This window comes from Vibrio gallicus (genome assembly GCF_024346875.1).
GTDB lineage: Bacteria > Pseudomonadota > Gammaproteobacteria > Enterobacterales > Vibrionaceae > Vibrio > Vibrio gallicus.
In genome coordinates this window covers 2,076,170-2,191,512 of record NZ_AP024871.1, presented here as the reverse complement: position 1 = coordinate 2,191,512, position 115,343 = coordinate 2,076,170, and the positions used below count along the sequence as shown (strand labels likewise).

Here is a 115,343-nt window from a genome sequence, read left to right as displayed (position 1 = left end):
TACCAAGTTGGGTTAATCAATTTAAGAAAGAGTTGGTTTTAGTTGGACGTAGCTTTCAATCCCTTAATTTAGATCGCAGCCAACGAGGTGTGGTCCGTTTTGAATTAAAAGCAAAATCGGGAGATAAGCAATGAAGAAGCAGTGGCTTGAACTCTGTGAGCGGTTTTCCGATCTTAGCCTAAGAGAAAAGTGGCTCATAGCCGCTGGTGGGTGGGTAGTCATTGTATTAGTTTGCATGAGCTTTATATTAGAACCTGCCACGGATGCACGAATTAAAGCAGAGCGCTCATTAGCCCAACAAAAGCAGAGCATCCAAATTGCTCAAGCAGATATAAAGATCCTAATTGCAAAATTAAAGCGAAATCCTGATAAGGAAATCGATCAAAAATTAAAGCAATTGATACTCGATAATCAAGCCCTATCCGAGCAACTATCACAGGTGGTTAATAGCTTAATCTCATCCAGTCAAATGGCAGGTCTACTTGAGCAAGTATTAAGTAGTGGAGGAAAGTTAAAACTGGTTTCCTTACAATCACTTCCAGCAGAGTCGATTACTAAATTAAGTGATGAAACAGGCTATTTCTTACATCCGGTAAGGATTACACTAGATGGTCGTTATTTTGATATTCAACACTATTTAAAAGCATTAGAAGATATGCCAGTAAAATATTATTGGCGCAGTTTTGATTATCGAGTACAGAAATACCCAACCGCACAATTGGTATTAGAGGTATACACCATAGGAACGCGACAGGAGTTTATCAGTGGTTAGAGTGATCTTGTATGCCTTCATTATCTTAATATCGGGCTCTGTATTTGCAGAGCAAGACCCAACCGCCCCTTTGGGGTGGTATAAACCGGCCAAAAGTACCGCTAAAAAGGTAAATAGGCACCCATTACCAACATTACAAAGCATCATTTGTGACTCAGACACCCAATGTGTTGCGATGTTAAATGATAAAATACTTAGTAAAAAACAGAGTGTTGCTGGATACAAAATAGACACGATTACCAAGGAAGATGTAATCGTATCTAGAGCAGGAAAGACCTGGCAACTGCAACTCTTTAATTCTAACGTTAGACGATAAGGCTGAAGTTAATTCATGCGTATTTTTATTTTGGGTATAGTCGCTGTTGTTCTAGCAGGATGCTCTATGGGACACAGAGACCCAGTCGAAGTAAAGCAGGCTCTAAATGAAGCTGCCAACCAAGCGAATAGTCGTAATCTAGATGAGCTTCCGGCATCGGTGCAAGCCGATTTGATGCCAGACCTTAATAGCCTTGATACGACTTCTGATAACAAACTAAAGCGTTTTCGAGTGCAGGCAAATAATGTTGCCGCGAAGGCGTTTTTTGCCAGTTTAGTACAGGGTAGTGAGTACAGCGTTGCACTGCACCCATCCGTGGCAGGGCGCATTACGGTAAACCTTACCGATGTCACTATTGATGAGGTGTTAAATGTTGTTCGCGATATATATGGCTATAACATCACTCGTACTGGCAAGGTTATTCAGGTATTCCCAGCTGGGCTTCGTACCGAGACTATCCCTGTCGATTATTTGCAAATGAAGCGTATTGGGCGTTCATTGACCTCGATTACAAATGGTTCAGTAGTCTCTAATGGCGACAACTCAAATAACTCATCGTCTAATTCGTCTAATTCAAACAACAATAACTCGTCATCGTCGTCTTCAGAAAAAACGGGTGGTACTGATATTGAAACTACCAGTGAAAGTGATTTCTGGTCACAGTTAGAGAAGTCGGTAGCGACCTTAATTGGCTCAGAAGGTGGACGCAGTGTGGTGGTTTCCCCGCAAGCGAGCGTTATTACAGTTAGAGCATACCCAGACGAAATTCGTGAGATTCGTAATTACCTTGATGTGTCTCAAAAGCGCCTGCAACGTCAGGTGATCTTAGAGACTAAGATCCTAGAGGTGACCCTGCGTGATGGTTATCAACAAGGGATTGAATGGAGCAACATGAGTGCCTCACTTGGTGGTGCGAGTATGGTTGTTAACCGCACAGCGTCAACCTTAGCTGGGCTTGATCCAATTGGGGACGCCTTAGGTGGGTCTACTAACCTCACTATCTCAGATGGTAATTTCCAAGCGGTATTGAATTTTATGGCAACTCAAGGGGATTTAAACGTCCTATCGAGTCCAAGGGTAACGGCTGCAAATAATCAGAAAGCCCTAATTAAGGTTGGTGAAGATGAGTATTTTGTTACCGATGTGACTAGCGTTGTTGGCAGTGGCGATAATGCCAATGTCGCACCTGATATAGAGTTGACCCCATTCTTCTCCGGTATTTCGTTGGATGTTACCCCTCAAATCGATGATAAAGGTAATGTACTACTGCATGTACACCCCGCTGTTATTGATGTAACTACTGAGCTTAAAAGCATAGACCTTGGTGATAGCACCGGCGTACTGCAACTGCCACTTGCCAAAAGCTCTATCCGAGAGTCAGATTCTGTTATTCGTGCTGCGGATGGTGATGTAGTTGTGATTGGTGGTCTGATGAAATCGAGTGAGAACGATATTGTGTCTAAGGTTCCATTCTTAGGCGATATCCCCGGTCTTGGGCATCTATTCCGTAATACATCAAAGCAATCGGTTAAGACTGAGCTGGTTATTTTACTTAAACCAACCGTGGTTGGGGTGAACACCTGGCAGCAAGAGATCGAGCGTTCACGCAGTCTGCTCAATGAGTGGTTCCCAGAAGAAAAATAATGTATTTAACTCAGTTTGGTTTTCATCAAATGCCCTTTAGTTTAACGCCAAATACCCAGTTATTTCATGGGTTGCCGCCACACTATGAGGCAATCCAGACGGTAATGTCTGCCCTAAATATGGGGGAGGGAGTGGTTAAGCTTATCGGTGAGGTTGGCACGGGTAAAACCATGGTCTGTCGTATGCTCATTGAGCAGTTACAGTCCGACTACTCCTTAGTGTATTTACCTAATCCAGTGTTGGATGGTGATGGCTTAAGGTACACCATTGCTAAAGAGCTTGGACTCGAGGTATCCAATCCGCACGCCATTGTAGATGAAATACAAGCCAAGCTGGTGCAACTTCGAGAACAGGGAAGACCTGTGGTTGCGTTAATTGATGAAGCCCAAGCGTTAAGTGATGAGGCTTTGGAGACACTGCGTCTTTTTGGCAATCTAGAAACGGTGACCGAAAAGCTGCTACAGATAGTGTTGATAGGTCAGCCTGAGTTGGAACTACGACTAGCTCAACATCATTTACGTCAGTTTAGACAAAGGATCACCTTTAGTGCTCAACTGCGTCAATTGTCAGTGGAGGAAGGGGTTGCTTATATTGATCACCGCATAACCCAGAGCGGTGGTAATAAAAAGCTATTTACCCTAGCTCACAAGAAAGCCATCTGGCGAGCGGCGTCAGGAACCCCTCGAATTATGAATCAACTGTGCCATAAAACTTTATTGCTAGCGGTTAACTCGAAGGACGTACAAATCGTTAATCAGCATGTGTTCAATGCAATAAAAGATAGCTATGTAATGGAAAAACCAAGGTATAGAACACCATTTTTATGGGGATGGCAGCAGGTATGAGTGTAGTAAATAGCGCTTTAAATAAGCTGGCGCAACAAGATGAAAATGCAGCATCTAAACTGCATAGAGCAGAGGTGCCTAAATTAAAAAAATCGCACCCTATAGTATGGTTAGTGGCAGGATTTAGTCTCAGCCTAGCGATTGGTAGTTATGCGGTATCTCAGCAGCAGCCTTCATTGTTGGTCAAAGATGACCTCATTGTGCAACAGCCTGATGCTATTGAATCTGGAACCGTGCTGAACTCTATTTCCTCACCAACTCGAAATCAAGTACAACCGAACAGTGTAACCGTCTTCCATCCACAGCCAAAAGCGCAACCGATTACAGAAAAGTCGGTCACAGCTAAGCCAGTAACAGCTAAGTCTGTAGCAACTGGAGCCGTCGAATCTCAAGCGGCAAACCTACAGCCAAAACCAGTAGTTACTGCCAAGCAGGCTACTCAGCCAGCATTACAGGCTAAAACATCCCCAGCACCTAAGGTGCATGCTCCAAAGCAGGCGCTGGCTACACCGATTGAGAAACCGATTCTGATTGCAAAAGCGAAGGTAACCCCTGAATCTGAAATGGTAGTGCAGCAGGTTGATTTGACACCACAACAACTTGCCGATAAATCAATTGCTCGCGCAGAAGCCGCATTGAGTTCGAACGATATAAAAACAGCATTTACTGAATATCACAAGGCACTGAAATTAGTTCCGAGCGATGAAAAAACGCGTCAAAAACTAGCAGCAATTTATTATGGACGTAAAGACTCGCGAAGGGCGATCAACCTATTGCAGCAAGGGATTGCGATTAATGAAAAAGGGGGAGATCTGCGGTTTGCTCTAGCTAAGCTGTTAGTAAAAGAAGAACAGCCTGAAGCCGCCTTGTCTTCACTAACCTATATTCCCGATAGTGCCAGTGATGAGTATTTGGCGCTTCGAGCCGGTTTGGCGCAGCAACTAAAAAATGTCGAAGTTGCTGCCTTGAGCTATCAGATGCTCACTGAAAGAGATCCGAACAATGCACGCTGGTGGCTAGGTTTAGCTATTCAACAAGAGCGTCAACTGCAGTATGCAGATGCAAAATCGTCGTACACCAAAGCGTTAGGTTTGGTTGGTGTATCAAAGCAGACTCAAGCGTTTGTCCGTGATAGGTTGCAGCTGCTGAACTCTCTTGAGGGGATCGATAATGGCAATTAAGTTAGTAAAACGTCTCGGTGACTTATTGGTTGAGAATAGCATTGTCTCTGAAGATCAGGTGCTGCAAGCATTAGCCTCTCAACAGCAAACTGGCCGTAAGCTGGGTGACTCTCTTATTCAGCTTGGTTTTATTTCAGAAAAGCAGTTGCTGACATTTCTAGCTCAACAGTTGAACCTTGCGTTAGTGGATCTCAATCGCATTCAGGTTGATATTGATGCGGTTCAGCTTTTACCTGAGGTTCATGCACGGCGGTTGCGCGCTTTGGTTATCACACGTCACGACCATGTTGTCACGGTGGCAATGAGCGATCCGGCGGATCTTTCTGCTCAAGAATCGGTGCTACGCATACTTTCTCAGTATGAGGTTAAATTGGTGGTTGCTTCTGAAAAACAGCTAGTGGCAGGCTTTGATCGCTATTACCGCCGGACCAAAGAGATAGCCTCTTTTGCGGAGCAGTTGCAAGCTGAACACCAAACTACCGATAGCTTTGAAGTTAATATTTCTGGCTTTGCTGATAGTGAAGAGGTCACCGTTGTAAAACTGATCAACTCATTATTTGAAGATGCAGTTCAGGTGGGAGCTTCAGATATCCATATTGAGCCGGATGACAAGGTTTTACGCTTGAGACAGCGTATAGACGGTATCCTACATGAGACAATTTTAAACGAAGTAAACATTTCATCAGCCTTGGTGCTTCGTCTTAAGCTGATGGCGCAACTGGATATATCTGAGAAGCGTTTGCCACAAGATGGCCGCTTTCATATCAAAGTTAAAGGTCAATCAATTGATATTCGTATGTCGACCATGCCAGTGGAATACGGTGAATCGGTTGTTATGCGCTTACTCAATCAAAGTAATGGCATCCGCGCCCTAGAAGAATCGGGTTTACCACAAGATATATTGGTGCGATTGCGGCGTCAGTTGCAGCGCCCACATGGCATGATTTTAGTAACAGGCCCTACAGGGTCGGGTAAAACAACCACGCTTTATGGGGCTTTGACAGAGCTCAATTCGCCCTCTAAGAAGATTATTACAGTTGAAGACCCGGTTGAATACCGCTTACCTAGGGTCAATCAAGTGCAGGTAAACTCCAAGATCAACTTGGATTTTTCTACTGTACTGCGAACTTTTTTGCGTCAAGATCCAGACATCATTTTAGTCGGGGAGATGCGGGACCAAGAAACGGTTGAGATTGGCCTAAGAGCTGCATTGACCGGTCACCTAGTGCTCAGTACTTTGCACACCAACGATGCGGTAGACAGCGCGTTGCGTATGATGAATATGGGGGCTCCTGGCTATCTTGTGGCCAGTTCAGTAAGGGCAGTATTGGCACAAAGGTTGATTCGTCGCGTATGTCCTGATTGCTCGCAAACCGTTGAACCCACTGCTAATGAGAAGAATTGGCTAGAAGCTAGATTCCCCAACCAGGCTATGAGTCATTTTGCCAAAGGTCAGGGGTGTCAAAGCTGCAACCTTACTGGATACCAAGGTCGAATCGGGGTGTTTGAACTGCTTGAATTTGACTCGCAACTCATGGATGCCCTACGTGCCAATGATGCCGTTGGTTTTGCTCAGCAAGCACGCCATGCAGAAGGGTATCAACCGCTATTGATTTCGGCGATGGAGCTAGCTCTTCAAGGAACGGTTAGCCTTGCTGAAGTGATGATGCTCGGTGAAGGTGATGGCTCTGGTGTTATTGAGCAGCACTTTATATAGGTAAAATATGGCTACCTTTCGTTATCAAGGACGTGACCTTGAAGGTCAAAAAGTTAATGGGCTGGTTGAAGCGGCGACTGAAGAGTTAGCGGCGGAGTCGCTGATGGAAAAAGGGGTAATCCCTATTACCATTAAGACCAATAGCTCGAACACCAAGGCAAGTTTTGATTGGCAGTCTATGTTAACGCCAGCAGTGCCGCTTGATGTTTATGTGATATTTTGCCGCCAGATGTATAGCCTAACCAAGGCTGGTATTCCATTGCTACGAGCTATTCGCAGCTTAACCGCGGATGCCTCCAACAAACAGCTTAAACAAGCGTTGCAAGAGGTTGCTAGTGAATTGACTAATGGGCGCAGCCTCTCGGCCTCAATGCAGCTTCACGCGAGTGTGTTTAGTCCTTTATTTGTGTCTATGGTTGCGGTGGGTGAAAACACCGGGCGGCTAGACCAAGCACTGTTGCAGCTTAGTCATTACTATGAGCAAGAGCTAGAAACTCGAAAGCGGATCAAAACCGCTATGCGTTACCCAATACTGGTGATCTCGTTTATCACCATAGCTATGTTTGTATTGAATCTAAAGGTCATACCGCAGTTTGCAAGTATGTTTAACCGCTTTGGTGTGGATCTGCCTCTGCCTACTCGAATTCTGATAGGTACATCCAACTTCTTTGTTGAGTATTGGACCTTGATTATAGGGGTTATCGTGGGCTGCGTTTTTGCGTTTCAGGCTTGGGTAAGCAGAGCGGATGGACGTGAAAAGTGGGATAAAATGCGTCTGCGCTTTCCCGTGGTTGGTGACATAGTAAACCGAGCTCAATTGGCACGCTTTTCGCGAACCTTTTCATTGATGCTCCAATCTGGTGTGCCGTTGAATAACTCATTGGCTCTATCTGCTGAAGCTATGGACAACAAATATTTAGAAGCTAGGCTACTGGATATGAAGTCTGCTATCGAAGGCGGAACCTCGGTTACGGTAGCGGCAAGAAATACTGGAATCTTTACCCCTCTGGTGCTGCAGATGGTATCTGTTGGGGAAGAGACAGGGCGTGTGGACGAGTTATTATTAGAGGTAGCTGACTTTTACGATAGAGAAGTCGACTATGACCTTAAAACCCTAACCGCTCGCATTGAGCCTATTTTACTGGTGATTGTGGCGGGTATGGTGTTAATTCTTGCGCTGGGTATCTTCTTGCCGATGTGGGGTATGTTGGATGCCATCCAAGGCTAGTAAGAGAACGGTTATTACAACCCCGCCCTCGATGGTTCGCTTAAGTGCATGGATTGCTGTGGTGTTGGTCTTGATAGGCAGTTTATTGTTCGCATTAAATCGAATATCTGAACAAGCAAATTCGGCATCGATACAGTTAATTGCAAGGAGTGCATTGGATAGAGCGAATAACCTTAGGCAGCACTGGGTGCTGCTTGATAAACCACGCTATGCCAACATCCATGGTCATAGGGTGAGCTTTAACCAAAAAGGATGGGCACTGCCTATCTTAGAAGGTGATAAAGAGTGCCAAGCTTGGCAGGATATATTGCTTACTAATACGGCAACGCCTAATCAACCGCTGAGCTCACAACTAACTCAAGCGCCAGACCATTATCAGTGCGATTATACTTTCTCCAATGGAGACAGTATTCGAATTCAATTACGCCATGGTGATCTATCGATTCGCTAATAGGTGAGCGAATCTGAAAAAATAATTAAAAAGGCCGTGGTTTGATTTTGCAACCTATGAAGTGATTTTTTATAGGAAATAGATAATTAATTTAAATAAAGCAATGATTTAATGGGTATATACCTCTTGGAAAACTGTTTTTTTTTAGCTATGTTAATCATATGCAATCCATACGAAACAGTCGTGCAATATTAAGAATAAAGCTAGGGAATATAGCACTTTGAAAAAGAGTATCGGAATGAACAAAAGTGCTGGCTTTTCTTTAATAGAATTGGTCATAGTTATTGTTGTTTTAGGTTTATTGGCAGTAGCGGCATTACCAAAGTTTTTGCATGTAACCGATAGAGCTAAGCAAGCCAGTATTGAGGCTGTGGCGGGTGGTTTTGCCACCGCAGTGTTATCGGCTCGCGCGCAATGGGAGGCGAAAGCTCGCCCTCGTTCAATGGCTGATAACCCAAATAGCAATTATGTTGATTATGATGGCAGTTATTTTCAGTTGTCGTCGAGCAAGTTTAAAGATGGCACACAGACCAAGCTTCGAGATGGTTATCCTATGGCGTATTTTGGGGATGATCATGCTCCTCAAAAGCAAGAGTCACCGACAAGGATAACCAATACAGATGTTTGTATTGAATTATTTAGACACCTGTTGCAAAACCCACCTTCGATTAATGCTGATAGCTCAGCTAAGTCAGTAAAATACCTGGCTTCTGTTGAAGGGGATACCGTTTGCCGTTACGTACAGCTAGCTAATAGTCACAGCGATGCGGCGCACTATTTTGAATATGATGCATCGAAAGGCAACGTTTCGATCACCGTGAAGTGACGCTAAAGGGAACAATATGCGAAAACAGCGAGGCTTTACATTAATCGAGTTGGTAGTGGTGATCGTTATCCTTGGAATATTAGCGGTAACGGCGGCACCTCGTTTTTTGAATCTACAATCGGATGCTAGGATCTCTGCGTTGAAGGGGGTCAAAGGTTCAATGGCTAGCGCAGCTTCAATTTATTATGCCAAGGCAATTATTGAAGGCGAAGAAGATAACCCAAACTTTACGGTGGACAACGTTCCTTTAGCTTATGGTTACCCTTATGACACGGATGTGGGCATAGTCGATGCAGTGCAAGGGTTGCGTGATACCACGCAGTGGGAAATTTCTTTAGCAGGTCAGAATCTGAATCAAGGGGTAGCGGTGCGATTTGCTGGTACACCTGATACTAACGGTACGCAATGTTCAGTGATTTATGCATTGGATCGTGATGCCAATGGCCCGATAAATGAGGGCGCCCCACCAACCATTACCGTTATCGAAAACGGTTGTTAATCAATAATCTAGGGGAGTGGTTTATTGTTTAATAAAAACAACAAACCACTTGTTAAATTAAACTTACAAATTTATATTATTTAGTAACAGTAAAGTTAACTTAAAACACAAGGTGAATAAATGAAAAAGCAAGGTGGTTTTACACTGATTGAGCTAGTGGTAGTTATAGTAATCCTAGGTATTCTAGCGGTAACAGCGGCACCACGTTTCTTAAATCTACAATCTGATGCACGTGAGTCTTCTCTACAAGGCTTGAAAGGTGCAATGGCGGGTGCAGGCTCTATCGTTTACGGTAAGGCTGCGATTGAGGGAATTGAAACTCAATCATCTGCAACAACATCGAATGATATTGACGTTGTATTTGGCTACCCAGCGGCAACATCTGCTGGTATTGCAAATGCAGTTCAAGGCCTAGAAGACGATTGGAGCTTCGATACTGCATCGGCACCAACAGCTCCTGCAACAGTTGCGCTAGTTGCAACATTTGCTAAAACAGCATCTGGAGCGACAGAAATTGAAGCAACTAATTGCTACGTACAATATAACGAAGCGGCAACCTCTGTTGCGACTCCAGTTATTGAAGTTACAGATTCAGGTTGTTAATAGTTAACTGACTTATCAAAGGCCAGCATTGCTGGCCTTTTTTTGTAATTAGTACCACTTCAGTTTATTTTTATGGTTTATATTTCACTATAATATTAGCCACTTAGCTTGCCATGGATGCTATACAGCGCACGATGAGAAAACGCATAGATACCGGCTTTACCCTAATCGAATTAGTTGTGGTGATCGTTGTTTTGGCGATCATTAGCTTGTATGCGTCGAGCCAATACCTAGGGGTGTCACGCTTTTCAGCTAAAGCTGCCCAGCAGCAAGGTATATCGGTAATTCGTCAGATCCAACTTGGGCGCATGCAGTCCAACGTTTCGAGTAGTGATGCGCAAGCAAATCGCTACCAGTTATTAGTCACGGACAATTGTTTAGGCTCGGTTGAAGCATGTACAGCGAGTGCCCCTAATCAAGATGATGAGTTTAGCCATAAGGTCGTGATTGAGGGCCAAGATTTGCAGTTTCAGCCGGAGATGGAGGTGCAGTTTGACCTGTTAGGTAATCCTTGCGTGGTGTCTGGTAGCAGTTGCGTAGCCCTTGCCCCCTCTGCTGAACTCAAAATTGAGGTTGATAGCAGTAGCGATAATGCTGGGGTGTGTATCACCAGCCAAGGATATGTTTATGGCTGCTAGAATCAGTAAGGGCTTTACCCTAGTCGAAAGTATTTTTGTCATCATTATCTTAGGCTTGGCAATGATAACCTTGGTCAGTGTGCTGTACCCACAAATTGCCCAATCAGCCAAGCCATACTATGAGGTGCGAGCTTCAGCCTTAGCGAATAGCCTAATGACAGAGATACTGGCAAGAAACTTTGATGAACATAGTGACCATGACGGTGGTAAATATCGCTGTGGGGAGTTAGGCCCAGATAGCATGACCACCATTAGCTGTACTGATGACTCTGCTCTGGGACGCGAGGAGCCGGTTGCCCTTTTTAATGATGTGGATGACTACATTGGCTGTTGGTATACCAGTAGCGATTCACGTCAACGCTGTACTCACCCTGCCGATAAACAGTACCCACTGTCTGATATCTTTGGTAATACAATCTCTGATGATTATCAGGGTTTCAAGGCCGAGGTTTCCATCAATTATGATTACGATTGCGACCTATTGGTTAAAGCGGATGCCTGCACCACGAAGCTGTTTAAAAAAATCACGGTAGTGATTACCGCTAGCCAGTATGGGGATTTCACCTTTGTGGCACATAAGGGAAATTTCTAATGAAAAGAAATGGTTTTACCCTAATTGAGCTTGTGGTCACAATCGTAGTGGTTGCCATTATCGGGCTGGGAATTACTACTTTTGTTGAATTTGGCTTAAAGGGGTACAGCCAATCTGTTGAGCGGCAACGCTTACAGGGGCAAGCACGCTTTGTTCTTGAGAAAATGGGGCGAGAGGTGCAGTATGCCGTTCCTAATAGCATCCATATTTCGGCTCAAGGATGCCTTGAGTTTTACCCAATTCAGTATGCTGGATTTTATACCAAGCAAGAGCCCATTAATGCGATTGAGTTTGTGATAGCTAATCAAAATTTTGATTACTCGTATACCTTTGCTCAGCACACTCGAATGGTGATTAACCCTACTAGAATAGCTGATCTAGAAATAGATAATGCCGGAAACAGCGTCACTGGCCAAAGCCGTTCACTACAGGGTGTTTCGAGTAGCACCGCAGGGGATTACTACAGCGTTACTATGCGCCCACCGAGTGATTCAGCGGCTAATCGCGTGTATATCTATATGGATAACAACCGAGTGTCCTACTGCCTGCAAGATATGGGAGATGGTACGAGTGCGAGGTTGGTGCGAGAAAACAAGGGCGCAACCGTCACTGTGGCTACCGATTTAAGCCTAACCGAGAGCCGCTTTCAGTTTGAAGATAGCGCACTACAACGAGGTGGCCTAGTACATCTGGATCTTCTGTTCTTTAATGGCGATGAGCGAAGTTCCTATAAACACGATATACAGGTGAGCAATGTTCCGTAGCTTTAATTCACGTCAACAGCAGGGCAATATATTGCTGCTTGCCATCTTTGTTATCTTCGTTATGGGCATGCTGGCAATGAGCTTATTGCGTGTGAGTTGGTCTAACCAAGATACTTTAACCAGAGAGATGCTGGGAAACCAGGCTAATCTGCTGGCTCGCTCAGCCAATCAATGGGGGCTGACTCAGTTGTTTCCATTAAATGGTTCAGAGGATTTCGAGGCACTTTCTCAGCGCTGTAACACCTTATCAAGCAATGCCGCTACCGCCGCTGCTGCATTAGTAACAAACAGTAATATTCCCTGTTTAAGCCCCATAATTGCATGTGAATCTTCGTCGCTAAACGTACCTGATGAGTTGCGCTATCTGCGCTTAACCAGTGTCGCCAAATGTAATAGCGGCAATATATTTGAAGTACAACGAGAACAGAGTGTTTGGGTAAGAGGAATTAAAGATGAGTAGTCGTTGGTTATGCTTACTTATGCTATTTACCTCGTGCCAAGTGTTTGCTGATAGTCGCTGTGAGCATGTAAACGGTGCCCAGGACATGGTGATTGAGTTTACCGTTGTTGGTTCACCTGATTACCAAGAACTGTATTTTACACAAGGCAATAAAAGAGAGCAGACACTTTGGTATACCCAAGATTATAACTCCGATCCGGATTATATTTTTAATGAGCAAGGACTGCAGAATAACCAATCTTATCGAATGAGGATTGAGTATCAAGAAGATGCAGGGATGGCTTACTACTATCAACTTGATAATGGGAATAAAACGCTACGTCAATCTAAGCCCGCCAATATAAAAAATGGCAATTTAAATGGAACAGGAATCGGTATTAGCGATCTTCAGTGCAGTAATGATGAAGTGGTTACGCCGCCTGAACCGCCCGAGCCTGAGCTGCCTGATCAGTGTGCAGTATTTCCTCATGCGGTCCAATCTTGGTTTACCGGTTCATCGTTAAATGTCAGCGGAGGGAATGGCTCGATCCTTGGCACAAGCAATGGCGCGGTAGGGGTTGGTTCTGTTATTCGTCAAAACTGGCAATCAGCTTGTGACGGTCAGCAATGCGTCGCAGATTCTAGCCTACTTATCGCACAACCGGCAGTGCAAGATTTTAACCCAGTTGGACCAAGCATTAATCTGGGGTGGACGCCAGCACGAGAGCCAATTGCTGAAGGAAGTTATACCAGTATCACCTTAGGGTCAGGTCAATATGAGTTAACCGGTTTAAACTATGATGTTGGTAGCTTCTCCTTCTCTGGTGGCGGCACGCTATATATCAAACCGGGTACATTATTAAAAGTAAATCAGCTTTCGATTGGTGGTAGTGCCAAAATAATTGTCGAGGGTGATGGTGATCAAACGTGGAATATCTGGGGTGAAGACTGGAACAACCAATCGGCAGCTATTTCAATTTCGACCGATCAACTGTCAACCAATATATTCAGTCGTGGCTCAGCAGAGATACACGGAGTAACTCAAGTATTGGGTTCGGTTACGGCAAAAGATATTGCCATTAATGGCAGTGCACAAATCAGTCATACTGAAGACCATTGTAGCCAACCTCCCTTGCCAGGTAACGACCTGTCGCTTACTCCCAATCAAGGGATTCAACTTACCTGTGAGGCTCAACCGATACGCTTTGAGGTCAATAACAGCGGGGGCACCTATAACGGAAATATAGTGGTTACCTCTAGTGGGAGCCCTAATTCCTCTCTAGCTGTGATTGCTGGGCAGGGAACGAGTCTAGGAGGTAACCTCTACAAGCCAAATAGCGCAGGGGTACTTGGCTTGACCCTTGAGGAGCCTGTGGTTGGCAGCGTATCTGTTACGGGCTATTTGGAAAACGATCAAGCCAACACCTCGGTCAGTGGTAGCTATAAGTTTGTGGCGCATAAATTTGGATTTACACCGAATCCAACTAATGTAATTGCGGGTAAAGAATCTGATGAGGTAGCTGTTCAGCCGCTACAGTGCTTGAATAATGCTCCCGTAGTTGCCGCGGATTACAATGGGGTTAAGCAGGTTGATTTGTTAGCCACTGCGTATCTTCAACCCAACTCAACAGCGCGCCCTAATCAGGTAATTCAAGTTAATGGACAGGCGACGCCATCATCCAATATGCCGTTGGATTTTGGTTCTAATAGCACAGCTACGGTTAAGGTGGCTTATGCTGAAGCGGGGGCTGTATCTTATAAAATGCAAGATACCTTGTGCCTAAAAGATGCCGACGGTAATGACAGCAATGAGTGCGTTACCTTTGAAGGTGAGCATCGTGTGCAGTCTAGGCCTTGGACCTTTGCGTTATGCAGCCCAATTAAACCTAATGCCGAACTAAAGGGAACCGCTGAAACCGGTGATAAGTTTGCGGTTTCCGGGGCGCCATTTGTATTAGATGCGATCCCGATTAAATACGTTAGCGGTAATACCTCAGGTGATGTGGAGGTGTCGAGTTACTGTGATGACTTAACCGCGCTTGCTAATCTTGAAACCAAAAACTTCTATGCAAGTGATGCCCCAGATGCATCTGTAACCCTTGAAGCAAGCCTTGATACACCATCTGATGGGCGGATTGGGGATAAAGGACTGCAAGGTATCCCTGACAACGGGATTGGCCATGATACAGTTATCGACGGTCGAATTAGATTTGATGCCTTGCAGTGGGATGAGGCAGGTAGCTTGAGAATCAAGGCGAAACTAGACCAAGATAGTAATTATTTGTTTGAGCCAATTCAGGCGGGTCAGCGAAGTGTAGGGCGCTTTGTACCCAGTCAATTAACTATGCTGAGCCCTGACTCCAATTGGGTTCAGTGGCAGTATGCTACAGGGCACACTGGTTTTGCCTATATGAGCCAACCAATCACGCATAGCTTTAGACTGCAAGCAGTTGGCGTGGGCGGTATTGCAACCCAAAACTATGGCTTGTTTGATGATTCATTAATCTCAACGGTTGGGTATGTTGCTCAAACTAAGGGCAGTACCCCTGAAATTGATTTTGTATCTGAAGGGCGTATTGATGGCGTTCAAACCTGGAATGGAGCTAGCTGGCCTAAGGATCTAGCCAATGACCCTTCTACGTTGGCAATAGAAATGACTGATTTTTCATTATTGAGAAAAACGCAATCTGGCGCAGCGTTAACGACTGAGGTTGATGGTCCTTATGATACACAAAATGGTATTGATTTTGGGCTAAAGGTCGACACTGAGGTTGATGGGGTCAATATCGGAGCCTTAGACATACCCTCGTTAATCCCTGATAGCGCAGGTGACTCGCCTATGCTAGGTAAACGATTCAACATTCAGCCTAGATTTCGCTATGGAAGAATGAACCTTGCAGACGTCGGCGGAAATAGCGGCCAGACTGTGCGAGTACCATTGAGAATCGAGTATTGGAATGGTAATAGCTTTGTTCTGTCTACAGCTGATACAGGGAGTCGCTTCAATAGTATTCAGCGTTATTGCTCGCAAACTATCTGGACTAATAATGCAAATATTAAGGCTGTTCAGGCCAGTTTAGACTCGAGTAACGATCAAGGGGTGGTAAAGGGAGAGTCGCAACAGTTAAATGCTGTGCATACTCCATTATCGGGTCAAAATGAGCGAGCACAGGTGCGTTTGTGGCTTCGTCAGGGATCAAATTCGGTACAGCTAACGGATAGTGGTGTAGATTGTAGTAATGGCGCAGATTTTACCAATCAACCGTGGTTGCAATACAATTGGCGAAACCTAGGCGATGAGGACCCATCAACGGTGGTTACCTTTGGCACCTTTCGCGGCAATGACAGAATAATATTCAGTGGTGAGAAAGGGATGTTTGCTAACTAAAAACGACTTTTTTAGGGCCTAAGTCAGGAGAGAGTCAGAAAAACCGATATTATCTCAATCTTTATAATGCAATACCTTGCCCAATAAGAGAGGCATTGGTACATTTAAGACAATTTTTTCTTCTAAAGTTTGTGAGAAGAGCGCTTCTATATGTTTAAAAAAATTCGTGGCATGTTTTCAAATGATCTATCTATCGATTTGGGTACAGCGAACACTCTAATTTATGTAAAAGGACAAGGTATTGTTCTTGATGAACCTTCGGTAGTTGCTATTCGTCAAGACCGTACAGGTTCTGCGAAAAGTGTTGCGGCTGTTGGCCATGATGCAAAGCAGATGCTAGGTAGAACTCCAGGTAATATTTCTGCGATTCGCCCAATGAAAGACGGCGTAATTGCTGACTTCTTTGTGACCGAGAAGATGCTGCAGCATTTTATCAAGCAAGTGCACGATAACAGTATTCTAAAACCAAGCCCACGAGTACTGGTGTGTGTGCCTTGTGGTTCAACACAGGTTGAACGCAGAGCGATTCGTGAGTCGGCTCTAGGTGCTGGCGCACGTGAGGTATACCTAATTGATGAGCCTATGGCTGCGGCAATTGGTGCAGGACTACGTGTTTCTGAACCAACTGGGTCTATGGTTGTTGATATCGGTGGTGGTACAACTGAAGTCGCGGTTATCTCGCTTAACGGCGTGGTGTACTCATCTTCTGTGCGTATTGGTGGTGACCGCTTTGATGAAGCGATTATCAACTATGTTCGTCGTAACTACGGCAGTTTGATTGGCGAAGCAACAGCTGAAAAGATCAAACATGTGATTGGTTCGGCTTACCCTGGTGATGAAGTTGAAGAGCTAGAAGTGCGCGGTCGTAACCTTGCAGAAGGTGTGCCACGTAGCTTTAGTCTAAACTCTAATGAGATCTTAGAAGCGTTGCAGGAACCTCTATCGGGTATCGTGTCTGCGGTTATGGTTGCTCTAGAGCAGTGCCCACCAGAGCTTGCGTCTGATATCTCTGAGAACGGTATGGTTCTTACTGGTGGCGGTGCGCTACTAAAAGACCTAGATCGTTTATTAACAGAAGAAACCGGTATTCCTGTAGTTGTTGCAGAAGAGCCGCTAACTTGTGTTGCTCTTGGTGGCGGTAAAGCCCTAGAGATGATCGACATGCATGGCGGCGATTTATTCACTGACGAATAACCTGTCTGTGAATTTCGCATTTGCTTATCAATGGCTTGACTGGAACCCAAGCGAGCCGTTGATGAGTCCAATTGGTTAGTACAACATGAATCCAATTTTTGGCAGAGGGCCTTCTCTGCAACTGCGACTCTTTTTTGCCGTACTATTATCAGCCAGCTTAATGTTGGCTGATAGTCGTTTTGACGCCTTTTCAAATGTTCGTTATGCCCTAAGTACTGCGGTTTCACCAATTCAGTACGCAGCGGATCTTCCAAGAGCAATGTTTGCCGGTCTTTATGAGCGGATGAACAGCAAGCAAGAGTTACTTAAAAGCAATCGTTTATTACGTGAAGACCTTCTGCGCAAGAAAAGTGAATTGACCTTACTTGCTCAATATAAAGAAGAGAATCAGCGCTTTCGTAAGCTATTAGGGTCATCTTTTGTTAGGGATGAGAAGAAGGTTGTAACTGAGGTTATGGCGGTAGATTCCTCTTCATATCATCAACAAGTTGTTATTGATAAAGGTCGTGTTGACGGTGTTTATCAAGGGCAACCTGTTATCAATGAAAGTGGTATTGTGGGGCAGGTGGCTGAGACCTCAGCGCATAACAGCCGCGTACTTTTATTACCTGATGCCAATTCAGCAATCCCTGTTCAGGTAATCCGTAATGATATTCGAGTTATTGCTGGTGGTACGGGTAACTTTAGCGAAATGCAGCTCCAGCATATCCCTAGTAATTTTGATATTAAGAAAGGCGATGTATTGGTCTCGTCGGGTTTAGGTGGTATCTACCCTGAGGGGTATCCGGTGGCAACTGTTTCGGATGTGGTCATTAATAATCATCAACAGTTTTCAACCATCAATGCGACACCTGCTGTAGACTTTGGGCGTTTACGCTATCTGCTTTTGGTGTGGCCTTCTGACCAGCAGCAAGAGATAACCTTCCATCCTGAAGCCCAAGAACCTCAAGTACCTGTAGAGACACAAAACGATGAATAATATCCTGCACAGCAAGTTAGTGATCTGGACAACTTTTATCGTTGCCTTAATTCTGCAAACCATCCCTTGGCCTGGTACGTTGGATGTATTGCGTCCATCTTGGCTTATTCTAGTGACTTGTTACTGGGTGATGGCGGCTCCTCACCGAGTAAATGTCGGTACCGGGCTTATCCTTGGTTTACTATGGGACTTACTCTTGGGGTCAACCCTGGGCGTTCGTGGCCTAACGATGTCGATAATCACTTATTTAGTGGCGATTAACTTCTTAGTTATGCGTAATATGGCATTGTGGCAGCAAGCCTTGATTATCGCTTTACTAAGTATGCTTGGCGTAGTGATAGAATTCTTTGGTGAGTTTATTATTCAAGATGTTATCTTTAACCCTACTGCGCTATGGGGAGGATTGATAAATGGTATCTTGTGGCCTTGGTTGTTCCTTCTTTTACGTCGCGTGCGACGCACATGGCGAGTAAGGTAACTAATGAATAAATCACTTATATTGGCATCGGGTTCGCCAAGACGAAAAGAACTTTTGTCGCAATTAGGCTATGATTTCACTATACGAATCAGTGATATAGAAGAACAGATTCAGCAAGGTGAGCTTGCCAAAGACTATGTTATGCGCCTTGCTCAACAAAAAGCAGAGGCGGTGTACTCTAGTCTAAGCTCTCCAGATCAAGCTACTCATCAGGTTTTAGGTGCAGATACGGTTGTAACTATCAACAATCGCGTTCTTGAAAAGCCTCATAATCTAGAACACAGCATCGAAATGTTGACTGAATTATCAGGACGGCAACATCAAGTAATGACAGCTGTGTGTGTAAGAAACAGTGTGGGCACACACTGCATAATATGTATTACAGACGTATGGTTTAAACCGATTAGCCAACAAGAAATCGAACAATATTGGCAAACGGGTGAACCATGCGACAAAGCAGGAAGCTACGGAATTCAAGGTATTGGTGGTAAATTTGTTACTCGAATCGAGGGTAGTTATCACTCGGTTGTAGGCCTGCCTTTATATGAGACCGAACAGCTCTTGCACCAATTTTTATAAAAATTTGTAGGTGCGTTATGAGTGCAGAGTTATTGATAAATTCGACCCCGAGTGAGACTCGGGTGGCAATGATTGAAGGTGGTGTTCTACAAGAGGTTCATGTAGAGCGAGAATCTCGAAGAGGGATTGTTAGTAATATCTATAAAGGACGCGTTAGTCGCGTTTTGCCCGGTATGCAGGCCGCATTTGTCGATATTGGTTTAGACAAGGCGGCTTTTTTACATGCATCAGATATTGTTCCTCATACTGAGTGCGTCTCTGAAAATGAGAAACAGCAATTTCAAGTCAAAGATATTTCTGAGCTGGTCCGTCAAGGACAAGATATTGTGGTGCAGGTTGTTAAAGACCCTTTGGGTACTAAAGGTGCCCGTCTCACCACAGATATTACACTGCCATCTCGCTACCTGGTCTTTATGCCGGGAGCAAGCCATGTCGGCGTATCTCAGCGTATTGAGTCTGAGAGTGAGCGAACTCGGCTTAAAAAGATAGTATCTCCGTACTGCAACGATGCTGGTGGCTTTATTATTCGCACCGCAGCAGAAGGCGCTGATGAACATGAATTAAGCCAAGACGCAGCATTCCTTAAGCGCCTATGGGAAAAAATCATGGTGCGCCGCTCTAAATATATTACCCGCTCCACACTTTATGGTGAGCTTGGGCTAGAGCAGCGTCTATTAAGAGATTTCGTCGGAACCGAGCTGTCGAAGATCCAAGTTGATTCACATATGGTATATGAATCACTGCTTGAGTTTACTGAAGAATTTGTACCTGAATTAACGAGTAAACTGAGCCTGTATGATGGGGATAAGCCCATCTTCGATATGTACGATGCCGAGAGTGAGATTCAACGCTCATTGGATCGTAAGGTTCCCTTAAAATCAGGTGGTTATTTAATTATTGACCAGACTGAAGCCATGACGACAGTTGATATCAATACTGGAGCCTTTGTAGGGCGTCGTAACCTCGAAGAGACTATTTTTAATACTAACCTTGAGGCGACAGAAGCGATAGCTCGTCAACTGCGCTTGCGTAATCTCGGCGGTATTATCATCATTGATTTTATTGATATGAGCACCGATGAGCACCGTAAGCGAGTGCTCGCTTCTCTAGAAATGGCGCTGGATAACGACCGAGTAAAAACTAATATAAATGGTTTTACGCAGTTGGGTTTGGTTGAGATGACGCGCAAGCGTACTCGTGAGAGTATCGAACATATTTTATGCTCAGATTGCCCTGCGTGCGAAGGACGTGGCTCGGTTAAAACCGTTGAAACTGTATGCTTTGAGGTTCTGCGTGAAATAACGCGAGTTAATCGTGCCTATGATGCAGACCGCTTCCTTGTTTATGCTTCGCCATCCGTTGCAGAGGCATTAATGGGCGATGAATCTCACGCTTTGGCGGAATTAGAACTGTTTATAGGGAAAGAAGTTAAAGTGTCGGCAGAGCCACTATATGTACAAGAGCAGTTTGATGTTGTCATGATGTAAGGTAACGTAAGATTGACTTCATTTTCAGTTCGATTAGAGCGTTTTTTTCTCTCTTTATTAGTATTTGTGTTTGTCCTGATGGCTGTCATAGTCACAGGGCTGCGCATTGCTTTGCCGCGTCTTGATAATTACCAACAAGAGATTCAGGCTTGGATTAACCAAGGTTCTGGGTTGCACTTTGATATTGGTTCGGTAAAAGGATATTGGCGCAACACCCATCCTTCATTATCCCTTTCCGATTTGCAGGCAGACCTAAGCGGAGGTGTTAAGCATTTCTCTGTTTCTCAGGTCGATGTTGAGTTTGACCTGTTGCAATCCCTCATGACGCTACGACCACAGGTTAGCGAATTAGTGGTCGATGGTATCCATGTTGATATCAGTGGCATCGATCTATTCCACTCATCAACTACCTCCGAACAAGATTCTGAAGCCAACAATCAATCGGCACTCCAGTTGCAACGCTTATTGTTGCAGCAATTAAGTGAGTTCTCACTCACTAACTCTAGTATTACATTCAGAGATATCGCTGGCGAAAAGCGTGAAGTCGATATCGAGCGTCTTAACTGGCTAAATAACGGTAATCGCCACCAAGCTGAAGGGGTGATTAGTGTTAAGGATGTACAGCTAAATAGTGTTAGCGTCATTGCTGATTTTACCGATCACAATGGTCTGTCTAATGTCAGTGGCGATTTTTATCTGCAGGGTAAAAACTTCGACATTAAGCCGTGGGTTAAGCCTTACCTAGCCAAAGGCGTGGAGGTTGAAACCGGACGCGTTAGCCTGAATACATGGATTACATTAGATGAGAATAAGCCTGTAGATGCCTATTTGGAGATATCTCCTTCAGAGCTTAAGTGGCGCGAAGCTTCTGGTGAGGAAAATGTACTCACTCTAAATAGTGGCGTGATGAAGCTTGAGCCACAAGATAATGGCTTTCAGGTGAACGCTCAAGATTTCTCGGTGACGACTAATCGCCAACATTGGCCAGATATCAATTTTGCTTTGCAATGGTCGCCACAGCAGTGGTCTGTGAATGCCAATAAATTGAAACTAGAGAATCTGGCTCCAATCTTAGATTTATTACCTAAGATGCAAGATACTGAAGCTTGGGTTGAGAAGGTTAATCTTGGTGGAACTGTTGAAGACCTTAGAGTCACAATGGGAAAAGATGTTGATTCTTTACAGTACTCTGCAACTCTCAAGCAAGGAAGAATGAATCACTGGGAGTTAATCCCTGGCTTTAATTCCTTACAAGCTGAAATCGCCGGAGGAATCCACAAAGCCAATGCTAAGATATCATTGCTGGATGACGTCTTGCCTTATGGTGATGTATTTCAAGCCCCACTTCGTATTCGACAGGCTCAGCTAGATGTAGTGTGGGAGTCATCAGATGATGGATGGAGTCTTTGGGCCGACAAGGTATCAATCGCGACCCCAGATTTACAGGCTTTAGGCGCATTTAAGCTAGACTTTCCCAAAGATAAGCCTGCGTTTTTATCCTTTTATAGTGAAGCGGACTTACTCGATGCAGGGCAAACTTGGCGCTATCTACCCACTCTTGCTTTAGGGCAGGGGCTTACCGATTACTTATCTGAGGGTATTCGTAAGGGACAAGTCCATACTGCAAAACTGCTATGGTACGGTGAGCTTTCAGATTTCCCATATAAAAATCATGACGGCATTTTTCAGGCATGGGTGCCGCTAAGAAAAACCAGCTTTAGCTTTAGTAGCGCATGGCCTGCTCTAACGGATATGCAGCTTGATCTGTTATTTGAAAATGAAACCATGTTCTTGGACTCAAAAGATGCCAAGCTTCTAAATATAAATGCGAAAAGAATATCAGGAAAGATCCCTAGCCTGAGTGGTGATGGGCATATAGAGATCTTCGCGGCGGCTAAAGCAAAGGGCTCAGATGTTCGTGACTATATGAATGCATCACCATTAGTTGATTCTGTAGGTGCTGCGCTCACCACTATAGATATTGGTGGTGAGGTTGATTCACAGTTTGAGCTTTATATCCCCTTTGCTGATACCAGTCATTCGCGTGCATGGGGGTATGCAGATTTAAACGACAATGATATTAATATTAGTTCTCCTCCTATAACCCTCACCAATGCGTCAGGGCGTATTGCGTTTGATAATGACAAAGTAAGCTCTTCTGGTCTTAGTGCTAGCGTGCTAGACCAACCTATTTCACTTGATTTTACTGGTCAAAACTCAAATAAGGGCTATGACACGCGGATTGATTTGATTGGCGACTGGAAGGTTAAACCCTTGGAGCCTTACTTAGGTAAAACATGGTTACAGCGTTTGTCTGGGCATGCACCTTGGAATATGGGGATAGATTTGCAGATGAATGATGTTGGTTTTACCTATCAAATCGATACTAATGCCAATCTCAAGTTCTTACAAAGTAACTATCCCGCACCTTTAGGTAAAGCATCTGGCATTGCAGGTAAAGCTCGATTACAAGCGTCTGGCAATCAAGAATCGATCTCGGCAAGGCTACAGATACCGAATGCGAAATTTCAAACCGAGATCAATATAGAAAAGGGACACCCTAAGCTTATTGCAACCAACACCGTTATTGGAACTGGTAGCTTTAGAGTGAGTCCAATCGTGGGGCACAATGCTTCATTGCGATTAGCCAAGCTTGATCTAGATGAATGGATAAAAGTACTAAAAACGCCACAGTCTGGCCCGAAACCTATTCTTCATGATGTGAATGCACCACAGATACCTCTGCCTAAGCGCGTTCGAGTACAAACCGGCGATCTTAAACTAGGGAATCTAGAGTGGAATGATGTCAACTTTACAGCTCGACAGCAGAGTGATAAATGGCAATACACGGTAGATAGCTCGCAGGTTAAAGGCAGTGCTGAATATGATGGAAAAAATCTAACGGCGAACCTGTCACAGCTGCAACTCTATGTCTCCAAGCCAGAGAAAATTGTTGATGATGTTGCTGTAACCCCTTCCGAGAAACAGCCACCGATCACTGACTTTGATCGTGCCTTTTTTAACAAAATGCCAAACCTTAATCTTAAAATTGATGATTTTTGGATGCAGGGATATAAGGTAGGTTCGGTTGATATCGACATGCAGCATGATGGCTCTAAGATGGTATGGAATAAGGCCAACGTCACAAGTGGTACCTCTAGTCTTAAAGCGAAAGGCTGGTGGGAGCTCGATGGAAACAAAAGCCATTCCCACGTAGATGTGAATGGTAAAGGAGATGACAACTCTGAAATTATGGCGCGTTTTGGTATCGATTCTGGTATTCAAAAGGCTCCATTTGATATCACTGCAGCTATGAACTGGACGGGTTCTCCGTGGAATATGCAGGTTAATACCCTTAAAGGGGATGTAAATGCTGAATTCGGGCGTGGCGTAATCTCAGATGTGGGCGGCGCGGCTAAACTATTAGGTATGTTTAGCCTAGACTCAATTATTCGCCGTATGCAGCTGGACTTTTCTGATGTGTTTGATGAAGGGCTGGCATTTAGCTCCATCAATGGCACCGGCAAGGTAGAAAAAGGGATCTTTGTCACCAATAACCTAGAGATGGATTCAATCTCTGGAGACCTATCTCTTAAGGGGTTAGCAAACCTAAATACACAAATGGTTGATGCTGAAGTGACATTTAGCCCCGACCTAACCTCTGGCTTACCTATGTTAACTGCATTTGCTGTGGCACCTCAAACAGCACTGTATGTGTTAGCTATCAGTACTGTGGTTGCCCCAGTAGTCGAGGTTATCACTAAGGTAACCTATGAAGTGAAAGGGCCAATGAACGATCCTAAGGTGAAAGAAATATCTCGCCGTAAGGGAGATTACGAGATACCAAAAGAGATCCAGCAGGAAGCGAACGCCAATAAATAGGAGGTCCCGATGTCGAAACTTATGTCTAAAGCTAAAATTGGCTTAATACAGATGTGCTCAACTGAGGTTCTACAACACAATTTAGATTATATTGAGCAACAGGTTAAGACGCTCAGTGAGCAAGGTTGCAAAGTAGTCGTAACTCCAGAAAACTGCTTGATGTTTGCAGATAAAGAGTCTTATCAAGCGTTGGCGGAGCCGATAGGAACTGGACCTGTGCAACAAGCTTTGAGCTCAATTGCGGCAAAATATGGCACTTGGCTCATTATAGGATCATTTCCAACCAAGGCTTCTGCAGAAAAGCTTTACTCAACTTGCTTGGTGTATGACGACCTAGGACTACTGGTTACTAGTTACAACAAGATCCATTTGTTTGATGTTGATGTTGATGACGAGCATGGTAGTTATAGAGAGTCCGATACCTTTGCTCATGGCAGTGAAGTGCGGGTTGTAGACACTCCAGCGGGTAAGTTAGGTCTCTCTATTTGTTATGATGTTAGGTTTGCTAATTTATATCGTGAAATGAGAATTGCTGGCGCAGAGGTAATTATTGTAGCAGCGGCATTTACGGCTGTTACTGGCGAGGCGCACTGGGAAACCTTATTGAGAGCCAGAGCGATAGAGAATCAGGTATGGGTTATTGGGGTAGGCCAGTGTGGTTACCACTCACATAGTCGACAAACATGGGGTCATTCAATGATTATTGACCCATGGGGGAGCAAACTCACTCAGTCGGCAATGACCCCAGGCAATTTACAAGCAGATATTGATTTATCTGAGGTCGAAAGAGTGAGACATTTAATGCCAGTTTCCGGCCACTTTCACTCATTGTAGTCTTTATTTTTTAAGAGTTGGTTATGACAATACAGCTAGTAGAACAAGAACTTTTGACCCCAACAGGCTTAGATGAAGCCAAAGTTGAGGAAACACTCGCGATAATAGCCACTCGAGATGTGGACTATGCTGATATCTACTTTCAATCAAGTTGGCATGAAACACTGGTTCTGGAAGATAGTATCATTAAAGACGGTTCGTTCAATATTGACCGTGGTGTTGGCGTGCGCGCTGTCAGTGGTGAAAAAACTGGCTTTGCATACTCAGATCAGATCCAAGCTGATACCTTACATCAGAGTGCTCTTGCCGCTAGGGGCATAGCTAAACAAGGGCAGAGTGGTCGTGTTCAGACGTTTTCTCGTCAACACTTAGCACCTCATTATTCGAGTATTAATCCCCTTGATAGTTTAGATAAACTCAAAAAAGTCGCACTATTAAAGGAGCTCGACGCCTACATTCGCGCCAAAGAACCGCTGATTAAAGAAGTGAATATTAGCTTAAGCGGTGTCTATGAAGAGATCCTTGTAGCAGCGACTGATGGTACCTATGCAGCCGATATCAGGCCTTTGGTGCGTTTGTCTATCAGTGTTCTAGCTCAGCGTGGTGAACGCCGTGAGCGAGGTTCTACCGGTGGCGGTGGTCGCTATGGCTATCAGCACTTCTTACAGCTGCAAGGTGATAAGAGTATAGCGATGCATTTTGCTGATGAAGCAATTCGACTCGCATTAGTAAACCTAGAATCAGATGCAGCCCCTGCAGGCGCTATGCCAGTTGTTCTTGGGGCTGGTTGGCCTGGAGTGCTTTTACATGAAGCGTTAGGCCATGGCCTTGAAGGTGACTTTAATCGTAAAGGTTCTTCGGTATTTTCCGGTAAGGTTGGAGAAAAAGTCACCTCTAGCCTATGTACTATTGTGGATGATGGAACCCTAGTTGATCGCCGAGGCTCTTTAAACATTGATGATGAAGGCGTTGCAGGACAATACAATACCTTAATTGAAAATGGTGTTCTAAAGGGCTACATGCAAGATAAGCTAAATGCCCGTTTAATGGGGGTTGCACCGACTGGGAATGGTCGTCGTGAATCTTTTGCGCATCTACCGATGCCGCGTATGACCAATACCTACATGCTACCAGGGGAGCACACCCCAGAAGAGATTATCTCTACGGTTAAAAGAGGACTATACGCACCAGGCTTTGCTGGCGGGCAAGTAGATATTACTTCAGGTAAATTTGTATTCTCTACTTCAGAGGCGTACCTAATTGAAGACGGTAAGATAACGCGCCCAGTTAAAGGAGCGACCTTGATCGGCTCTGGTATTGAAGCCATGCAGCAGGTATCTATGTTGGGGAATGATTTACAGCTAGATGCCGGTGTTGGCGTATGCGGTAAAGCAGGTCAAACGGTTCCTGTGGGCGTAGGTCAGCCAACCTTGAAGCTTGATAGTATTACGGTTGGTGGTACTGAATAACGAGCCGTTGAGTTATATTAAAAAAGGCCTGCTTTAATAAGCAGGCCTTTTGGGTTACTGATGATGCTTAAACTTTGTCGTGTAATTCTTTTAGGGTTTGGAAAATTTCACGATAAGCCTTAGGCGGCTTGTTAAGCTTCTTCTCTTTGTTGGCTTGACGCACAAGTTGACGTAAACGTTGGCGATCAACGCTTGGGTATAGCTCTAATACCTTTTCAATTGCCACATCGCCTTGCTCGATCAGTTCATCACGTAAGCTTTCAAGCTTGTGTAACTCAGCTGATGCTTGAGCATGTTTGTTGCGGTGTTTATCCAACGCCGCTTGAATAAGCTCAGGCTCTACCTGACGCATTAGCTTACCAATGAATTGCAATTGGCGACGCTTGGCTTCATTTTTGAAGCGCTGCGCATCCTTGATAGCTTCAGCAAGCTGATCAGGTAGTGGGAACTTTGCTAATACAGAAGGCTTTAGGCCAACTAACTCTTCACCAAGCTTCTGTAGGACTTCCATATCTTCTTTCATCTCGGTTTTACTTACCCAGATGATCTCTTCTTCCTCTTCCCAAGGGGCTTTTTGGTTTTTTCTTGCCATAAAAAGATGCTCTTAATTTGCTCAAATCGTAATGTGGATTTCGCTTGATACCAGTTATTTTACCAAACAAATTGGGGAGAAAGCGAAAAGCTTGTTATTCTACCCTTTATTGTTCGCAAATGATTGATTTAAATATGGACGCTAGACAACAAATTGCCCAACAAAAAATTGAATTAGAATCTGCTGTTGCTCGCGCTTTAGAGTTGGCTAAAGTTAGCGCTGATGCGGTTGAGGTTGCTATCAACAAGTCGACCGGCTTGAGTGTCTCAACTCGGATGGGCGAAGTTGAGAACGTTGAGTTTAACAGCGATGGTGCACTTGGAATAACAGTTTATCGTGGTCAACGCAAAGGCAGCGCGTCTACGTCCGATCTTAGTGAGAAGGCGATAGCACAAACCGTTGCAGCGGCTTTAGATATTGCTAAATATACCTCACAAGACCCATTTGCCGGTCCAGCACCTGCTGAACTAATGGTTAAAGAAATCAAAGATCTGGATCTTTTTCATCCGGATGAGCCTAACCCTGATTTAGCAGCTCAACTTGCTATTCAAGCTGAAGAAGCAAGCCTAAATTATAGCGACAAGATCAAACAAAGTGATGGAGCGAGCTATGACAGCCATTATGGTATTCGAGTTTATGGTAACTCACATGGTGTATTAGCCAGCTATCCTTCTAGTCGACATAGTATTAGTTGTTGCGTGATAGCAGAGGGTAAAGATCAGACAATGGAGCGCGACTATAGCTATACGATTGCTCGCAGTACTGAAGACCTATGGACTCCAGAAACTGTTGGTATCAAAGCGGCTGAGCGTACCGTGCAGCGTTTAGATGCTCGACAAATTCCTACTGGTCAATATCCAATTATGTTTACCGCAGATGTCGCAACCGGACTATTAGGACATCTTGCCACAGCAATTAGCGGTGGTAGCTTATATCGTAAGTCGTCTTTTTTACTTGACCATTTAGGTAAAAAAATCTTGCCTGATTGGTTTAATGTCACTGAGCGCCCGCATCTATTACGCGGTTTAGCGTCAACGCCTTTTGATAGTGAAGGTGTACAAACCAAAGATTACGACATTATCTCTGATGGTACTTTGGCGACATATCTACTAACTAGCTATGCGGCTCGAAAACTCGATATGACCACAACTGGTCATGCAGGTGGCATACATAACTGGTTTGTTGAATCAACAGGTCAGAATTTTGATGGCATGCTCAAAGAGCTAGGCACTGGTTTGTTGGTGACCGAGGTTATGGGGCAAGGTGTTAATGGTGTAACGGGTGACTATTCTCGTGGCGTATCTGGGTTTTGGGTTGAGAATGGAGTAATTCAATATCCAGTGTCTGAGGTAACGGTCGCGGGTAATCTAAAAGATATGTACCAAAACATTGTTGCTGTGGGTAACGATGTTGAAACGCGCTCCCAGATCCAAACCGGTTCAATCTTAATTGAATCAATGAAGGTTGCAGGTAACTAGCTGATCTGTAATTTGAAGAGTAAATACAAAAAAGCGAGCTAATTAGCTCGCTTTTTTTAGGAATACTTTGTTTACTTAGATTAAGAATAAGGTGGCTAGCCCAAGGAATACCGATAAACCAACTACGTCTGTAATCGTGGTTAATGCCATTCCACCGGCAAGGGCTGGGTCAATATTCATCTTCTTCAAAATGATAGGGATGGTAACCCCTGCAATACCAGCTACAACTAGGTTAGCCAACATCGCTCCGGATATAATGCTGCCTAGTAGCCAGTCTCCTTTCCATACCACTACAATAGCCCCGATAATTAGAGCCCATAGAATCCCGTTAAGGAGCCCGATAGCGGCTTCTTTAAATAGCAGCTCTTTGCGGTTACTGTCGCCGATATGCCCTAAAGCAAGACCACGAATCACTAGCGCAACGGTCTGATTTCCAGCGACTCCCCCCATAGAAGGGACTATGGTCATCAACACTGCAATTGCAGCCATTTGTTCCAGTGTGGCTTCAAAGATGTTGGATACGGATGCTGCAGCTAACGCAGCAAGGACATTCGCACCTAGCCATATACTGCGGCGGCGTGCTGATTTAACCACTGGGGCAAAGGTATCTTCATCGTCATCCATACCTGCCATACTCATCATGGAGTGCTCGGCATCTTCACGAATAACATCGACCACATCATCGATGGTGATCCTGCCTACTAGATGCTGGTTTTCATCAACTACTGGCGCTGAAATCCAGTTTCTACGTTCAAATAGGCTTGCAACGTCGGTATCACTAATACTGACTAAAATAGCTTCATCAGTATCTTCCATTACATCAATAACAGAGATATCTGTTTGAGTCGTAAGAAGAGTGGTTAGAGATAGATGGCCTATCAAGCGGTTGTCATCATCAATGACATACAAGGTATCAGTGGCTTCTGGGAGCTCACCTTTCATTCGCATATAGCGAAGTACTACGTCGATATCGACATCACCACGAATGGTGGTAACGTCAGTATTCATCAGGCCGCCAGCGGTGTCTTCAGGATACGAAAGTGCTTTTTCTACTCGTAGCCTATCGGCACTATCCATTTGTCCAAGGACTTGCTGTGATAGATTGTTAGGTAGGCTTCGCAATACATAGGCGACATCATCGGTTTCCAAGCCTTCAGTCGCTTGAGCCAAGCGGTCTGGAGCCATCTTAGAAACTAGGCTGTCTTTTACGTCCTCGCTAAGTTCATCTAGAATCTCACCGTAATCCTCAGGATCGGTAAGTTGCCATAAAACCTCTCGGCTTTTGCGAGGAGATGCTTCAAGCAAGTGGGCAATATCTTCCGGCTCCATACTTTGGAGCTGGCGACGAACAAAGACAAATCGACCATTATCTAATGCATCGCCGACTTCTTGGAGCGTTTGGTGGGCTTGATCAAACTCGATCTGTTCCGCCATGATGTACCTCCAATTGATGCTATTTTGATAAGATAATGACTCAAGGATTTAGGTGTGCTTGAGCATAGAAGATATTAGCCTATTTTGAGATAAGGTTTAATAACTTCTTAAAAATCTGATGGATATATACAGAGAAAAGGTTGTGACTGGTGAATTATTGCGCGCTATTCGTCTTCTTCAAACTTACCTTCTATCAGTTCGGCAATCGCATTGAGTGCTACCTGTGCCTCATCGCCTTCGGTGGTGATGGTGATCTGCTCACCCTGTCCAGACTCTAGCATTAAAAGTCCCATCACACTGTCAGCCTGTGCATTGCCTTCCTGATTGCTGAGGGTAACTTTAGCATCAAAGCCTTGGGCTAACTCAACCAGCTTAACTGCTGCGCGAGCATGTAAACCTAGGCGATTCTGAATAAATAGAGTTTTCGATACGATCATTAATGACGCTCTAATTGGGTGTGACGAATGAGCACATTTTTACCTTGCTGCATAAAGTGTTCACCGATCTGTTGAGCGAGAAAAACAGAGCGGTGCTTTCCTCCAGTACAGCCGATAGCAACAGTCAGGTAGCTGCGGTTATTTTTCTCCAACGAAGGCAACCAGCGTTCGATAAAGGCTTCTATTTGCTGCTTGAGTTCAACAACATCATCAAAGCTGTACAAATAATCTTGAATTGCCTTGTCTAATCCAGTGAAAGGGCGAAGCTTAGCTTCCCAGTGAGGATTAGGTAAAAAGCGAACATCAAATACATAATCGACATCAACTGGGAGTCCGTGTTTGAATCCAAATGACTCAAACACCATCACTAGCTCTTGCCCGTTTTGCCCTAGAACGCGTTTCCTGACCAACTCACTAAGGTCATGAATAGAAAGTTTACTACTGTCGATGAGTATATTGGCTTTTGCTTTAAGGCTGACCAATAGTTGTCGCTCTTCGACAATCGCTTGATGTAGGGTTCGGCATTTTTCGTTCAATGATAGGGGATGGATGCGACGAGTTTCACTATAGCGTTTAACCAGTGTTTGCTCATCGGCTTCAAGGAACAACATAGTAACGGTTATCGAGTCTTCAAGAGCATCTAAAGCCGTATTTACTTGTGCAGGATCAAGCGGAAGGTTTCTTATATCAATGCTTACTGCGACGCGCTGCTGCTTGAAGCTTAAGCCATTTACAAAGGCGCCTAGTAGGGTCACGGGAAGGTTATCAACGCAATAATAACCGAGGTCTTCAAGGGCTCGAAGAGCGACACTTTTACCACCACCAGAGTTGCCACTGACAACAACTAGTTGGCGAGACTTAGGCATTATCTTCTCCATTATTTTGGGAGAGCATTATTTCAAATAGCTCTTCATCACTTTGTGCATGGCGTAGACGTTTAGTTATTTTCTTATCGTTTAGGCACTTAGCCATGCTAGATAAGGTTTTAAGGTGCTCTTTACATTGATTTTCAGGCACCAACAAAGCAAATAACAGGTCTACAGGACGATTATCTACAGAATCAAATTCTATCGCTTCTTCACACTGAAGGAGTACCGCGACAGCTTTATCTGAATTAGTCATACGAGCATGGGGAATGGCGATACCATTTCCGATGCCAGTACTACCGAGCTTTTCTCGACCCAACATACACTCAAATAACTCAGTTGAGTCTTGACCTGTATGCTCAGACACTATCTTACTGATAAGCTCTAACGCGCGCTTTTTACTTGAGCACTGAACCGCACTCTTGGTGCAGTCCAGTGACAATACTTCATTAATTTGCATGGTTAATGACTACTTAACTTCTCTTTATGCTTAGTCAGTTGACGAACTAATTTATCAACTAAGCCATCGACGGCAGCATACATATTCTCAGCTTCTGCTGTCGCGTGAATATCACCCTGTGCTACATGGAGTGTAGCCTCGGCGATATGGTTTACTTTTTCAAGCTTAAGGATAACCTGAACATTAGTAATATGCTCAAAAAAACGCTCTAATTTTTGGAATTTATTATTTACATATTCTTGAAGTGAATCAGTTAGCTCAACGTGGTGGCCTGTCATATTGATTTGCATAAACGTTCCTTCTATTGATGCCTAAATGAGGCGTTTTCGCTGACTCGATGGAGCAATGCCGAGAGATTCACGATACTTTGCAACAGTACGCCTCGCGACTTTGACTCCTTGTTCAGCAAGTAGGGTAGTAATTTTATTATCACTTAATGGCTTGGTTCCGTTCTCCTCGGCAACCAGCTTTTTAATCATGGCACGTATTGCAGTAGAAGATTTGTCTTCACCCTCTTCATTGCTTACATGACTTGAGAAAAAATATTTTAGTTCAAAAATCCCTCTTGGGGTGTGCATAAATTTTTGAGTTGTGACCCGTGATATAGTTGATTCATGCATATCAATAGCCTCAGCTACATCATTTAGTATCATAGGTTGCATTGCTTCTTCGCCTTGATCGAAGAATTGCTGCTGGTTTTCAACAATACACTTAGCGACCTTAAGTAGAGTATCATTTCGATTCTCTAGGCTGCGAATCAACCATTTTGCTTCTTGCAGTTGATCTTTAATGTATTGGTTCTCACGGCTGTCACTAACCGACATTGATGCATAGGTTTGGTTGACGTTAAGTTGTGGAATGTTGGTTTTGTTTAATGAAACCGCCCACTTACCGTTGATCTTTAATACATATATATCGGGTATTACATACTCGATGCTGCTATCACCAATCTGGCTACCAGGTCTAGGGTCTAGACGCTGAACCAGTTGCAACACCTCAATTAACTCATGCTCTTTGAGCTTAGTTTCTTTCACGATTATTTTGTAGTCGCGATTGGCTAATTGTTGAATATGATGTTGTAGAACTTGATGAGCTTGTGCTTTCCAAGGGGTGTCATTGGGCAGAGCATTTAATTGAATTAGCAAGCATTCTTGTAGATTTCTAGAGCCAACTCCAAGTGGTTCGAATTGTTGAATGCGCTTTATAACGGCAACAACCTCATCCTCTTCTAGGTCTTCTAGATTCAAGCTTGCAGTAATCTCTGCCACAGATAAGGTTAAAAAACCTCGTTCATCAATGGCATCAATAACTGCCATTGCAATCGCATGATCGACTTCACTAAATGGTGTCAGCTCTACTTGCCACAATAGGTGGTCATAAAGATTATCTTGAGTTTCACCTTGGTAGACGGGGAGCTCGTCATCAGATGCGATTCCGGTATTGCCACTATTTGCGCTATACACTTCTTCCCAAGATGTATCTATTTCGAGATCATTCTTGAGTGCATTCTGTCCCATCAATTCAGCGCTATCGGGCGCGCTAGGCTCTGACTCTGTTGCTGATAACTCTGATTGAGATGATGCTATCTCATCGGTTGAGTTTTGCTTATCCTCACCGCCCAATTGGTCATTGTCTTCTGTAACTTCAAGCAGGGGATTGGAATCGAGGGCTTCTTGGATCTCTTGTTGCAGGTCTAGGCTAGAAAGTTGCAGTAGACGAATTGCCTGCTGCAACTGTGGAGTCATTGCCAGTTGCTGTCCAAATTTGAGTTGTAACGCTGCTTTCATAATAGGACCGACTGGGTTGACAGGTTAAAGGCGGAATTGCTCGCCAAGATAAACTTTCTTAACCTGTTCATTGCTTAGGACTTGTTCAGGTGTCCCTTCGGCTATCAAATGGCCCTGACTTACGATATATGCACGCTCACATACATCCAGTGTTTCACGAACGTTGTGGTCAGTAATCAATACTCCAAGCCCACGGTCACGCAGGTGTTCAATGATTTTTTTGATATCAATAACTGAGATGGGATCAACGCCAGCAAAAGGCTCATCGAGTAAGATAAATTGTGGGTTGGCCGCCAGTGCACGAGCTATCTCTACGCGGCGGCGCTCACCACCGGAAAGTGCCATACCAGCGCTTTTACGGATATGTTGAATATTGAATTCGTCCAACAATTCTTCGAGCTTATCGTCACGCTCTTGCTTTGAAATATCATCGCGGGTTTGCAACACCGCATAGATGTTATCTTCTACCGAGAGTTTTCTAAATATAGAGGCTTCTTGTGGAAGATAGCCAATCCCCATTCGAGATCGACTATGCATGGGAAGTAGGCTGATATCGTTATCATCGATGAGAATAGCCCCCTCATCACGCGCAACTAACCCTACTATCATATAAAACGAAGTGGTTTTTCCTGCACCGTTAGGGCCAAGCAAACCTACGATTTGACCTGATTCTACCTGTAGGCTTACATCAGCTACAACCTTACGGTTTTTATAGCTTTTGGCTAGGTGTTCCGCTTTTAAGACTGCCATGATGGATTATTTCTTCTGCTTAGGTTGAGGCTGCAAAATAGTCGACACGCGAGAGCCTTTATTACTTTCAGCTACCATTTTTTCAGTCGTAATATGGTAGTTAATCTTGTCACCGTGAATCGTGCTGTCATCTTGTGCAAGCATTGCCTGCTTAATCATGGTCAACTCATCTTTTGACATGTTGTAGTAAAGCTCTTCGGCATGACCTTTAATGGTTTTACCATCATCGGTTAATTGCGAAAACTTGGCTAATTTACCAAAAGCTTCAACTTCTTTGATTGAACCATCTTTGGGGTTTCGATAAACAACAACCTTGTCACCCTCAACATTAATGCTACCTTGGCGCATCTTTACGTCACCTAAAAAGGTCACTTTATTGCTCTTCATATCCAGCTGTTGGCTATCTGAGTCAATATAAACAGGTTGCTCTGAGTCTGTAGATAGAGCAAATGCTGTTGGAGAGAGCAAAACACCAATTAATAAACTAAGGCTTAGCTTTTTCATAAATACCTTGTACATGGTTGAATAGGACTGCTTTGTTGGTATCTAGGTTGCCTTCAAGGGCTTGGCCGACATTGACAAATTGAGGGCCAGTTAAAGTCACCTGAACATCGCTATTAAAGTCTTTCGAGTCCAATTCAATTATCATTTTTTCAGTTTCAAGTGTCTCAAAACTGGCGTCAGGCAGTAGGTTAGTTGCCACAACATTTCCAGTTAAAGTGAGCTGTTGAGATTTAGTCAAAACGCCCTTATCAGACACTACCTGCCATTCTTCTGTTGTACCTTCACGATACACATACAGAACGATGTTATCAAATACGGTGTGACCATCTTCGGCGAAGTGCTCTAGCTTTTCTGATGTAATCAGATAGTTGCGAGTGCCATTTTGGTCGAAATTAGTATTGGTTACTCGGTGGCCAACAAACGTAGGCAGCTCTAAATCGGGCTTAACCTGAGTCTTTATCTGTTCTTGATTCGTTAGCAGGTAGTAGCCTGAACATACAATAATGCCCACCAATACCAACTGAAAGATTCTCGAACTGGTCATATACTCAAGCCTTTGTGTTGTTCTAGTTCGCCACGCGCTTCAAGGATAAGGTCACATACCTCACGCACCGCTCCATGACCGCCTTTAATCTGAGTAACATAATCTGCTTTTTGTGCTAAAAGCGGATGCCCATCATTCACACACACACCCAGTGCTACATGCTTCATGACCGGCCAGTCGATTAAGTCATCGCCAATATAAGCGGTATGTTCAGGTGCAATATTGAGCTTACTACAAATATCATGATAGGCCTTAATCTTGTCATCTTGACCTTGATAAATCAGGTTAATGCCTAACGCTGTCATGCGGTTTTCAACTATTTGAGAGCGTCTTCCGGTAATGATTGCGATCTCAATGCCTGCATTCATTAGTGACTTTACGCCATAGCCGTCACGGGTGTGAAACGTTTTGAGCTCTTCGCCATCATTGCCCATATAAATCAGGCCGTCTGAAAATACGCCATCAACATCGCAGATAAGTAATTTAATACCTTGTGCGGTGTTAAATACGGACTTTGAGACGCTGCCGTATAGAGTGTTGATCATTTCAGTCATAGGTTACATTACCCCAGCTTTTAATAAATCATGCATATTGAGTGCGCCGACTAACTTGCCTTGTTGGCTAAGAAGTAGAGCGGTGATGCTTCTCTCTTGCATCATGTTTAGACCTTCAACCGCAAGCAGACCGGGTGAAGCAGTTGCTGGATTCTTGCTCATGACATCACCGATAACCGCATTATGGATATCCAGTTTAGTGTCGAGTAATCGGCGTAGGTCACCATCGGTAAAGATACCAAGGATATGCTGGTCTTCGTCTACGACCGCTGTCATCCCCAATCCTTTTTGGCTGATTTCCAGTAGTGCATCTTTGACACTGGCGTCAGCAAATACCGACGGCACTTCATCACCAACATGCATGATGTTTTCTAATTTTAGTAATAGTTTGCGTCCGAGCGCTCCACCTGGATGGGAAAGTGCAAAATCTTCTGCGGTAAAGCCGCGAGCTTGCATAAGCGCCATCGCCAATGCATCCCCCATAACCAAGGTTGCAGTTGTGCTTGCCGTTGGTGCCAGCTCAATTGGACACGCCTCTTGAGGTACCGAGATACACAAATGGATATCGGCAAGCTTAGCCATGCTTGATTTAGGTTTACCTGTCATGGAAATAATGCGAATGCTGAGCCGCTTTAATACCGGAAACAGAGACAGTATTTCTCCTGATTCTCCTGAGTTTGATATGGCCAGAACGATATCATTAGCCTCTATCATACCTAGGTCTCCGTGAGAGGCCTCGCCTGGATGAACAAAAAATGCAGAGGTACCTGTGCTAGCTAATGTTGCCGCAATTTTTTTCCCAATATGGCCTGATTTACCCATCCCCATAACAACCACTTTCCCCTCTTTATTATTGAGGATAGTGGTGCAGGCTTGTTCAAATTCGGCATTGAAGTACTGTGAGAGTTGTTGTAACCCTTTGACCTCAATATCGAGAACCTCACATGCAGCTTGCTTAAAATTGAATCCAGACACAGGTTATTACCTTTAACTAGTTAGGTTTACGAATAGATATACTTGGTAGGCGATAAATAACGTAAATAGAACACCACCTTCAATACGGGTGATTTTCTTTGATTTCCCCATCGCCATAACCACCAACAACACAGAGACCCCAAGCATTACCCAGTAGTCGCGACTCATTGCATTCTCATTGAGAATTGAAGGGTTGATAATTCCAGGGATGCCCATTACCGCTAAGATGTTGAATACATTTGAGCCAATGATGTTACCCACCGCCATGTCATCCTCACCCTTCATTACACCTGCCAAGGAAGCAGCTAATTCAGGAAGGCTAGTACCAATAGCGATGATAGTAAGGCCAATAACTAAATCACTCATACCAAAGTATTTAGCAATGTAGACTGAATTCTGTACCAATAGATCGGCTGAGATAGGTAGCAAAATAAGGCCAACGACCACCCAGAAAATGGCTTTTTTATTGTCGACGCCCTCTGGTACTTCAGACTCTTGTTCTGTGATTAACACATCACCATTTAGTTTTTCTTTTCTTGAAATGTGCAGCATCGCTAGGATAAAGCAGCAGAATAAACCAATTAGCAGTAGCCCTTCTCCGCGACCTAAGTAGTCGTTCCACATGATTGCACCTGCCACTAAAGTGACAAGGATCATAAGTGGCAATTCACGCTTTAGAATGCCTGAGCTGACAGAAAGTGGCTTAACTAGAGCTGTAATACCAAGGATTAGTGCAATGTTGGCAATGTTTGAGCCCAATACATTACCAATAGCGGTATCTGTTTTGCCATCAAGGGCGGCAGTGGCAGACACCATCATTTCTGGTGCTGATGAACCCATAGCAAGGATAGTCATACCAATAACTAGCGGGGAGATGCCAAAATTTCTAGCTAAGGCCGCTGACCCATATACTAATCTATCGGCGCTCCATACTAGAAGAAGCAGACCTATGATAAGAAAGCTTACCGCTTCGAACATTACAAACTCTTTATGTTGAATAAAAATTAATGACGATTTTGACGGTTACCCGTTGAAAAGGAAAGGATCAACACAAATTATTTACATAGATGTGATACAAAGAATATCTGTATGGGTAATAATGATACTAGGCAACTGGTTGATTTTCTGTGAATTTAAACACAATAATTCTACCCTAACTGACGAGGAGTGTCGATGTCGGCAGCTAAAGGAAGTATTCAAATTAACCACGTAAGCTTCTCTCGTGGAGCGCGGAAGATCTTTGATGAGGTAAGTTTAGACATTAAACCAGGTAAAATCACAGCGATCATGGGACCGTCAGGAATCGGTAAAACTACCTTGCTAAAGATTATTGGGGGGCAGGTTTTACCAGATAATGGCGAGGTGTGGTTTGAAGACAACCAGATAAATACATTAAGTCGTTCTAAGCTATACCAGGTGCGTAAACGGATGAGTATGTTATTTCAATCTGGCGCACTGTTTACTGATTTGAGCGTGTTCGACAATGTGGCATTTCCTCTTCGTGAGCATACCTCTTTATCTGAGTCATTTATCCGCACGATTGTTTTATTAAAACTAGAGGCGGTTGGATTAAGAGGGGCATCCGATCTAATGCCAAGTGAGCTTTCAGGGGGGATGACTCGCAGGGTCGCATTGGCTAGAGCAATAGCCTTAGATCCAGAAGTCGTCATGTATGATGAACCCTTTGTTGGCCAAGACCCAATTACCATGGGGGTATTGGTTGAGCTGATTAAAAAACTCAACCAAGCTATGGGTATTACCTCGATAGTGGTTTCTCACGATGTACCTGAGGTGATGAGTATCGCTGATTATGTGTACCTATTAGCGGATGGCAAAGTAGTGGCACACGGCACGCCGCAGCAGCTACGTGATATGGAAGACTCTAGAGTGACCCAGTTTATTAGTGGTGAAGCGGATGGGGTTGTACCATTTGCCTACCCCTCGTTGCCCTTAGAGCAGGAGTTGCGCCATGATAGTTAATAAAATCGCGCAGCTAGGGCAAAGTGGAATTCAAGCAGTTACAGGACTAGGGCGCTCGTTATTGATGCTAGTTGGTGCTTTATGCTCTAAGCCGAAGCCAATAGCGAACTTTCCATTATTGCTTAAACAGTTGCATGCTGTCGGCGCACAATCCTTGGTTATCATAGTGGTTTCTGGGCTATTTATTGGCATGGTCCTTAGTTTGCAGGGGTATGTTGTGCTGGTGGATTATGGCGCAGAAGGCAGCCTTGGGCAGATGGTAGCGTTATCGCTATTACGTGAATTAGGCCCAGTAGTCACTGCGCTGTTGTTCGCCGGGCGAGCAGGCTCAGCATTGACCGCTGAAATTGGTCTAATGAAAGCCACAGAGCAGTTATCGAGCTTAGAAATGATGGCGATTGACCCGCTAAAACGAGTGATTAGCCCTAGATTTTGGGCTGGCGTTATCAGCATGCCACTGTTAACTATGATTTTTGTGGCTGTGGGTATCTGGGGTGGACAGCTGGTTAGTGTTGACTGGAAAGGTATCGACAGCGGCAGTTTTTGGTCTACGATGCAATCATCTGTCGAGTTTGGGCGTGACATAGGTAATTGCCTTATCAAGGCATTTGTATTCGCCATTACCGTAACTTGGATAGCACTGTTTAATGGCTATGATGCGAAACCAACCTCTGAGGGAATTAGTCAAGCAACAACGCGCACTGTGGTGCATTCTTCGCTAGCAGTATTAGGGTTAGATTTTGTGCTTACTGCGCTGATGTTTGGGAATTAAGGTATGAATCAAACAAAGAAAATAGAATTATGGGTCGGCACTTTTATGTTGATAGGTATTGCCGCTCTGTTAGTGGTTATATTTAAGGTAGCGGATATAAAAGGTATTGGCGATCAGAGCAGTTATCAACTTAAGGCGTATTTTGACAATATTGGTAGCCTAAAAGTACGCTCACCGGTAAAAATTGGTGGCGTAGTGATTGGGCGAGTGAGCGATATTAATCTAGATACTGAAACCTATACCCCAGTTGTGACCCTATCAATATCAACCAAGTATGGGTATTTCCCTGATACTTCTAGCGCCCAGATTTTAACCTCAGGATTAATTGGAGAGCAGTATATTAGCTTGGTTCCAGGCTTTGTAGATGAAGACGTTGATACGCTTCATGATGGCGACGTTATTGAAGATACTAAGTCAGCATTAGTGCTAGAAAACTTAATTGGTCAGTTTCTGTATAACGTAGGCGGGGACTCAGGAGGTAAATGATGAAGTGGATAACGAGTTTTTGTGCGGTTATGGGGTTGATGTTAGTGTCATTGTCAGCCTCAGCCAATATAGATAAAACTAACCCGTATACAATGATGGAGCAGGTGGGAAACAGCACCTTTACTCGCCTAAAAGAGCAACAAAACGAGCTTCGTCAACAGCCTGAATCGTTAAAGCAGGTTGTTGAAGATGAGTTTATGCCTTACGTCAATTACCGCTATGCAGGCTTAAAGGTACTAGGCAACCATCTCAAACATGCCAAACGCGAGGATGTGTCCGAGTTTTTGGTTGCGTTTCGTGCCTATCTTGTCACCTCGTATGCGCAGGTACTGACACAGTATAAAGACCAACAAATTAAATATGCGCCGCATAAGCCGCTCAAAGAGGGGCAACGCATTGTTGCCATCCCAGTAGAGATATTACAGGTTTCACGTCCACCAATAAAAATTGAATTTAAATGGCGCAAAGATAAGCGCAGTGGTGAATGGCAGGCGTTTGATATTGTCGCAGAAGGCATTAGCCTTCTATCTAGCAAACAGTCTGAGTGGGGCGGTAAAATCCGCAGTAATGGCTTACCAGCTGTAACCAAAGAGCTTACTCGACTAGCACAGACGCCAATTCGTTATGAAAAAGGAAAATAACATGGGGCAGTGGTCTAAAACCTGTAACACCGAAATACAGCTAATTGGTGTTGTAGACCGCAGCTCGGTACCTAAACTCTGGCAACAGGCTCAGCAGTGGTCATGGGAAGTTTCATCGCTATCTATTGACCTAAATGGCATAAAAAGCAGTGATTCTTCCGCTATGGCGCTATTATTGCACTTAATTCAGCATGCAAAAAAAAATCACTGCCATATAATGCTACGCTCTGTGCCAGATAAACTGCTTACTCTATTTGAAGTGAGCAATGCTCTGTTATTAATATCAGATCATTTAGACCAAAATATTGAGGGTTAAAGTGGACAGTTCACAAGTTAAACAGTTGCTCGATGATGCATTACAGCTTGAAGAGATTCACGTGAAAGGTGAAGGTAGCCACTATGAAGTGGTTGCTGTAGATGCAAGCTTCGACGGTATGAGCCGAGTAAAAAAACAACAACTGATTTACGCTCCTCTGACGGAGTATATTCAACGCAATGATATCCATGCACTTTCTATAAAAGCGTTTACGCCAGAAGAGTGGCAACGCGATAAAAAATTGATGTCTTTATAAGGGCGATTAGATGGAAAAGTTTCGAGTTACGGGATCGTCCCAGCCACTCAGTGGTGAAGTTTCTATTTCTGGTGCAAAGAATGCGGCATTGCCGATCTTATTCTCTGCCATCTTGGCTGAGAAGCCGGCAGTAATACGCAATGTTCCAAAGTTGCGAGATATAGATACTACGTTAGCGCTTCTTCAGCAGCTAGGCGCTTCGGCGGAGCGTGAAGGAGATACCACTAATATTCTTGTTGATGCCTCAACCATCAATGAATATTGTGCACCGTATGATTTAGTTAAGACTATGCGAGCATCTATTTGGGCTCTTGGGCCATTAGTTGCTCGCTTTGGCTATGGTCAAGTAAGTCTACCTGGCGGCTGTGCTATTGGTGCACGCCCAGTAGATCTGCATATTCAAGGACTGGAAAGCCTGGGAGCGACCATAGTTCTAGAAGATGGCTATGTAAAAGCGTCTGTGAATGGTCGCCTTAAAGGTGCGCATATCATCATGGATAAAGTCAGTGTTGGCGCCACCATTACTATTATGAGTGCGGCAACTTTGGCTGAAGGTACTACGACACTAGATAACGCAGCACGTGAACCTGAGATTGTTGATACCGCGGAATTCTTGATTGCTCTTGGTGCGAAAATCTCTGGCGCTGGTACTGATACTATAACTATCGAGGGCGTTGAAAGCCTCGGTGGTGGTGAGCATACCGTTGTTCCTGACCGCATTGAAACAGGCACCTTCTTGGTTGCAGCTGCAGTATCGGGCGGGAAGGTGGTTTGTCGCAATACTCGCGCCAGCCTACTAGAAGCGGTTTTAGCTAAGCTTGATGAAGCTGGAGCTAAAGTTGAAACGGGTGATGACTGGATCAGCCTTGATATGACTGGGCGTGACCTTAAGGCTGTAACCATAAGAACTGCGCCTCACCCTGGCTTCCCAACGGATATGCAGGCTCAATTTACGCTGTTGAATATGATGGCCAAAGGTGGCGGTGTTATTACTGAAACCATCTTTGAAAACCGCTTCATGCATGTGCCTGAGTTGCAACGTATGGGCGCAAAGGCTGAGATCGAAGGCCATACTGTTATCTGTGGTGATAGCGAGGGCTTGAGTGGTACTCAGGTTATGGCGACTGACCTACGTGCTTCTGCAAGCTTGGTTATTGCTGGTTGTATTGCTAAAGGTGAGACCATAGTTGATAGAATTTATCATATTGACCGTGGCTACGACCGTATTGAAGACAAACTAAGCCTACTCGGGGCTTCAATCGAAAGATTTAGAGGTTAAGCACTTCATAAAAAGCCGAAACCATAAGGTTTCGGCTTTTTTTATTTGGTACACTGGGTCAATATTGCTTACGCAAAGTATTGCGTGAAGCCACATCCGTTTTATAGTTCGTAAACCCTAATAAGATCTATTGAGCACCCTTAGTGCTGAAAGACTGTGAAAATGAGTTTACAGGGAAAGAGTTAATGATAGCTTTAGTGCGCATAGTTTTAGTCGCTATTTTTGCCATATTTATGTTTGTGTTTGGGTGTGGCTATTGCCTATTTAGCCCACGAAATCCAAAGCATGTATTTACCTTTGGTCGTATGTTTGGTGCTATGCACCGAGTCTTCGGTATTAAACTGGAGCTACGCCTTCCTGAAGATGCCTATAAAAGAGAGCAAGCTACCTATATTGCAAACCACCAGAACTCATGGGACCTGTTTACGGTTTCTTCTGCGGTTACACCAAATGTCGTGACCGTGGGTAAGAAAAGCCTGCTATGGCTGCCTTTATTTGGTCAGCTGTATTGGTTAACCGGAAATATCTTGATTGATCGTGCAAACCGTTCCAAGGCGAAAGGCACCATCGATCAAGTAGTAGATAAAATGAAGCAGACTCGCCTTTCTGTGTGGATGTTCCCTGAGGGGACGCGCTCACGTGGTCGTGGCTTGATGCCGTTTAAAACGGGTGCTTTTCACGCAGCTATTGGTGCTCAAACCCCAATAATCCCTATCGTGTGTAGCACTACTCAAGATAAGATTAAGCTGAACCGCTGGAACAATGGGCATGTGATTATTGAGATGTTGCCGCCGGTAGATAGCACCGAATACAAAAAATCTGAGGTGCGTAATTTGGCTGAGAAATGTCGAAATAGCATGAAGGAAAAGCTGGAAAGTTTAGATGCCGAAGTCGATGCTAGAAATGCTCAGGCTGGGGTTAAAAATAGATAACAAAAAGGGAGCAATCAATGCTCCCTTTTTTAATGGCGTTTATTTAGCTACGAATAGCAATTGCTTCGATTTCAATGCCAACGTCTTTTGGTAGACGAGCCACTTCAACACAAGAGCGAGCAGGGTAGTTTGCCACCTTATGCTCATCGAAGAATTTACCATATACCTCGTTCACAGCTGCAAAGTCATTTAGGTCTTTTACAAATACTGTCATCTTAACAATGTCAGTAACAGATAGACCAGAGGCTTCTACAACGGCCTTGACGTTATCCAGTGATTGGCGTGCTTGCTGTGCAATGTTGTCAGATACTTCACCTGTAACTGGGTCTACAGGGATTTGACCAGAGGTCATCACCATGTTGCCTAGGTCAACGCCTTGAACATAAGGGCCAATTGCGGCGGGAGCCTGTTCTGTATGTAGTACTTTAGTCATTATTTTTCCATTAACTATTTTTATGCAGGGTTATTCTTATAACTCAGTTACGACTTCTCGTGAATAGACTTTTTCACAGTATTTGCATTTTAGTCGAATTGAATCTTTCTTTTGAATAACGTTAAAGTGGCTCTCTACAGGTTCACCATGTGTAATGCAGTTTGAGTTTGGACACTCAAATACACCAGATACCTTTTGCGGAAGCTCAAGCTCAAGCTTCTTAACTACGTTATAGTTTTCAATCTGGTTTACGGTGGCATTTGGCGCATACAGTGCCAGTTTGTTGGCTTGCTCTTTAGTTACAAATACGTTTTCAATCTTAAGCAGGTCTTTCGCACCTAGTGCAGATGATGGTAGGTTAAGACCAATTGTTACACGCTGGTTCGACTTATCCATTGAGAACAGCTTTAACACCTTAATACCTACATGAGCTGGGATGTGGTCGATAACCGTGCCGTCTTTGATTGCTTCTACTTGTAGTTGAGTCTGGTTAGTCATTGTGGTCATCTCTTCTATTATAGGGCTTCATTAAGGACTAGAGCGAGCAACGCTTCACGTGCATATACGCCGTTTTCTGCTTGAGTGAAGTAGTAGGCGTGAGGTGTCTTATCTACATCAGTAGTGATTTCATCTACGCGAGGAAGCGGGTGCAGAACCTTAAGGTTTGATTTGGCTTCTTTTAACATTGCTGCGGTTAGGATGTAAGCGGATTTAATATGAGCATACTCAGACTCATCAAAGCGCTCTTTTTGTACGCGTGTCATATATAGAATATCTAGATCAGGAATCACGCTTTCCATATCGGTATGTAGGCTGTATTCAATACCAGCTTCATCTAACTCTTCGCTGATATATTCAGGCATAGCAAGGGCTTCAGGTGCAATAAAGAAGAAGCGAATGTTGCTAAATTTAGCCAAGGCTTGAGTTAATGAATGGACCGTACGACCGTATTTAAGGTCACCAACAAAGGCAACGTTTAGATTATCTAGCGTGCCTTGAGTCTCATAAATAGAGAACAGGTCGAGTAGAGTCTGAGTTGGGTGTTGGTTTGAACCATCTCCTGCGTTAATAACGGGCACGCCTTTAGAGAACTCAGAAGCTAAACGCGCAGCACCTTCTTGCGGGTGGCGCATTACGTATGCATCAACATAAGTTGAGATAACCTGAACTGAATCAGCTAGGGTTTCGCCTTTTTTAGCTAGTGAGGTGTTCCCACCATTATCAAAACCAATAACACTTCCGCCAAGTCTTTGAATTGCAGTTTCAAAAGAGAGACGTGTACGAGTTGATGGCTCGAAGAAGCAACTTGCTACAACCTTATTCTTTAGCAGAGAAGGCATAGGGTCAGCTTTAAGTCTACCGGCTGTTTGAACGATCAGTTCTAGTTCATCTCTGCTGAGTTCAGGAATAGAGATGACGTGCTTGTTGAAAAGCGAGTTTTGCATGGTCTTCTTCCTTTAATGGAATAATTACTGGGCATAAAAAAGCCCCCCAAAAAGGGAGGCCAATATGAATCATTTTAAAATAGGAGGCTAACACGGCAGATTAAGCGTGTTTTATTATTTAATTTGTTTGTGCCACTTGGTAGCATTCGCTCCTCCTATAATTCGTAGAGGATTATACGTACCCAAGATTGCAACGCAAGCGTTTGCGTCACGAATTAGCAACCTAGAGTCGCAACCATTACTGCTTTTATAGTGTGCATCCGGTTTTCAGCCTCATCGAATACGATAGAGTGCTCAGATTCAAATACCTCATCGGTGACCTCTAAGCCTTGCATCGAGTACTTCTCACCAATTTCTTGTCCAAGTAGGGTTTTGTCATCATGGAAGGCGGGTAGGCAGTGCATGAATTTAACCTGAGGGTTATTGGTGTCTTTAATGGTTTGCATATTAACCTGATAAGGCTTCATTAGCTCAATACGCTGTTTCCACGCTTCTTCGCTTTCTCCCATAGAAACCCACACGTCGGTATAGAGATAATCGCAGTTCTTAACTCCTGCTTTGACGTCTTCAGTAAGGGTGATCTTAGCACCAGTTGATTGTGCTATTTGTTGGCATTGCTCAACCAACTCTTGCTCTGGCCAGAATGCCTTAGGCGCAACCAGACGGATATCCATCCCCATTTTAGCCGCTCCAACTAGCAGTGAGTTGCCCATGTTGTTACGCGCATCACCGAGGTAAGCAAAAGATATCTGGTGTAGCTGTTTACCTTTGCCATGCTCTAGCATAGTTAAAAAGTCAGCTAGAATTTGGGTAGGATGGAACTCATCAGTCAGACCATTCCATACCGGAACACCTGCATACGCCCCAAGCTCTTCTACGCGCTCTTGACCAAAGCCACGATACTCAATGCCGTCGTACATACGCCCCAGTACGCGCGCGGTATCTTTCATGGATTCTTTATGACCTATCTGTGAGCCAGATGGCCCTAAATAGGATACTTGAGCACCTTGATCAAAGGCTGCAACCTCAAATGCACAGCGAGTACGGGTTGATGACTTCTCAAATATGAGTGCAATATTTTTACCCAGCAACTTCTTTTGCTCAGTGCCTGCATACTTAGCCTTTTTAAGCTCAGCAGACAGCTCAAGTAAAAAGCCTATTTCTCTAGGGGTAAAATCGAGTAGCTTCAAAAAATTACGGTTTCTTAAATTGTACGCCATGCTTGTTATTCTCAATCGGACTCTATAAACCCATCCTAATGCATTTAAAATCAAAAATCACGCTTACAAATTCACTTTTTAGTGTGAAAGTTGACTTAGTATTCTCTTTTGTGAGCATGCTGTATTTTACTCTGTTAGGTAAGGATTAATCCCTTGTATGAATCACTTTCATTTTTAACGCAACCATGCGATATTTCGTGCGGAATATACTTTGAATGATATACAACTCAGGAGCATCTCCATGTCACAAGCAGACGAATACATATCTGTTGAAGCACTGATTGAAATTCAAAAAGAAGATACGCGTGAAATTATCGCAGCTCTTCTTGAAGATGGTAGTGAGCCGGACGCACTATATGAGATAGAACATCATCTAATGGCGGAAAGCTTTGAGACCCTAGAAAAAGTCGCGGTAGAGGCTTTTAAAATGGGTTTTGAGGTACTAGAAGCTGAAGAAACAGAAGATGATGAAGGCAATAAACTGTTATGTTGCGACCCAACCATGTCATGTGCCTTGGATGCGGAACTGATTGATGATCAAGCTGCGAAACTGATCAATCTAGCTGAAAAGTATGACGTTATCTACGATGGCTGGGGTACCTTCTATGAAGGTGAAGACGCTCTAGTTTATGATGATGAAGAAGACGACGAGCAACAATAATTGCTACGCAGAGATAAAAAAGCCCGCTCAATTTGAGCGGGCTTTTTGTTATGCATGGGCATAGTTGCTTGTATTACTTTGTAAGCGTGACCATACCTTTTCGTGGAAGTAGTAAGCGCAGGTATTAATTGAAGGTTCTACTAGGGCGATTACCCCCCCAGCTAGCGCATCACCTGTGAGTAAGTAAACGACGCTGAATGCAACACTAAAGTGTACACCGGCAAAGCTGATGGTTTTTAGCTTCGAGTTGTTTGCTAAGCGTTGCAGTTTGCGTGAACGTAACCAAACTCGCTCATGAAAGTAGAAAGCAACAGTATTTACCGCAGGCTCTATCATGGCTATCAGACTGCCGATTAATATATCCCCTGTCAGTAGGTAGGCAACACTAAAGGCAATCGTAAAGTGTAGGAAAGCAAAGCTGATAGTTTTTTTCATAGTTAGCACCGTTCGGTAAGTTTTAATCTATTATTGATAATAATTCTCATTATCACAAGTGGTTTTAACCGAAGACTGCAATAGATGCCACCTATTACATAAAAAAAGGGCTGGCAAAATGCCAACCCTTTATTCAACTTTAGCTTACGTTATAGCGCAGCAATAGTCGTCATCTGCTCTTCTAGCTTACTCAAGGTAACCTGGTAGCCTGTGAGTTTTTCACGCTCTTTGGCAACCACGGCTTCCGGTGCTTTAGCAACGAAACCTTGATTGTTTAGTTTACCTTCAATGCGTTTGATTTCACCTTGGGTTTTCTTCACTTCACCCTTAAGGCGAGCAAGCTCAGCATCTTTGTCGATAAGACCAGCCATTGGGATCATCAGCTCAGATTTGCCAACCAGTGCCGTTGCACATGCAGGAGTTTCTTCACCTTCACTTAGTAGCTTAATGCCTTCTAGCTTAGATAGAGAGACTAGCACTTGACGGTTAGCTTCAACGCGCTGTGCATCTTTCTCATCAGCAGTTTTTAGCATGATATCTAGCGATTTGCTTGGTGCAATATCGTATTCTGCGCGCAGGTTACGGATGCTAGTGATGAAAGATTTCACCCACTCAATATCATCTAAGGCTTCTTGGTTGAAGTTAGCAGCTTCATATTGAGGAAGAGGTTGCAGCATAATGGTATCGCCTTCAACACCCTCAACCAGAGGCTTAATGCTCTGCCAGATAGTCTCAGTAATGTAAGGAAGCACTGGGTGAGCAAGACGTAGAGTCTTCTCAAGTACAGTGATCAGCGTTTGACGTGTGCCGCGCTGTTGCGCTTCAGTACCTTTCCATAGAACCGGTTTAGTAAGCTCTAAATACCAGTCACAGAATTGATTCCAGATGAACTCATAAATAGTATTCGCAGCCATATCGAGACGGAAGTTATCGATATGAGCGTTGAAATCTTGAGCTGCAAGCTCAAACTGAGATTCAATCCATTTGTCAGCAAGTGAGAATTCAACCTCATTGCTGTCAAATCCGCAGTCTTGCTCTTCGGTATTCATTAGCACGTAACGGCTTGCGTTCCATAGCTTATTACAGAAGTTGCGGTAACCCTCAAGACGCTTCATATCCCAGTTGATATCACGGCCAGTAGATGCCATTGCCGCTAGAGTAAAGCGTAGTGCATCAGTACCGTATGCTTCAATACCACCTTCAAAGGTCTTACGAGTGTTTTTCTCGATCTTAGCGGCCAGTTTTGGCTGCATCATGTTACCAGTACGTTTGGTAACTAGAGATTCTAAATCAATACCATCGATCATATCGATAGGGTCAAGTACGTTACCTTTCGATTTAGACATCTTGTCGCCGTTTTCATCACGGATTAGACCCGTAACGTAAACCGTTTTAAATGGTACTTGAGGCTTGCCATTTTCATCTTTACAGAAGTGCATGGTCATCATGATCATGCGCGCAACCCAGAAGAAGATAATATCAAAGCCAGTTACGAGAACATCTGAAGGGTGGAAGGTTTTCAGGTCTTCAGTTTGCTCAGGCCAACCTTGGGTACCAAATGTCCATAATGCAGAAGAGAACCAAGTATCTAATACATCGTTGTCTTGGCGTAGAACCACCACTGGCGCTAGATTATGCTTGCTACGTACTTCTTCTTCAGTACGCCCAACATAAACATTACCATCGTTGTCATACCATGCAGGGATGCGGTGACCCCACCATAGCTGACGTGAAATACACCAATCTTGGATATCACGCATCCAAGAGAAGTACATGTTCTCGTACTGCTTAGGAACAAACTGAATCTCGCCATCTTCAACGGCTTTGGTTGCAGTCTCAGCTAGTGGCGCTGCACGCACATACCATTGATCCGTTAGCATAGGTTCGATAACCACACCACCACGGTCGCCGTAAGGCACTGTTAGGTCATGGTCTTTGATCTCTTCAAGTAGACCAAGTTCATCAAACTCAGCCACAATAGCTTTACGTGCTGCAAAGCGCTCCATACCTTGGTATTTAGCTGGAATATCAGTTGCGTAAGCATCACTTGGTTCACCATTGGTGGTAAACACTTCAGCTTCATCGCGGATATCAGCGTTAAAGGTAAGGATGTTGATCATTGGTAACTGGTTACGCTTGCCAACTTCATAGTCATTGAAATCATGGGCAGGCGTGATTTTCACACAACCAGTACCTTTTTCCATATCTGCGTGTTCATCGCCCACAATAGGGATGCGACGACCGACAATAGGAAGCAGGATTTCTTTACCAATAAGGTCTTTGTAGCGAGGATCTTCTGGGTTAACTGCAACGCCAGTATCGCCAAGCATGGTTTCAGGACGAGTTGTGGCAACGACGATATAATCTTTGCCTTCCGCTGTCTTAACACCATCAGCTAGTGGATAGCGGAAGTGCCACATGAAACCCTTTTTATCTTTGTTCTCAACTTCGAGATCAGAGATAGCCGTGTGCAGTTTAGGGTCCCAGTTTACTAGGCGCTTACCGCGATAGATAAGGTCTTCTTCAAATAGGCGTACAAACACTTCTTGGACGGCATTCGATAGGCCATCATCCATTGTAAAGCGTTCGCGATCCCAATCGACAGATGCGCCTAGGCGACGAAGCTGCTTGGTGATAGTGCCACCGGATTCGCCTTTCCATTCCCAGATCTTGTCGATAAAGGCATCACGACCGTAATCGTGTTTGGTTTTGCCTTCTTCCGCTGCGATTTTGCGCTCTACAACCATTTGAGTTGCAATACCAGCATGGTCCGTACCTACCTGCCAAAGGGTATTCTTGCCTTTCATGCGTTCAGCGCGTACCAAGGTATCCATGATGGTATCTTGGAAGGCGTGACCCATATGTAGGCTGCCTGTGACGTTCGGCGGCGGGATCATGATGCTGTATGATTCTTTGGTCGTATCACCGTGTGGCTTAAAGTAGCCTTTTTCTTCCCAAGCTTGATATAAAGCTTGTTCAATTGAAGTTGGATTGTATGTCTTTTCCATAATGCTCTTACATGGATCGTTAGATAATTGATTTAAGGGCAAACTGCATAAATTAAGGGTTTAGCTCTATTTTAAGCTAAAAACTTTAGCTATGGAGTTTGTCCCACACATTATTAACTGATGGTTATGGTTTGCATTTGATAGCCTGTCTGACGGTAAATTTTATACCTTTCTCTGGCAGTATGCTTCGCTTTTTCTTCGCAAGGGACGAAGTCTATCACTTGATCGATACTTCGAGCAAAGTTTGTCGCGTTATTCGACACGTTGATGAGTAAATTACGGTTTCTTTGTAGGTGTGAGGGAGAAAACCCAATTTCTATAGCTGTCCCTTGCCTAGGGCCTTCGCCCGTTAGGTTGTGAGCTAAAAAATCATCACCACTTTGCTGAAATAGAAAATCATCCCATGCCTTGGCATCTTGCTGGTCAGTAGCATTGAGATATATGCGTGCGCCTTGCTTGGTAAAATGGCGCAGCAAATAAGCAACATATTGTTGAAATCCTTGGCGACTATCGGCTTGGCTGTTAGGTGGTATGATATAAAAAGTAGCGGTATTCATGTTAGGTTCTGTTGACCTTGATGGGTTAATTTATACAAACGGTCAACAGACCCTAGATAGTAAAACCGCCTCATTGAGAGGCGGCTTAATTTTTACTCTTCGATTTCTTGTCCACTGCGATTTAGCAAGAACTGAACCAGAAGCGATACTGGACGGCCAGTAGAGCCTTTTGCGGCACCTGATTTCCAGGCAGTACCTGCAATATCAAGGTGAGCCCAGTTATACTTCTTAGCAAAACGAGAAAGGAAGCAGCCAGCAGTGATAGTACCACCTGGGCGACCCCCAAGGTTTGCCATGTCAGCAAACGGGCTTGTGAGTTGCTCTTGGTATTCATCGGCCATTGGTAGACGCCATGCTCGGTCGCCAGCCTGCTCTGAGGCATTGACCAACTCGTGAGCAAGAGGATTGTGGTTCGATACCACAGCACTAATATGGTGGCCTAAAGCAATAACGCAGGCGCCAGTTAGGGTGGCAACGTCAATTACAGACTCTGGCTCAAAGCGTTCTACGTAAGTTAAGGCATCGCACAGTACTAGACGGCCTTCGGCATCTGTATTTAGAACCTCAACAGTTTGACCTGACATGGTAGTCAAGATATCACCAGGGCGATAAGCGTTACTACCCGGCATGTTTTCACAGCCAGCAAGAATACCCACTACATTAATTGGCAGGTTCAGCTGCGCTAATGCTTTCATTGCACCAAATACACTTGCTGCACCGCACATGTCGTATTTCATTTCATCCATGCCATCGCTTGGCTTGATAGAAATACCGCCGGAGTCAAAGGTGAGCCCTTTACCAATCAATACGATCGGTTTAGCTTCTGAGTCAGGGTTACCCTTGTACTCAATTACAGACATCATGGATTCATTATGAGAACCGCGACCAACCGCAAGATAAGAACTCATACCGAGTTTTTCCATCTCTTGTTCACCGATGATCTTAGTTGTTACTGTGCTGTAGTCATCGGCTAAGCGACGAGCCTGTGAAGCAAGATAAGCTGGGTTAGCCACGTTTGGTGGCATGTTGCCGAGGTCTTTTGAGGCCTTAACCCCAGAGGCTACCGCCAGACCATGCTTGATTGCGCGCTCACCAATGCTTAATTCACGACGAGTCGGCACATTGAATACTAGCTTACGCAATGGACGGCGGGTCTCTGGTTTATTGCTCTTGAACTGATCAAAGGCATATAAACCGTCATGGGTCGCTTCAATAGCCTGACGTACTTTCCAGTACGTATCGCGTCCCTTAACATGCAGCTCAGTTAAAAAGCATACCGCTTCCATTGAGCCAGTTTCATTGAGGGTGCTAATGGTTTTTTGAATGATTTCTTTATACTGACGCTCGCCAAGCTCTCGCTCTTTACCACAACCAACTAAAAGGACGCGCTCTGAAAGTACCCCAGGTACTTGATGCAGAAGAAGCATTTGGCCTGGTTTACCTTCTAAATCACCGCGGCGTAGTAGTGAACTTAGATAGCCGTCGCTGATTTCATCAAGCTGTTCTGCGACGGGTGAAAGACGACGTGGTTCAAAGACACCAACGACAATACATGCACTGCGTTGCTTCTCTGGGCTACCACTTTTTACACTGAACTCCATGCCTACTCCTACATCCTAAAGACAAACAACAATAAATGTTAGATAATGATGGCTTAACTTGTTGAATCTTGGTCAAGAGCTATGTTTACTCATGAGGTATTAGCAAGTTAATTTGTTGTCGATTTATAAGAAAAATTGAAAAATATAAGTTTCAATCAGAAATTATAGCGATTCCTGCAAAAATACAAGTTTTGCGTCTGAGCTTATAGGGAATTTAGCGTGATTATTGTTAGATATTTGATCCGCGAGACCATAAAGAGCCAATTAGCGATCTTTTTCGTCTTGTTTTTGATCTTTTTGAGCCAACGCTTTATCAGCGTGCTGGCTGATGCATCGGATGGTGACATTCCTGCGCGTCTTATCATGACCATAGTGGGCTTGAATATGCCTGCCATGGGATTATTAATGCTTCCGTTGAGTTTGTATATCGGAATACTGCTCACTTTTGGCCGCTTATACGCTGAAAGTGAGATTACAGTTATGAATGCAACCGGGATTGGGAATAAATTCCTGATTCAAGCGGCACTGTACCTCGCTGTAATTACCTCTGGTGTTGCTGCGTTTAACTCTTTGTACTTTTCACCTTGGTCACAAGACAAAGAAGCACAAATAATGGAAAAGCTCGCCTCTGAAACCAGTGTTGAGTTGCTGCAGAAGGGGCAGTTTCAAAGCACCCCTGATGGTACAGCTGTGGTTTTCATTGATAACCTGAAAGACAAGAAGTTAACCAATGTCTTTATTGCTCAAACAGTAGGGCAGGGTTCAATACGCCCAAGTGTTTCATTTGCGGACTCTGGGCTAGCGAAAGAGCTACCCGACGGGCGTCAAATCTTAACCCTGTTTGATGGTACTCGCTTTGAAGGAGTGCCGACTCAACTTGATTATATGAAAACCGACTTTGATGAGTATGACGCTTTGATTGGTCAACGTAAGGTCAAACAGAAGGGGCGCGACTTTGAGGCGTACCCAACTATGCAGCTATTTAATAACCCAAGCCCAGAGGCGAAGGCGGAGTTGCATTGGCGGATAAGTTTGATTATCTGTATCCCACTACTGACCTTGATTGTAATTCCATTGGCTAAGGTAAACCCTCGTCAGGGGCGCTTTGCTAAGATGGGACCTGCAATACTGTTTTATTTGGCTTATTTTATGTCGATCAGTGCTGCCAAATCAGCCATCGAGGAAGGGAAAATATCGGATGTTATTGGTATGTGGCCGATGAATATCAGCTTGCTGGCACTCGGGATTATTCTAAATACTATGGACAGCCTACCAGTAAGGCGTTTTAAAGATATGCTACGTCAAAGAAGGGCTAGATAATATGTTTAAGATTTTAGACGTCTATATTGGGCGAACTATCGTCGCCACCAGCTCTATTTGTCTAGTAACGTTAGTTGGCTTATCAGGTATCATTAAGTATGTAGAGCAATTGCGAAAGGTAGGGCGTGGTACTTATGATCTCCTGCACGCGCTCTATTTTGTGCTATTGAGTGTGCCTCGGGATGTTGAGATGTTCTTCCCTATGGCAGCGTTACTTGGTGCGTTGATAGCACTAGGAACGCTGGCTTCTAGCTCTGAGTTAACCGTAATGCAAGCCGCTGGCTACTCCAAGCTTGATATTGGTATGTCAGTACTAAAAACAGCCTTACCATTGATGATCCTCGTTATGATGCTTGGAGAATGGGGCGCACCTCAGGCTCAGAAAATGGCGCGTGAGCTACGCATTGTATCTATTTCTGGTGGTAATATGGTGTCAACTCGTGCGGGAGTATGGGCGAAAGATGCCGACGACTTTATCTATATTGGTCGGGTGCATGACGACAAACTGACTGCCGTTAATGTCTGGGAATATGACAAGCAGAAGAACCTGATTCGCAGCATCTTTGCTAAAGAAGCTGAGTACATTGGTGATAATAATTGGGAGTTGCAGAACGTAACGACCACCCTCTACACCAATCAAACTCAGATAACTAAAGAGAAATTACCAACCCTAAAATGGCACAGCACCCTAGCACCAGACAAGCTTGAGGTGGTAACTGTAAAACCAGAAGAGCTTTCGCTAACTGGGCTATATAGCTATGTAAATTACCTTAAAGATTCTGAACTGGACGCATCGCGTTACGACCTTGCATTCTGGCGAAAGATAACCCAGCCGCTTTCCATCGCAGTTATGATGTTATTGGCGTTATCTTTTGTATTTGGTCCACTGCGCAGTGTAACCATGGGGGCGAGGATTCTATCGGGGGTTATAGCCGGCTTCTCGTTCTATATATCGTCGGAGTTCTTTGGGCCATTGAGCTTGGTTTATCAGATCCCCCCGATGTGGGGAGCCATAGCACCAAGCATTGCATTTATGCTGGTGGCGATACTGTTATTGCGGCGTAAATTATAGAAATAAAAAAGGGAGAGTAACTTGGTTACTCTCCCTTTTTTGTTAGTTTGCTTTTGGTAGCACAACCACTTCGCTATGGGCCCAGATATCTTGGAAGCCACGCTTTTTATGATCGAGCGGAACACATAGGTTACTTAAACCAAACGCAGACGTAGCAACGCGAATAACCGCTTGCGTGGTGGTGATGTTAGATCCATCGCTATTTTGTATTCTAAGCTTCCAAGCACGCATGCCGATAGTCTGCCCAGCCTTGCTCCAAAAGTAGATAAAGAAGCCCAACCAAACGATAGCAAGGTACGCAGTAAACAGGTTACTCCAAATAGGGTGACGGCTTAAGTAGTCACTTACATCAATATAGCTACCATAATCCATAACACCGGCGGCGACCAATGCCTCAAGAATGGCAACAACAATACCCGCGGCCATCATTTCAATGGCAATAATAATAAAACCGTCATACAGACAAGCGGCTAAGCGACGAAGGAGACCTGATTTAGGAAGAGAGGTTGATTTATTCATTTTTTGATAAGACATAACAGCAATAATTGGCGTCAGAATAGCGACTTCGAGCTATATTGCCTAGATACTAGGATGGAAAACTGCCCACTGTGTCTAAAAAAACAACGAACAATATAAAATAATAAGATTTAGTGTTGCGCCGTCAGGGCTGACACGTATAATGCAACACGTACCCCAGAGGTACAATGCCGGTGTGGTGAAATTGGTATACACGACGGATTCAAAATCCGTTGCCTTCGGGCGTGGCGGTTCAAGTCCGCCCACCGGTACCATATTAAAATAACAAAGCCTCGACTCACGTCGGGGCTTTGTTGTATCTAGACTTCTTGCTTATCTGATCTTCTGAATCCAGAACCCATTTTAGTTATTATCTCTTATGACCCTATGATGGTATTGATGCTATGCGGTGTAATTCGGTGTAATCGGATGTACATAGCTAAACAAAGGAGAAGCAAACTAAGCGACAACCTCTGCTGCCGCTTAATACTGTTACGAGACTACTTCAGTGCTAACAATTTGTCGGTGAACTCGGCAAAGCCGTAGCCGCCGGGTTGTTGCATCACAACCGCAGGGTGGTGAGAGAGGCGTGTCCAGTAGTGTTCTATGTTGGCTACACCTACGCTATATGGCAGTGCTGCAAACATAAACTGGTCATTCATTGAATCTCCCACATAACAGCTGTGCTTTAGTATCTCAGCTTCAGACAAGCCTTTCTGTTTCAAAAATGCGGTGGAGGTTTCACGCTTTGAGTGGTCTCCGTACCAAGTATTAATATGGATTGAGCTTGCGGTTGCATGAGCGCCTAGCGCATGAATCTTTGCAACGATATCTTCGATGATACTGTCTGCTACTTTTGGTCGGTTCTGACCAATATCGATGGCAACTTCACATAAGCGATACGATTGGTCGAGGGTTAAACTCAGCTCAGGGTAATCGCTTAGAATATTTAGCACCTCAGTTTTTAGGCGCTGTTGATTGGCGGTGATTTCTTGCAATGGAGTTTGTGAGCGTAGGGTTAGGTAACCTTGCTTCTTTTCCATAATAAAGGCGCCATTTTCACCAAGTACGGCATCAACAGGCCATAATTGAGCAATATGGTCACACCATCCAGCGCAAGCGCCTGTTACTGCTACCACTTTCTTGCCAGCATCGCGTAGCTTTTGTAGGGCGATAAGGGTTTGTGGTGGCAATTGTCCTTGCCAGGTTAAGGTATCATCGACGTCGGTTAGTACCCAATCAATGTCTTTCCAATCTTGGTTTAAATCATTCGTGACCGAATTCATTTCTACACCTCAAAAAATAGTTAACGCAGTAGTGCTAAAGTAAATTCGGTAAAAACATCACTAAGCTTTCAGAGAAGGTTAGTAGCATTAAAACTGATAATAGTGCGAGTAGCAGTGGTATTACTTCTTTGACAAAATCGATCATGCGCACCTTCAAGATTGAGCAGACGGTGAACATCATTGAACCAAACGGTGGGGTTACACCACCTATCATAATGTTGACGATTACTATGATGCCAAAGTGAACAGGGTTCACACCTAAATTAAGTACAGCAGGAAGCAGTAGCGGGGTTAGGATTATCATCGCCGCTCCACCTTCAATGAACATGCCAACCACCAATAACAAAACGTTGATTAACAGTAGCAATAGTAATTTGTTATCGGTCAGTTCAATCAAGGCGGAGGCTATGTTGTGTGGAATTCGCTCTAGTGTCATGTAGTAACCGAACACCATAGCTCCGATAATAATGAACATTACACTACTGGTGCCTTGCACCGTTTCACGCATTATCAATGGTATGTGACGTATACCAAGCTGACGATACACAAATACACCAATAATACAGCACAGTAGTACTGCGATAGCGCCGGCTTCAGTAGGGGTGAACAAGCCAAAGCGCATACCAAGGATGATTCCAAACGGAATCAGTAGTGCAGGAATTGCCTTTAAAAAGTACTGGAAGCGTTCTTTTGCAGATGCTGCTTGTGCGCGAGAGGGCTTGTAGCGTCGCTTACGAGCTGTAAATGCAATGGTTACCATCAATGACATTGCCATCAGAAATGCGGGTACATAACCGGCAATAAACATCTGGTGCACTGAAACGTTAGCCAGTAGGGCGAAGATGATTAGGTTGATACCAGGTGGTATCACTGGGCTAATACTGGAAGATGCCGCTGTTACAGCTGCGGTAAAGGGCAGGTCGTAGCCGCGTTTGGTCATCTCGGGAGCTAAGATCTTAGCCTGCATCGCAGCATCGGCATTCGCAGAGCCTGAAATGCCGCCCATTAAGGTACTTAATGCCACGTTAACCTGAGCTAAGCCACCGGTCTTATGTCCAATTAAGGAGTCGGCAAAGGCGAGTAAATTTCGACTTATCCCAGAGTAGTTCATCACCGAACCAACCATGATAAAGAAGGGGATGGCTAACAATGGAAATGATGATGCAGAGCTAATAAAACGCTGCATGACCAAGCTGACGGGAATAGAATTATTTAGGAATAAAAAGTAGACCATTGCTGAGGCGATCAGTGAAAACGCAATGGGCACATTCAATAAAAATAGAACAAACAGAATAATTATAGGGAGATAGCTTTCCATTGGTTGTACCTACTTAGAAGAGCGCTTTAGAGAAGCGATATCATCTATGATGAATCGAACGGTATGGATTGCCATCAATGAAAAACACAGCAGCAATACGCCATTAATAGAGAAATATGACATGCCCATAACTGGAGTTACCTTGTTGGATAACATCAGGTATTGATAGCTTAGAACGGCCATTAATATGTTTAGAGCGAGTAGGAATAGTGAAATACACAACCTAAATGGGATCTTTGCTTTTTCGGGTAGCATGGCTATTACCACGTCTACACCCATGTGCAGTTTGTGCTTGTAACAAGAACTGACGCCTAAGTAGACCGCCCATATAAAGCAAATTACGGATAGCTCTTCGCTCCAAGGAACAACAAAACCAAATCCGTAGCGTAAAACTACGTTAACTATGACTACTAAAACGGTAATCGAAATAGCAATGGAAGCGAGGATTTCTTCGATGTTTTTTAATAAGAACACAAGCTTTCTCCGGTGAAATATCCAACATCACTCTGGTTACTTCAAGAACAATACGGCCTGAAAAACTTCAGGCCGTATGCATTAACGATTCTAAATGTATAGAATTACTGCGCTGCGCGAATCTTATCTAACTCTTGCATAATTGTTGCGTGTATACCTTCGCTCCATGTTGGGAACTGGTTGTATACATCAGCAGTTAACTCGTTGAATTGTGAGGAATTAACTTCGTTAAACGTTACGCCTAACTCTTCCAGTTTCTGAGTGTATTCAACATCAAGTTTAACTAGCTCAGCAGTATTAGACTTAGCGCCTGCTTCTAATTCTTGGTTGATTACTTGCTGTTGCTCTGGTGTGAACTTGTCCCAAAGAGTTGGTGAAATATAGATACCAACTGTACCTAAGAAGTGTTTAGTCAAAGACATGTTCTTCGCTACTTCATAGATCTTGGTTGAGTACATAGTCAGGATTGAACCTTCAAGACCGTCTACAACGCCTTGTTGAACACCAGCATAGGTTTCTGGGAAAGGAAGGGAAGCTGGAGCGGCACCCATAGCTGATAGTGTACTGATAAATAGTTGGCTCTGTGGTACACGAATACGCATGCCTTTCATGTCTTCAGAGTTTACGATCTCTTTATTAGTGATCATGTGGCGGAATCCAAACATATAGTCAGCGTTCAATACTTTAACGCCTTTTTCTTCCGCTTTTTCTTTTAGATTTGCAACGAAGTCAGTATCCATCATAGCTAGATATTCGTCATACGTGTTGTATAACATAGGACCGGCTAAAGCGGCAAAGTCAGGTACGTAATCACCTAGGTAGGTTAGATCTTCTACGGCAATCCAGTTTGCGCCATTAACAACTTGTTCTAGGTTGTCTTTGTATACTGGTAATTGTCCACCAGGGAATACTTGAATATTAACTGAGCCATCAGTTCTTTCGCGTATCTTGTCGGTTACTTTAATTAGTTCTTGTGTCAATAACTCATTTTGAGTGAACACAAGGCTCATGTTTATATCAATAGGTTCTTTTTTTACTTCTGTTTCAGCTTTGTCAGCTTCACCGCAACCAACAAGCAGTGTTGTTGCCATAATAACTGTGCCCAAGAGCTTTTTCATTGTAATCACCTTTATGTACTTATTTTTTAGAAAGTGGAGGGTATTAGGGGGTGGCAGATAATACTGGCGAATTATGACATTCAAATGACGAAGTTATTGATCGGTTTAAGAGCAGTGTGAATAAGCTCGCACTATTAAATAAACTATTGTTACACTTTTAAACACCGCTCTCATTTAAAATAAAGCGATGTGGTTTATTAATAATAAATCTGTAATAAACCCGCAATAAAGGGCGATATATCATCCCCCACACTCAAATGAACACAGAGAACAGATTATGATCACAGGCCATCGCGGTGCCGCTTCTTTAGCCCCCGAAAATACGTTAGTTAGTATCGAACAAGCTGCAAAAGCAGGTGTACATTGGGTTGAAATTGATGTTCAACTTAGTGCAGATGATGTCCCTATGGTTTTTCATGATAAAACCGTAAATCGTTGTACCAATGGTGAAGGAAATATTGCTGACTTGGATCTAAACACTCTTAAAACACTTGATGCTGGTGGGTGGTTTGGTAGTGAGTTCGTAGGAGTGTCTATTCCGACACTTAGTGAAGCGTTAGATAAATGCCTAGAGCTTGACTTAACCCTTAACCTTGAATTGAAAATCTATGAAGAAAAAGCAATTATCCCTCTAGTTAATCAGGTTATCTCTTTGATTAAGAGCAAGCAATTTCCATTGGATAGACTGCTTATCTCAAGCTTTAAAGTGGATGCTCTAAGATTGTGTAAGGAGTTAATGCCACAGATAAGAAGAGGATATATCTGTGAAGTGTGGGATGAATCAAATGCTGGGTTACTGCAAGATCTTGCTCTATATAGTGTTCATATTGACCATCAGAAACTCGATGAGAAAACCGCGAAATCTATAAAAACCCTGGGGGTAATGCTGAAGATCTGGACCTTAAATGATGCACAGCAGGCAGCTAAGTTCTACGCTCTAGGTGTCGACAATATTATCACCGATATACCCAATAAATTTTAGCATCCTCAATCTGGCTGTGGCAGCGCTTTACTTAGGTTACACAGCCCTACTATTTAAATAATAAAAATCACAGTTTCCCTTGCCTAATTTATTATTAAGATGATTCTCTTAATCTCTTACTAATTATTTAAATTCAAAAAATAATTCCGCTATACCTATGTCTGATAGTTTAATAAATAGCTTGTATTATACGTAATGTGTGTAGTATGAACTGGCTCGCATTAGATATTGACAGATTGTTATAATATTATTTTTGGAATGAAGTTATATTAATCAATTTAAAGTTAACATGTGATGTCCAGGTTTTTATTGCTGGGTAAATATATGTATTTATAATAATCGCTGTGAATTTTAATTCAATAATTATGCGTACTCGTCCATCAAGTTCAAAGTAATCTTAATTCATGATGGTGTTCAGCGCAGATTGACTGTCTTTGATTGAATAATTTCTTCTTTTTATGCTACTGGCTATAAATAAAATAACTGCCAGGGTGAATTTATTTTAATTTAAATAACATATAACCTACATACTAGAGGATAGCTTAATGGCTGATATCATAAAAGTTTCTCGAAACATTGATAATGCACCAACAAGTCCATTATCAACACAATCGGTTGCATTTTCTCATTATAATAATATTTCAGCACAGTTGCCTGTTGACCCAGAAACAGGGACGATTGTGGCTGGAGGTATAAAAATACAAGTATCGCAATGCTTAGAAAACATAAAGGCGATTGTTGAAGGCATTGCACACGGCATGTACGACGTTGTTCGTATCAATGTATATCTTAAAGATATTACTGACATCGATGCTGTGGATGAAGTATATAGCCGATTTTTTAGAAGCTACTTCCCGACACGAACAACATTGGCTATTGCGGCTCTACCATTGACTGATGCCTTGGTTCAAATGGATGCAGTAATCTCAAATGGTGAAGGTACATATCCACAAGATCCTTGCGATCTAATTAAAATAGTTAGGAATACTGAAGCGGCTCCCGTTCACGCTCTAGCGACGCAATCGGTCGCGTTTTCTCATTACAATCACATCTCAGCTCAGCTTCCCCTTAACCCGAAAACTGGGGTTATCGTTACCGGAGGAGCAAAAGAGCAGACTGCTCAATGTTTGAGAAACATTAAAACTATTATGGAAGGCATTGATGTTCCTTTCGATGATATTGTTAAGGTCAATATCCATATCCGAGACCTTGCCGATATGGATGCAATCAATGAGGCTTATAACACATTCTTCCCAGACTCTTCTATTGCGAGAACATTAGGTTATATGCCTGCTCGTTCAGTGGTGGTTGCTTCGGGACTGCCTATGGATGCACTAGTGCAAATTGATGCTACGGTATCCCATGGTGATGGCACACCACCACAAGCCATTGAAGACCGACATGGGATTGTTATCAGAGCAAGTAATACTGAAGCTGCGCCAGTCACGCCTATTTCAACCCAAACAGTGGCTTTCTCCCACTACAACAATATTTCAGCTCAATTACCTATCAACCCTAAGCTAGGGGCTGTAGTTGCTTGTGGTGCCAAAGAGCAGGCTGAGCAGTGCTTGCACAACATTAAAGCCATTGTTGAGAGTGTTGGTCATGTAATGGATGACGTAGTTAAGGTTAATATCCAACTTACTGATATGGCAGATCTTGAAGCAGTTAATGAAGTGTATAGCCGCTTTTTCCATAAAGAGCTGCCAGCCAGAACCGTGATAGGGGTTACAGCTATTGCTATGGGGGCAGTAGTACAAATGGACGCGATTGTTTCCAATGGAGAGGGGACTCCTCCACAACACTAGAGTGACACCGCTATTTGAGCCATTAATGCGCCTATCGAGCAAGTAGGCGCTTTTTCGCTATATTAGTGCTGTATTTATGATTGCACGGGAAACCTTTGTCGTGATTTAGATCTTTGATGTATCTTGTTTGCCCTTTTTATATTGCAGGTATCCTCATGGTTTGGCGTAGTATCCCTCTGTTCCTTTCTTATTGGCTATTGGCCGCCCATTTTTTACGCAGTGATGATCTATTGATCACCGCGATACTGGTTGTGGCTCCATTTACTTTGCTGCTGAAAAACAAGGTTGTTATTTTGATGTTGCAACTAGGCCTAGTGCTTGGTGTGTTAGCTGTATGGCTACCAACTATCTATGATATCGGCTCAATGAGAGTCTCTCTTGGTCAACCATGGCTGCGTATGGCCTTGATTTTATCTGCTGTAAGCCTATTTTCGCTGCTTTCGGCTTGGGTGATTACGCCGATATCTAAATTAAACAAGCACTAATTGGCACAATAACAAAGCTTATAAATAGTGGCATCAATCTCCCCAGGTTGGTGCTTTTTTTGTTTGTTACTCGGCATATTTACTTATTTTCACCCCCAAACAGGTGACTCATATTGGTGCGCGATGTCACATTTTGGTGCGTAAAATTTGAGGTATAGCGTTATCTGTTCGTTTTTTATTCAACAAATAGCCATTTAGCCTAGTTTAAGTTGGCTTGTTTTTTGCTTGTTAGATGGTATCTGACTGGATGCCTTCACCGTTTGAGGGCGTTTTTATTTATTGCACACAATAAGTGCAAAAGCGCTTTAATGGAGAACTTTACAAATGAGCGGAACGACAACTCAGATTCAAGGTGCTGTACAAACTCTAACTCAGAGCTCTGATACCTTGTTCCTGTTATTGGGTGCGATCATGGTGTTCTTGATGCACGCAGGCTTTGCTTTTCTGGAAGTGGGTACGGTTCGTAAAAAGAACCAAGTTAATGCATTAGTTAAAATTTTGGCTGATTTTGGTGTATCGGCCATAGCGTACTTTTTTATTGGTTATTGGGTTGCGTATGGCGGTAGCTTCTTTGTGGGAGCAGATACCTTAGCACAAGGTAATGGCTACGAATTGGTCAAATTCTTCTTCTTACTAACCTTTGCTGCGGCTATCCCTGCTATTGTTTCCGGTGGTATTGCTGAGCGTGCTCGCTTTTATCCAATCTTAATTGCGACCTTCTTTACTGTGGGTTTTGTATATCCTCTGTTTGAAGGCATGATCTGGAATGGAAACTTTGGACTACAGGACTGGTTTGCTGGGAATTTAGGTTACGCCTTTCATGATTTTGCAGGCTCGGTTGTTGTGCATGGTGTTGGAGGCTGGATAGCTCTAGTTGCAGTCTTGTTCTTGGGTATGCGTAAGGGGCGTATTCGTGCCGGAAAGCACACCAACTTCGCGCCATCGAATATCCCATTTCTTGCGCTTGGTGCTTGGATTCTTAGTGTGGGTTGGTTTGGCTTTAATGTCATGTCGGCACAAACACTGGATGGTATCAGTGGCTTAGTTGCAATGAACTCATTAATGGCAATGGTCGGTGGTATTCTTGCCGCTTTAATCGCAGGCAAAAACGACCCAGGCTTTATTCATAATGGACCGTTAGCAGGGCTAGTTGCAGTATGTGCAGGCTCTGATTTGATGCATCCAATTGGTGCCTTGATAACCGGGGCAATTGCAGGCGTATTGTTTGTATATCTATTTACTTATATACAGAACAACACCAAGCTAGATGATGTACTAGGTGTGTGGCCTTTGCATGGTGTGTGTGGCGCTTGGGGTGGCATTGCTGCGGGAATATTTGGTCAATCTGCTTTGGGCGGTTTAGGTGGCATAAGCTTAGCGGTGCAAATCATGGGTACGTTGATCGGTATCGGTATCGCTGTCGCGGGTGCAGCAATTGTGTATGGTGGTATCCACTCGGTGATGGGACTAAGGCTCTCAGAAGAGGAAGAATTCAAAGGGGCTGATTTGGCTATCCATAGGATCTCATCAACGAACGAAGATTAAGTCTCAATCTATAAACTTGAACATTAGTCGATCTAACTTAACGCCACCTATTTAGGTGGCGTTTTAGTAGCTTGCTATAGGCTAATCAATATGATGACCAAATAAGGTTATAGATATAAAAATGCCCGTTCAATCTGAACGGGCATGTTATTAGGTTACATCACTGTCTTAATAGTGGCTTACTCTACAGTAACCGCTTTAGCTAGGTTGCGAGGCTGGTCTACATCGGTACCTTTGATCAATGCTACGTGATACGACAGCAATTGCATTGGAACGGTATAGAAGATTGGCGCTGTAATTTCATTTACATGTGGCATCTTGATGATCTTCATGTTTTCATCACTTTCAAAGCCTGCTTTTTCATCAGCAAATACATATAACAGACCACCACGAGCACGTACTTCTTCGATGTTCGATTTTAGTTTTTCTAGTAGGTCGTTGTTTGGTGCAATAACTACAACTGGCATATCAGCATCGATAAGAGCTAACGGGCCATGTTTTAGTTCACCTGCGGCGTATGCTTCAGCGTGAATGTAAGAGATCTCTTTCAGTTTTAGAGATGCTTCCATCGCTATAGGGTAGAACTCACCTCGGCCTAGGAATAGGGTGTGCTGCTTATCGGCAAAATCAGGTGCTAGGGCTTCAATTTCTTTATCAAACGCCAGTGCTTTTTCAATTGCAGTTGGTAGCTCATGTAGAGCTTGAACAATCTCAGTTTCACGAGCTGAATCTACGCGACCTTGTAGGCGACCGATTGATACTACCATCATTAGCATAGCGGCAAGCTGGGTGGTGAAGGCTTTAGTCGAAGCAACACCAATCTCTGTTCCTGCGCGTGTCATGAATGCAAAGTCAGACTCACGAACCAGTGATGAACCTGCAACATTACAGATGGTCATTGCTGCCATGTAGCCTTTTTCTTTTGCTAGACGAAGCGCTGCAAGTGTATCGGCAGTTTCACCTGATTGAGAAAGAGTAACTAGCAAGCTGTTAGGGCGGGTTACAAATTTACGATAGCGAAATTCTGACGCAATTTCTACATCACAGCTTACGCCGGCAATTGATTCAAACCAGTAACGAGCCGCCATACCTGAGTTGTATGATGTACCGCATGCGATGATTTGAACGTGTTCAACTTTGCTCAGGATCTCTTCTGCCTTAACGCCAATAGCATTGGTGATCACAGAGCTATCTGAGATACGTCCTTCCATGGTATTGATAAGCGCGGCTGGTTGCTCAAAGATCTCTTTTTGCATGAAGTGACGATATTTACCTTTGTCACCCGCATCGTGCTCAGCATTTGATTCGTGTTCTTCACGAGTAACTGGATTGCCAGTAGCATCAAAGATAGTTACGTCACGACGAGTAATCTCTGCAATATCACCTTCTTCTAGATAGATGAAACGGCGAGTCACATTGAGTAGTGCAAGTTGGTCAGAAGCTAGGAAGTTTTCACCAACCCCACGACCGATAACAATTGGGCTACCAGAGCGAGCCACAACAATACGTGAAGGGTCTTTGCGATCCACTACTACCGTACCGTAAGCGCCCTCAAGTTGTTTTACCGTTTTTTGCAATGCCTCAATCAGTGTTGATGAGGTGCGCATTTCCCACTCAACCATATGAGCGATAACTTCGGTATCGGTTTGAGAGTTAAATACATAGCCGCGCTGTTGAAGCAGGTCGCGCAGTTGTTCGTGGTTTTCAATGATGCCGTTATGTACTACTGCGATATCTCCAGACATATGTGGGTGTGCGTTTTGTTCACTTGGCTCACCGTGTGTTGCCCAACGAGTGTGTGCGATACCTGTGCCACCGGTTACTGATTGTGCGTTCACCGCATCAGCTAACTCTTGAACTTTACCTAAACGGCGTACACGAGTAAGGTTTGATTCACTATCAACAACAGCAACGCCAGCCGAGTCATAGCCTCGGTACTCAAGGCGGCGAAGACCTTCAACTAGGATTTCTGCTACATCACGTTGTGCTACTGCACCTACAATTCCACACATTATTTTATTCTCCGGTTTCAATTAGAAACGCTGTATTAGCTTTATAAATTACTCACTAGCACGTATGACACGTACTTGCTTAGATTCGATAGTTTGTATTTGTTGTTGAGTAAGCTCGGCATCAGTCACCAATACATCGATGGCTTCCCACGCTAGCTCTAGGTTGGGAATGCGACGTCCAATCTTGTCTGATTCAATCATAACGATAACTTCTCTAGAGACCTCAGCCATAACACGGCTTAGACCCATCAACTCATTGAATGTGGTGGTCCCACGCTCAAGATCGATGCCATCAGCGCCGACAAATAGTTGGTCGAAGTCGTAAGAGCGCAGGGCAGACTCGGCAACTTGCCCTTGAAAGGAGTCTGAATGTGAATCCCAAGTCCCACCTGTCATCAATAAGGTGGGCTCAGAGTCGATTTCACTCAGGTCATTGGCGAGCTTTAAAGAATTCGTCATTATCACGAGACCGCGCTTGGCTTCAAGATGCGGTATAAGGGCACCAGTTGTACTGCCGTGGTCGATGATGATGCGGTTATGGTCTTGAATTAATGCGGCGGCAGCCTTGGCTAGATCGAGCTTGGCTTTCGATAGCGTGCTATTTGCATCATCTTGAGTTGTGTCCAAAGGAAGAGCTACCGCACCTCCATAACGTCGCAACAACTGATTGCTTTGCTCAAGATAGGCGAGGTCTTTACGAATAGTGACTTCAGATGTTTCAAATTTCTTAGAAAGCTCTTCTACTGTTACTTCGCCTTGTTGGCTTATTAGCGTAACAATTGTGTCTCGTCTGATCTGTGTATTGCGCTTTGACATAATCACTAATGTTTCGTTTTGATTGGTTTATTCTTTCATATCGAAACTTTTATGTCTAGCATCGAAACTAACTTGACGGTATTTAATTATAAAAAGAGCTCTTACATGACTAAATAAGATATTTTACTGCGTAAAATAATTACTTTTCAATGGGTTGTTTTCGAATTGAAACCTGCTGCGTAATAAAAGATTCATCGCAAATATTAAAATTTTTAAGCTAAAACAGTGGACAAAATGCGAACTTAATTTACACTACAAAAAAACATCAAACCCCAATCTATAAAGGTAGAGTTATGAGACTTATTCCACTGTCGGATTCACAAAAAGTAGGTAAATGGGCAGCACGCCACATCGTTGAGAAAATTAACGCATTTCAACCAACTGAAGAGCGTCCGTTTGTACTAGGTTTACCAACTGGTGGCACGCCACTTACAACCTATAAAGAACTCATCAAGCTGTATCAAGAAGGCGCGGTTAGCTTTAAAAACGTAGTGACTTTTAATATGGATGAATATGTAGGCATTGACCCTCAGCATCCAGAATCATATCGCTCATTTATGTACAATAACTTTTTTGATCATGTCGATGTTCAAGACAAAAACATCAACTTGCTTGATGGTTTAGCTGATGATATTGATGCTCATTGTGCTACATACGAAGAGAAAATACGCTCGTATGGCAAGATCAACCTATTCATGGGTGGGGTGGGCATAGATGGTCATATCGCATTTAATGAGCCAGGCTCTTCTCTTGCATCACGTACTCGTATTAAAACGCTGACAGAAGATACTCGTATCGCGAACTCTCGTTTCTTTGATAATGACATCAATCAAGTACCTAAATACGCATTAACTATCGGTGTAGCAACCTTGTTGGAAGCTGAAGAAGTGATGATTCTTTCTTTGGGTCACAACAAAGCTCAAGCCCTGCAAATGGCAATCGAAGGCTCAGTAAACCACATGTGGACTGTAACGGCGCTACAAATGCACCAGAAAGCGGTTATCGTTGCAGATGCTCCAGCGCAACAAGAGCTTAAAGTTAAAACTCTTCGTTATTTCCAAGAGCTAGAAGCTGAAAATATTCAAGACCTATAGCCTTTAATAAGTTGAATATTATAAGCCCCTGACATGAAAGTGTTGGGGGTTTTTAATTAGGAGTTAAGCTCGTTATCTTTGCTTAGGGAGTGAATGATTTCGGTTATAGCAAGCACTATGGTAGAACGGACTTTTTGAAAGTGTCTAACTAGAAACATATCGAGAGTGGTGCCTGAAAGGGTAGTCACGATATCATTATTAAATTCAATTGGCATAATAGCACTGATAGTGTGAATTCGATTTAGTTCAAATATCACATTTGGATCGGAGAAGCTGACCTTATCACCCTCAATTTTAGCCCACTCACGTAGAGTGACAAAAATCTCAATATCATCATAAATTTCTTTACTGATACTGCCTAAGCCAAGTAATAATTTAGTTCTAACTAATATCTCACCCAGCGGACCTTCATTGGTGAGTAGGGGGTCGACGACATACTTAACCGCATAGTCTTCTTTATAGAATATTGCTTTCAAAAGAGCATCAAGGGTATCTTCTAAGGCGTCATAAGCTGTCATCAGGCATTCACAGGCATTTTGTGAATCAGCTAACGCTTCGAGCAGTTCGGTTTCGTATTCTGAAGATATGGGCATGGGGTTCTTATTATAAAAAGTGCCACCGCAGCGGCACTTTCTAATTTTATTATTTAAGTGCGATATACGCTTGTTCTGCTAGTTTAACAACTTCAGCGTCAACTTTCAGCTCCGAGTAATGAGCTAGTGTCTCAGCAAAGCCTTTTTCTGTGAACATTGTTTGGAGTTCCACAGCCTGTGGGTCATCGTCATTCTTATAAAGGAATGCAGCTGCGATGCCTTTGAGTAGATATTGGTTTGGTAAGCCGTATTCTAGAGTACCGTTTAATGGCTTAATTAAGCGATCTTGCGGGCTTAGTTTACGGATTGGCTGACGACCAACACGGTCTACTTCATCACGCAGATAAGGGTTGGCAAAGCGACCTAGAATCTTTTGAATATAAGCGGCATGCGCCTCAGGATCAAAGCCATAGCGACGGATAAGAACTTCGCCACTTTCTTGCATTGCAGCTTGCACATCATCACGAATAGCTTGGTCTTCGATAGAGTCCTTAATCGTTTCATGCCCTGCAAGTACACCAAGGTACGCAGTAATTAAGTGACCAGTGTTAAGGGTAAACAATTTACGCTCAACAAACGCCATAAGGTTGTCGGTACATTCCATACCTGGAATGTTAGGGATATCACCCTTAAATTGAGTTTGATCGACAATCCATTCACTGAATGTTTCTACCGTTACCGCTAGAGGGTCTGTTTCACCTGCTTCAGCAGGAGGAACGATACGGTCTACAGCTGAGTCAACAAAGCCGATTTGTTGCTCTGCTTGCTGCTTTGTTGCCTCAGATAGATGTGCAAATACCGCTTCTTTTAATTGGCTAGTACCACGCACCATATTTTCACATGCAATGATGTTTAGTGGGGCTTGGTTGCCGTTAGCAAAGCGTAATTCAATACCGTCTGCAATGGTCTTAGATATGATGTTTAGGACTGTTGGTCCTACCGCCGTGGTCAACAGGTCGACAGACGCAATAACATCTACGATTTCAGGGCTGGTGGAATTGATTGCTGTAACCTTGGTAACTTGTTCAACAACGCAGTTCGCACCAACCACTTTTACTGGATATTCATTGCGCTCAATAAGCGCATTAACTACGGTTTCATTTACATCGGCAAATGTTACGGATATGCCGGCATCTGCCAATAGTTTTCCAATAAAGCCACGACCGATGTTACCTGCGCCGAAATGTAGAGCTTTCATACTAGTACCTAAAAATATATAGAATTAAAAAAAGAGGTCAGTGTAAGAAAGGGGAGCTGACCTCTATCACCTATGAGTTTGATATAAGGTGATTAGTTACCATTTAAAATACGTAGAACATCGTCAGTATTTGATGTTGTTTGTAGTAGGGCAACTAACTCCTCATCATCTAGTGAATTGGTAATGGCCATTAGAACCATGTTGTGCTCATCACCTTGTGCTGCGATACCGATAACCATTTTCGCCACGTCATCTTCATCTTCACCCCATTGAATACCTTGTGGGTATTGGCAGAACACAATGCCAGTTTTGTTTACGTACTGCTTGGTTTCAATTGTACCGTGAGGAACTGAAATTGACTCACCTAGATAGGTTGAAACTAACTCTTCGCGAGCAAACATACCTTGGATATATCCAGGTTCAGCATCCCCAAGTTTAACTAGCTGATCTCCAGCAAATTGAATTGCGGCTTGTTTACCTTTTGACTCTAGACCTAGGAATACACGGTCGGCTGTTAGCTTGAATGTCTCCTTAGGCTCGTCTGTAGTTGAAGCTGTTTGCGTAGCTGTCGATTGTACTTCAACAAGCTCTGCCACTAGATTGTCGTAGACGCTACCTTCAAGGAAATTATTCAGTGATATATGCTGAGCATTTGGTACTACCGTACGCGCTCGGTCAGTTAGGTCTTTATGAGTAATTGCAATGTCAACATCTTGTGGAAGCGCATTAATTGCTAGGTTGGTTACTGAGATATTTAGACCCGCAGCTTCAACTTTTTTGCGCAGTAAGCTTGCACCCATTGCACTAGAGCCCATACCCGCATCACAAGCAACGATGATGTTCTTAACATTAGCTAGGTCAAAGTCCGCTGATGCGCCCTTAGAAGAGGCTTTCATGTCCTTCATTTGGCTAGCTGCTTTTTCTAATGAATCTTCTTCATCATCTGATTGTGCTTGGGTTTTCATTAGTAGCGCAGCCACAATGAAAGATACAGCTGCTGCCGCAACAACCGATAAGATAACCCCTACGAATGAGTCTTTTGGTGTCATAAGTAGAACTGCGAAGATTGAACCTGGAGACGCTGGAGAAATCAAACCAGAGTTAAATAGAACGTTAGTAAATACACCTGTCATACCACCTGCAATTACTGCAAGGATTAGACGAGGGTTCATCAATACATATGGGAAGTAAATCTCGTGGATACCACCAAAGAAGTGAATAATTGATGCACCTGCCGCTGATTGCTTAGCGTTACCCTTACCAAAGAACATATAAGCAAGTAGCAGACCAAGACCAGGACCTGGGTTAGCTTCAATCAAGAAGAAGATAGAACGACCTAAATCTTCAGATTGTTGTACGCCTAGAGGGGTGAAGATACCGTGGTTGATTGCGTTGTTAAGGAATAGGATCTTAGCTGGCTCTACGAAAATAGACGCTAGAGGTAATAGACCCGCGTTTACCATAATGTCTACACCCTGAGCGAGTGCAGAAGAAAGCAACTTAACCGCAGGACCGACTACGAAAAAAGCAATGATGGCGCAGATCATACCTACGATACCTGCAGAGAAGTTGTTAACCAACATCTCAAAGCCACTCTTAACTTTACCGTCTACCGATTGGTCAAACTTTTTAATTGCTAGGCCGCCCAGTGGACCTACAATCATTGCGCCTAAGAACATAGGGATATCAGTACCAACGATAACACCCATTGTTGTGATCGCACCAACAACCGCACCACGTTCGCCACCAACAATCTTACCACCGGTGTAACCTATCAGCAGAGGCAGTAAGAATTTAATCATTGGGCCAACAAGCTGTGCAAGCGTGTCGTTAGGGAACCATCCAGTAGGGATGAATAGGGCAGTAATGAAACCCCAAGCGATGAATGCGCCGATATTTGGCATCACCATGTTGGAGAGGAATCGACCAAAGTTTTGAACCTTAATCTTTGCTTCTGGAGATAGCATAGGGTGACCTCAATTTATTATTGTTTGCCCGAAGGCAGTAGTTATTGGTTGCTTTAATGCTAAGAAACTTAACACATCTTTCAGAAATTGCCGCATTAGGGGTTATTTTGTGGCTCACATCACACTGCTAGGGTGCTCCCCTTAATTTTAATGTGATCCAGATCTCGTAAATTATGTGTATATAAATTACAACCACTTACAAATGAGATTTACTATCAATTAAAGATGATGTAGTTCACGTTTTGTATTTTGTGGGCTAAATATTTATTGGGATCATGGTCACTAAATTGGCAAAACATTAATATTTAATCTTAATATCCGTACCTTATATATACAAATTGTGCCTATATATCACTCATGAAAACGTTTCTATTGCTATCTTGTAAATAAATTACATAACTTTGGTTAAGGGGAATGTAAGGAAGTGCCGAACTCAAAATATAACGCCTTAATTTTCGACATGGATGGCTTGATCTTTGATAGTGAGGCTGTCTATAAACAGTGCTGGCTCGCCGCTGCAAGGCTACAAGGGTTATTGCTACCTGATGACCTTTATCAGACATTTATTGGTATACCAGATAGGGTGTGTGAGCAGTTGCTTGAACAGCACTTTAAGCAACATCCAAGTTATTCCTTTGAACTGACCCAATTTAAGTACGATAGAGATCGGCTTCATCAAGCGAAAAGATCTGCAGGTATTGCATTTAAGCCTGGCTTTGAGGCGCTTATCTCACAAGCAGTGGTAAAGCAGTATCGCTTGGCCCTTGTTACATCATCGCTACGGCGTGATGTGAATGAGAATTTTGCTAATAGTAAGTATCTGGAATTGTTCGAGGTGATAATTACAGCGCAGGATGTAAGGAATGGAAAACCTAACCCTGAAGGCTATTTAAAGGCTGTAAGCGCCCTTGAGCTTGCTTCTGAGTAATGTTTGGTATTTGAGACTCTAATAGCGGAATGCACGCAGGATTGAGCGCAGGGTGCGCCTGTATCATGATTCCTGACTTAGTTGCTCCTGAGTTGGAGATTAAGCGTCGCGCTACTGCTATTTTTGATTCATTAGATCAGGCTATGAAGCTATTGTGAGGATAAGCATACTGCTGTAATGAATAATATAACAGATACAAAAAAGCCCTAGTCAAAAGACTAGGGCCTCAATGTGGCTCCCCCTGCAAGACTTGAACTTGCGACATACGGATTAACAGTCCGCCGTTCTACCAACTGAACTAAGGGGGAATTATAAATGGTGCCGACTACCGGAATCGAACTGGTGACCTACTGATTACAAGTCAGTTGCTCTACCTACTGAGCTAAGTCGGCACACTAAATTCGTGTTTCTAGCACCGTGATTACCGTCTAAGACGTTAATCTATAATATGGTGCCCGGAGGCGGAATCGAACCACCGACACGAGGATTTTCAATCCTCTGCTCTACCGACTGAGCTATCCGGGCAACGAGGTGTATTAAACGGCTTTTCATGAATAACGTCAACAGGAAATTGCAAAAAAAGTTTCGTTTGATGAAATTCTAGGCCGAATTGGGTGTTTTAGTATGTTTTGTGTGTCATCATCGAATGATGATAGCCGGAAATATAATACGCAGTTGATAGAGGTGAGGAGATTTAGTTGCTTGTTGCCTGTTATCTGCGCTCAATATTATGACCCGTTTGAGATATAGGCTTGCCTCTAACGCACTTCTGATTGCTGAGCCATATTCATCCAGCTCTATGGGTAAGCTTTCTCTATTTTAAATAAGCTATAGATGCAAAAAAGCCCTAGTCAAAAGACTAGGGCTTCAATGTGGCTCCCCCTGCAAGACTTGAACTTGCGACATACGGATTAACAGTCCGCCGTTCTACCAACTGAACTAAGGGGGAATTATAAATGGTGCCGACTACCGGAATCGAACTGGTGACCTACTGATTACAAGTCAGTTGCTCTACCTACTGAGCTAAGTCGGCGCCTGAGTTAATCGATTTCTCAATCAACACTAAAGTGATGTTTAAGTCACTTTATTAAAAATGGCTCCCCCTGCAAGACTTGAACTTGCGACATACGGATTAACAGTCCGCCGTTCTACCAACTGAACTAAGGGGGAATTATTTCTGTGAGCATAAGCTCTACACCAAATAATGGTGCCTCGAGGCGGAATCGAACCACCGACACGCGGATTTTCAATCCGCTGCTCTACCGACTGAGCTATCGAGGCAAAAGAATGGTGCCGACTACCGGAGTCGAACTGGTGACCTACTGATTACAAGTCAGTTGCTCTACCTACTGAGCTAAGTCGGCACACTATATTCTTTTTGCATATTGACGTTACAAGAACACCAACAAACTAATTGTGGTGCCCGGAGGCGGAATCGAACCACCGACACGAGGATTTTCAATCCTCTGCTCTACCGACTGAGCTATCCGGGCAACGGAGCGCTATTAAACGGATTTTTCGGGTTTACGTCAACCTGTTTTTTATATTTTTTAATAAAAAAAGACTGTTTGCGCTCAATTTATACAATTTGATTATCCTTTGCTCTGATTGAACTCACGTTTATGGGCAGTAACCTTTTCTAGGTAGCGTCTCGACTCTGCATTGCGATGTTTGTGCGTCAATGCCCAATACACTTGATTTGGCTGTAGGTTGTTAATTCTGCTCAATGCATTGGAGCGGCTATGCCTATCAAATGTATTAAGAACACCCCCAGTGCCGCCGTTGTATGCGGAGATCATACTGTACTCACGAGATACTGAATTGCGCACATCTTTTAAATAGCGCGTTTTTAGGATGTGGAAGTAGGCAACCCCGGTATCAATATTATTTTCTGGGTTAAATAGGTATTCAGGTGACGGTGTTCCTGACCTATTTTTCATTAATTTAAATACATCTGCGCCTGCGGTTTTTGGCACAACCTGCATCAATCCGTAAGCATTGGCCCAACTTACAGCATAAGGGTTAAAGCTACTTTCCGTCTTGATAATGGCATAGATAAGGTCTTCAGGGATATCATATTTCTGGGAAGCACGACGTACTATATTAGCGTATTTATATGAGCGAACCGAGCCATGAGAAACCACCATTGGAATCTCAACATAGTGAGCTAATTTGAAATCAACCTTGTGAGTTTTCATTTTATTTTCAATGAGATACTCAGCGAATCGGTTGGCGCGCCAGTTCCATTGAATGGCCTTGCCATCTTGGTCTACAACCTGCTTATACAAGAAGGGTTCGCCGCCAAGTTTGATAGAGGAAGATGAAAATAGGTCGACATTTGCAGGATCTTCAGGGGTAAGTAGTGTGGTAATGATCGCTTTTTTGAGGTGTGCCTTGGCATCTTTTGAGGCAACGGTTTCTATAAGGATCTTGCCGGTGGCAAAGTTAACCTCAGAGCGACTTTCGTAGTTATCTATATACTTTACGTAGTTACTTTTACCCGCAACTTTTACCTGATTTCGTCCCCATTTCTTCGCAATATCGCCAGTAAAACTGTTTATTAAAGAGTCTAATGCGTCGGTATCTTTCTCAAATTGTCCTGGTTTTGGTGCGAGGTTATGCGCCGCGAATCTGCTGGTTGGTTCGTAGTTTACATGATAGATCTTTTCTACGAATTCACGGCTACAGCCAGTTAAGAGCAGGGGAATGATGAGATAAAGCAGCTTTTTCATATTATCCAGATACAGAAACAAAATAAGAGACTAAGGGCGCTTGGCCTTGGAGTGATATTGACTTGTGTATTACTTAGCTTAGATACAAGGCAGTCACTTTGATATAAGGGGTTTATACGAAGCGTATAGCGTAAGTAAAGGACAAGGATAGGCCGTTGTCCTTTACTAAAACTAAATGTCACCGTGACAGGTTAACTCACTCGGTGATTATTCAGATGCTTGGAAAGGCTATTTGCTAGGTGGTGTGTAGCCGTCGATAACGATGTCTTTTCCTTCAAATAGGAAGTTCACCATTTCAGTTTCTAAGCGTTTTCTATGTTCAGCATCCATCATGTTGAGCTTGTGTTCATTAATAAGCATGGTTTGCTTACCTTGCCACATTGCCCATGCTTCCTTAGAAATATTGTTAAAAATTCGTTTACCTAGTTCACCAGGGTAAAGCTGAAAATCTAAGCCATCGGCTTCTTTTTGTAGGTGTTCACAGAATACAGTACGGCTCATAAGAGTGCCCTTAGTTCAATTCATGATGCAGCGTTGATAGAAGCGCCTTTACTGGCGCAGCTAGTCCTAGCTGTTGTGGTTTGGATAAGTTATACCAAATCCCTTGGTTGTGTTCCATTACCTGAGTAGGTTGGTCGGATAAATCGTATAAAATAGGGGTGATATCTAAGTGGTAATGGCTAAAGGTATGCCGGAAAGATATCAAGGTTTGTTCGGTTTTAATTAACTTGTAATCTAGGTTAACCAATTGATTTTCATCGGAAATGCTTGCCTCTGGGAAGCAGTGTAGCCCTCCCCAGATACCAGCGGGTGGGCGTTTTTCCAGCCATACTCGCCCTTGGCAGTGCAAAATAATAAACCGAGTCTGTTTGACAGGTTTAGTTTTACTTGGCTTCTTGGTGGGGTAGAGCGCCTGACTATCATGCTGGTTAGCAACGCAGAGCGGTTGGATAGGGCATAGACTGCATTTGGGTTTGCTGCGAGTGCATACCATAGCGCCCATATCCATCATGGCTTGATTGTAGTGTTCAACATCTTGGTCTGGGGTGTGAGTTTTGGCAATATCCCACAGCCTATTTTCAACGGCTTTTATTCCAGGCCACCCCTCAACAGCATTAGCGCGAGCTAGAACGCGTTTTACGTTACCGTCCAATATGGCGTGTGGTTGATTGTATACTGAAGATAGGATAGCTCCTGCTGTAGAGCGTCCTACTCCGGGTAAGGCAAGTACTTCTTCGAACTGAGTTGGAAATACCCCCGCATGCTGATCGCGCACTATTTGTGCCGCTTTATGTAGGTTACGGGCTCTAGCGTAATAACCCAGCCCAGTCCAAAGGTGTAGCACCTTGTCAATATCGGTATTTGCTAATGAGGTGATATCTGGAAACTGTGTGATAAAGCGTTCGAAATACGGAATCACTGTCGCTACTTGGGTCTGCTGGAGCATTATTTCAGACAACCATACCTTATAGGCGTTTTTATTTTGTTGCCAAGGTAGGTGCTTGCGTCCGTATTTGTGGTACCAATCTAGAACTTGCTGTGCAAAAGGGGTCACTAAAATTTCCACTGTATCTCTAAGAGGGTCTAAAATTGCACCACAACTCAGATATATTGCAAGTACAAGTGCGTCGAATGTCCGTGAACTTCTCGCATATTGTTATGACTTTAGTATAATCCCCGCTCTGAGTAATCGATGAACAGACAAAACAGGCAGGACAATGAGCGAAGTAACGACTAATGAATACACTGAAGACGGAAAACTAGTACGCAAAGTACGCAGTTTTGTTCGTCGAGAAGGTAGACTAACCAAAGGTCAAGCGACAGCTTTAGAAGAGTGCTGGCCAGAAATGGGCATCGATTACCAAGATCAAAAATTGGTTTGGGAACAGGTTTTTGGCAATGCAAACCCAGTGGTACTAGAAATCGGTTTTGGCATGGGGACGTCTTTGGTTGAAATGGCAAAGAATGCTCCACATAAAAACTTTATCGGTATCGAAGTTCATCGTCCTGGTGTAGGTGCGTGTTTGGCCCTTGCGCGAGAACAAGGCGTCAGCAACTTACGAGTGATGTGTCACGATGCCGTTGAGGTATTCGAGAATATGATTCCTGATTCTAGTTTGCATACATTGCAACTGTTCTTCCCTGACCCATGGCATAAAAAACGCCACCATAAACGCCGTATCGTTCAGCTAGATTTTGCTGAGATGGTTCGCCAGAAGCTGTCTCTAGGCTCTGGTGTTTTCCATATGGCAACAGACTGGGAAAACTATGCTGAGCATATGATTGAGATTATGAACCAAGCTCCAGGCTATGAAAATCTTGCTCAAGACGGCGACTATATTCCTCGTCCTGAAGAACGCCCATTGACTAAGTTTGAGGCTCGTGGTCATCGCTTAGGGCATGGTGTTTGGGATATTAAGTTTAAGCGTATAGCTTAAACTGACGACTGAACTTAGGAATGTCCATGTTTCAATATGCGATCCTTGCCAATCCAGGGCACAACCGAATCTACTTTGATACTGCAGTCAAGATTGCCTGCTCTGAGTTGATGGCTATCTTGGAGTCTATGCAGTTAGTCGTTTCTGAGGTGTTAGAAAAAGATGTAGGCCTACCGGCTGCGTTAGTATTTGAGTCTGAGCAAGAGCTTAATGCGCAGCAGCTTACGCGCATCTCAGCGTCATCAATCTACTATGCCATTTTTCAAATTGTAGAGGGTGGCTTACTCAAACCGCTACAACCTACACCCTTCAACACTTTCCCTGAAAGCATGAGTCAGATTCTGCGCTATACCGGAAAAACCAATGAGCAGTTTACACGCTTGATGGTGAACCTAGGCTTGAGTGCAGCTAACACCTCTGGAGAGAACAAGTGTTTGATGGACCCTATGTGTGGTAAGGGGACAACCCTTTATGAAGGGTTGATCCAAGGTCTGGATGTCGTGGGGGTTGAGATCAACGCCAAATGGGTACAAGAGACTCAAACATTCATCGTGAAGTACATGAAGAATGGTCGCTTTAAGCACAAAGTAGTTAAAGAGAAGCGTACCGGCTCTGGTGGTAAGAAGATTGCAGATGGATTTGCTATTCAAGCCGCACACTCCAAAGAAGCATTTGCCAATGAGCAAAGCCAAACTATGAAGTTATATGCGGCAGATACCCGTATCATTAATCAGATAATTAAGAAAAACAGCTGCGACATCATGGTTTCAGATCTGCCTTATGGGGTACAACACGGCAGTAAAAACAGTAAAGATACCAAGATGGCACGTAGCCCGTTAGCCTTACTTGAAGAGGCGTTGCCAGCCTGGAAGCAGGTGTTGAAATCAAAAGGCGCTATTGTACTGTCGTATAATGAGTTTACCCTTAAATGGAAAGAGCTTGCGGCATTATTTACTGAGATGGGCTTTGAGGTAAAAGACAAGCAGCCGTATGTTGGCTACATACATAGGGTTGACCAGTCCATTAACCGTAATATTTTTATTGCAGTTAAGCCTTAAATAGAGTCAGAAAATTATCTAAAAAAGCCAACTTTACGTTGGCTTTTTTAGTCCTGAAACCTGAGTAATACAAGGTGGAGCATGAAACCTACAGCGCAAATATTAGAAGATATATTGGCACAAGTGTCCCCTTTGATTGGCCAAGGAAAAGTGGCGGATTATATTCCTGCGTTGGCGAAGGTGGCTAATAGCAAGCTAGGTATTGCCGTCTATACCAATGATGGACAAGTGATTACTGCTGGCGATGCCCAAGAGGCATTTTCCATTCAATCTATCTCTAAGGCGTTAAGTTTGACCTTAGCTATGCGTCTGTATGACCAACAAGAGATATGGCAGCGCGTGGGTAAAGAGCCGTCAGGGCAAGCTTTTAACTCACTCGTTCAGCTAGAGTTAGAGCAAGGCATTCCGCGTAATCCATTTATAAATGCAGGTGCTATTGTGGTCGCTGATATGCTTAACTGCCGCCTGAGTGCACCAAAGCATTATGTATTGGAGTTTGTAAGGCAGCTATCTGGCGGAACACATATTGTCTATGACAAGGTGGTTGCTGAATCGGAGATGATGCACGGCGATCGCAATGCAGCAATTGCATACTTGATGCGCTCGTTTGGTAATTTTGAAAGTGAGGTTTTACCGGTACTGCAAAGCTACTTTTATGCCTGTGCGCTGAAAATGAGTTGTGTAGATCTGGCAAAAACCTTTAGTTACCTAGCCAACAAAGGCCGCTCGGTACAAACTGGAAAAGAGGTGGTGTCAGCGATGCAAGCCAAACAGATCAATGCTTTATTAGCGACCTGCGGGTTGTATGATGGTGCGGGTGAATTTGCTTATCGAGTTGGTATGCCCGGAAAATCAGGTGTTGGCGGTGGTATCATTGCGATAGTACCGGGTGAAATGACCATAGCGGTTTGGTCACCAGAGCTTGATGACTCGGGAAATTCTTTAGCGGGTACTAAGGCGTTAGAGCTTCTTTCTGAGCGGATTGGTCGCTCTATATTCTAATACAGTTGACCCCTCACAGCAGAGGTCAACTTGGTTATTCATCATCTAACATAAAGGCTTCAAGCAGGTCATTTAAGAACAGTTTTCCTTTTTGTGTTACCTGCCAATGAGTATCGGTTTCTGTTAGGTAAGCTTTCTGTTTAGCCCACTCTATAGTGTCTTGAATTACACTAATTTCTAGACCGGTTGTAGCGATGAAATCTTGTTTAGGACAAGGTTCAATTAGACGAAAGCGATTCATGAAAAACTCAAATGGTCGGTCTTCCATTGCGACCTGTTGCACGCTATCTAGGTAAGGTTTAACCATATTCTGATAAGCCGAAAGGTAGCCTCGAGGGTGCTTTAACTTAGTGGTACGTAAAATCTGTCCATCGCTAAAGCTTAACTTACCATGCGAGCCGCAACCAATACCTAGGTAATCACCAAAGCGCCAGTAGTTGAGGTTGTGTTGGCATTGATAGCCGGGTTTGCTATAGCCTGAAATCTCATACTGCACATAGCCTGCATCGGTTAATTTCTGATGTCCACGCTCAAAGATATCCCATAGGTCATCGTCATCTGGTAATACGGGAGTTTTTGAGTAGAACAAGGTGTTGGGCTCAATGGTTAACTGATACCAAGAAAGGTGTGGCGGTGCGAGTTCAATCGCCTTATCAAGATCAGTAAGGGCCTGCTCGATACTCTGCACGGGTAAGCCATGCATCAGGTCTAGATTGAAGCTGTTCAAGCCAATGTTATGGGCTAGGTTTGCTGCATTAATAGCTTCATCTTTACCGTGTATACGGCCTAAACGCTCTAATTTTTGCTGTTCAAAGCTTTGCACCCCAATTGAGATACGGGTGATACCAGCATCAACGTATTGCGCAAATCGCTCCGCCTCAATCGTACCTGGATTGGCTTCCATGGTGACTTCAATATCTGTAGCAAAAGGGATGCGTGCTTGCACGCCATTAAGTAGGCGAGCGATCTGTTGTGGTGATATCAGGCTTGGGGTACCACCACCGATAAATATTGAAGTCAGAGACCTGCTTTGGATAGAGGAGCTGTATTCATTCAGGTCGGTGTCTAAATCTTCCAATAGTGCATCAATATAGACCTGTTCAGGTATATCGCCTTTTAGGGCGTGCGAGTTGAAATCACAATAGGGACATTTCTGTACACACCATGGGATATGTACGTATAGACCTAGCGGTGGTGGAGTAAGTTGACTCATAGGGCGTTATTTAGCTCTTGGAATAGCTTAGTAAGTGCTTTACCACGATGAGAGAGTTGTTTCTTGCGCTCGGCTGGAAGTTCAGCGGAAGCGCAATCATCCTCTGGTACATAAAAAACGGGATCATATCCAAAGCCATTTTCACCTTGTGCTTCGCTTAATATGCGACCTTCCCATTTACCGTGGCACACGATTGGGGTTGGATCATTAGCATGGCGCATATAAACCAATACACAATGAAAGCGAGCACTACGCGATGGTTGTGGTACATCTTTCATTTCTTCGAGTAGTTTTTCAAGGTTTTGTTGGTCCGATGCATCTTCACCAGCATAGCGTGCTGAGTAGATACCTGGCGCTCCCTGTAGGAAGTCCACCTCTAATCCAGAGTCATCTGCGATAGCGGGTAAGCCAGTTTGTTGCGCGGCGTGTCTGGCCTTAATTATGGCATTCTCAATAAAGGTAGTACCCGTTTCTGGTACATCCGATACCTTGAATTCACTCTGAGCTCTAACGTCGAATCCAAAATCAGATAGCAGGTTCGCCATTTCACGAACTTTGCCTTGGTTTCCGGTAGCTAATACAAGTTTTTGAGGTGTGCTCAAGGGTTACTCCTGAGTATAAAAGGTTTGATTGAATCTAAGTATGCCACTGCCTTTGTTGCCTGCATCTACGTTGATCTCAAAGCGAAAGGTTTCGTTTTCAGAGATAGGAAGCTCTGCAATATAGTAGATAGCATCGCCCTGTTTTATCGGCTTAAATTCAAGTTTTCGAGTATTTCCAATAAGGTTTTTGGCGCTTCCAGTAAGGGTTACTGGGGTCGCTTTTTTACCTAAGCTATAAAGGTCTAAGGCACTAATGTTGAGCAGAGCGACATAAGGGTTACGCTTTAGTTTTAGCTCAGAGGCAATTTTAGGGGAGATGAAGGTTGAGTTAAACGCAGAGTAATGAACCTCAACATCCTTAAAACGGATAAATTGATTGGCATAACTTACGCTCGAGACGCTAAGTAATGCTACTACAGACAATAGCTTAATTATGGTCGACTTCATTACTCCCCCATATGTCATTAAAGGCTATACCAGATAGGACCAAACAATGAACTGGTAAGGTCACCAATCAAGAAGTTAGCAAACTGCAGTGCAACAAATAGCACCAATACACTTAGGTCTAAACCACCCATTGCTGGAAGGATACGACGGATTGGGGCTAACATTGGTTCAGTAAGTTGATGGAAAACATATTCAACAGGACTACGGCCTTGACTGACCCAGCTTAGAATTGCGCGTAGTAGTAGTATCCAGAACAGTAAAGTACCTGCCGATTTAATCAGTGCCATTAGACCAATAATCAAAAGATCCGGAGTAAAGCCGGCAGCGCCATTTGAGGCGATCAACATCAGTAATACAAACTTTATCACACAGAGTAGATAGGCAAATAAAATGGTTGCGAGATCAATACTGCCTACTGAGGGAATGACTCTGCGTAGCGGCTTTAAAACCGGTTGAGTTGCTTTAATAATAAATTGAGAAAACGGGTTGTAGAAGTCAGCACGCGCAGCTTGTAGCCAGATGCGTAAGATAACCACCATGATATAAAGGTCAAATAAGGTGTTGACCAAAAACTGCATCGAGTTCATTGCAATTCCTTTGTTAAGTGAAAATTAAAATTGGGATTCCATCTCTTCGGCACGCTGTATGGCGGCGCGCATTGACTCCGCCACTGTGTCGCAAAGATGCTGTTGTTTAAATACTTCTATAGCTTGAGCTGTTGCACCACCTTTAGAGGTGACTTGAGCCCTTAGGGTTTCAAGATCAAGCTCTGGATTTTCTATGACCATTTGAGCTGCCCCTAATGCCGATTGCTGCACCAGCAACCGAGCGGTCTGTTCCGTAAAACCTTGTGCTTGTGCTTCTTTTTGCATGGCTTCCATAAACAGGAAGAAGTATGCAGGAGAGCTACCCGCTGCGGCAATAACATTATTGATTTGAGGCTCATCTTCTACCCAACATACCTCACCAACGGCTTTCATTAGCTGGCTAGCGTAGAGTTTATGCTCTTCAGGTACAGAATGTGGTGCAAATAAGCCGCTCATACCAAGCCCAATCAGTGAGGGGGTATTTGGCATAACACGGATGATATCTGCTGGTGTTGCAAGCATCTCGGTAAGCCTTGGCACTGTAATCCCAGCTGCGATAGAGATAATCAGCTTTCCGTTAAGATCCAGCGCTGAAAATGGTGAGATGACTTGTTGCATAAGCTGAGGTTTAACAGATAACACAACAACCTCGGCTGCGGCTACTGCCGCTAGATTGTCTTGGCTGGAATGAATGCCATAGGTCGCAGCTAGGGCATCTCTTTTATCAGGAGAGGGTGCCGTTGCGGTGATGCTCTGTGCTGGATATCCACTGCCTACAAGCCCTGCAATAATAGAGCGAGCCATATTTCCTGCGCCAATAAAGGCAATCGTTCGGTGTTCAATCTGTGCCAACTTGCCAATCCTTGTATCAAAATCAGTTCTGAGGCTGATTATCTTACTATAGAAACGCACGAGTTAACCTAGATTGCCAATAAGTAAAACGCGATTGTAGGTGCTTGATTTGAGGTATATCACAAATGACAACCGATATGTGAACAAGGTGCTCACTTTAGGTATGCAGAATTTGATTAAAACTAAAAGCCAGTTAACATTTTATTTACATCGCATCGAATTCTGAACTTTATGATTCTTATGCGCTTTATAAGCTAGTTTCACTTAGATAGGACGTCACAATATGAAAAAAATGTTAGGAGCGTTACTTGCCATTGCGGTTTCAGGTTCAGCGTTTTCCGATATACCAAAGAGCTTCACGGTAGGTACTGCCTCTCAAGGTGGAACCTATTTTACTTATGGCTCCGGTTGGGCAAATTTAGTCTCCAGTAAGTTAGGTATTCCTGGTGGTGGTGAGGTAACGGGTGGTCCAACACAAAACCTAGCCTTGGTTCATACGGGAGAGCTGGCGTTTGGTTTGACCACAATGGGACCTGCGGCTGAAGCGCTAGCGGGCAAAAGCCCATTAATGCCAGGTATGAAAATGGATCAAGTGCGAGCTATTTTCCCTATGTATCAGACTCCCTTTTCTATCACCACTTTGACTTCGTCTGGTATCACCTCTATTTCTGAAATTCCAAAAGGCGCTAAGATTGGATTTGGTCCCGCGGGCTCTACTTCAGATACCTACTTTCCAAAAATGCTGACCCTGTTAGGCGTTGACTATCAAAAGCGTAATGGTGGGTGGAATGACCTAGTTGGACAACTGCAAGATGGTTTGATTGATGTGATTGCATTTGCTGCAGGTATCCCAATTCCTGCGGTAAGCCAGCTTGAGGTGCAACAAAAGATCAATATCATCTCAATGTCTGATGACGAGATCAAAAAGATCACCGCTGAGTTCCCTGTATCTCAGTTTGAAATCCCAGGTGACACCTATAGCACATTAGGTGGTAAGCCTTCGAACGTGGTTTCAATGTGGAACTTTGCCATAGCTAATGCCTCATTGTCGGACGAATTTGTATATGACGTAGTGAACATTGTTATGGGACAGCACGACGATATGATGCGCATTCATAAATCGGCTAAGACAACCATTCCTGAGAATTACATCCATAACACGACTATTAAGTGGCACCCAGGGGCTGTGAAATGGTTTGAAGAACACGGCTACAAGATCCCTGAAAACCTAAAATAGACCTAATAGAGCCTGTTTAGGCTCATAGCGCTACATAGCCCGTGGATAGTGGGTTGTGTAGCGCTACATTAATTGAAATTGTTAGTCGGCTCTCAGATAAGCCCTTGCGGCTTCCTTTTTTAAGAAGTACTCATGACTGATACTAAATTAGATACCGAACACGTCGATAGAGACATAGTGATGCCAAATCAGCGCATCTTTTATGGCTACAGAAGTGTACTGTTTATTGCTGTTACCATCATTTATGCCTTATTCCACATTATCTGTTTAAATATATACCCTCTTGAGAGTTGGACTTATCGAATCTTGCACGTCACAGGAGCGGTAGGGATTGGCTTCATTCTTTATAGCTCGAAGACCTTTTCTGGTCATGGCTCAGATAGCAAAGTAACTCAAGGTAAACCTTACTTAATCGTAAGTAGTTGTGCGCTGCTATTAGTGCTATACGCTATTTATGCCCTTGGTATGATAAACCTTAAGCTCATGAATGGTGAATTTCCTACCCCAGAATTTGAGAAGCTGCATTTTGGGTATCCGTTAACCGCGGCAACCGTAATTGCTATTGTGGCGGGCTTCTTTCAGCCAAGGCTAAGGCATCACATTTCTATCTCAGATATCTGCTTAGTGTTAGCTATGCTAGCGAGCTCTTATTATCTGCTAATAAATTTAGACACTACCGCACTGCGTATGCGCGCGGGAACTAACTTTGTGACTCAGGGGAATGTGTATGCAGCTCTGAGTGGCATGCTATTACTGCTCGAGCTTACCCGCAGGCTGACCGGAAGTGCGTTAGTTGTGATTATCTTAGCCTTTGTCGGCTATGGATTTGCAGGCCCAATGCTACCTGGCTTTCTTAATCACAATGGATTCCACTTTAATCGACTGATTACCTATCTTTATACTGATAAAGGTATTCTCGGTACCACCACAGCGGTTTCTTCGACCTATATTATTTTGTTTATTATCTTTGCTGCCTTTTTACAGGTATCTAAGGTGGGGGAGTACTTTGTTAACTTCTCCTTTGCTTTGGCGGGCAGAAAGCGCGGCGGACCTGCTAAGGTTGCTATCTTTTCGTCGGGATTGATGGGGACGATTAATGGCACCAGTGCGGGTAACGTAGTTGCAACAGGTTCACTTACTATCCCTTTAATGCAGCGCGTTGGTTACAAACCGAAAGAGGCGGCAAGTATCGAGGCTGCGGCCTCGACGGGTGGCCAAATAATGCCGCCAATTATGGGGGCGGGAGCTTTCATCATGGCGGAGATTACGGGTATCCCGTATACCGAGATCGTGGTTGCAGCTGTGCTACCTGCCATCTTCTATTTTTTCAGTATTTACCTGATGGTGGATACCGTTGCCGCACGTGAAAACATGCTAGGTCTGCCTAAGGATCAGATCCCTAAACTGGGTTTGATCATGCGCCAAGCCTATCTGTTTATGCCGATCCTTATCCTTATTATCGCGCTATTTCTGGGTTATTCGGTGATCCGCTCAGGAAGCCTTGCCATTATTGCCGCCGTTGTTGTGAGTTGGCTGACGCCGCATAAGGTTGGAATACGCAGTATAGGTCGCGCCTTAAATACAGCTTCAGTGATGTCGGTGCAGATCATAACCGTATGTGCTGCTGCTGGGATAATTGTTGGGTGTATCGCGTTGACTGGTATCGGAGCTAGGTTCTCTTCTATGCTATTGGCAGTAGCAGAAAATTCTCAGCTGCTCGCGTTAATGTTTGCTATGTTGATCTCCATCATTCTGGGGATGGGCATGCCAACGACCGCCGCGTATGCAATCGCAGCCTCAGTGGTTGCCCCAGGACTGATTGAGATCGGTATTGAACCGCTGACGGCGCACTTCTTTGTATTCTATTACGCGGTGCTATCAGCCATAACTCCTCCGGTGGCTCTTGCCAGTTATGCGGCGGCGGGTATATCTAACTCTAACCCGATGGAGACATCTATTACCTCGTTTAAGGTCGGGATTGTTGCATTTGCTATCCCATATATGGCCTATTTCAATCCAGTGGTGTTTATGGATGGCAGCTACTTTGAGATAGCCTATACGGTTTTCTTTGGTATTGCGGCTATCTATCTAATGATAGGTAGTATTCAAGGTTGGCTGTTTGGGCGAGCAACTAAGTTGCTAAGATTGGCAGGGTTTGTCTATTCCATTCCAATGATAATGGGCGTCATGCTGTTTGAGATTACAGGCGTTATATTGCTGGTGGCCTTGTATCTGAAAAATCGAAAAAAGGCCGCAGTGGCTGACTTAGCCTAAAGGTTATACAAAAACAAAATGAGCTCCATAAGGAGCTCATTTTTTATATGGGTAGCTAGCTTAGTTTCGCGAGCCGAAGATAGCGGTTCCGATCCTGACCATAGTGCTTCCGGCCTCAATAGCGGCAGGCATATCACCGCTCATCCCCATAGATAAGGTGTCTACCTGGGGGTATAAACACTGCAACTGCTCAAACATAGCGCTAAGCTGTTTGAACGCTTCAAGTTGTTGCTGATGGTCTGCAACCGCCGCTGGGATAGACATTAAGCCACGTAAGGTAAGGTTTGGAAGCTCAGTAATAGCTTGCGCAAGCTCAAGCACCTGCTGCTCATCAACCCCAGACTTGCTCTCTTCGGCACTGGTATTGACCTGAATTAGTACCTGTAGTGGTGGCAGGTCAGTACCCCTTTGTTGGCTTAAACGCTTGGCTATTTTGGTTCGCTCAATGGAGTGAACCCAGTCAAAGTTTTCTGCTATAGGGCGCGTTTTGTTTGATTGTATTGGACCAATAAAGTGCCATTCGATCTCAAACTGGCTATGATGTTCTTGAAAGTATTGGATTTTTTCTACGCCTTCTTGCACGTAGTTTTCACCAAACTGCCTATGACCTGCGCCGAGAGCATCTAATATAGCTTGATTCGGCTTGGTTTTACTCACGGCCAGCAGTTGTACAGATTGGGGTGGTCGCCCAAACTTAAGTTCGTAGTCACGAATCTCATCTTGGATTCGCTCTAAGTTTACTTGGATTGTCTGCATAGTTTTGACTTAACAGGAATTAATATGGATATCACTGAATTACTTCGCTTTAGTGTAAAGCATAATGCGTCAGATCTACATCTATCATCTGGGTTACCGCCTATGATTCGTATAGATGGTGATGTGCGTCGCTTAGAAATCGATGCTTTAAGTGAAACCGAGGTACACAATCTGGTGTTTGACATCATGGATGATGCCCAGCGTAGTGAATTTGAGGCAAAGTTAGAGCTGGATTTTTCCATTGAGTTGGATTCGGTGGGACGGTTTAGGGTTAATGCCTTTCAGCAAAGTAGAGGGGCTTCAGCGGTATTTAGAACCATACCTATGACTATTCCTTCTCTAGAGCAGTTGGATGCACCTGCAATCTTTGAACAGATTGCAAATTATGAAAGAGGTTTGGTGCTGGTTACAGGCCCAACCGGCTCTGGGAAATCGACCACTCTTGCGGCTATGGTGGACCATATCAACCGCAATCAAAATAAGCATATATTGACCATTGAAGACCCAATTGAATTTGTTCACCACAGCGATAAGTGTTTGATCAATCAAAGAGAGGTACATAGAGATACCCATAGCTTTAAAGCGGCCTTGAGGTCTGCATTGCGTGAAGACCCCGATGTCATTTTGGTGGGTGAACTGCGAGATATGGAAACCATTAGCTTAGCGCTAACGGCAGCCGAAACCGGGCATCTGGTGTTTGGTACGTTGCATACCAGTTCAGCGGCAAAGACTATCGATAGGGTTATCGATGTATTTCCGGCAGGAGATAAGAATATGGTGCGCTCGATGATCTCTGAATCATTGAAGGCGGTGATTGCGCAGAAACTGCTAAAGCGTGTTGGTGGAGGGCGAGTGGCATGCCATGAGGTCATGATGGCAAACCCAGCCATACGTAACCTGATCCGTGAGGATAAGGTTGCACAGATGTATTCAGTAATTCAAACCGGTGCAGCGCATGGTATGAAGACCATGGAGCAGTCAGCTCGTGAGATGCTACAAAAGGGTTTGGTCAGCGTTGATGAGGTGAATGCTAAAATAGAGCAAACCTCAGGTATCGGTCTATAAGCTGCCTATGTTGACTAAAATGGATGTTAACGGCGTAGGATCAAGGGATATGTATTATGGAACTGAGTCAAATATTAGAGGCAATGATCGAGCATAAGGCTTCCGATCTTTATATTACGGTTGATTCACCTTGTATGTTTCGAGTTGATGGAGAGTTAATAGCATTTGGGGAGTGCTTACATCAATCTGGAGTGAACGCTTTACTTGATAGCATAATGGACAATGATCGCCGCAAAGAATATCGCAATATTAGAGAGTCTAATTTTGCTATTGAGTCCGGTGAAGGGCGATTTAGGGTAAGTGCTTTTTATCAGCGAGATCTGCCTGGAGCTGTGATACGCCATATTGAGACTGTCATTCCATCCATGGAACAGCTTGGCTTGCCAGATAGCATTAAGCAGCTGGCATTGACAAAAAGAGGCCTAGTGCTGGTGGTGGGAGCGACCGGTTCTGGTAAATCAACCACCCTTGCAGCTATGGTTGGACACAAAAACAATCAGCATAAGGGACATATTCTAACCGTTGAAGATCCAATAGAGTTTGTGCATCAGCATCACTCATGCATTGTTACTCAAAGAGAGGTTGGCTTAGATACAGAAAGCTATGAAATTGCGCTGAAAAATTCTCTGCGCCAAGCACCAGATATGATAGTGATTGGTGAGATAAGAACTGCGGAAACTATGCGCTATGCAATGACCTTTGCTGAGACGGGGCATCTGTGTGTTGCAACCTTGCATGCTAATAATGCCAACCAAGCCTTAGAGCGTATTTTGCATCTAGTACCTAAAGAGCAAAGAGAGCACTTTCTACTGGACTTGTCACTAAACCTAAAGGGAGTCGTAGCCCAGCAATTAATGCGCGACAAACAAGGCCAAGGACGTCATCTAGCCTTAGAGGTATTGCTTGCTACTCCACGGGTTTCAGAGCTGATTCGACAAGGTGAAATCAGCGAAGTGAAGAGCTATATGTCAAAGACACTTAGTGATGGCGTTTGTACCTTTGACCGCTCGCTATTTGATTTAGTTATAGAGGGGAAGGTGAGTGAAGAAGATGCTCTGAGAAGTGCTGATTCTAGTAATGAATTACGCCTAAAACTAAAGAATCACCGAGGCGGTGATTCTACAAGCAGCTTAGATGATATCAGCATTGATATGGGTTAGCCCCATTGCGATTCAAACCAACTCTCTAAAATAATGACGGCTGATTGACAGTCAACATTGCCTTTGGTTAGGGCTTTGTAGCCTCCCATAGAAAACAATTCAGAGCGTGCTTCCGTTGTGGATAGGCGCTCATCGTGTAACTCGACCTTGACCCCAAACATACCATGTAGGCGGTTGGCAAATTTCTTGGCTCTAGGGGCTATGGTGGCAAGATCTTTGCCGTGCAGGTCTGTAGGTAAGCCAACCACGACTAGGTCTGGTTTCCACTCTTTGAGTTGTGCCTCGATATCATTCCAGTTTGGGATACCATCTTTGGCCTTGAACGCCTTTAAGGGAGAGGCGGTGCCGGTTATCTCTTGGCCTATGGCGCTACCAATGCTTTTAGTGCCGTAATCAAATGCCATTATGGTTCTGCTGCTACTCATGCGTGTCCTATCTGGGTGGAAAGTTGAGCAATATCGATACCAAGAGATTGCACGGCACTGTTCCATCGTTCTTGTACTGGGGTGGTAAAAATAATTTCTGGGTCGGCTTTGGTGGTTAGCCATGAATTGTCAGCTAGTTCACTTTCAAGCTGACCGGCTTCCCAACCTGCATAGCCAAGAGCTACCAAGTATTTTTCGGGTTCTTGAGTTGTACCTAACACTTGCAGGATATCCTTGGAGGTGGTCATGGTGATCGTCTCCGTCATATCAATACTAGATTGATATTTGTCTTTGGGATGATGCAGGATGAATCCTCGGTCTTCTGCAACTGGTCCACCATTGTGCACCGGCTGATTCAAGCTATCTTGGGTAAGGGGAAGATCAGAGCAGACCTCAACCTTTTCAAGCATACTTTTGACCGTAATATCGATTGGAGCATTGATTATAATCCCCATTGCACCGTTCTCATTGTGCTCACAAATATAGACAACAGAGCGTTCAAACAATGAGTCTTGCATGCTGGGCATGGCAACTAAGAAGTGATTGGTTAGGTTCATGCTCAGTCTCCGAGGTATTGGCAATCTTAAGTATAGCTACTGGTCACCTTAACAAAGGGGACCAGTCATACTAATCACGCTTGAATATTATGGACGTACGTAACGTTCAATTGCATCCATAAGCTTGCCCGTTATTGAAACGTCAAAGGCGGCTTCAATTTCTCGAATGCAGGTGGGGCTAGTTACATTGATTTCAGTAACTTTATCGCCAATAACATCCAATCCAACAAAGATTAACCCTTTTTGTTTCAGAGTTGGCGCAATCGCGTTGGCGATTTCCCAGTCAGTGTCGGTCAGTGGGCGAGCAACCCCTGTACCGCCAGCAGCAAGATTGCCACGGGTTTCTCCCTCAGCTGGAATGCGCGCTAAACAATATGGCATAGGCTCGCCATCAACAATTAAGATACGCTTGTCACCATTGCTGATATCAGGAACAAAGGTTTGAGCTAAGGCGTAGTTTTGTCCATGGTTGGTTAAGGTTTCAATAATCACCGAAACGTTAGGGTCGTTTTTCTTCACGCGGAAGATAGATGCGCCGCCCATACCATCGAGAGGCTTGAGGATCACATCACCATGCTGCTCCTGGAATGCCTTAATCTTTTCAGCCTTACGGGTAACTATGGTGGTCGGAGTTAGCTCTGCAAACCATGCGGTATAAAGCTTTTCGTTACAGTCACGAAGGCTTTGTGGTTTATTCACTATGAGTGTGCCTTTTTCTTCCGCACGTTCAAGGATGTAGGTTGCATAGATATATTCGGTATCAAACGGTGGATCTTTACGCATTAATACAACATCGAGATCAGAGAGTTCGATGGTTTGCTCAGATAGAATCTCATACCAAGATTCTGGGTTTTGTTCGACCTTAAGGATCTTGGTATCAGCGATAGCAACCCCTTGATCAAGTTGCAGGTCTTGCATCTCCATATAGTGGAGTTCATAGCCACGCTTTTGTGCTTCTAAGAGCATGGCAAAGCTTGAGTCTTTTTTGATATTGATGGATGAGATTGGGTCCATCACGATCCCTAATTTGATCATCTTTCTCTCCTAGCCAAGGTCGCCGAAACGGACTTGCAGTGCGGTAATAGCGGTTAGTGCGGCGGTCTCAGTTCTAAGAACTCGAGGGCCTAAAAGTGTTTGTTCAAAATCGAGCTCACTGGCTCGATCTATCTCATTGTCAGATAGCCCACCTTCTGGACCGATCAACAGTTTAACCTGCTCAACAGGTTGTGGTAGTGAATTAATTGAATAAGGTGCGCGAGGGTGAAGATTGAGCTTAAGCCCTTGATATTCTTCTTTACACCACTCTTCTAGAGGCATAACCGGACGAATTACGGGAACCTTGTTACGCCCACACTGTTCGCAGGCCGAAATAGCGATTTTTTGCCATTGCTGCAGTTTCTTCTCAAAGCGCTTAGCGTCTAGCTTTACACCACAGCGCTCAGAGATAAGAGGAGTAATAGTGTTTACGCCCAGCTCGACAGACTTTTGTATGGTGAACTCCATCTTATCGCCACGAGAAATAACCTGCCCAAGATGGATATCTAAAGGGGATTCGACGTTATTTGTAGTGCGTGAGGTGATCTCTACTGTGACGTTTTTCTTGGTTACGTCGCTTATAGTCGCTGTGTATTCGAATTCTGAGCCATCGAACAACAGGATATCTTGGCCTGGCTGCATGCGAAGTGCTCTACCAATATGACCGGCAGCATCATCAGTGAGCTGAACCTTGGAATCTGATGCTATTGGCGTTGGATGATAAATCCGTGGGATGCGCATTGCTTTTATTTCCTAATCGAATCGAGGTCTAATAAGCTTAATATGGTATCTCATACGCCAAATAACAAGGCTCTAATTAGTGCCTAACCCGATTTATAACCCGCCTTACATTTTTGAGTGACGAATGGGTTATCGTTGCCCTGAATCGACTTAATTAGTTGATTTCGCTTACACTCCCAAGCCGTAACTGGGTGCTGTTTATTCCAGCTATTCATCAAGCGCTTTTGTTGCTTTGATAATCGAACGTGATAGTGGTTTGACATATAGAGGTAAGCCCTTGCTATAGCGCCTCTTGCTTGCTGTGGAGCCATCACTTTATCGTGTTTAAAGTTCACATACATATGGCATTGGCCATAGGTAACATCGGCAGTGGATGGATGCCATTGATTGAAAGAGTAATTAGATCTGTCACCATTGACCTCACCGACAGAGGGGACAAGGTTATGCAAATCCGCTTCCATCACCTTGTATACGGGGTCGTGTCTGGTGCAGTTCTTACGACCACCGTCTTGCCAGCATTGACGTTGTTTCCCAAGATGTGCTGCCGGTACTATGTGCTCCCATTCAATGCGATTTGCACGCTTAGGCTGTTTGCGGACCTTGTAGCCACAACTGCTTAAATCAGGAGTGCCTTTTTTACCGTGCCACTGGATATGACAACCACAATAAAAACTCTCGGGGTGCTGTTTAAATATGGATACGGCTAGACGCTTTGATTGCGAGAAAGAGTGAGGTGCAGCGACTGCGGTGACGGAGAATAGGGCTGTCACAAGCCACAAAAATCGAGACAAAATATTATTACTGCTAAAAATTAAGCGCGCATGATATCGCCTATTTGATAGCGATGCTAGAGGCTTTTATGACAGCTGTTTACCAGTAAAAAGCAGTTTATTTCCGCACAGTTTACAGGTATAGGCGCTGTGGTTGCGGACTACCTTGTTGTGTCTGCGAATAGACAATGGATAGTAGTTACAGCCACAGTGGTACTCAAAGGTCTTGCCTTGTACTGATTTAACATCCATTGAGTGGGTTCGCTTAGCGGGAATGTTGAATACACGCTCCATGGTGTATTGCCATTCTTTTCCGTGTGGGCGAACTCGACCAAAGACCTGAAAGGTAATTAGATGTGCTAACTCATGGGCTAGCACTTCATCGATAAATGCAGTGGGGTTTTCTTGGGCGAGAACCATATTTAGCTTGATAATATTGAGCTGCAATAGAGCTTGCCCTGCCGCTTTACCCCGCAGGTTGAATTGAAGTTGTGGCGTTGAAAAGGTGCGTTCAAAGTGCTGATTAGCAGTATTGATCAGTGATTTCAGTTTGGTATCGATTTGCTGCTGGAAGCTGTTCATTGAGTAACAAGGTTTGGATTATTAAGCAGAGTGTATCGCTATGTGTAACATAAAAAAAGCGGACTATTCAGCCCGCTACAGTTAATTAGGTGAGAAGTTTATCGCTTTTTACTCAATGGGTGTTTCTTTTACGGAGTGTTTCTTTTGAATGGTAGCGTGATAGGCGTGCCATGTACCATAACCAAGCATAGGCATAGTGACTATCATCCCGATTCCGTAGCTAGCAAATCCAATCAGTACCCCTCCGCAGATAATCGCTGCCCACACTCCCATTGCCATAGGGTTCTTTCTAACGGCATTAAAACTGGTAAATACTGCGGTCATAACATCGACACGGCGTTCAAGCATCAAGGGAATAGAAAATACAGAGATACTAAACACGAGGTTGGCAAGAATGAAGCCAGCAATTGAACCGGTAATTAAAAATGGTGCAAACTCTATGATGCTAGCATTTGCTACCGATGGATATAGCGCATGTAGCAAAGCGGCGATTCTCATCCATAGAATCATGGTAACTACAAGGATGACGGCAAATGCCCACTGAGAGGTGGAATTTCGGGTTATCGCTTTCATTGAGTGTACTAGGTTGGGCTGTTTGCCCTTCTCTCTAGACCAACTAACGTCATATAAGCCGAGAGCTAAGAAGGGGCCTATCAGCATAAAGACGATTAAAGCCGGTAGAACAACTAAGTGTGAATGAACCCCTTGCAGGTTTATTAACCCCACAATCGCCGCCGCCGCAACGGCAAAACATAGTCCGTAAACTAAGCTGATGAAGGGAGCGCGAAGCATATCGTTGAGCCCCAAGGCGAGCCATTGGAAAGGGTCGCTAATACTGATTTTATTGCATGGTATGGTCTTCGCGTATTCGCTATCGCTGATACGTTCAGACGCTTGAAAGTCATTTTCATTAAATGTACGAGGCATTGTATCCTCCTGTCTCTGTCCCGTAATTACGTCGGTTAGGATGAAGTAGCGCACTTCTTAGTCCCTGAACCTCGTAGAAACTGCCTCCTTAAACTTTTTCATCGTTCCTGATGCCCTGCAAAAGTTGACTGGCTTAACAGTTTGTTCAGCTATAACTATTGTCTTAGATACCATCAATTACAAATTTTGGGTGTAATTAGTTCACGCTCACTTTATTTCAGGCATAAAAAAACCTCAGCAAGGCTGAGGTTTTAGTAAACAGAGTTCGAGGCGGTTATTTAATACCCGCAAAATCTTTAAGAATATCGGCTTTGTCTGTCGCTTCCCATGGGAATTCGTTGCGACCAAAGTGACCGTATGCTGCGGTCTTCTTATAGATTGGTTGAAGTAGATTTAGCATCTCTTGCAGGCCATATGGGCGTAGGTCGAAGTTTTGACGTACTGCTTCGATGATGATCTGATGTGATACTTTTTCAGTGCCAAAGGTTTCAATCATAATAGACGTTGGATCGGCAACACCAATTGCGTAAGAAAGTTGAATCTCACAACGGTCAGCCAGACCAGCAGCAACGATGTTCTTCGCTACATAACGTGCAGCGTAAGCAGCACTGCGGTCTACTTTAGATGGATCTTTACCAGAGAATGCACCGCCACCGTGACGTGCTGCGCCGCCGTAGGTATCTACGATAATCTTACGACCAGTTAGACCACAGTCACCCATAGGACCACCAATTACAAAGCGACCGGTTGGGTTAATAAAGAATTTGGTTTCTTTATTTAGCCACTCCGTTGGAAGTACTGGTTTGATAATGGTTTCCATTACAGCTTCACGAAGCTCAGGAGTAGAGATGTCATCGCTATGTTGGGTAGATAGAACGACTGCATCAATACCGACAATCTTACCTTGGTCGTATTGGAAAGTTACCTGAGATTTAGCATCAGGACGTAACCAAGGAAGTGTACCGTTCTTACGCACTTCGGCTTGCTTCTCAACTAATCGGTGAGAATAAGTGATTGGTGCCGGCATTAATACATCGGTTTCGTTGGTTGCATAACCAAACATAATACCCTGGTCACCAGCGCCCTGATCTTTAGGGTCTGCTTTATCAACACCTTGGTTGATATCTGGCGATTGTTTACCAATGGTATTTAGAATCGCGCAAGAATCGGCATCAAAGCCCATATCTGAGTGAACGTAACCGATTTCACGTACGGTTTGACGTGTAAGCTCTTCAATATCGACCCATGCAGAAGTGGTAACTTCACCACCAACCATGACCATGCCGGTTTTTACATATGTTTCACACGCTACGCGTGCCTTAGGGTCTTGCTCAATAATTGCATCTAGAACCGCATCAGAGATTTGGTCTGCAATTTTGTCAGGATGTCCCTCAGAAACCGACTCAGAGGTAAACAGGTGCTTAGCCATAGATGGGCTCCCTTCTATTTAGTTGATAAAAGATGCATTGGCATCCCTTAAGATGATTGTTAAGTAGATGTTTCTACTTCTGGACGTCTATTCTAAATTTGAATGACCGAAATACAAGCTTTATTTGCATATAAAAGTGAGTTAAATGCTCACTTTGTCAGTCGTTGGGCTGTAAAGCGTAAATAAAAGTCGTTGTAGGCACAAAAATAGATAGTAGCGCTTGAATGATGGAAAGCGTTTGCGGTAATAATTGTGCTCTGCGACAATAGTCGCCTTAGCTGGTCCTAATTATAGAGAGGTGCTGTAGATGCATCCAACTCTTGGGCAGTTAAGTCTAGGAATAATTCCATCAATTGCATATGCACTCAGGAGCAGACATGTCTTCCCGAAAAGATCTAGCCAATGCAATCCGCGCTTTAAGCATGGATGGCGTACAAAAAGCTAACTCTGGTCACCCAGGCGCCCCAATGGGGATGGCTGATATTGCCGAAGTATTATGGCGTGGTCACTTGAACCACAACCCTTCAAACCCTGAATGGGCTGACCGCGACCGTTTTATACTGTCAAACGGTCATGGATCAATGCTGATCTATTCTTTGCTTCATCTTTCGGGCTACGAGTTATCTATCGATGACCTTAAGAACTTCCGTCAGTTGCACTCTAAGACTCCAGGTCATCCAGAATATGGTTACGCACCTGGTATCGAGACCACCACAGGTCCTCTAGGTCAAGGCATCACCAATGCGGTTGGTATGGCAATGGCTGAAAAAGCACTTGCGGCTCAGTTCAACAAAGAAGGTCACGACATCGTTGACCACTACACCTATGCATTCATGGGTGACGGCTGTCTGATGGAAGGTATCTCACACGAGGCATGTTCTCTAGCGGGTACTCTAGGTCTTGGCAAGCTGGTTGCTTTTTGGGATGACAACGGCATCTCTATCGATGGTGAGGTTGAAGGCTGGTTCTCTGATGATACGCCTAAGCGTTTTGAAGCTTACGGCTGGCACGTAATTCCAGCAGTAGATGGCCATGATGCACAAGCAATCAACGCGGCTATCGTTGCGGCAAAAGCAGACCCTCGTCCAACACTTATCTGTACTAAGACTGTAATTGGTTTTGGTTCTCCAAACAAAGCGGGCACACACGACTGTCACGGCGCACCACTGGGTCAAGACGAAATCGTTGCCACTAAAGCTGCCCTTGGTTGGGAGCACGGTCCATTTGAAGTTCCTGCTGATATCTACGCACAGTGGGACGCAAAAGAGTCTGGCGCTGCAAAAGAAGCGGCTTGGAATGCGAAATTTGAAGCTTACGCAGCAGCATACCCGCAAGAAGCAGCTGAGCTTAAGCGTCGCGTTAACGGCGAACTTCCGGCACAGTGGGAAGAGAAAGCAAACCAAATCATTGCTGATCTTCAAGCAAACCCTGCAAACATTGCATCACGTAAAGCATCACAAAACGCACTAGAAGCGTTTGGTCAAATGCTTCCTGAGTTCATGGGTGGTTCTGCTGACCTTGCGCCATCAAACCTAACCATGTGGTCTGGCTCTAAGTCTCTTGAAGCGAATGATTTCTCGGGCAACTACATCCACTACGGTGTACGTGAGTTCGGCATGACAGCTATCATGAACGGTATTGCTCTGCACGGCGGTTTTGTACCGTACGGTGCAACCTTCCTAATGTTCATGGAATACGCGCGTAATGCAATGCGTATGGCGGCTCTGATGAAGATTCAGAACATCCAAGTTTACACTCATGACTCAATCGGTCTGGGTGAAGATGGTCCAACGCACCAACCAGTAGAGCAAGTAGCTTCACTGCGTATGACTCCAAACATGAGCACATGGCGTCCATGTGACCAAGTTGAATCTGCGGTTGCTTGGAAACTGGCTATTGAGCGTAAAGATGCACCAACAGCGCTTATCTTCTCTCGCCAAAACCTAGCTCAGCAAGAGCGTGATGCTCAGACTCTAGCGAATGTTGCTAAGGGTGGCTACATCCTTAATGATTGTGCTGGTACTCCAGAGCTAATCATCATTGCGACAGGTTCAGAAGTAGAGCTAGCAGTAGCTGCGCAAGCAGAACTTACAGCGGCTGGTAAAGCGGTACGTGTTGTATCTATGCCTTCTACTGACGCATTCGACAAGCAGGATGAAGCGTACCGTGAATCTGTACTGCCATCTTCAGTGACCAAACGTATCGCTGTAGAAGCGGGCATTGCTGATTTCTGGTACAAGTACGTTGGCTTCGGCGGCAAGATCATCGGCATGACAACCTTCGGTGAATCTGCTCCAGCAGGTGAACTATTCAAGATGTTTGGCTTTACTACTGAAAACGTAGTGAACACGGCTAAAGAGCTATTAGCTTAATAACCAGCCAATAATTGAAGTGAGCCAGCAGTATTACTGCTGGCTTTTTTTATGCTTAAAAAATGGCGTTCTTAGGTAAGTCACCATCTTTCGTTCTTTACGTCCTCGACTGACGTTATCTAAAATCAAACCACTAAATAACGACATTACTGCAATCAGGGCAATGGAGCTGGCGAGAATAGCAGTCGGAAATTTAGCAACCAGACCGGTCTCAAAAAACTCGATAACGACAGGGATACCTAAGGCTAGAGAGAGGCAAGAGAGTGCGAGAGTAATAATGCTAAAAAACAGTAATGGGCGAACATCTCTAAGTAGCAGCATGATGAAGTTTAATATCTTAAATCCATCTCGAAAGGTATTTAATTTACTCTTAGTTCCTTCCGGCCTTGATATATAACGGGTAGCCACCTCTTTGATCGGGATCTTGTGCTGTAAGGCGTGAACCGTAAGCTCGGTCTCTATTTGAAAACCATCACTGAATATAGGCAATGATTTTACGAAACGATTACTCATCACTCGGTAGCCTGAAAATACATCCTCAAGTTGTGAGTTGAAGGCGCGATTGATTAGGTTTGAGAACAGCTTATTTCCTAACACATGCCCTTTAGGGTAAGAGCTTAATTCTCGAGAGCGAGTTCCAATTATCATGTCTAACCTTTGTTCAACCAAGGTTTCAATTAAGCTTGGACAAATGCTGGCATCATAGGTGTTGTCACCATCCGCCATGATATAGATATCCGCCTCGATATCTGCAAACATCCTCTTTACTACTTCGCCTTTTCCTTGACGAGGCTCAAAGCGAACTATGGCGCCAGCTTGTTTAGCCTCCAGTGCCGTATCATCGGTTGAGTTGTTATCGTAAACATAGATGTTGGCGCTGGGGAGTGCTGCCTGAAAACTGGCAATGGTTTCACCGATTGCCCCTTGCTCATTAAAGCACGGTAATAATATTGCGATATCTGGTTGTGACATTATTACTCCTTAACCTGAAACAGTTGATATCCGTTATCTGATGGCGGCGTAACCCGCGCTAGCCATTGTGGTAGTTGTCCTTGCTGTAGGCGAATCAATAGTGCGTCTGGAGAGGCTTTGCGCTTGATAACGTCTAGTTGTTTGTCATGACCAATCAAGATGTAATCGATAGACAGTTGCTGAAGTTGCAACTGGCTTTGGGTCATATCTGTCTCAAGAAAGGCTTTGATCATATGCGTATTGCCAGCAATGTTGCGATGGTATGGAGCCGCAATTATATGATTGTCGCTGGTGGCGAGGATTTTGCTTCCTGTCTCGATACCCGTAAGAATGAGTTGGTCATGGATTTGATACTGGTTAAATACCTGTTGTAGTAAGGCGTTATTGGGCTCACTAGTCTCATTTACTATCTTTGATGGTGGGGTAGGAAATAGCAGTCCAACAAGTATTATTGTTACTGAAGGCGCGGCGAATATTAGGGTTAATGCTCTTAAGAACGGATGCTTGCCAGCACGAAACCACTGGTGAATAACATAGGCTTGCAAGGGGGCACTGAGAATAAAGCACAGGCTAATAGCCCGAATTTGCCAGATGAATGCCACCAATAAATGCAGGACTAAGATTGCGTACAATAGGCTGAGTGCCACGCTTTTGTTGCGGATGAAGGGGTAACAAAGTGCGGGAATAAAATAAAGTAAATAGTTCTCCACTGACGCAATGCCATAAACCTTAATCAAGGTTGCAAGAGAGCGGGCCTCTGACACATTACTAAGCCAGTATTCTTTTAATATTTCAGGATAATCTGCATAGGCTCCCTTGATGAGTTCCGGATAAGTAAACACCAGTGGGGTAAATATTGGGATGGCAATAAGTGCACATAAAATTAATTTTTTCCATGGCCTATCTGAGCGGCTTGAATAGGCGTTGGCGAATCCCAGCAATACACCTCCACATAGAAAACAGAGCGCGAACGGCAGTGAAATGGCATCAAATCGAGTGGTGAAGAATTCATGGTAAGGCCGGTTTATAAGCAGGGCGACTAGGGTCAACCCAAAACTAGCGAGGCACAGACGTTGTAGGTGAGCTAAGCGGTGGGGCTGCGCCCATAGTGCATGTAGGCTAAAGCACGCCAGATAAAACACCCATAGAATAAAGTTTTCCAAGCCAACCCACAGTGAAAGGGTAATGATGAGTGCTTGAGTATATCCACGCCAGACTTGTTGAAATTGTAACTTGGTGATGGGAGATAGTAGTAGAAATATGACCACAAACAGTAATTGCAGATTGTGGTGGTCAATTGCTCCAGGTAAGAATCGATTGGCTATTGGGGAGAGAACAATAAATAGTGTTGCAACAAATCTTTGCTCCTTATCTAGGTAATGTTCACTGTAGGCAAAGCCTATGATTATTAAAGCCAATAGGTACAGCAGGGGGAGAATTGCAGATGCGACGATAGGCGCAAGTGCTTGGTCTAGGACTATGGATAGCAGTAATGTTAATGCGACTAATGGGATGTCTGGCAGTCGTGACCAATGAATGATCATCCCATCTTGTGGGTTAAAGCGTGGTATAGGGTTGAGATACCAGTCACCATGCTCAATCCAAGAAGTGAACTGCACAAAGCGCATATAGTTGTCGTTATCACCTAGCTGTAAGCTCGCCAGTTGAGGCCATTCCCTATAAAGGTAGGCGTAAGAGAGTATCAACCAGAATAAAAACACAAAGCTAAGATCTTTGCGGTTGTCCCATAACCAATGTTTTAGCACAGTGAGCATCCTTGTTCATTTGCTGTGATTAGCATGATTGAAATATCAAATGCAATCAAGTGCCTATCACGACTGAATGAATCTCAAACTGCAATCTGATACACTGCAGTCATTAACAAAGAGCCGGCAGGGTTAGGAGTAATACCATGCTAAGAGTAGCAATTAATGGCTTTGGCCGAATTGGCAGAAATGTCCTAAGGGCTGTTTATGAGAGTGGTAAGCAGTCTCAGATTCAGATTGTAGCGGTCAATGAACTGGCTCAACCGGACGCTATGGCTCACCTTCTGCAATACGATACAAGTCATGGTCGCTTTCAAAAGCAGATTTCGCATACCCAAGAATACCTATATGTGCACCATCAAGATGGAAGCAGAGATGAGATTCGTATTCTGCATTTGGCTGAATTAGAGCTGCTTCCTTGGCGTGATTTGGATGTGGATATTGTTCTAGATTGTACCGGTGTGTTTGGCTCTCAAGCTGATGGACAGCAGCACATAACAGCGGGTGCCAATAAGGTGTTGTTCTCACACCCTGGCAGTCACGACATAGACAATACCATTATCTATGGCGTTAACCATGACTCACTAAAAGCAGAGCATAGAGTGGTATCAAATGGCTCCTGTACGACCAACTGTATCGTGCCAATTATCAAGGTACTCGATGAGGCCTATGGTATTCAGCGTGGCACAATAACCACCATACACTCTTCGATGAATGATCAGCAGGTAATCGATGCTTACCACTCTGATCTGCGCCGAACGCGTAGTGCTAGCCAATCAATTATTCCGGTTGATACCAAGTTGCATAAAGGCATTGAAAGAATTTTCCCCAAATTTGAAAATAAATTCGAAGCCATTTCCGTTCGAGTACCGACAGTTAATGTAACCGCAATGGACTTAAGTGTAACTTTAGATGCAAAAGTGAAAGTTAGTGACGTAAATCAAACCATTTTACAAGCGTCTCAGTGTACATTACATTCTATAGTTGACTATACTGAGGCGCCGCTGGTATCAATAGACTTTAATCACGACTCGCATAGTGCGATAGTTGATGGTTCACAGACTCGTGTGAGCGATGGTCAACTCGTGAAACTATTGGTATGGTGCGACAATGAATGGGGATTTGCTAATCGGATGCTCGATACCGCATTAGCAATGCAAAAAGCATAAAATAATTGTGTTAAGAGAACTTGAGTTCCACACAAACTGCCTCCATTAACGTTAAAAAGAATTCCCCGCACTGGGTTTATAACTCGGTGCTAAATTTTTGTAAATTTCATACAAGAGGACTAACAATGTCTGTAATCAAGATGACCGACCTAGACCTAGCGGGAAAGCGCGTATTTATTCGTGCTGACCTAAACGTTCCAGTAAAGGACGGTAAAGTAACTTCAGATGCACGTATTCTTGCATCTCTACCAACAATTAAGCGTTGCCTAGAAGCTGGCGCTAAAGTAATGGTTACTTCTCACCTAGGTCGTCCAACAGAAGGCGAGTACGCAGAAGAATTCTCTCTACAGCCTGTTGTTAACTACCTAAACGACGCACTAGATTGCGAAGTTAAGCTAGCTAAAGATTATCTAGATGGCCTTGAGCTAAACACCGGTGAACTGGTTGTTCTTGAAAACGTTCGCTTTAACAAAGGCGAAAAGAAAAACGAAGCTGAACTATCTAAAAAATACGCAGCACTTTGCGATATCTTCGTAATGGATGCATTTGGTACGGCTCACCGTGCTCAAGCATCTACTCACGGTGTTGGTACTAACGCTCCTGTAGCTTGTGCAGGCCCTCTACTAGCTGCTGAACTTGAAGCGCTTGCTAAAGCTATGGATAACCCAGATCGTCCACTAGTTGCTATCGTTGGTGGTTCTAAGGTTTCTACTAAACTGACTGTTCTTGAGTCTCTATCAAAAGTAGCTGACCAGCTTGTTGTTGGTGGTGGTATTGCGAATACATTTATCGCAGCTGAAGGTCACAATGTAGGTAAGTCTCTATATGAAGCTGATCTTGTTGAAACTGCTAAAAAACTAATGAAAGAGTGTGCAATTCCAGTTGCAACTGACGTGGCTTGTGCAAAAGCATTTGACGAAAATGCTGAAGCTGAAATCAAAAACGTTGCTGACGTTGCTGACGATGACATGATCTTTGACCTAGGCCCTGATTCAACAGCGGTTCTAGCTGACATTATTGCTAATGCAAAAACCATCCTTTGGAATGGTCCTGTTGGCGTATTCGAATTCAAAAACTTTGAAGCGGGTACTGCGGGTATCTCTAAAGCAATCGCTGATTCTGCAGGTTTCTCTGTAGCGGGTGGCGGTGATACATTGGCTGCTATCGACAAGTTCGGTATCAAAGCTGATGTTTCTTACATCTCTACTGGTGGCGGTGCTTTCCTTGAATTTGTTGAAGGTAAAGTTCTCCCTGCTGTTGCAATGCTAGAAGAGCGTGCGAAAGCGTAAAATTTAAGGCGGGATCTACATCCCGCTTTTTTTATTTTTTGCTACAACCTGATTGGGTTATATGCAATATTTTTTATATTTATAGTGCAATTTAATAAACGATAGAAATAGGATTAATTTCAATGTCTAAGATCTTCGATTTCGTAAAACCTGGTGTGATTTCTGGCGATGACGTACAGAAAGTTTTTGCAGTAGCAAAAGAGAATAACTTTGCTCTTCCTGCAGTAAACTGTGTGAATACTGATTCAGTAAACGCAGTGCTTGAAGCAGCAGCAAAAGTTAAATCACCAGTTATCGTACAATTTTCAAACGGTGGTGCAGGTTTCTTCGCTGGTAAAGGCGTGAAACTAGAAGGTCAAGGTGCTCAAATCCTTGGTGCGGTTGCAGGTGCAAAATACGTTCACGCTGTTGCTGAGTTTTACGGTGTACCAGTTATTCTACATACTGACCACGCAGCTAAGAAACTTCTTCCTTGGATTGACGGACTACTAGACGCGGGCGAAGAGTTCTTTGCACAAACTGGTAAGCCACTGTTCTCTTCTCACATGCTAGACCTTTCAGAAGAGTCTCTAGAAGAAAACATCGAAACATGTGCTAAATACCTAGAGCGCATGGCTAAAATGAACATGACAATCGAGATTGAACTTGGTTGTACTGGTGGTGAAGAAGATGGCGTAGACAACTCTGATATGGATCAGTCTGAGCTTTATACTTCTCCTGAAGATGTAGCTTACGCTTATGAAAAACTAAACGCTGTTAGCCCTCGTTTCACTATCGCGGCTTCTTTCGGTAACGTACACGGTGTTTATAAGCCTGGTAACGTAGTTCTAACGCCTACTATTCTACGTGATTCTCAAGCATACGTTTCAGAGAAATTTGGCCTACCAGCTAACTCTCTAAACTTTGTTTTCCACGGTGGTTCAGGCTCTACTGAAGCAGAAATCCAAGAGTCTATCGGCTACGGTGTAATCAAAATGAACATCGATACTGATACTCAGTGGGCAACTTGGGATGGTATCCGTCAGTTTGAAGCTGATAACCACGATTTCCTACAAGGTCAAATCGGTAACCCAACGGGTGAAGATGCGCCGAACAAGAAATACTACGATCCACGCGTATGGTTACGTGCCGCTCAAACTTCTATGGTTACTCGCCTAGAAAAAGCGTTTTCTGACCTAAATGCAATCGACGTACTGTAATTAATAGGTAAGCTTTTAACTTACAATTAATGTAGAAAACCCGCTCATTGAGCGGGTTTTTTTGATCTTATGTACTATAGTTTTGTGAGTAGTAAATCAAAGGGCAAGGAATTGAATATTCTGACAATTTCTTGACCTTTACCCTATATACGGAAGTATGATGCAGATCACACTGCATGAGTTGTAACACTTTATTACGGAAGAGATTTTACGATGTCACAAGAAGTCCCAAGTGTAGATGCCGTTCACCAAGGCATGAAAGAAGCACATCATTGGTTTACAAATAATACAGACCTATTGATCGGCTATGGTGTAAATATTATTACCGCTGTTCTTATTCTATTTATCGGTAATATCATTACTAAAATGGTAGCGAATAGCGTCTCCAAGATGCTGAATAAGCGTAATATGGACAAAGCCGTTGTTGATTTTGTTCATGCTCTAGTTCGTTATCTATTGTTTGTTATTGTTCTAATTGCAGCACTAGGTCGCCTAGGTGTTCAGACTGCATCGGTAGTTGCGGTAATTGGTGCGGCCGGCCTAGCGGTTGGTCTTGCACTTCAAGGCTCATTGTCTAACTTTGCCGCTGGCGTATTGATTGTAGCTTTCCGTCCGTTTAAATCGGGTGATTATGTTGAGATTGGTGGTGTAGCCGGTTCAGTAGATTCAATCCAAATCTTCCAAACAATCCTGACTACTCCGGATAATAAGATGGTAGTAGTACCAAATGGTGGGGTTATCGGCAGTCCGATAACTAACTACTCCCGCCATAAAACCCGCCGCGTTGACTATGTTATTGGTGTCTCTTACAGTGCAGACCTAAAGAAAACCGAACAGGTTATTCGTCAAACCCTTGAAGCCGATGAGCGTCTATTGAAAGACAAAGGCATTCAAATCGGCGTGTTGGCGCTTGCTGATTCATCAGTGAACTTTGTGGTTCGCCCTTGGTGTAAAACAGAAGATTACTGGAATGTATATTTTGACAACCTAAAAGCAATCAAGATTGCTTTAGATGAGAATGGCATTGAGATCCCATTCCCACAGATGGATGTCCATCTAAACAAAGCCGGTTAGTGGCTAATTGATATTACTTAAGGGATGCCATTAGGCATCCTTTTTTTTGTCTTAGAATTGTTGTATCAGGTCGCGTGCAGAGAGCCCAAGGTAGTAGGCAATCGTCAGCATGAAAATACCTACCACTAGGTCAATACCTTGCTGTACTTTTGGTTTAGCCAGTATAGGGGACAGCTTGGCGGCACCTAAAGATATGCCGTAGAACCAAATAAATGACGCGCTGATAGTACCGACCGCAAATGACATACGTTCATCTCCCTGAAATTGTCCACCAAGGGAGCCAAGAATGACAACAGTATCCAGATAAAGGTGCGGATTAAACAGTGTTACCGCCATTGCTCCGAATATGGCAGCTTTGAGACCTCGCTTAGACGTCTCATTGGCTTGTTGCGTGGTACTTGGGTTAAGGGCGCTCTTAAATGAGAGTAAGCCATAGTAAGCGACAAACGCAATGCCAGCGATGGTGATTGCGGCTAATAACATAGGGTATTTGGCTAACAAAGCTCCGCCACCAAATATCCCTAGGCTAATGAATAGTACATCAAGAAAACTGCATACTGTCGCGATGGCAATGTGGTGATTGCGCTTAATTCCTTGATTGAGAACATAGGCATTTTGGACGCCGATAGGCGCTATCATGCTTAGACCGAGTCCAACCCCTTGTGCAAAAATAGTGACGCTCATATTGTGTTAGCCTGTTACTGAATTTAGGTGCAGTGTATGGCAGTTGTTGATATAAAAGAATTGAATGATTTTAATCTATTATTAGTTTTGCTTATGAGGTGGTCATGAAAGGATTAGATTATCGTTGGATAGAGACCTTAGATGCGGTGATAAAGAGCGGTAGTTTTGAGCGAGCCGCAGAGCTGTTGTTTATCTCTCAATCGGCGGTATCTCAACGAATTAAACAGTTAGAAAGCTGGGCTAATGGACCTGTCTTGATAAGAGAGTCCCCGTTAAAGGTAACCGCGATGGGTAAAAAGCTTCTCGGTCTATACCGACAAGTTAAATTGCTAGAGGATGAAATCTTTCCACAGCTTCCAGACAAACAGCAGGTATTTCCATTGGCGATTGCAACCAATGCCGACACCGTTGCCACTTGGTTGATTCCGGCGCTTAAGTCTTTTATTGCGCAGCATAATGTTGAATTAAACCTCATTGTTGATGATGAAAGAAGAACCGTAAATAAGCTTAAAAATGGAGAAGTTGTTGGCGCGATTAGCTCGGTGGCTAGACCTCTTCCAAGCTGTGAAACCCTTTTCCTCGGCCAGATGAAATATGTGTGTGTTGCCACACCGAGTTTTATTGAGCGCTACTTTAGCCACGGCAAACTTAGTGAGTTAATACATAGCGCGCCAGAGATTGCCTTTGAGCCCTATGATGTAATGAATGAAAACTTTGTTGCTTCACAATTTGGTGAAAGTAGGGGCGTTAACATTAAGCATTCGGTTCGCAGCTCTGAAGCGTGTGTAAGTATGACGCTGGCCAGTTTGGGATACTGTGTATTACCAGAATTACAGATCAAAGAGCATATAGCGTCAGGTGCACTTATCGATCTTGCTCCCGGAGAGTTTGAGAGCAATGCTTTGTATTGGCATTACTGGCCGACCAGCAAGGGAGTATTAGCTCACCTAACTAGCGCGTTAAAAACACACGCTAAAGGAAACCTTTATCAGCAACTGTAGTCATAATGCTATTGGTGCTTATTATATGAGGTGACGATATGCCATGGACTCGAGTTTTACTTTTCGCTAGCTTTGCTTGCCTGCCTATACAGGTAGTACATGCCCAGCAGTTTGATTTTCCCCACTTGATAACATCGGGACAAGGTGAGGTATCGGCTAAACCTGACAAAGCCGAGGTGGTTATGCAGGTGGTGGCGAGCAATGAAGACCCTGATATGGCAAAACAACAAGCCGATAAGGTGGTCATGCAAACCCGTAATAAGCTATCTGAGCTAGGCATTGAGCCATCTAAAATACACACTGGAAACTTAAGTGTTACCCCTCAGATGCAATATCCTAAACAAGGTCCTGCAAATATCAAAGGCTATCAAGCCACTCGTAGAATAAGCGTTGAAGTTGTGAATTTAGCGTCCCTGCCCGCAGTGCTTGAGGGAGCAATGAAATCAGGTGTAAATAGAGTGAATCGCGTTCAACTGGGCGTAACAGATACCAAAGCCTATCAACAAAAGGCACGGCTAGCTGCAACCCAAGATGCTCAGCAAAAAGCCAAAGCACTGGCTCAAGATTTTGGTAAGGAGTTAGGTTCAGTGTGGCAGATTAAATATCAAAGCCCTTCTTCAGCGCCAATGATGCGCGCCATGAGCATGGATGAGGGAAAAGCGTCTACTGGGTATATAGATTCGACTATCACCCTTAAAGACCGAGTGACGGTTGTTTATCGACTGAAGTAAAAGAGCCCCTTTAAAGGGGCTCTTTTCGTGTTCTAGCGTAGAAGTCGGGCACGTACTGTGCCATCGATCTGTTTTAGTTTCATCAGTGCTTCATCAGCACGAGCGGCTTCAACGTCGATAACTACGTAACCCATATCGCCTTTGGTTTGCAGGTACTGGGCTGCGATGTTGATATCAGCCGTTGCAAAAATGGTGTTGATTTGCGTCAGGATACCAGGGCGGTTTTCGTGGATGTGTAGTAGGCGAGAGGTTGAGCTGTGTTGTGGCAGAGATACCTCAGGGAAGTTAACGCTTGAAAGCGTAGAGCCATTATCTGAGTATTTGACCAGCTTACCAGCAACTTCGATACCGATGTTTTCTTGAGCTTCTTGGGTAGAGCCGCCAACGTGTGGAGTAAGGATAACGTTATCAAACTCAGCCAATGGTGACGTGAATGGGTCAGTATTGGTTTTCGGTTCAACTGGGAATACATCCACAGCAGCCCCTGCAAGGTGTTTAGACTCTAAGCTAGCACACAATGCAGGTATATCAACCACAGTGCCTCGCGCTGCGTTAATAAAGATGGCACCCGGTTTCATCATTGCAAACTCTTCAGCTCCCATCATATTCTTGGTTCCTGAGGTCTCAGGGACATGCAAACTGATGACATCACATTTGTTAAGTAGCTCTGCCATAGTGGAGATTTGGGTAGCATTACCGAGTGAAAGCTTGCTTTCGATATCGTAAAAGTAGACACGCATACCCAAGTTTTCAGCAATAATACTAAGCTGAGTACCGATATGCCCATAACCTATGATACCTAGGCTTTTACCGCGAGCTTCATTTGAATTATCGGCACTTTTCTTCCAGATACCACGATGCGCAAGGGCGTTCTTTTCTGGAATGCCGCGTAATAGCAATAGGATTTCACCTAAAACTAATTCAGCTACACTACGGGTATTTGAGAAGGGTGCGTTAAAGACAGGCACCCCTTTGGCTGCAGCTGCGTTAAGGTCAACCTGATTGGTGCCAATACAGAAGCACCCAATACCAACTAGTTTGTTGGCTGCCTCTAATACCTTCTGATTGAGGTTACTACGAGAGCGTATACCGATAAAATGCACATCTTTAATGGCTTCAATAAGCTCTTCTTCAGATAGCGAGCCTTTACGATAATCAATATTAGAATAGCCGGCACTCTCTAGTACCTCTACAGAGGAAGGGTGGAGGCCTTCAAGGAGTAAGATTTTAATTTTATCTTTGGGTAGAGATACTGTAGCCATTGTTGTCGTTCCTTAACGTTAGCAATCGAATAATTTTGGGGAAATCAATAGGTTTTCCTATGATAATTAATGATTAAGTTATCAAAAAAATGAACTAATGGGTAAGAAAATTACTAAAAAAAAGCGATGGCTACCATTGAGGCGCCATCGCTGTAAATTTTATACCGTTTGCTAAAATAGATTACTCTTCTATTTTTGCTCCATTTGGTGTGCCTGTGATAACCACATCCGCGCCACGATGAGCAAAAAGACCTACGGTTACAACACCAGCAAGGGCGTTGACTTGGTCTTCAAATTGTTTTGGTGAGTCAATTGCTAGGCCGTGTACGTCAAGAATGACATTGCCGTTATCGGTTACAACGCCTTCACGGTACACAGGGTCGCCGCCCAGCCTAACTAATTCACGAGCAACATAAGAGCGAGCCATTGGGATAACTTCAACTGGAAGTGGGAACTGCCCTAAAACATCAACGGCCTTGGTGCCATCAACGATACAGATAAATTTTTCTGCGATTGCGGCTACGATTTTCTCACGAGTTAAAGCCGCACCGCCGCCTTTGATCATATCCTTAGCTGGGTTGATTTCGTCTGCGCCATCAACATATACACTAAGGGAAGCAACTTCATTGCAATCAAAAACCTTGATGCCAAGTTGTTCCAGTTTTTCGGTTGAAGCGATTGAGCTAGAAACTGCACCCTTGATTTTATCACTCATAGTGCCGAGTGCATCAATGAAGTGGTTTACGGTAGAACCGGTACCAACGCCAACAATAGATCCTTCTTCAACGTATTCTAATGCTGCCCAACCAGCCGCTTTTTTCATTTCATCTTGGGTCATTTTCGGTTCTCCGAGTGAGGGGGAAAGACGCCGAGATTATATACAGATGCGCACTAGTTAGCACCTGTTAATCGTTTACGTCGTGATTTTTGCCGTGTAATACTCGGGTAGGAGTGACTATCTTGGAGAGAGGGATGTCCCAGGCTTCTGTTGGTAAGGAAGTAAGTTGTTGCTCATCGTAGGCCAGTCCAATCGCTATCGGATTAAGACACCCTGTAAAAGGGGCTAGCGTGCGGTCGTAATACCCACCACCCATTCCCAGTCGCTGACCTTGGTGATCAAAGGCTACCAAGGGTGTAAAGATGATATCGAGTTGTGCTACAGGGCAAATATCTCGAATATCAAGCTTGGGTTGTGCGATACCATAGCGGTTAGTGACCAGTTCTGTATCTTCAGTGAAGCGTAAAAACAGCAACTGACCCTTGGCAAAAGGATGTAATACAGGGATAAAGGTTTGAATTCCCGCCTCCCATAGCCAGCGAATCGTAGCATATGGGTCAAGCTCACCATCATTGGCAAGATACAAAGCGACCTTATTCGCACAACGCAACTCTGGAAGCGCAATAAGTTGCTGTTTAAGGCTTAGGCTTGCTTGAGATAAAAACGCAGGGGGGAGAGAGCGTCGCATGCTGCGCATGCTAGTACGAATCTGTTTTCGAGTAGTCATAGTCATAAGGATGCCCCAGAGTGCCGTTGAGGATTGTGGCCCTTGAACCAGCTGGTTCAAGGCGGATCAGCACTGTTGACCGTAGGCTTCTCGATACGAGTCGAGCTTGCTCAATAGCCATCAAATACTAATCCTTAAGGGTTGCTTATCGGCTCAGGGACTTAAATCCTGCTGACGCACACCCCAGGGTAATTCTAATCTTATGCTAACTGACCCTTACTTTGCAAAGCTTGTTCGAGTTTTCCATCAAGTAATTGAAGGCGTTGCTCAATATCGCTCTGCTGTTGTTCGTCAGTCTGCCTTTCTAAGAGTTCATAACATACGTTGAGTGCCGCAATAGTCATTAGTTTCTCAGTATTGGCTACTTTGGTTTTGTCTACCATGTCTTGAATGCGTTTATCAAGATCGCAGGCGGCTTGACGCAATGCATCTTCCTTTCCTGCCGGGCAATTAACCCGAGTGACTTTACCTAATATTTCAATTTCTACTGCTTGGCTGCTCATGTTCGATAACTCGCGATGGCTTAGGTAAGTATGTGTGTCCACTGCACTTACAAGCAAGAAACTATAGGAAAACCCCTATTAAGATTCAAGCTTTTCTGCACTTGTGTATGACGTCTGCATTTTATTTGCACAAAGGTTGGTGATTTCTGCTTCGTTATAACGCAACCTGATGCTTTTTGCGATGAATCACTACATTGCTAATGGTACTATGTCACTATTTAGGGTCAATAGACCTTATGTATACACTTATAACTATTATTGTAGAGATTCAATCATGAGCCAAACAAAACTGCCTCAATATCAGCCATCAGCTGAACAGCTTTCAGCTTCAGACCTCTCGGTTACGCCCGCAGAAATGCATGGTTTGCTTATGGGAATGCTAAGTGGTGGATTACAGCTAGATAGTGATGGATGGCAACCGCTTTTATTTGACTATACCAATGATGGGCAAGGGTGGCCTATGGCGAGTTTGGCAATTGCAGAGCTTGCACTAAAGGTTAGCCGTGAAGAATTGAGCAAGCAAGGGTTTGAGCTTAGCCTGTTACTGCCTGAAAGCGATGACTTGATAGCACAGGGTGCGGCTTTGAGTGAATGGGTGAGTCACTTTATCTCTGGCCTTGGCTTGGTTGGAGCAAAGGTAGATAAATCAAATCCGCAGGTGAAAGAGGTTCTTGAAGACCTATTGGAGATCTCGAAGTTAGAGATAGATCCAGAGGATGACCTGCAAGAGCAAGCGATGCTACTGGAGCAGGTTATTGAGCACGTAAAGGTGTGTGTGTTAACCATTCATATTGAGTTAGGCAATAAACCCTCTCAACCTGAATCTAAAACACTGCATTGAGGATCGCTGTGAAGTTTGATGTTGTAATCTGTGGAGCGGCGATGAGTGGTGCTACCTTGGCGCTAGCCCTTGCTCGTGTTGCTGGAAAGAAGGTAGCGATTATCGACCCTCATCCTCCTAGTAATGAGCGTTCGGGGTTTGATGCCCGCTCTATCGCCCTTTCCTATGGCACCATACAAAAATTAAAGCAATTCCAATTGTGGGAAGGTCTGCAGCCACAAGCCAGTTCTATCCTCTCAATCCATGTCTCTGACCGTGGGCATTATGCTCAAACTGGCTTTGATGCTAAGGAGATGGGACAAGCATATTTAGGGGCGGTTGTTGAACTAGAAAAAGCCGGTCAGGTTTACTTCCAACAATTACACAGCGAACCTAATATCACGCTCTATTGCCCCGATAGTTTGGAGAGTGTTGTTCAATTTGATGAACTGGTGGAAATTAAATTGAGCGGTGGTGAAACCTTGCATGCCGAGTTATTGGTTGGCGCCGATGGCACAGGCTCTAAAGTCGCAGAACAAGTACAGGTATCAAATAAGGTTCAGCAGCTAAGGCAGTATGCATTGATTGCAAATATTGAATTAGCTAACCCTCATAAGGGGGTGGCCTATGAAAGGTTTACCAGCAACGGACCGTTAGCTCTTTTGCCAATGACTGAGCAACGAATGTCTTTGGTTTGGTGCTTGAGCCATGAGCAACTACAGCAGGCGCAATCTTGGGATGATGATACCTTCCTAAATAAGCTACAGCAGGAGTTTGGTTGGCGTTTGGGTAAGTTCATTAAGGTCGGTTCGAGATCTAATTATCCGCTTGCACTGTATACCCGTGAGCGCTTGACTCATCATAGAGTCGCCTTTGTTGGTAATGCCGCTCAAACGTTACACCCCATTGCTGGTCAAGGGTTTAACCTTGGTATCCGTGATGTCGCAGCCTTAACGCACGCAGTTGCGGAGTGTGATGATGCTGGGAGTTATGAATGTCTCAAAATGTATCGGAACTCAAGAGTACAAGACCGAGATGCGACGATTGCAATGACCACTGGCTTGGTGAGGCTTTTCTCTAACAATTGGTACCCTACTGTCGTTGCCAGAAACCTAGGGCTGCTTGCCTTTGATGCTATACCTCCCTTGCAAGGGTGTGTGACCAATAGAAGTTTAGGATTGATAAAGAATTAATATGATAAAGAACGTGGACTTAGCTATCGTAGGTGGTGGCATGGTTGGATTAACTCTAGCCTTAGCTTTAAAGGATACTGACATACGTATCGCTATTATCGAAGGCGCACAATGCAGTCCAATCAGTGATAAACCAGCTGCTAGAGTATCAGCCCTTAGCCACGCCAGTGAGCG

At 44.0% G+C, this 115,343-nt stretch carries 115 protein-coding genes, 10 tRNA genes and 1 other RNA gene (2 of these 126 running past the window's edge); 61 read left to right on the top strand and 65 right to left on the bottom strand.

Annotated features, from left to right (window positions below; translation table 11 throughout):
• From OCU28_RS10245 to tldD, 25 genes are all read left to right on the top strand, one after another.
• Window positions 1-134, top strand: the 3' portion of a protein-coding gene (locus tag OCU28_RS10245) for a PilN domain-containing protein (RefSeq protein WP_261816093.1). Its footprint begins 1,309 nt before the window's first position; 134 of the gene's 1,443 nt are visible here — the last part of the coding sequence; its start codon lies beyond the left edge, outside the window; it ends in the stop codon at window positions 132-134.
• A complete protein-coding gene (locus tag OCU28_RS10240) occupies window positions 131-772 on the top strand; it encodes a type II secretion system protein M (protein WP_261816092.1) in 642 nt (213 codons plus the stop codon). Before OCU28_RS10245 ends, OCU28_RS10240 begins: the two co-directional genes overlap by 4 nt.
• Window positions 765-1,088 carry an MSHA biogenesis protein MshK gene (locus tag OCU28_RS10235; protein WP_261816091.1) on the top strand — a complete coding sequence of 108 codons (324 nt, stop codon included), beginning with the start codon at window positions 765-767 and terminating at the stop codon, window positions 1,086-1,088. Before OCU28_RS10240 ends, OCU28_RS10235 begins: the two co-directional genes overlap by 8 nt.
• A gap of 15 nt (window positions 1,089-1,103) precedes the next feature.
• On the top strand, window positions 1,104-2,732 hold the full coding sequence (gene mshL, locus OCU28_RS10230) for a pilus (MSHA type) biogenesis protein MshL (protein WP_261816090.1): 1,629 nt from the start codon (window positions 1,104-1,106) through the stop codon (window positions 2,730-2,732).
• Window positions 2,732-3,577 (top strand): ExeA family protein, encoded by an 846-nt coding sequence (locus OCU28_RS10225; protein WP_261816089.1) that lies wholly within the window; start codon window positions 2,732-2,734, stop codon window positions 3,575-3,577. The genes mshL and OCU28_RS10225 overlap by 1 nt, the downstream gene beginning before the upstream one ends.
• On the top strand, window positions 3,574-4,758 hold the full coding sequence (locus tag OCU28_RS10220; protein ID WP_261816088.1) for a hypothetical protein: 1,185 nt from the start codon (window positions 3,574-3,576) through the stop codon (window positions 4,756-4,758). The genes OCU28_RS10225 and OCU28_RS10220 overlap by 4 nt, the downstream gene beginning before the upstream one ends.
• Window positions 4,748-6,475 carry a GspE/PulE family protein gene (locus OCU28_RS10215; RefSeq protein ID WP_261816087.1) on the top strand — a complete coding sequence of 576 codons (1,728 nt, stop codon included), beginning with the start codon at window positions 4,748-4,750 and terminating at the stop codon, window positions 6,473-6,475. The genes OCU28_RS10220 and OCU28_RS10215 overlap by 11 nt, the downstream gene beginning before the upstream one ends.
• Before the next feature lie 7 nt (window positions 6,476-6,482).
• Window positions 6,483-7,703 (top strand): type II secretion system F family protein, encoded by a 1,221-nt coding sequence (locus OCU28_RS10210; RefSeq protein ID WP_261816086.1) that lies wholly within the window; start codon window positions 6,483-6,485, stop codon window positions 7,701-7,703.
• A complete protein-coding gene (locus OCU28_RS10205) occupies window positions 7,687-8,154 on the top strand; it encodes a hypothetical protein (protein WP_261816085.1) in 468 nt (155 codons plus the stop codon). The genes OCU28_RS10210 and OCU28_RS10205 overlap by 17 nt, the downstream gene beginning before the upstream one ends.
• A gap of 238 nt (window positions 8,155-8,392) precedes the next feature.
• Complete coding sequence (locus OCU28_RS10200) at window positions 8,393-8,980, top strand: type II secretion system protein (RefSeq protein WP_261816084.1); 588 nt, start codon at window positions 8,393-8,395, stop codon at window positions 8,978-8,980.
• 16 nt (window positions 8,981-8,996) lie between these two features.
• Window positions 8,997-9,479 (top strand): type II secretion system protein, encoded by a 483-nt coding sequence (locus tag OCU28_RS10195; RefSeq protein ID WP_261816083.1) that lies wholly within the window; start codon window positions 8,997-8,999, stop codon window positions 9,477-9,479.
• Between the two features lie 120 nt (window positions 9,480-9,599).
• Window positions 9,600-10,082: a type II secretion system protein gene (locus OCU28_RS10190; protein ID WP_261816082.1), complete on the top strand. Its 483-nt coding sequence runs from the start codon at window positions 9,600-9,602 to the stop codon at window positions 10,080-10,082.
• Between the two features lie 134 nt (window positions 10,083-10,216).
• Window positions 10,217-10,720, top strand: a complete 504-nt coding sequence (locus OCU28_RS10185) for a prepilin-type N-terminal cleavage/methylation domain-containing protein (protein ID WP_261816081.1) — start codon at window positions 10,217-10,219, stop codon at window positions 10,718-10,720.
• A complete protein-coding gene (locus tag OCU28_RS10180; protein ID WP_261816080.1) occupies window positions 10,710-11,312 on the top strand; it encodes a type IV pilus modification PilV family protein in 603 nt (200 codons plus the stop codon). The genes OCU28_RS10185 and OCU28_RS10180 overlap by 11 nt, the downstream gene beginning before the upstream one ends.
• Complete coding sequence (locus OCU28_RS10175) at window positions 11,312-12,076, top strand: prepilin-type N-terminal cleavage/methylation domain-containing protein (RefSeq protein ID WP_261816079.1); 765 nt, start codon at window positions 11,312-11,314, stop codon at window positions 12,074-12,076. Before OCU28_RS10180 ends, OCU28_RS10175 begins: the two co-directional genes overlap by 1 nt.
• Window positions 12,066-12,536, top strand: coding sequence for a hypothetical protein (locus tag OCU28_RS10170; RefSeq protein ID WP_261816078.1), 471 nt, complete (start codon window positions 12,066-12,068; stop codon window positions 12,534-12,536). The genes OCU28_RS10175 and OCU28_RS10170 overlap by 11 nt, the downstream gene beginning before the upstream one ends.
• A complete protein-coding gene (locus tag OCU28_RS10165; RefSeq protein ID WP_261816077.1) occupies window positions 12,529-15,903 on the top strand; it encodes a DUF6701 domain-containing protein in 3,375 nt (1,124 codons plus the stop codon). The genes OCU28_RS10170 and OCU28_RS10165 overlap by 8 nt, the downstream gene beginning before the upstream one ends.
• 150 nt (window positions 15,904-16,053) lie before the next feature.
• Window positions 16,054-17,097, top strand: coding sequence for a rod shape-determining protein (locus tag OCU28_RS10160; RefSeq protein ID WP_261816076.1), 1,044 nt, complete (start codon window positions 16,054-16,056; stop codon window positions 17,095-17,097).
• Window positions 17,098-17,182: 85 nt separating this feature from the next.
• The gene (gene mreC / locus OCU28_RS10155) at window positions 17,183-18,076 is read left to right on the top strand and encodes a rod shape-determining protein MreC (RefSeq protein WP_261816075.1); all 894 of its coding nucleotides are present in this window, start codon (window positions 17,183-17,185) and stop codon (window positions 18,074-18,076) included.
• A complete protein-coding gene (gene mreD / locus OCU28_RS10150; protein ID WP_261816074.1) occupies window positions 18,069-18,554 on the top strand; it encodes a rod shape-determining protein MreD in 486 nt (161 codons plus the stop codon). Before mreC ends, mreD begins: the two co-directional genes overlap by 8 nt.
• Window positions 18,555-18,557: 3 nt before the next feature.
• On the top strand, window positions 18,558-19,133 hold the full coding sequence (locus tag OCU28_RS10145) for a Maf family protein (protein ID WP_261816073.1): 576 nt from the start codon (window positions 18,558-18,560) through the stop codon (window positions 19,131-19,133).
• Window positions 19,134-19,150: 17 nt separating this feature from the next.
• Window positions 19,151-20,620, top strand: coding sequence for a ribonuclease G (gene rng, locus OCU28_RS10140; RefSeq protein ID WP_261816072.1), 1,470 nt, complete (start codon window positions 19,151-19,153; stop codon window positions 20,618-20,620).
• Window positions 20,621-20,632: 12 nt separating this feature from the next.
• Window positions 20,633-24,502, top strand: a complete 3,870-nt coding sequence (locus OCU28_RS10135) for a YhdP family protein (protein ID WP_261816071.1) — start codon at window positions 20,633-20,635, stop codon at window positions 24,500-24,502.
• 9 nt (window positions 24,503-24,511) lie between these two features.
• A complete protein-coding gene (locus OCU28_RS10130) occupies window positions 24,512-25,336 on the top strand; it encodes a carbon-nitrogen hydrolase family protein (RefSeq protein ID WP_261816070.1) in 825 nt (274 codons plus the stop codon).
• 23 nt (window positions 25,337-25,359) lie between these two features.
• Window positions 25,360-26,805: a metalloprotease TldD gene (tldD, locus tag OCU28_RS10125; protein WP_261816069.1), complete on the top strand. Its 1,446-nt coding sequence runs from the start codon at window positions 25,360-25,362 to the stop codon at window positions 26,803-26,805.
• Between the two features lie 67 nt (window positions 26,806-26,872).
• Here the strand turns inward: tldD and yjgA are convergent, their stop codons facing one another.
• A complete protein-coding gene (gene yjgA / locus OCU28_RS10120; protein ID WP_261816068.1) occupies window positions 26,873-27,397 on the bottom strand; it encodes a ribosome biogenesis factor YjgA in 525 nt (174 codons plus the stop codon).
• Window positions 27,398-27,531: 134 nt separating this feature from the next.
• On the opposite strand from yjgA, the gene pmbA reads away from it, so the two are divergent.
• Window positions 27,532-28,875, top strand: coding sequence for a metalloprotease PmbA (gene pmbA, locus OCU28_RS10115; RefSeq protein ID WP_261816067.1), 1,344 nt, complete (start codon window positions 27,532-27,534; stop codon window positions 28,873-28,875).
• A gap of 75 nt (window positions 28,876-28,950) precedes the next feature.
• Here pmbA and mgtE read toward each other — a convergent pair whose 3' ends face one another.
• The 12 genes from mgtE to OCU28_RS10055 form a co-directional block, all read right to left on the bottom strand.
• Window positions 28,951-30,309, bottom strand: coding sequence for a magnesium transporter (mgtE, locus tag OCU28_RS10110; RefSeq protein WP_261816066.1), 1,359 nt, complete (start codon window positions 30,307-30,309; stop codon window positions 28,951-28,953).
• A 164-nt stretch (window positions 30,310-30,473) separates the two neighbouring features.
• Window positions 30,474-30,746, bottom strand: a complete 273-nt coding sequence (locus OCU28_RS10105) for an HPr family phosphocarrier protein (protein WP_261816065.1) — start codon at window positions 30,744-30,746, stop codon at window positions 30,474-30,476.
• Window positions 30,746-31,612 carry an RNase adapter RapZ gene (rapZ, locus tag OCU28_RS10100; RefSeq protein ID WP_261816064.1) on the bottom strand — a complete coding sequence of 289 codons (867 nt, stop codon included), beginning with the start codon at window positions 31,610-31,612 and terminating at the stop codon, window positions 30,746-30,748. Before rapZ ends, OCU28_RS10105 begins: the two co-directional genes overlap by 1 nt.
• On the bottom strand, window positions 31,605-32,072 hold the full coding sequence (ptsN, locus tag OCU28_RS10095) for a PTS IIA-like nitrogen regulatory protein PtsN (protein WP_261816063.1): 468 nt from the start codon (window positions 32,070-32,072) through the stop codon (window positions 31,605-31,607). Before ptsN ends, rapZ begins: the two co-directional genes overlap by 8 nt.
• A gap of 2 nt (window positions 32,073-32,074) precedes the next feature.
• The gene (gene hpf, locus OCU28_RS10090; RefSeq protein WP_261816062.1) at window positions 32,075-32,362 is read right to left on the bottom strand and encodes a ribosome hibernation promoting factor; all 288 of its coding nucleotides are present in this window, start codon (window positions 32,360-32,362) and stop codon (window positions 32,075-32,077) included.
• A gap of 21 nt (window positions 32,363-32,383) precedes the next feature.
• Window positions 32,384-33,859 carry an RNA polymerase factor sigma-54 gene (locus tag OCU28_RS10085; protein ID WP_261816061.1) on the bottom strand — a complete coding sequence of 492 codons (1,476 nt, stop codon included), beginning with the start codon at window positions 33,857-33,859 and terminating at the stop codon, window positions 32,384-32,386.
• Between the two features lie 24 nt (window positions 33,860-33,883).
• On the bottom strand, window positions 33,884-34,609 hold the full coding sequence (gene lptB, locus OCU28_RS10080) for an LPS export ABC transporter ATP-binding protein (protein ID WP_261816060.1): 726 nt from the start codon (window positions 34,607-34,609) through the stop codon (window positions 33,884-33,886).
• Window positions 34,610-34,615: 6 nt separating this feature from the next.
• Entirely contained in the window at window positions 34,616-35,113 is a 498-nt protein-coding gene (gene lptA, locus OCU28_RS10075; protein ID WP_261816059.1) for a lipopolysaccharide transport periplasmic protein LptA, read from the bottom strand.
• The gene (gene lptC, locus OCU28_RS10070; RefSeq protein WP_261816058.1) at window positions 35,094-35,657 is read right to left on the bottom strand and encodes an LPS export ABC transporter periplasmic protein LptC; all 564 of its coding nucleotides are present in this window, start codon (window positions 35,655-35,657) and stop codon (window positions 35,094-35,096) included. Before lptC ends, lptA begins: the two co-directional genes overlap by 20 nt.
• Complete coding sequence (gene kdsC / locus OCU28_RS10065) at window positions 35,654-36,211, bottom strand: 3-deoxy-manno-octulosonate-8-phosphatase KdsC (RefSeq protein ID WP_261816057.1); 558 nt, start codon at window positions 36,209-36,211, stop codon at window positions 35,654-35,656. Before kdsC ends, lptC begins: the two co-directional genes overlap by 4 nt.
• Window positions 36,212-36,214: 3 nt before the next feature.
• A complete protein-coding gene (gene kdsD, locus OCU28_RS10060) occupies window positions 36,215-37,186 on the bottom strand; it encodes an arabinose-5-phosphate isomerase KdsD (protein ID WP_261816056.1) in 972 nt (323 codons plus the stop codon).
• A gap of 12 nt (window positions 37,187-37,198) precedes the next feature.
• Window positions 37,199-38,164 (bottom strand): calcium/sodium antiporter, encoded by a 966-nt coding sequence (locus OCU28_RS10055; protein ID WP_261816055.1) that lies wholly within the window; start codon window positions 38,162-38,164, stop codon window positions 37,199-37,201.
• A gap of 195 nt (window positions 38,165-38,359) precedes the next feature.
• Here OCU28_RS10055 and OCU28_RS10050 point away from each other — a divergent pair, with 195 nt between their 5' ends.
• The 8 genes from OCU28_RS10050 to OCU28_RS10015 all read left to right on the top strand — a co-directional run bounded on the left by OCU28_RS10050 (window position 38,360) and on the right by OCU28_RS10015 (window position 43,848).
• Window positions 38,360-39,166, top strand: coding sequence for an ATP-binding cassette domain-containing protein (locus OCU28_RS10050; protein ID WP_261816054.1), 807 nt, complete (start codon window positions 38,360-38,362; stop codon window positions 39,164-39,166).
• Window positions 39,156-39,938: a lipid asymmetry maintenance ABC transporter permease subunit MlaE gene (gene mlaE, locus OCU28_RS10045; protein ID WP_261816053.1), complete on the top strand. Its 783-nt coding sequence runs from the start codon at window positions 39,156-39,158 to the stop codon at window positions 39,936-39,938. Before OCU28_RS10050 ends, mlaE begins: the two co-directional genes overlap by 11 nt.
• Before the next feature lie 3 nt (window positions 39,939-39,941).
• Window positions 39,942-40,424 carry an outer membrane lipid asymmetry maintenance protein MlaD gene (gene mlaD, locus OCU28_RS10040; protein ID WP_261816052.1) on the top strand — a complete coding sequence of 161 codons (483 nt, stop codon included), beginning with the start codon at window positions 39,942-39,944 and terminating at the stop codon, window positions 40,422-40,424.
• Entirely contained in the window at window positions 40,424-41,065 is a 642-nt protein-coding gene (mlaC, locus tag OCU28_RS10035; protein WP_261817479.1) for a phospholipid-binding protein MlaC, read from the top strand. Before mlaD ends, mlaC begins: the two co-directional genes overlap by 1 nt.
• Entirely contained in the window at window positions 41,049-41,381 is a 333-nt protein-coding gene (locus OCU28_RS10030; RefSeq protein ID WP_261816051.1) for an STAS domain-containing protein, read from the top strand. Before mlaC ends, OCU28_RS10030 begins: the two co-directional genes overlap by 17 nt.
• A gap of 1 nt (window position 41,382) precedes the next feature.
• Window positions 41,383-41,637: a BolA family iron metabolism protein IbaG gene (ibaG, locus tag OCU28_RS10025; RefSeq protein WP_261816050.1), complete on the top strand. Its 255-nt coding sequence runs from the start codon at window positions 41,383-41,385 to the stop codon at window positions 41,635-41,637.
• A 10-nt stretch (window positions 41,638-41,647) separates the two neighbouring features.
• Complete coding sequence (gene murA / locus OCU28_RS10020; RefSeq protein ID WP_261816049.1) at window positions 41,648-42,916, top strand: UDP-N-acetylglucosamine 1-carboxyvinyltransferase; 1,269 nt, start codon at window positions 41,648-41,650, stop codon at window positions 42,914-42,916.
• Between the two features lie 185 nt (window positions 42,917-43,101).
• Window positions 43,102-43,848: a 1-acylglycerol-3-phosphate O-acyltransferase gene (locus tag OCU28_RS10015; protein ID WP_261816048.1), complete on the top strand. Its 747-nt coding sequence runs from the start codon at window positions 43,102-43,104 to the stop codon at window positions 43,846-43,848.
• A gap of 43 nt (window positions 43,849-43,891) precedes the next feature.
• On the opposite strand, the gene OCU28_RS10010 is transcribed toward OCU28_RS10015, so the two are convergent.
• The 4 genes from OCU28_RS10010 to argF form a co-directional block, all read right to left on the bottom strand.
• Window positions 43,892-44,281 carry a RidA family protein gene (locus OCU28_RS10010; protein WP_261816047.1) on the bottom strand — a complete coding sequence of 130 codons (390 nt, stop codon included), beginning with the start codon at window positions 44,279-44,281 and terminating at the stop codon, window positions 43,892-43,894.
• 36 nt (window positions 44,282-44,317) lie between these two features.
• Complete coding sequence (gene pyrI / locus OCU28_RS10005; RefSeq protein ID WP_261816046.1) at window positions 44,318-44,779, bottom strand: aspartate carbamoyltransferase regulatory subunit; 462 nt, start codon at window positions 44,777-44,779, stop codon at window positions 44,318-44,320.
• Between the two features lie 17 nt (window positions 44,780-44,796).
• Entirely contained in the window at window positions 44,797-45,726 is a 930-nt protein-coding gene (gene pyrB, locus OCU28_RS10000) for an aspartate carbamoyltransferase (RefSeq protein WP_261816045.1), read from the bottom strand.
• Between the two features lie 215 nt (window positions 45,727-45,941).
• Entirely contained in the window at window positions 45,942-46,946 is a 1,005-nt protein-coding gene (gene argF / locus OCU28_RS09995; protein ID WP_261816044.1) for an ornithine carbamoyltransferase, read from the bottom strand.
• 241 nt (window positions 46,947-47,187) lie between these two features.
• Between argF and rraB the strand changes: the two genes are divergently transcribed.
• On the top strand, window positions 47,188-47,607 hold the full coding sequence (gene rraB / locus OCU28_RS09990) for a ribonuclease E inhibitor RraB (RefSeq protein WP_261816043.1): 420 nt from the start codon (window positions 47,188-47,190) through the stop codon (window positions 47,605-47,607).
• Window positions 47,608-47,655: 48 nt separating this feature from the next.
• Here rraB and OCU28_RS09985 read toward each other — a convergent pair whose 3' ends face one another.
• From OCU28_RS09985 to pepA, 4 genes are all read right to left on the bottom strand, one after another.
• Window positions 47,656-48,042: a DUF2061 domain-containing protein gene (locus OCU28_RS09985; RefSeq protein WP_261816042.1), complete on the bottom strand. Its 387-nt coding sequence runs from the start codon at window positions 48,040-48,042 to the stop codon at window positions 47,656-47,658.
• 149 nt (window positions 48,043-48,191) lie between these two features.
• On the bottom strand, window positions 48,192-51,050 hold the full coding sequence (locus OCU28_RS09980; protein ID WP_261816041.1) for a valine--tRNA ligase: 2,859 nt from the start codon (window positions 51,048-51,050) through the stop codon (window positions 48,192-48,194).
• Between the two features lie 113 nt (window positions 51,051-51,163).
• The gene (locus OCU28_RS09975) at window positions 51,164-51,607 is read right to left on the bottom strand and encodes a DNA polymerase III subunit chi (protein ID WP_261816040.1); all 444 of its coding nucleotides are present in this window, start codon (window positions 51,605-51,607) and stop codon (window positions 51,164-51,166) included.
• A gap of 92 nt (window positions 51,608-51,699) precedes the next feature.
• Window positions 51,700-53,208: a leucyl aminopeptidase gene (gene pepA, locus OCU28_RS09970; RefSeq protein ID WP_261816039.1), complete on the bottom strand. Its 1,509-nt coding sequence runs from the start codon at window positions 53,206-53,208 to the stop codon at window positions 51,700-51,702.
• A gap of 219 nt (window positions 53,209-53,427) precedes the next feature.
• Between pepA and lptF the strand changes: the two genes are divergently transcribed.
• Window positions 53,428-54,528 carry an LPS export ABC transporter permease LptF gene (lptF, locus tag OCU28_RS09965; RefSeq protein WP_261816038.1) on the top strand — a complete coding sequence of 367 codons (1,101 nt, stop codon included), beginning with the start codon at window positions 53,428-53,430 and terminating at the stop codon, window positions 54,526-54,528.
• Between the two features lies 1 nt (window position 54,529).
• The gene (gene lptG / locus OCU28_RS09960) at window positions 54,530-55,600 is read left to right on the top strand and encodes an LPS export ABC transporter permease LptG (protein WP_261816037.1); all 1,071 of its coding nucleotides are present in this window, start codon (window positions 54,530-54,532) and stop codon (window positions 55,598-55,600) included.
• Between the two features lie 42 nt (window positions 55,601-55,642).
• On the opposite strand, the gene OCU28_RS09955 is transcribed toward lptG, so the two are convergent.
• Entirely contained in the window at window positions 55,643-56,119 is a 477-nt protein-coding gene (locus OCU28_RS09955) for an RDD family protein (protein ID WP_261817478.1), read from the bottom strand.
• 187 nt (window positions 56,120-56,306) lie between these two features.
• Between OCU28_RS09955 and OCU28_RS09950 the strand changes: the two genes are divergently transcribed.
• Window positions 56,307-56,391: transfer RNA gene (locus tag OCU28_RS09950), tRNA-Leu, on the top strand.
• A 225-nt stretch (window positions 56,392-56,616) separates the two neighbouring features.
• Here OCU28_RS09950 and OCU28_RS09945 read toward each other — a convergent pair.
• The 4 genes from OCU28_RS09945 to OCU28_RS09930 all read right to left on the bottom strand — a co-directional run bounded on the left by OCU28_RS09945 (window position 56,617) and on the right by OCU28_RS09930 (window position 60,312).
• Entirely contained in the window at window positions 56,617-57,402 is a 786-nt protein-coding gene (locus OCU28_RS09945) for an HAD-IIB family hydrolase (RefSeq protein WP_261816036.1), read from the bottom strand.
• A gap of 34 nt (window positions 57,403-57,436) precedes the next feature.
• Window positions 57,437-58,720, bottom strand: coding sequence for a TRAP transporter large permease (locus tag OCU28_RS09940; RefSeq protein ID WP_261816035.1), 1,284 nt, complete (start codon window positions 58,718-58,720; stop codon window positions 57,437-57,439).
• Between the two features lie 9 nt (window positions 58,721-58,729).
• Complete coding sequence (locus tag OCU28_RS09935) at window positions 58,730-59,194, bottom strand: TRAP transporter small permease (protein WP_261816034.1); 465 nt, start codon at window positions 59,192-59,194, stop codon at window positions 58,730-58,732.
• Between the two features lie 104 nt (window positions 59,195-59,298).
• Window positions 59,299-60,312: a C4-dicarboxylate TRAP transporter substrate-binding protein gene (locus tag OCU28_RS09930; protein WP_261816033.1), complete on the bottom strand. Its 1,014-nt coding sequence runs from the start codon at window positions 60,310-60,312 to the stop codon at window positions 59,299-59,301.
• Window positions 60,313-60,589: 277 nt separating this feature from the next.
• Here OCU28_RS09930 and OCU28_RS09925 point away from each other — a divergent pair, with 277 nt between their 5' ends.
• The 4 genes from OCU28_RS09925 (at window position 60,590) to OCU28_RS09910 (ending at window position 65,132) form a co-directional block, all read left to right on the top strand.
• Complete coding sequence (locus OCU28_RS09925; RefSeq protein ID WP_261816032.1) at window positions 60,590-61,294, top strand: glycerophosphodiester phosphodiesterase family protein; 705 nt, start codon at window positions 60,590-60,592, stop codon at window positions 61,292-61,294.
• Between the two features lie 545 nt (window positions 61,295-61,839).
• A complete protein-coding gene (locus OCU28_RS09920; RefSeq protein WP_261816031.1) occupies window positions 61,840-63,102 on the top strand; it encodes a RidA family protein in 1,263 nt (420 codons plus the stop codon).
• Between the two features lie 155 nt (window positions 63,103-63,257).
• Entirely contained in the window at window positions 63,258-63,587 is a 330-nt protein-coding gene (locus tag OCU28_RS09915; protein ID WP_261816030.1) for a hypothetical protein, read from the top strand.
• A gap of 324 nt (window positions 63,588-63,911) precedes the next feature.
• A complete protein-coding gene (locus OCU28_RS09910) occupies window positions 63,912-65,132 on the top strand; it encodes an ammonium transporter (protein ID WP_261816029.1) in 1,221 nt (406 codons plus the stop codon).
• 179 nt (window positions 65,133-65,311) lie between these two features.
• On the opposite strand, the gene glmS is transcribed toward OCU28_RS09910, so the two are convergent.
• Together glmS and OCU28_RS09900 are read right to left on the bottom strand one after the other, a co-directional pair.
• Window positions 65,312-67,144 carry a glutamine--fructose-6-phosphate transaminase (isomerizing) gene (gene glmS / locus OCU28_RS09905; RefSeq protein ID WP_261816028.1) on the bottom strand — a complete coding sequence of 611 codons (1,833 nt, stop codon included), beginning with the start codon at window positions 67,142-67,144 and terminating at the stop codon, window positions 65,312-65,314.
• Window positions 67,145-67,192: 48 nt separating this feature from the next.
• Entirely contained in the window at window positions 67,193-67,960 is a 768-nt protein-coding gene (locus OCU28_RS09900; RefSeq protein WP_261817477.1) for a DeoR/GlpR family DNA-binding transcription regulator, read from the bottom strand.
• 293 nt (window positions 67,961-68,253) lie between these two features.
• On the opposite strand from OCU28_RS09900, the gene nagB reads away from it, so the two are divergent.
• Window positions 68,254-69,054, top strand: a complete 801-nt coding sequence (gene nagB / locus OCU28_RS09895; RefSeq protein WP_261816027.1) for a glucosamine-6-phosphate deaminase — start codon at window positions 68,254-68,256, stop codon at window positions 69,052-69,054.
• Window positions 69,055-69,110: 56 nt separating this feature from the next.
• On the opposite strand, the gene OCU28_RS09890 is transcribed toward nagB, so the two are convergent.
• From OCU28_RS09890 to OCU28_RS09880, 3 genes are all read right to left on the bottom strand, one after another.
• The gene (locus OCU28_RS09890; RefSeq protein ID WP_261816026.1) at window positions 69,111-69,647 is read right to left on the bottom strand and encodes an MltR family transcriptional regulator; all 537 of its coding nucleotides are present in this window, start codon (window positions 69,645-69,647) and stop codon (window positions 69,111-69,113) included.
• 49 nt (window positions 69,648-69,696) lie between these two features.
• Window positions 69,697-70,845, bottom strand: a complete 1,149-nt coding sequence (locus OCU28_RS09885) for a mannitol-1-phosphate 5-dehydrogenase (protein WP_261816025.1) — start codon at window positions 70,843-70,845, stop codon at window positions 69,697-69,699.
• 92 nt (window positions 70,846-70,937) lie between these two features.
• On the bottom strand, window positions 70,938-72,812 hold the full coding sequence (locus OCU28_RS09880; RefSeq protein ID WP_261816024.1) for a PTS mannitol transporter subunit IICBA: 1,875 nt from the start codon (window positions 72,810-72,812) through the stop codon (window positions 70,938-70,940).
• Window positions 72,813-73,236: 424 nt separating this feature from the next.
• On the opposite strand from OCU28_RS09880, the gene OCU28_RS09875 reads away from it, so the two are divergent.
• Entirely contained in the window at window positions 73,237-73,740 is a 504-nt protein-coding gene (locus OCU28_RS09875; RefSeq protein WP_261816023.1) for an HAD family hydrolase, read from the top strand.
• A gap of 232 nt (window positions 73,741-73,972) precedes the next feature.
• Here OCU28_RS09875 and OCU28_RS09870 read toward each other — a convergent pair.
• From OCU28_RS09870 to mutY, 12 genes are all read right to left on the bottom strand, one after another.
• Window positions 73,973-74,048, bottom strand: a tRNA-Asn gene (locus OCU28_RS09870).
• Between the two features lie 8 nt (window positions 74,049-74,056).
• Window positions 74,057-74,132: transfer RNA gene (locus tag OCU28_RS09865), tRNA-Thr, on the bottom strand.
• Between the two features lie 57 nt (window positions 74,133-74,189).
• Window positions 74,190-74,265, bottom strand: a tRNA-Phe gene (locus tag OCU28_RS09860).
• Window positions 74,266-74,613: 348 nt separating this feature from the next.
• A tRNA-Asn gene (locus OCU28_RS09855) sits at window positions 74,614-74,689 on the bottom strand.
• A gap of 8 nt (window positions 74,690-74,697) precedes the next feature.
• Window positions 74,698-74,773: transfer RNA gene (locus OCU28_RS09850), tRNA-Thr, on the bottom strand.
• Window positions 74,774-74,834: 61 nt separating this feature from the next.
• Window positions 74,835-74,910: transfer RNA gene (locus OCU28_RS09845), tRNA-Asn, on the bottom strand.
• A 35-nt stretch (window positions 74,911-74,945) separates the two neighbouring features.
• Window positions 74,946-75,021: transfer RNA gene (locus OCU28_RS09840), tRNA-Phe, on the bottom strand.
• Window positions 75,022-75,028: 7 nt separating this feature from the next.
• Window positions 75,029-75,104: transfer RNA gene (locus tag OCU28_RS09835), tRNA-Thr, on the bottom strand.
• Window positions 75,105-75,157: 53 nt separating this feature from the next.
• Window positions 75,158-75,233 (bottom strand) — tRNA-Phe (locus tag OCU28_RS09830).
• A 99-nt stretch (window positions 75,234-75,332) separates the two neighbouring features.
• Entirely contained in the window at window positions 75,333-76,472 is a 1,140-nt protein-coding gene (gene mltC / locus OCU28_RS09825) for a membrane-bound lytic murein transglycosylase MltC (protein ID WP_261816022.1), read from the bottom strand.
• 228 nt (window positions 76,473-76,700) lie between these two features.
• Window positions 76,701-76,973, bottom strand: coding sequence for an oxidative damage protection protein (locus tag OCU28_RS09820; protein WP_261816021.1), 273 nt, complete (start codon window positions 76,971-76,973; stop codon window positions 76,701-76,703).
• A gap of 10 nt (window positions 76,974-76,983) precedes the next feature.
• A complete protein-coding gene (gene mutY / locus OCU28_RS09815; protein ID WP_261817476.1) occupies window positions 76,984-78,027 on the bottom strand; it encodes an A/G-specific adenine glycosylase in 1,044 nt (347 codons plus the stop codon).
• Window positions 78,028-78,190: 163 nt separating this feature from the next.
• On the opposite strand from mutY, the gene trmB reads away from it, so the two are divergent.
• The 3 genes from trmB (at window position 78,191) to glsB (ending at window position 80,970) form a co-directional block, all read left to right on the top strand.
• Entirely contained in the window at window positions 78,191-78,910 is a 720-nt protein-coding gene (trmB, locus tag OCU28_RS09810) for a tRNA (guanosine(46)-N7)-methyltransferase TrmB (RefSeq protein WP_261816020.1), read from the top strand.
• A 26-nt stretch (window positions 78,911-78,936) separates the two neighbouring features.
• The gene (locus OCU28_RS09805) at window positions 78,937-79,968 is read left to right on the top strand and encodes a TRM11 family SAM-dependent methyltransferase (RefSeq protein ID WP_261816019.1); all 1,032 of its coding nucleotides are present in this window, start codon (window positions 78,937-78,939) and stop codon (window positions 79,966-79,968) included.
• Between the two features lie 81 nt (window positions 79,969-80,049).
• Complete coding sequence (gene glsB, locus OCU28_RS09800) at window positions 80,050-80,970, top strand: glutaminase B (protein WP_261816018.1); 921 nt, start codon at window positions 80,050-80,052, stop codon at window positions 80,968-80,970.
• A gap of 34 nt (window positions 80,971-81,004) precedes the next feature.
• On the opposite strand, the gene hemW is transcribed toward glsB, so the two are convergent.
• From hemW to proC, 5 genes are read right to left on the bottom strand one after another with little or no spacing between them, the layout of a single operon-like run.
• Complete coding sequence (gene hemW / locus OCU28_RS09795) at window positions 81,005-82,183, bottom strand: radical SAM family heme chaperone HemW (protein WP_261816017.1); 1,179 nt, start codon at window positions 82,181-82,183, stop codon at window positions 81,005-81,007.
• Window positions 82,180-82,785 carry an XTP/dITP diphosphatase gene (locus OCU28_RS09790; protein WP_261816016.1) on the bottom strand — a complete coding sequence of 202 codons (606 nt, stop codon included), beginning with the start codon at window positions 82,783-82,785 and terminating at the stop codon, window positions 82,180-82,182. Before OCU28_RS09790 ends, hemW begins: the two co-directional genes overlap by 4 nt.
• 3 nt (window positions 82,786-82,788) lie before the next feature.
• A complete protein-coding gene (locus OCU28_RS09785) occupies window positions 82,789-83,232 on the bottom strand; it encodes a DUF4426 domain-containing protein (RefSeq protein WP_261816015.1) in 444 nt (147 codons plus the stop codon).
• A gap of 17 nt (window positions 83,233-83,249) precedes the next feature.
• A complete protein-coding gene (locus OCU28_RS09780; protein ID WP_261816014.1) occupies window positions 83,250-83,819 on the bottom strand; it encodes a YggT family protein in 570 nt (189 codons plus the stop codon).
• Window positions 83,820-83,843: 24 nt separating this feature from the next.
• The gene (proC, locus tag OCU28_RS09775; RefSeq protein WP_261817475.1) at window positions 83,844-84,662 is read right to left on the bottom strand and encodes a pyrroline-5-carboxylate reductase; all 819 of its coding nucleotides are present in this window, start codon (window positions 84,660-84,662) and stop codon (window positions 83,844-83,846) included.
• 292 nt (window positions 84,663-84,954) lie between these two features.
• Here proC and OCU28_RS09770 point away from each other — a divergent pair, with 292 nt between their 5' ends.
• Window positions 84,955-85,908 (top strand): TAXI family TRAP transporter solute-binding subunit, encoded by a 954-nt coding sequence (locus tag OCU28_RS09770; RefSeq protein ID WP_261816013.1) that lies wholly within the window; start codon window positions 84,955-84,957, stop codon window positions 85,906-85,908.
• Window positions 85,909-86,040: 132 nt separating this feature from the next.
• Complete coding sequence (locus OCU28_RS09765) at window positions 86,041-88,182, top strand: TRAP transporter permease (protein WP_261816012.1); 2,142 nt, start codon at window positions 86,041-86,043, stop codon at window positions 88,180-88,182.
• Between the two features lie 60 nt (window positions 88,183-88,242).
• Here OCU28_RS09765 and OCU28_RS09760 read toward each other — a convergent pair whose 3' ends face one another.
• Entirely contained in the window at window positions 88,243-88,938 is a 696-nt protein-coding gene (locus tag OCU28_RS09760) for a YggS family pyridoxal phosphate-dependent enzyme (protein WP_261816011.1), read from the bottom strand.
• 24 nt (window positions 88,939-88,962) lie between these two features.
• Here OCU28_RS09760 and OCU28_RS09755 point away from each other — a divergent pair, with 24 nt between their 5' ends.
• Both OCU28_RS09755 and OCU28_RS09750 read left to right on the top strand, forming a co-directional pair.
• Entirely contained in the window at window positions 88,963-90,003 is a 1,041-nt protein-coding gene (locus OCU28_RS09755) for a type IV pilus twitching motility protein PilT (protein WP_261816010.1), read from the top strand.
• 53 nt (window positions 90,004-90,056) lie between these two features.
• Window positions 90,057-91,163, top strand: a complete 1,107-nt coding sequence (locus OCU28_RS09750) for a PilT/PilU family type 4a pilus ATPase (protein ID WP_449356374.1) — start codon at window positions 90,057-90,059, stop codon at window positions 91,161-91,163.
• On the opposite strand, the gene ruvX is transcribed toward OCU28_RS09750, so the two are convergent.
• From ruvX to metK, 8 genes are all read right to left on the bottom strand, one after another.
• Window positions 91,160-91,588, bottom strand: coding sequence for a Holliday junction resolvase RuvX (gene ruvX / locus OCU28_RS09745; protein ID WP_261816008.1), 429 nt, complete (start codon window positions 91,586-91,588; stop codon window positions 91,160-91,162). The two genes, OCU28_RS09750 and ruvX, sit on opposite strands and share 4 nt — an antisense overlap.
• Entirely contained in the window at window positions 91,585-92,145 is a 561-nt protein-coding gene (locus OCU28_RS09740; protein ID WP_261816007.1) for a YqgE/AlgH family protein, read from the bottom strand. The genes ruvX and OCU28_RS09740 overlap by 4 nt, the downstream gene beginning before the upstream one ends.
• Before the next feature lie 87 nt (window positions 92,146-92,232).
• The gene (gshB, locus tag OCU28_RS09735) at window positions 92,233-93,180 is read right to left on the bottom strand and encodes a glutathione synthase (RefSeq protein ID WP_261816006.1); all 948 of its coding nucleotides are present in this window, start codon (window positions 93,178-93,180) and stop codon (window positions 92,233-92,235) included.
• Window positions 93,181-93,189: 9 nt separating this feature from the next.
• Complete coding sequence (gene rsmE, locus OCU28_RS09730; RefSeq protein WP_261816005.1) at window positions 93,190-93,921, bottom strand: 16S rRNA (uracil(1498)-N(3))-methyltransferase; 732 nt, start codon at window positions 93,919-93,921, stop codon at window positions 93,190-93,192.
• An 83-nt stretch (window positions 93,922-94,004) separates the two neighbouring features.
• Entirely contained in the window at window positions 94,005-94,712 is a 708-nt protein-coding gene (locus OCU28_RS09725; RefSeq protein ID WP_261816004.1) for an endonuclease, read from the bottom strand.
• 66 nt (window positions 94,713-94,778) lie between these two features.
• The gene (locus OCU28_RS09720) at window positions 94,779-95,273 is read right to left on the bottom strand and encodes a SprT family zinc-dependent metalloprotease (protein WP_261816003.1); all 495 of its coding nucleotides are present in this window, start codon (window positions 95,271-95,273) and stop codon (window positions 94,779-94,781) included.
• A 108-nt stretch (window positions 95,274-95,381) separates the two neighbouring features.
• Window positions 95,382-96,200, bottom strand: coding sequence for a DUF2189 domain-containing protein (locus OCU28_RS09715; protein WP_261816002.1), 819 nt, complete (start codon window positions 96,198-96,200; stop codon window positions 95,382-95,384).
• Window positions 96,201-96,474: 274 nt separating this feature from the next.
• Complete coding sequence (metK, locus tag OCU28_RS09710) at window positions 96,475-97,629, bottom strand: methionine adenosyltransferase (RefSeq protein WP_261816001.1); 1,155 nt, start codon at window positions 97,627-97,629, stop codon at window positions 96,475-96,477.
• 377 nt (window positions 97,630-98,006) lie between these two features.
• Between metK and tkt the strand changes: the two genes are divergently transcribed.
• The gene (gene tkt, locus OCU28_RS09705; protein WP_261816000.1) at window positions 98,007-100,001 is read left to right on the top strand and encodes a transketolase; all 1,995 of its coding nucleotides are present in this window, start codon (window positions 98,007-98,009) and stop codon (window positions 99,999-100,001) included.
• A gap of 33 nt (window positions 100,002-100,034) precedes the next feature.
• Here the strand turns inward: tkt and OCU28_RS09700 are convergent, their stop codons facing one another.
• Window positions 100,035-100,973 (bottom strand): glycosyltransferase family 2 protein, encoded by a 939-nt coding sequence (locus tag OCU28_RS09700; RefSeq protein WP_261815999.1) that lies wholly within the window; start codon window positions 100,971-100,973, stop codon window positions 100,035-100,037.
• A gap of 2 nt (window positions 100,974-100,975) precedes the next feature.
• Window positions 100,976-102,739 (bottom strand): hypothetical protein, encoded by a 1,764-nt coding sequence (locus OCU28_RS09695; protein ID WP_261815998.1) that lies wholly within the window; start codon window positions 102,737-102,739, stop codon window positions 100,976-100,978.
• A gap of 146 nt (window positions 102,740-102,885) precedes the next feature.
• Here OCU28_RS09695 and epd point away from each other — a divergent pair, with 146 nt between their 5' ends.
• The 4 genes from epd to mscS all read left to right on the top strand — a co-directional run bounded on the left by epd (window position 102,886) and on the right by mscS (window position 107,470).
• Window positions 102,886-103,908, top strand: coding sequence for an erythrose-4-phosphate dehydrogenase (gene epd, locus OCU28_RS09690; protein ID WP_261815997.1), 1,023 nt, complete (start codon window positions 102,886-102,888; stop codon window positions 103,906-103,908).
• A 125-nt stretch (window positions 103,909-104,033) separates the two neighbouring features.
• Window positions 104,034-105,197, top strand: coding sequence for a phosphoglycerate kinase (locus tag OCU28_RS09685; protein ID WP_261815996.1), 1,164 nt, complete (start codon window positions 104,034-104,036; stop codon window positions 105,195-105,197).
• Window positions 105,198-105,319: 122 nt separating this feature from the next.
• Window positions 105,320-106,396, top strand: coding sequence for a class II fructose-bisphosphate aldolase (fbaA, locus tag OCU28_RS09680; RefSeq protein WP_261815995.1), 1,077 nt, complete (start codon window positions 105,320-105,322; stop codon window positions 106,394-106,396).
• Between the two features lie 213 nt (window positions 106,397-106,609).
• Window positions 106,610-107,470: a small-conductance mechanosensitive channel MscS gene (gene mscS, locus OCU28_RS09675; RefSeq protein ID WP_261815994.1), complete on the top strand. Its 861-nt coding sequence runs from the start codon at window positions 106,610-106,612 to the stop codon at window positions 107,468-107,470.
• A 51-nt stretch (window positions 107,471-107,521) separates the two neighbouring features.
• Here the strand turns inward: mscS and OCU28_RS09670 are convergent, their stop codons facing one another.
• Window positions 107,522-108,154, bottom strand: coding sequence for a LysE/ArgO family amino acid transporter (locus OCU28_RS09670; RefSeq protein WP_261815993.1), 633 nt, complete (start codon window positions 108,152-108,154; stop codon window positions 107,522-107,524).
• Between the two features lie 104 nt (window positions 108,155-108,258).
• On the opposite strand from OCU28_RS09670, the gene OCU28_RS09665 reads away from it, so the two are divergent.
• Together OCU28_RS09665 and OCU28_RS09660 are read left to right on the top strand one after the other, a co-directional pair.
• Window positions 108,259-109,155, top strand: coding sequence for a LysR family transcriptional regulator ArgP (locus OCU28_RS09665; protein WP_261815992.1), 897 nt, complete (start codon window positions 108,259-108,261; stop codon window positions 109,153-109,155).
• A gap of 38 nt (window positions 109,156-109,193) precedes the next feature.
• Window positions 109,194-109,886, top strand: coding sequence for an SIMPL domain-containing protein (locus OCU28_RS09660; protein ID WP_261815991.1), 693 nt, complete (start codon window positions 109,194-109,196; stop codon window positions 109,884-109,886).
• Between the two features lie 32 nt (window positions 109,887-109,918).
• On the opposite strand, the gene serA is transcribed toward OCU28_RS09660, so the two are convergent.
• The 5 genes from serA to zapA form a co-directional block, all read right to left on the bottom strand.
• Window positions 109,919-111,148: a phosphoglycerate dehydrogenase gene (gene serA, locus OCU28_RS09655; protein ID WP_261815990.1), complete on the bottom strand. Its 1,230-nt coding sequence runs from the start codon at window positions 111,146-111,148 to the stop codon at window positions 109,919-109,921.
• A gap of 181 nt (window positions 111,149-111,329) precedes the next feature.
• Window positions 111,330-111,986, bottom strand: coding sequence for a ribose-5-phosphate isomerase RpiA (gene rpiA / locus OCU28_RS09650; protein ID WP_261815989.1), 657 nt, complete (start codon window positions 111,984-111,986; stop codon window positions 111,330-111,332).
• Between the two features lie 67 nt (window positions 111,987-112,053).
• A complete protein-coding gene (locus OCU28_RS09645) occupies window positions 112,054-112,659 on the bottom strand; it encodes a 5-formyltetrahydrofolate cyclo-ligase (protein WP_390623777.1) in 606 nt (201 codons plus the stop codon).
• A 2-nt stretch (window positions 112,660-112,661) separates the two neighbouring features.
• Window positions 112,662-112,846: non-coding RNA, 6S RNA (ssrS, locus tag OCU28_RS09640), on the bottom strand.
• A gap of 7 nt (window positions 112,847-112,853) precedes the next feature.
• Window positions 112,854-113,156, bottom strand: a complete 303-nt coding sequence (gene zapA, locus OCU28_RS09635) for a cell division protein ZapA (RefSeq protein ID WP_261815988.1) — start codon at window positions 113,154-113,156, stop codon at window positions 112,854-112,856.
• Between the two features lie 274 nt (window positions 113,157-113,430).
• Between zapA and OCU28_RS09630 the strand changes: the two genes are divergently transcribed.
• The 3 genes in view from OCU28_RS09630 to OCU28_RS09620 are tightly spaced (at most 8 nt apart) and all read left to right on the top strand, a layout consistent with a single transcriptional unit that may run on beyond the window.
• Window positions 113,431-113,997, top strand: coding sequence for a YecA/YgfB family protein (locus OCU28_RS09630; RefSeq protein WP_261815987.1), 567 nt, complete (start codon window positions 113,431-113,433; stop codon window positions 113,995-113,997).
• An 8-nt stretch (window positions 113,998-114,005) separates the two neighbouring features.
• Window positions 114,006-115,169, top strand: a complete 1,164-nt coding sequence (gene ubiH / locus OCU28_RS09625; protein WP_261815986.1) for a 2-octaprenyl-6-methoxyphenyl hydroxylase — start codon at window positions 114,006-114,008, stop codon at window positions 115,167-115,169.
• A gap of 1 nt (window position 115,170) precedes the next feature.
• On the top strand, window positions 115,171-115,343 hold the beginning of the coding sequence (locus OCU28_RS09620) for an FAD-dependent monooxygenase (protein WP_261815985.1). It continues 1,030 nt past the right edge of the window; 173 of the gene's 1,203 nt are visible here — the first part of the coding sequence; its start codon is at window positions 115,171-115,173; its stop codon lies beyond the right edge, outside the window.

What these genes read in the sequence shown, in the direction of transcription:
- OCU28_RS09930 (WP_261816033.1), bottom strand. Translation starts at nt 60,312, where the DNA reads ATGAAAAAGCTCTTGGGCACAGTTATTATGGCAACAACACTGCTTGTT.
- rpiA (WP_261815989.1), bottom strand. Translation starts at nt 111,986, where the DNA reads ATGACCCAAGATGAAATGAAAAAAGCGGCTGGTTGGGCAGCATTAGAA.
- glsB (WP_261816018.1), top strand. Translation starts at nt 80,050, where the DNA reads ATGAAACCTACAGCGCAAATATTAGAAGATATATTGGCACAAGTGTCC.
- pyrI (WP_261816046.1), bottom strand. Translation starts at nt 44,779, where the DNA reads ATGACTAACCAGACTCAACTACAAGTAGAAGCAATCAAAGACGGCACG.
- OCU28_RS09645 (WP_390623777.1), bottom strand. Translation starts at nt 112,659, where the DNA reads ATGACTATGACTACTCGAAAACAGATTCGTACTAGCATGCGCAGCATG.
- OCU28_RS10055 (WP_261816055.1), bottom strand. Translation starts at nt 38,164, where the DNA reads ATGTTCGAAGCGGTAAGCTTTCTTATCATAGGTCTGCTTCTTCTAGTA.
- OCU28_RS09945 (WP_261816036.1), bottom strand. Translation starts at nt 57,402, where the DNA reads ATGAATTCGGTCACGAATGATTTAAACCAAGATTGGAAAGACATTGAT.
- hpf (WP_261816062.1), bottom strand. Translation starts at nt 32,362, where the DNA reads ATGCAAATCAATATGACAGGCCACCACGTTGAGCTAACTGATTCACTT.
- gshB (WP_261816006.1), bottom strand. Translation starts at nt 93,180, where the DNA reads ATGATCAAATTAGGGATCGTGATGGACCCAATCTCATCCATCAATATC.
- OCU28_RS10015 (WP_261816048.1), top strand. Translation starts at nt 43,102, where the DNA reads ATGATAGCTTTAGTGCGCATAGTTTTAGTCGCTATTTTTGCCATATTT.
- mscS (WP_261815994.1), top strand. Translation starts at nt 106,610, where the DNA reads ATGTCACAAGAAGTCCCAAGTGTAGATGCCGTTCACCAAGGCATGAAA.
- OCU28_RS09770 (WP_261816013.1), top strand. Translation starts at nt 84,955, where the DNA reads ATGAAAAAAATGTTAGGAGCGTTACTTGCCATTGCGGTTTCAGGTTCA.
- OCU28_RS09900 (WP_261817477.1), bottom strand. Translation starts at nt 67,960, where the DNA reads ATGTCAAAGCGCAATACACAGATCAGACGAGACACAATTGTTACGCTA.
- OCU28_RS09700 (WP_261815999.1), bottom strand. Translation starts at nt 100,973, where the DNA reads ATGTCACAACCAGATATCGCAATATTATTACCGTGCTTTAATGAGCAA.
- mreC (WP_261816075.1), top strand. Translation starts at nt 17,183, where the DNA reads ATGAATCCAATTTTTGGCAGAGGGCCTTCTCTGCAACTGCGACTCTTT.
- OCU28_RS09780 (WP_261816014.1), bottom strand. Translation starts at nt 83,819, where the DNA reads ATGAACTCGATGCAGTTTTTGGTCAACACCTTATTTGACCTTTATATC.
- OCU28_RS10180 (WP_261816080.1), top strand. Translation starts at nt 10,710, where the DNA reads ATGGCTGCTAGAATCAGTAAGGGCTTTACCCTAGTCGAAAGTATTTTT.
- lptA (WP_261816059.1), bottom strand. Translation starts at nt 35,113, where the DNA reads ATGAAAAAGCTAAGCCTTAGTTTATTAATTGGTGTTTTGCTCTCTCCA.
- rapZ (WP_261816064.1), bottom strand. Translation starts at nt 31,612, where the DNA reads ATGCCTAAGTCTCGCCAACTAGTTGTTGTCAGTGGCAACTCTGGTGGT.
- rsmE (WP_261816005.1), bottom strand. Translation starts at nt 93,921, where the DNA reads ATGCGCATCCCACGGATTTATCATCCAACGCCAATAGCATCAGATTCC.
- OCU28_RS10190 (WP_261816082.1), top strand. Translation starts at nt 9,600, where the DNA reads ATGAAAAAGCAAGGTGGTTTTACACTGATTGAGCTAGTGGTAGTTATA.
- OCU28_RS10195 (WP_261816083.1), top strand. Translation starts at nt 8,997, where the DNA reads ATGCGAAAACAGCGAGGCTTTACATTAATCGAGTTGGTAGTGGTGATC.
- OCU28_RS09925 (WP_261816032.1), top strand. Translation starts at nt 60,590, where the DNA reads ATGATCACAGGCCATCGCGGTGCCGCTTCTTTAGCCCCCGAAAATACG.
- trmB (WP_261816020.1), top strand. Translation starts at nt 78,191, where the DNA reads ATGAGCGAAGTAACGACTAATGAATACACTGAAGACGGAAAACTAGTA.
- hemW (WP_261816017.1), bottom strand. Translation starts at nt 82,183, where the DNA reads ATGAGTCAACTTACTCCACCACCGCTAGGTCTATACGTACATATCCCA.
- rraB (WP_261816043.1), top strand. Translation starts at nt 47,188, where the DNA reads ATGTCACAAGCAGACGAATACATATCTGTTGAAGCACTGATTGAAATT.
- OCU28_RS09920 (WP_261816031.1), top strand. Translation starts at nt 61,840, where the DNA reads ATGGCTGATATCATAAAAGTTTCTCGAAACATTGATAATGCACCAACA.
- OCU28_RS10160 (WP_261816076.1), top strand. Translation starts at nt 16,054, where the DNA reads ATGTTTAAAAAAATTCGTGGCATGTTTTCAAATGATCTATCTATCGAT.
- mlaC (WP_261817479.1), top strand. Translation starts at nt 40,424, where the DNA reads ATGAAGTGGATAACGAGTTTTTGTGCGGTTATGGGGTTGATGTTAGTG.
- murA (WP_261816049.1), top strand. Translation starts at nt 41,648, where the DNA reads ATGGAAAAGTTTCGAGTTACGGGATCGTCCCAGCCACTCAGTGGTGAA.
- OCU28_RS09805 (WP_261816019.1), top strand. Translation starts at nt 78,937, where the DNA reads ATGTTTCAATATGCGATCCTTGCCAATCCAGGGCACAACCGAATCTAC.
- OCU28_RS09910 (WP_261816029.1), top strand. Translation starts at nt 63,912, where the DNA reads ATGAGCGGAACGACAACTCAGATTCAAGGTGCTGTACAAACTCTAACT.
- ptsN (WP_261816063.1), bottom strand. Translation starts at nt 32,072, where the DNA reads ATGCAAATTAATGAAGTATTGTCACTGGACTGCACCAAGAGTGCGGTT.
- OCU28_RS10145 (WP_261816073.1), top strand. Translation starts at nt 18,558, where the DNA reads ATGAATAAATCACTTATATTGGCATCGGGTTCGCCAAGACGAAAAGAA.
- mlaE (WP_261816053.1), top strand. Translation starts at nt 39,156, where the DNA reads ATGATAGTTAATAAAATCGCGCAGCTAGGGCAAAGTGGAATTCAAGCA.
- OCU28_RS09665 (WP_261815992.1), top strand. Translation starts at nt 108,259, where the DNA reads ATGAAAGGATTAGATTATCGTTGGATAGAGACCTTAGATGCGGTGATA.
- mgtE (WP_261816066.1), bottom strand. Translation starts at nt 30,309, where the DNA reads ATGGCGGAACAGATCGAGTTTGATCAAGCCCACCAAACGCTCCAAGAA.
- fbaA (WP_261815995.1), top strand. Translation starts at nt 105,320, where the DNA reads ATGTCTAAGATCTTCGATTTCGTAAAACCTGGTGTGATTTCTGGCGAT.
- OCU28_RS10240 (WP_261816092.1), top strand. Translation starts at nt 131, where the DNA reads ATGAAGAAGCAGTGGCTTGAACTCTGTGAGCGGTTTTCCGATCTTAGC.
- OCU28_RS09820 (WP_261816021.1), bottom strand. Translation starts at nt 76,973, where the DNA reads ATGAGCCGTACTGTATTCTGTGAACACCTACAAAAAGAAGCCGATGGC.
- yjgA (WP_261816068.1), bottom strand. Translation starts at nt 27,397, where the DNA reads ATGGCAAGAAAAAACCAAAAAGCCCCTTGGGAAGAGGAAGAAGAGATC.
- kdsC (WP_261816057.1), bottom strand. Translation starts at nt 36,211, where the DNA reads ATGACTGAAATGATCAACACTCTATACGGCAGCGTCTCAAAGTCCGTA.
- OCU28_RS10215 (WP_261816087.1), top strand. Translation starts at nt 4,748, where the DNA reads ATGGCAATTAAGTTAGTAAAACGTCTCGGTGACTTATTGGTTGAGAAT.
- OCU28_RS10225 (WP_261816089.1), top strand. Translation starts at nt 2,732, where the DNA reads ATGTATTTAACTCAGTTTGGTTTTCATCAAATGCCCTTTAGTTTAACG.
- epd (WP_261815997.1), top strand. Translation starts at nt 102,886, where the DNA reads ATGCTAAGAGTAGCAATTAATGGCTTTGGCCGAATTGGCAGAAATGTC.
- rng (WP_261816072.1), top strand. Translation starts at nt 19,151, where the DNA reads ATGAGTGCAGAGTTATTGATAAATTCGACCCCGAGTGAGACTCGGGTG.
- OCU28_RS10165 (WP_261816077.1), top strand. Translation starts at nt 12,529, where the DNA reads ATGAGTAGTCGTTGGTTATGCTTACTTATGCTATTTACCTCGTGCCAA.
- OCU28_RS10210 (WP_261816086.1), top strand. Translation starts at nt 6,483, where the DNA reads ATGGCTACCTTTCGTTATCAAGGACGTGACCTTGAAGGTCAAAAAGTT.
- OCU28_RS09955 (WP_261817478.1), bottom strand. Translation starts at nt 56,119, where the DNA reads ATGAATAAATCAACCTCTCTTCCTAAATCAGGTCTCCTTCGTCGCTTA.
- OCU28_RS09755 (WP_261816010.1), top strand. Translation starts at nt 88,963, where the DNA reads ATGGATATCACTGAATTACTTCGCTTTAGTGTAAAGCATAATGCGTCA.
- OCU28_RS09880 (WP_261816024.1), bottom strand. Translation starts at nt 72,812, where the DNA reads ATGCTATCTCCAGAAGCAAAGATTAAGGTTCAAAACTTTGGTCGATTC.
- OCU28_RS09975 (WP_261816040.1), bottom strand. Translation starts at nt 51,607, where the DNA reads ATGAATACCGCTACTTTTTATATCATACCACCTAACAGCCAAGCCGAT.
- OCU28_RS10175 (WP_261816079.1), top strand. Translation starts at nt 11,312, where the DNA reads ATGAAAAGAAATGGTTTTACCCTAATTGAGCTTGTGGTCACAATCGTA.
- OCU28_RS10010 (WP_261816047.1), bottom strand. Translation starts at nt 44,281, where the DNA reads ATGACTAAAGTACTACATACAGAACAGGCTCCCGCCGCAATTGGCCCT.
- OCU28_RS09985 (WP_261816042.1), bottom strand. Translation starts at nt 48,042, where the DNA reads ATGAAAAAAACTATCAGCTTTGCTTTCCTACACTTTACGATTGCCTTT.
- OCU28_RS09685 (WP_261815996.1), top strand. Translation starts at nt 104,034, where the DNA reads ATGTCTGTAATCAAGATGACCGACCTAGACCTAGCGGGAAAGCGCGTA.
- OCU28_RS09740 (WP_261816007.1), bottom strand. Translation starts at nt 92,145, where the DNA reads ATGAACCTAACCAATCACTTCTTAGTTGCCATGCCCAGCATGCAAGAC.
- metK (WP_261816001.1), bottom strand. Translation starts at nt 97,629, where the DNA reads ATGGCTAAGCACCTGTTTACCTCTGAGTCGGTTTCTGAGGGACATCCT.
- pepA (WP_261816039.1), bottom strand. Translation starts at nt 53,208, where the DNA reads ATGGAGTTCAGTGTAAAAAGTGGTAGCCCAGAGAAGCAACGCAGTGCA.
- OCU28_RS09670 (WP_261815993.1), bottom strand. Translation starts at nt 108,154, where the DNA reads ATGAGCGTCACTATTTTTGCACAAGGGGTTGGACTCGGTCTAAGCATG.
- OCU28_RS10085 (WP_261816061.1), bottom strand. Translation starts at nt 33,859, where the DNA reads ATGAAAGCAGCGTTACAACTCAAATTTGGACAGCAACTGGCAATGACT.
- lptB (WP_261816060.1), bottom strand. Translation starts at nt 34,609, where the DNA reads ATGGCAGTCTTAAAAGCGGAACACCTAGCCAAAAGCTATAAAAACCGT.
- pyrB (WP_261816045.1), bottom strand. Translation starts at nt 45,726, where the DNA reads ATGCAAAACTCGCTTTTCAACAAGCACGTCATCTCTATTCCTGAACTC.
- OCU28_RS09980 (WP_261816041.1), bottom strand. Translation starts at nt 51,050, where the DNA reads ATGGAAAAGACATACAATCCAACTTCAATTGAACAAGCTTTATATCAA.
- OCU28_RS09720 (WP_261816003.1), bottom strand. Translation starts at nt 95,273, where the DNA reads ATGAACAGCTTCCAGCAGCAAATCGATACCAAACTGAAATCACTGATC.
- OCU28_RS10185 (WP_261816081.1), top strand. Translation starts at nt 10,217, where the DNA reads ATGAGAAAACGCATAGATACCGGCTTTACCCTAATCGAATTAGTTGTG.
- glmS (WP_261816028.1), bottom strand. Translation starts at nt 67,144, where the DNA reads ATGTGTGGAATTGTAGGTGCAGTAGCACAACGTGATGTAGCAGAAATC.
- OCU28_RS09760 (WP_261816011.1), bottom strand. Translation starts at nt 88,938, where the DNA reads ATGCAGACAATCCAAGTAAACTTAGAGCGAATCCAAGATGAGATTCGT.
- mlaD (WP_261816052.1), top strand. Translation starts at nt 39,942, where the DNA reads ATGAATCAAACAAAGAAAATAGAATTATGGGTCGGCACTTTTATGTTG.
- OCU28_RS10130 (WP_261816070.1), top strand. Translation starts at nt 24,512, where the DNA reads ATGTCGAAACTTATGTCTAAAGCTAAAATTGGCTTAATACAGATGTGC.
- serA (WP_261815990.1), bottom strand. Translation starts at nt 111,148, where the DNA reads ATGGCTACAGTATCTCTACCCAAAGATAAAATTAAAATCTTACTCCTT.
- OCU28_RS09630 (WP_261815987.1), top strand. Translation starts at nt 113,431, where the DNA reads ATGAGCCAAACAAAACTGCCTCAATATCAGCCATCAGCTGAACAGCTT.
- OCU28_RS10220 (WP_261816088.1), top strand. Translation starts at nt 3,574, where the DNA reads ATGAGTGTAGTAAATAGCGCTTTAAATAAGCTGGCGCAACAAGATGAA.
- lptC (WP_261816058.1), bottom strand. Translation starts at nt 35,657, where the DNA reads ATGACCAGTTCGAGAATCTTTCAGTTGGTATTGGTGGGCATTATTGTA.
- tkt (WP_261816000.1), top strand. Translation starts at nt 98,007, where the DNA reads ATGTCTTCCCGAAAAGATCTAGCCAATGCAATCCGCGCTTTAAGCATG.
- OCU28_RS10030 (WP_261816051.1), top strand. Translation starts at nt 41,049, where the DNA reads ATGAAAAAGGAAAATAACATGGGGCAGTGGTCTAAAACCTGTAACACC.
- OCU28_RS09885 (WP_261816025.1), bottom strand. Translation starts at nt 70,845, where the DNA reads ATGAAAGCTCTACATTTCGGCGCAGGTAACATCGGTCGTGGCTTTATT.
- OCU28_RS10205 (WP_261816085.1), top strand. Translation starts at nt 7,687, where the DNA reads ATGCCATCCAAGGCTAGTAAGAGAACGGTTATTACAACCCCGCCCTCG.
- OCU28_RS09660 (WP_261815991.1), top strand. Translation starts at nt 109,194, where the DNA reads ATGCCATGGACTCGAGTTTTACTTTTCGCTAGCTTTGCTTGCCTGCCT.
- OCU28_RS10170 (WP_261816078.1), top strand. Translation starts at nt 12,066, where the DNA reads ATGTTCCGTAGCTTTAATTCACGTCAACAGCAGGGCAATATATTGCTG.
- OCU28_RS09715 (WP_261816002.1), bottom strand. Translation starts at nt 96,200, where the DNA reads ATGCCTCGTACATTTAATGAAAATGACTTTCAAGCGTCTGAACGTATC.
- argF (WP_261816044.1), bottom strand. Translation starts at nt 46,946, where the DNA reads ATGGCGTACAATTTAAGAAACCGTAATTTTTTGAAGCTACTCGATTTT.
- mreD (WP_261816074.1), top strand. Translation starts at nt 18,069, where the DNA reads ATGAATAATATCCTGCACAGCAAGTTAGTGATCTGGACAACTTTTATC.
- mshL (WP_261816090.1), top strand. Translation starts at nt 1,104, where the DNA reads ATGCGTATTTTTATTTTGGGTATAGTCGCTGTTGTTCTAGCAGGATGC.
- tldD (WP_261816069.1), top strand. Translation starts at nt 25,360, where the DNA reads ATGACAATACAGCTAGTAGAACAAGAACTTTTGACCCCAACAGGCTTA.
- OCU28_RS10105 (WP_261816065.1), bottom strand. Translation starts at nt 30,746, where the DNA reads ATGATCGTATCGAAAACTCTATTTATTCAGAATCGCCTAGGTTTACAT.
- OCU28_RS09890 (WP_261816026.1), bottom strand. Translation starts at nt 69,647, where the DNA reads ATGCCCATATCTTCAGAATACGAAACCGAACTGCTCGAAGCGTTAGCT.
- OCU28_RS10050 (WP_261816054.1), top strand. Translation starts at nt 38,360, where the DNA reads ATGTCGGCAGCTAAAGGAAGTATTCAAATTAACCACGTAAGCTTCTCT.
- pmbA (WP_261816067.1), top strand. Translation starts at nt 27,532, where the DNA reads ATGGACGCTAGACAACAAATTGCCCAACAAAAAATTGAATTAGAATCT.
- nagB (WP_261816027.1), top strand. Translation starts at nt 68,254, where the DNA reads ATGAGACTTATTCCACTGTCGGATTCACAAAAAGTAGGTAAATGGGCA.
- OCU28_RS09765 (WP_261816012.1), top strand. Translation starts at nt 86,041, where the DNA reads ATGACTGATACTAAATTAGATACCGAACACGTCGATAGAGACATAGTG.
- OCU28_RS09785 (WP_261816015.1), bottom strand. Translation starts at nt 83,232, where the DNA reads ATGAAGTCGACCATAATTAAGCTATTGTCTGTAGTAGCATTACTTAGC.
- zapA (WP_261815988.1), bottom strand. Translation starts at nt 113,156, where the DNA reads ATGAGCAGCCAAGCAGTAGAAATTGAAATATTAGGTAAAGTCACTCGG.
- OCU28_RS09915 (WP_261816030.1), top strand. Translation starts at nt 63,258, where the DNA reads ATGGTTTGGCGTAGTATCCCTCTGTTCCTTTCTTATTGGCTATTGGCC.
- OCU28_RS09940 (WP_261816035.1), bottom strand. Translation starts at nt 58,720, where the DNA reads ATGGAAAGCTATCTCCCTATAATTATTCTGTTTGTTCTATTTTTATTG.
- ruvX (WP_261816008.1), bottom strand. Translation starts at nt 91,588, where the DNA reads ATGAGTAGCAGCAGAACCATAATGGCATTTGATTACGGCACTAAAAGC.
- OCU28_RS10200 (WP_261816084.1), top strand. Translation starts at nt 8,393, where the DNA reads ATGAACAAAAGTGCTGGCTTTTCTTTAATAGAATTGGTCATAGTTATT.
- lptG (WP_261816037.1), top strand. Translation starts at nt 54,530, where the DNA reads ATGTTTAAGATTTTAGACGTCTATATTGGGCGAACTATCGTCGCCACC.
- mltC (WP_261816022.1), bottom strand. Translation starts at nt 76,472, where the DNA reads ATGAAAAAGCTGCTTTATCTCATCATTCCCCTGCTCTTAACTGGCTGT.